This is a genomic window from Halalkalicoccus tibetensis (assembly GCF_037996645.1).
GTDB lineage: Archaea > Halobacteriota > Halobacteria > Halobacteriales > Halalkalicoccaceae > Halalkalicoccus > Halalkalicoccus tibetensis.
In genome coordinates, this window is record NZ_JBBMXV010000006.1 from 171,973 (window position 1) to 287,315 (window position 115,343).

General features: G+C 53.0%; 105 protein-coding genes and 5 pseudogenes (2 of these 110 only partly in view). 63 read left to right on the forward strand and 47 right to left on the reverse strand.

Features of this window, described 5'->3' with window-relative positions; all coding sequences use genetic code 11:
• The 3 genes and pseudogenes from WOA58_RS17265 to WOA58_RS17275 all read right to left on the reverse strand — a co-directional run.
• A protein-coding gene (locus tag WOA58_RS17265) for a hypothetical protein (RefSeq protein WP_340605532.1) crosses the window boundary here: on the reverse strand, positions 1-342 show its 5' portion. 183 nt of this gene lie to the left of the window's left edge; only the first 342 of its 525 coding nucleotides appear in the window; the start codon lies at positions 340-342; its stop codon lies beyond the left edge, outside the window.
• Positions 343-663 (reverse strand): hypothetical protein, encoded by a 321-nt coding sequence (locus WOA58_RS17270; RefSeq protein WP_340605533.1) that lies wholly within the window; start codon positions 661-663, stop codon positions 343-345.
• A 128-nt stretch (positions 664-791) separates the two neighbouring features.
• Positions 792-1,124: pseudogene (locus tag WOA58_RS17275) on the reverse strand (zinc ribbon domain-containing protein); the annotation flags it as partial.
• 385 nt (positions 1,125-1,509) lie between these two features.
• Here WOA58_RS17275 and WOA58_RS17280 point away from each other — a divergent pair.
• Positions 1,510-1,770: a hypothetical protein gene (locus tag WOA58_RS17280; RefSeq protein WP_340605534.1), complete on the forward strand. Its 261-nt coding sequence runs from the start codon at positions 1,510-1,512 to the stop codon at positions 1,768-1,770.
• 519 nt (positions 1,771-2,289) lie between these two features.
• Here WOA58_RS17280 and WOA58_RS17285 read toward each other — a convergent pair.
• From WOA58_RS17285 to WOA58_RS17305, 5 genes are all read right to left on the reverse strand, one after another.
• On the reverse strand, positions 2,290-3,012 hold the full coding sequence (locus WOA58_RS17285; RefSeq protein ID WP_340605535.1) for an HAD family hydrolase: 723 nt from the start codon (positions 3,010-3,012) through the stop codon (positions 2,290-2,292).
• A 458-nt stretch (positions 3,013-3,470) separates the two neighbouring features.
• Positions 3,471-4,403 (reverse strand): polyprenyl diphosphate synthase, encoded by a 933-nt coding sequence (gene uppS / locus WOA58_RS17290; protein ID WP_340605536.1) that lies wholly within the window; start codon positions 4,401-4,403, stop codon positions 3,471-3,473.
• Between the two features lie 29 nt (positions 4,404-4,432).
• Positions 4,433-5,275, reverse strand: coding sequence for a DUF7847 domain-containing protein (locus tag WOA58_RS17295; protein ID WP_340605537.1), 843 nt, complete (start codon positions 5,273-5,275; stop codon positions 4,433-4,435).
• Positions 5,276-5,615: 340 nt separating this feature from the next.
• A complete protein-coding gene (locus WOA58_RS17300) occupies positions 5,616-5,933 on the reverse strand; it encodes a DUF7521 family protein (RefSeq protein ID WP_340605538.1) in 318 nt (105 codons plus the stop codon).
• Positions 5,930-6,280 (reverse strand): winged helix-turn-helix domain-containing protein, encoded by a 351-nt coding sequence (locus WOA58_RS17305; RefSeq protein WP_340605539.1) that lies wholly within the window; start codon positions 6,278-6,280, stop codon positions 5,930-5,932. The genes WOA58_RS17300 and WOA58_RS17305 overlap by 4 nt, the downstream gene beginning before the upstream one ends.
• Positions 6,281-6,457: 177 nt before the next feature.
• On the opposite strand from WOA58_RS17305, the gene WOA58_RS17310 reads away from it, so the two are divergent.
• The 13 genes and pseudogenes from WOA58_RS17310 (at position 6,458) to WOA58_RS17360 (ending at position 21,050) form a co-directional block, all read left to right on the forward strand.
• A complete protein-coding gene (locus WOA58_RS17310; RefSeq protein ID WP_340605540.1) occupies positions 6,458-7,282 on the forward strand; it encodes a hypothetical protein in 825 nt (274 codons plus the stop codon).
• An 856-nt stretch (positions 7,283-8,138) separates the two neighbouring features.
• A complete protein-coding gene (locus WOA58_RS17315) occupies positions 8,139-9,089 on the forward strand; it encodes an AAA family ATPase (protein WP_340605541.1) in 951 nt (316 codons plus the stop codon).
• Positions 9,090-9,105: 16 nt separating this feature from the next.
• Positions 9,106-9,834 (forward strand): DUF4129 domain-containing protein, encoded by a 729-nt coding sequence (locus WOA58_RS17320; RefSeq protein ID WP_340605542.1) that lies wholly within the window; start codon positions 9,106-9,108, stop codon positions 9,832-9,834.
• 32 nt (positions 9,835-9,866) lie between these two features.
• A complete protein-coding gene (locus WOA58_RS19225; protein ID WP_461782298.1) occupies positions 9,867-10,427 on the forward strand; it encodes a DUF7269 family protein in 561 nt (186 codons plus the stop codon).
• Positions 10,417-11,673, forward strand: a complete 1,257-nt coding sequence (locus WOA58_RS17325; protein WP_340605543.1) for a DUF58 domain-containing protein — start codon at positions 10,417-10,419, stop codon at positions 11,671-11,673. Before WOA58_RS19225 ends, WOA58_RS17325 begins: the two co-directional genes overlap by 11 nt.
• 221 nt (positions 11,674-11,894) lie before the next feature.
• Complete coding sequence (locus WOA58_RS19230; RefSeq protein WP_461782299.1) at positions 11,895-12,410, forward strand: DUF7519 family protein; 516 nt, start codon at positions 11,895-11,897, stop codon at positions 12,408-12,410.
• A 190-nt stretch (positions 12,411-12,600) separates the two neighbouring features.
• A pseudogene (locus tag WOA58_RS17330) lies at positions 12,601-13,694 on the forward strand (ABC transporter substrate-binding protein).
• Between the two features lie 360 nt (positions 13,695-14,054).
• Positions 14,055-14,927: a DUF106 domain-containing protein gene (locus WOA58_RS17335; protein ID WP_340605544.1), complete on the forward strand. Its 873-nt coding sequence runs from the start codon at positions 14,055-14,057 to the stop codon at positions 14,925-14,927.
• Between the two features lie 717 nt (positions 14,928-15,644).
• Positions 15,645-16,061 carry a DUF2178 domain-containing protein gene (locus WOA58_RS17340; RefSeq protein WP_340605545.1) on the forward strand — a complete coding sequence of 139 codons (417 nt, stop codon included), beginning with the start codon at positions 15,645-15,647 and terminating at the stop codon, positions 16,059-16,061.
• Complete coding sequence (locus WOA58_RS17345; RefSeq protein ID WP_340605547.1) at positions 16,058-16,258, forward strand: helix-turn-helix transcriptional regulator; 201 nt, start codon at positions 16,058-16,060, stop codon at positions 16,256-16,258. The genes WOA58_RS17340 and WOA58_RS17345 overlap by 4 nt, the downstream gene beginning before the upstream one ends.
• Complete coding sequence (locus WOA58_RS17350) at positions 16,251-18,386, forward strand: serine hydrolase domain-containing protein (RefSeq protein WP_340605548.1); 2,136 nt, start codon at positions 16,251-16,253, stop codon at positions 18,384-18,386. The genes WOA58_RS17345 and WOA58_RS17350 overlap by 8 nt, the downstream gene beginning before the upstream one ends.
• Positions 18,387-18,818: 432 nt before the next feature.
• Positions 18,819-19,268, forward strand: coding sequence for a type II 3-dehydroquinate dehydratase (locus WOA58_RS17355; RefSeq protein ID WP_340605549.1), 450 nt, complete (start codon positions 18,819-18,821; stop codon positions 19,266-19,268).
• A 1,047-nt stretch (positions 19,269-20,315) separates the two neighbouring features.
• Positions 20,316-21,050 (forward strand): CPBP family intramembrane glutamic endopeptidase, encoded by a 735-nt coding sequence (locus tag WOA58_RS17360; protein WP_340605550.1) that lies wholly within the window; start codon positions 20,316-20,318, stop codon positions 21,048-21,050.
• A gap of 35 nt (positions 21,051-21,085) precedes the next feature.
• Here the strand turns inward: WOA58_RS17360 and WOA58_RS17365 are convergent, their stop codons facing one another.
• On the reverse strand, positions 21,086-21,736 hold the full coding sequence (locus WOA58_RS17365) for a helix-turn-helix domain-containing protein (protein ID WP_340605551.1): 651 nt from the start codon (positions 21,734-21,736) through the stop codon (positions 21,086-21,088).
• Positions 21,737-22,388: 652 nt separating this feature from the next.
• On the opposite strand from WOA58_RS17365, the gene WOA58_RS17370 reads away from it, so the two are divergent.
• The gene (locus WOA58_RS17370) at positions 22,389-23,027 is read left to right on the forward strand and encodes a CPBP family intramembrane glutamic endopeptidase (RefSeq protein ID WP_340605552.1); all 639 of its coding nucleotides are present in this window, start codon (positions 22,389-22,391) and stop codon (positions 23,025-23,027) included.
• A 478-nt stretch (positions 23,028-23,505) separates the two neighbouring features.
• Here the strand turns inward: WOA58_RS17370 and WOA58_RS17375 are convergent, their stop codons facing one another.
• From WOA58_RS17375 to WOA58_RS17385, 3 genes are all read right to left on the reverse strand, one after another.
• Positions 23,506-24,258 carry a phosphotransferase gene (locus WOA58_RS17375; protein WP_340605553.1) on the reverse strand — a complete coding sequence of 251 codons (753 nt, stop codon included), beginning with the start codon at positions 24,256-24,258 and terminating at the stop codon, positions 23,506-23,508.
• A gap of 433 nt (positions 24,259-24,691) precedes the next feature.
• Positions 24,692-24,865, reverse strand: coding sequence for a hypothetical protein (locus tag WOA58_RS17380; RefSeq protein ID WP_340605554.1), 174 nt, complete (start codon positions 24,863-24,865; stop codon positions 24,692-24,694).
• A gap of 477 nt (positions 24,866-25,342) precedes the next feature.
• A complete protein-coding gene (locus tag WOA58_RS17385; RefSeq protein ID WP_340605555.1) occupies positions 25,343-25,954 on the reverse strand; it encodes a helix-turn-helix domain-containing protein in 612 nt (203 codons plus the stop codon).
• A 177-nt stretch (positions 25,955-26,131) separates the two neighbouring features.
• On the opposite strand from WOA58_RS17385, the gene WOA58_RS17390 reads away from it, so the two are divergent.
• The 3 genes from WOA58_RS17390 to WOA58_RS19135 all read left to right on the forward strand — a co-directional run bounded on the left by WOA58_RS17390 (position 26,132) and on the right by WOA58_RS19135 (position 28,577).
• Positions 26,132-27,520, forward strand: coding sequence for a cytochrome P450 (locus WOA58_RS17390; protein ID WP_340605556.1), 1,389 nt, complete (start codon positions 26,132-26,134; stop codon positions 27,518-27,520).
• A 320-nt stretch (positions 27,521-27,840) separates the two neighbouring features.
• A complete protein-coding gene (locus WOA58_RS17395) occupies positions 27,841-28,233 on the forward strand; it encodes a MarR family transcriptional regulator (protein WP_340605557.1) in 393 nt (130 codons plus the stop codon).
• On the forward strand, positions 28,230-28,577 hold the full coding sequence (locus WOA58_RS19135) for a type II toxin-antitoxin system PemK/MazF family toxin (protein ID WP_390220977.1): 348 nt from the start codon (positions 28,230-28,232) through the stop codon (positions 28,575-28,577). Before WOA58_RS17395 ends, WOA58_RS19135 begins: the two co-directional genes overlap by 4 nt.
• A 151-nt stretch (positions 28,578-28,728) precedes the next feature.
• Here the strand turns inward: WOA58_RS19135 and WOA58_RS17400 are convergent, their stop codons facing one another.
• From WOA58_RS17400 to WOA58_RS17425, 6 genes are all read right to left on the reverse strand, one after another.
• On the reverse strand, positions 28,729-28,917 hold the full coding sequence (locus tag WOA58_RS17400; protein ID WP_340605558.1) for a hypothetical protein: 189 nt from the start codon (positions 28,915-28,917) through the stop codon (positions 28,729-28,731).
• Between the two features lie 278 nt (positions 28,918-29,195).
• The gene (locus WOA58_RS17405; RefSeq protein WP_340605559.1) at positions 29,196-29,633 is read right to left on the reverse strand and encodes a cellulase-like family protein; all 438 of its coding nucleotides are present in this window, start codon (positions 29,631-29,633) and stop codon (positions 29,196-29,198) included.
• On the reverse strand, positions 29,624-30,289 hold the full coding sequence (locus tag WOA58_RS17410; RefSeq protein ID WP_340605560.1) for a cellulase-like family protein: 666 nt from the start codon (positions 30,287-30,289) through the stop codon (positions 29,624-29,626). Before WOA58_RS17410 ends, WOA58_RS17405 begins: the two co-directional genes overlap by 10 nt.
• Positions 30,290-30,534: 245 nt before the next feature.
• A complete protein-coding gene (locus WOA58_RS17415) occupies positions 30,535-30,750 on the reverse strand; it encodes a helix-turn-helix transcriptional regulator (protein WP_340605561.1) in 216 nt (71 codons plus the stop codon).
• Positions 30,751-30,753: 3 nt separating this feature from the next.
• Positions 30,754-30,987 (reverse strand): hypothetical protein, encoded by a 234-nt coding sequence (locus WOA58_RS17420; protein WP_340605562.1) that lies wholly within the window; start codon positions 30,985-30,987, stop codon positions 30,754-30,756.
• Positions 30,988-31,695: 708 nt separating this feature from the next.
• Positions 31,696-32,019 (reverse strand): CPBP family intramembrane glutamic endopeptidase, encoded by a 324-nt coding sequence (locus WOA58_RS17425; protein WP_340605563.1) that lies wholly within the window; start codon positions 32,017-32,019, stop codon positions 31,696-31,698.
• Positions 32,020-32,605: 586 nt separating this feature from the next.
• Here WOA58_RS17425 and WOA58_RS17430 point away from each other — a divergent pair.
• Positions 32,606-32,782 carry a hypothetical protein gene (locus tag WOA58_RS17430; RefSeq protein WP_340605564.1) on the forward strand — a complete coding sequence of 59 codons (177 nt, stop codon included), beginning with the start codon at positions 32,606-32,608 and terminating at the stop codon, positions 32,780-32,782.
• A gap of 41 nt (positions 32,783-32,823) precedes the next feature.
• Here the strand turns inward: WOA58_RS17430 and WOA58_RS17435 are convergent, their stop codons facing one another.
• The 3 genes from WOA58_RS17435 to WOA58_RS17445 all read right to left on the reverse strand — a co-directional run bounded on the left by WOA58_RS17435 (position 32,824) and on the right by WOA58_RS17445 (position 36,336).
• A complete protein-coding gene (locus WOA58_RS17435; protein WP_340605565.1) occupies positions 32,824-33,450 on the reverse strand; it encodes a hypothetical protein in 627 nt (208 codons plus the stop codon).
• Positions 33,451-34,991: 1,541 nt separating this feature from the next.
• A complete protein-coding gene (locus WOA58_RS17440; RefSeq protein ID WP_340605566.1) occupies positions 34,992-35,525 on the reverse strand; it encodes an Rrf2 family transcriptional regulator in 534 nt (177 codons plus the stop codon).
• Between the two features lie 508 nt (positions 35,526-36,033).
• A complete protein-coding gene (locus tag WOA58_RS17445; protein WP_340605568.1) occupies positions 36,034-36,336 on the reverse strand; it encodes a PadR family transcriptional regulator in 303 nt (100 codons plus the stop codon).
• 248 nt (positions 36,337-36,584) lie between these two features.
• On the opposite strand from WOA58_RS17445, the gene WOA58_RS17450 reads away from it, so the two are divergent.
• Positions 36,585-37,799, forward strand: coding sequence for a twin-arginine translocation signal domain-containing protein (locus tag WOA58_RS17450; protein WP_340605569.1), 1,215 nt, complete (start codon positions 36,585-36,587; stop codon positions 37,797-37,799).
• Here WOA58_RS17450 and WOA58_RS17455 read toward each other — a convergent pair.
• From WOA58_RS17455 to WOA58_RS17465, 3 genes are all read right to left on the reverse strand, one after another.
• Positions 37,796-38,425 (reverse strand): FxLYD domain-containing protein, encoded by a 630-nt coding sequence (locus tag WOA58_RS17455; RefSeq protein WP_340605570.1) that lies wholly within the window; start codon positions 38,423-38,425, stop codon positions 37,796-37,798. The genes WOA58_RS17450 and WOA58_RS17455 overlap by 4 nt on opposite strands.
• Before the next feature lie 11 nt (positions 38,426-38,436).
• Positions 38,437-38,676 (reverse strand): hypothetical protein, encoded by a 240-nt coding sequence (locus WOA58_RS17460; RefSeq protein ID WP_340605571.1) that lies wholly within the window; start codon positions 38,674-38,676, stop codon positions 38,437-38,439.
• An 81-nt stretch (positions 38,677-38,757) separates the two neighbouring features.
• The gene (locus WOA58_RS17465) at positions 38,758-38,892 is read right to left on the reverse strand and encodes a hypothetical protein (RefSeq protein ID WP_340605572.1); all 135 of its coding nucleotides are present in this window, start codon (positions 38,890-38,892) and stop codon (positions 38,758-38,760) included.
• 271 nt (positions 38,893-39,163) lie between these two features.
• On the opposite strand from WOA58_RS17465, the gene WOA58_RS17470 reads away from it, so the two are divergent.
• The 6 genes from WOA58_RS17470 (at position 39,164) to WOA58_RS17495 (ending at position 49,624) form a co-directional block, all read left to right on the forward strand.
• Positions 39,164-39,595, forward strand: coding sequence for a hypothetical protein (locus WOA58_RS17470; RefSeq protein WP_340605573.1), 432 nt, complete (start codon positions 39,164-39,166; stop codon positions 39,593-39,595).
• Positions 39,596-39,751: 156 nt separating this feature from the next.
• Entirely contained in the window at positions 39,752-41,368 is a 1,617-nt protein-coding gene (locus WOA58_RS17475) for a hypothetical protein (protein WP_340605574.1), read from the forward strand.
• Positions 41,365-44,946, forward strand: a complete 3,582-nt coding sequence (locus tag WOA58_RS17480; protein ID WP_340605575.1) for a VirB4 family type IV secretion system protein — start codon at positions 41,365-41,367, stop codon at positions 44,944-44,946. Before WOA58_RS17475 ends, WOA58_RS17480 begins: the two co-directional genes overlap by 4 nt.
• The gene (locus WOA58_RS17485) at positions 44,947-46,323 is read left to right on the forward strand and encodes a hypothetical protein (RefSeq protein ID WP_340605576.1); all 1,377 of its coding nucleotides are present in this window, start codon (positions 44,947-44,949) and stop codon (positions 46,321-46,323) included.
• Positions 46,323-46,589 (forward strand): hypothetical protein, encoded by a 267-nt coding sequence (locus WOA58_RS17490; protein WP_340605577.1) that lies wholly within the window; start codon positions 46,323-46,325, stop codon positions 46,587-46,589. Before WOA58_RS17485 ends, WOA58_RS17490 begins: the two co-directional genes overlap by 1 nt.
• Entirely contained in the window at positions 46,589-49,624 is a 3,036-nt protein-coding gene (locus tag WOA58_RS17495; protein ID WP_340605578.1) for a type IV secretory system conjugative DNA transfer family protein, read from the forward strand. Before WOA58_RS17490 ends, WOA58_RS17495 begins: the two co-directional genes overlap by 1 nt.
• 13 nt (positions 49,625-49,637) lie before the next feature.
• Here the strand turns inward: WOA58_RS17495 and WOA58_RS17500 are convergent, their stop codons facing one another.
• Positions 49,638-50,270 carry a hypothetical protein gene (locus WOA58_RS17500; RefSeq protein WP_340605579.1) on the reverse strand — a complete coding sequence of 211 codons (633 nt, stop codon included), beginning with the start codon at positions 50,268-50,270 and terminating at the stop codon, positions 49,638-49,640.
• Positions 50,271-51,940: 1,670 nt separating this feature from the next.
• Positions 51,941-52,723, reverse strand: a complete 783-nt coding sequence (locus WOA58_RS17505; protein WP_340605580.1) for a 3-oxoacyl-ACP reductase family protein — start codon at positions 52,721-52,723, stop codon at positions 51,941-51,943.
• A 227-nt stretch (positions 52,724-52,950) separates the two neighbouring features.
• On the opposite strand from WOA58_RS17505, the gene WOA58_RS17510 reads away from it, so the two are divergent.
• Together WOA58_RS17510 and WOA58_RS17515 are read left to right on the forward strand one after the other, a co-directional pair.
• Positions 52,951-53,220 (forward strand): hypothetical protein, encoded by a 270-nt coding sequence (locus tag WOA58_RS17510; RefSeq protein WP_340605581.1) that lies wholly within the window; start codon positions 52,951-52,953, stop codon positions 53,218-53,220.
• A complete protein-coding gene (locus WOA58_RS17515) occupies positions 53,221-53,553 on the forward strand; it encodes a hypothetical protein (protein WP_340605582.1) in 333 nt (110 codons plus the stop codon).
• Here WOA58_RS17515 and WOA58_RS17520 read toward each other — a convergent pair.
• The 3 genes and pseudogenes from WOA58_RS17520 to fmdA (WOA58_RS17530) form a co-directional block, all read right to left on the reverse strand.
• Positions 53,501-54,223 (reverse strand): annotated as a pseudogene (locus tag WOA58_RS17520) (cbb3-type cytochrome c oxidase subunit I); the annotation flags it as partial. The gene WOA58_RS17515 and the pseudogene WOA58_RS17520 overlap by 53 nt on opposite strands.
• Positions 54,224-54,517: 294 nt before the next feature.
• Positions 54,518-55,105: a hypothetical protein gene (locus tag WOA58_RS17525; protein WP_340605583.1), complete on the reverse strand. Its 588-nt coding sequence runs from the start codon at positions 55,103-55,105 to the stop codon at positions 54,518-54,520.
• Positions 55,106-55,941: 836 nt separating this feature from the next.
• A complete protein-coding gene (fmdA, locus tag WOA58_RS17530) occupies positions 55,942-57,201 on the reverse strand; it encodes a formamidase (RefSeq protein ID WP_340605584.1) in 1,260 nt (419 codons plus the stop codon).
• A 228-nt stretch (positions 57,202-57,429) separates the two neighbouring features.
• On the opposite strand from fmdA (WOA58_RS17530), the gene WOA58_RS17535 reads away from it, so the two are divergent.
• Positions 57,430-57,948 carry an AmiS/UreI family transporter gene (locus WOA58_RS17535; protein WP_340605585.1) on the forward strand — a complete coding sequence of 173 codons (519 nt, stop codon included), beginning with the start codon at positions 57,430-57,432 and terminating at the stop codon, positions 57,946-57,948.
• Positions 57,949-58,029: 81 nt separating this feature from the next.
• On the opposite strand, the gene WOA58_RS17540 is transcribed toward WOA58_RS17535, so the two are convergent.
• Positions 58,030-59,952: an archaea-specific SMC-related protein gene (locus tag WOA58_RS17540; protein ID WP_340605586.1), complete on the reverse strand. Its 1,923-nt coding sequence runs from the start codon at positions 59,950-59,952 to the stop codon at positions 58,030-58,032.
• Between the two features lie 253 nt (positions 59,953-60,205).
• On the opposite strand from WOA58_RS17540, the gene rdfA reads away from it, so the two are divergent.
• The 4 genes from rdfA to WOA58_RS17560 all read left to right on the forward strand — a co-directional run bounded on the left by rdfA (position 60,206) and on the right by WOA58_RS17560 (position 65,472).
• Positions 60,206-60,880 carry a rod-determining factor RdfA gene (gene rdfA / locus WOA58_RS17545; RefSeq protein ID WP_340605587.1) on the forward strand — a complete coding sequence of 225 codons (675 nt, stop codon included), beginning with the start codon at positions 60,206-60,208 and terminating at the stop codon, positions 60,878-60,880.
• A gap of 91 nt (positions 60,881-60,971) precedes the next feature.
• Positions 60,972-62,936 (forward strand): AMP-binding protein, encoded by a 1,965-nt coding sequence (locus WOA58_RS17550; RefSeq protein WP_340605588.1) that lies wholly within the window; start codon positions 60,972-60,974, stop codon positions 62,934-62,936.
• 68 nt (positions 62,937-63,004) lie between these two features.
• Entirely contained in the window at positions 63,005-64,690 is a 1,686-nt protein-coding gene (gene thsA, locus WOA58_RS17555) for a thermosome subunit alpha (RefSeq protein WP_340605657.1), read from the forward strand.
• Positions 64,691-64,872: 182 nt separating this feature from the next.
• A complete protein-coding gene (locus WOA58_RS17560) occupies positions 64,873-65,472 on the forward strand; it encodes a hypothetical protein (protein WP_340605589.1) in 600 nt (199 codons plus the stop codon).
• A 10-nt stretch (positions 65,473-65,482) separates the two neighbouring features.
• Here WOA58_RS17560 and WOA58_RS17565 read toward each other — a convergent pair whose 3' ends face one another.
• Complete coding sequence (locus WOA58_RS17565) at positions 65,483-65,746, reverse strand: hypothetical protein (protein WP_340605590.1); 264 nt, start codon at positions 65,744-65,746, stop codon at positions 65,483-65,485.
• A 148-nt stretch (positions 65,747-65,894) separates the two neighbouring features.
• On the opposite strand from WOA58_RS17565, the gene WOA58_RS17570 reads away from it, so the two are divergent.
• The gene (locus tag WOA58_RS17570; RefSeq protein ID WP_340605591.1) at positions 65,895-66,482 is read left to right on the forward strand and encodes a carboxymuconolactone decarboxylase family protein; all 588 of its coding nucleotides are present in this window, start codon (positions 65,895-65,897) and stop codon (positions 66,480-66,482) included.
• Positions 66,483-66,609: 127 nt separating this feature from the next.
• On the opposite strand, the gene WOA58_RS17575 is transcribed toward WOA58_RS17570, so the two are convergent.
• A complete protein-coding gene (locus WOA58_RS17575; RefSeq protein ID WP_340605592.1) occupies positions 66,610-67,431 on the reverse strand; it encodes an MOSC domain-containing protein in 822 nt (273 codons plus the stop codon).
• 321 nt (positions 67,432-67,752) lie between these two features.
• Between WOA58_RS17575 and fmdA (WOA58_RS17580) the strand changes: the two genes are divergently transcribed.
• The 4 genes and pseudogenes from fmdA (WOA58_RS17580) (at position 67,753) to WOA58_RS17595 (ending at position 71,638) form a co-directional block, all read left to right on the forward strand.
• Positions 67,753-69,024 (forward strand): formamidase, encoded by a 1,272-nt coding sequence (gene fmdA, locus WOA58_RS17580; RefSeq protein ID WP_340605593.1) that lies wholly within the window; start codon positions 67,753-67,755, stop codon positions 69,022-69,024.
• Between the two features lie 436 nt (positions 69,025-69,460).
• Positions 69,461-69,826, forward strand: coding sequence for a SprT family zinc-dependent metalloprotease (locus tag WOA58_RS17585; RefSeq protein WP_340605658.1), 366 nt, complete (start codon positions 69,461-69,463; stop codon positions 69,824-69,826).
• 426 nt (positions 69,827-70,252) lie between these two features.
• Positions 70,253-70,342, forward strand: a pseudogene (locus WOA58_RS17590) (DUF2080 family transposase-associated protein); the annotation flags it as partial.
• A gap of 66 nt (positions 70,343-70,408) precedes the next feature.
• Positions 70,409-71,638 (forward strand): RNA-guided endonuclease InsQ/TnpB family protein, encoded by a 1,230-nt coding sequence (locus tag WOA58_RS17595; RefSeq protein ID WP_340605594.1) that lies wholly within the window; start codon positions 70,409-70,411, stop codon positions 71,636-71,638.
• Positions 71,639-71,685: 47 nt separating this feature from the next.
• On the opposite strand, the gene WOA58_RS17600 is transcribed toward WOA58_RS17595, so the two are convergent.
• The gene (locus WOA58_RS17600) at positions 71,686-73,014 is read right to left on the reverse strand and encodes a Cdc6/Cdc18 family protein (protein ID WP_340605595.1); all 1,329 of its coding nucleotides are present in this window, start codon (positions 73,012-73,014) and stop codon (positions 71,686-71,688) included.
• 1,019 nt (positions 73,015-74,033) lie between these two features.
• Here WOA58_RS17600 and WOA58_RS17605 point away from each other — a divergent pair.
• From WOA58_RS17605 to WOA58_RS17650, 10 genes are all read left to right on the forward strand, one after another.
• Complete coding sequence (locus WOA58_RS17605) at positions 74,034-74,747, forward strand: nucleotidyltransferase domain-containing protein (protein WP_340605596.1); 714 nt, start codon at positions 74,034-74,036, stop codon at positions 74,745-74,747.
• Complete coding sequence (locus WOA58_RS17610; RefSeq protein ID WP_340605597.1) at positions 74,740-75,249, forward strand: DNA-binding protein; 510 nt, start codon at positions 74,740-74,742, stop codon at positions 75,247-75,249. Before WOA58_RS17605 ends, WOA58_RS17610 begins: the two co-directional genes overlap by 8 nt.
• Before the next feature lie 28 nt (positions 75,250-75,277).
• Positions 75,278-76,528, forward strand: a complete 1,251-nt coding sequence (locus WOA58_RS17615; RefSeq protein ID WP_340605598.1) for a phage integrase SAM-like domain-containing protein — start codon at positions 75,278-75,280, stop codon at positions 76,526-76,528.
• Positions 76,529-77,003: 475 nt separating this feature from the next.
• On the forward strand, positions 77,004-77,837 hold the full coding sequence (locus tag WOA58_RS17620) for a ParA family protein (protein ID WP_340605599.1): 834 nt from the start codon (positions 77,004-77,006) through the stop codon (positions 77,835-77,837).
• A complete protein-coding gene (locus tag WOA58_RS17625) occupies positions 77,830-78,231 on the forward strand; it encodes a hypothetical protein (protein ID WP_340605600.1) in 402 nt (133 codons plus the stop codon). Before WOA58_RS17620 ends, WOA58_RS17625 begins: the two co-directional genes overlap by 8 nt.
• 138 nt (positions 78,232-78,369) lie before the next feature.
• Entirely contained in the window at positions 78,370-78,720 is a 351-nt protein-coding gene (locus WOA58_RS17630; RefSeq protein WP_340605601.1) for a DUF6788 family protein, read from the forward strand.
• A gap of 64 nt (positions 78,721-78,784) precedes the next feature.
• On the forward strand, positions 78,785-79,453 hold the full coding sequence (locus WOA58_RS17635; RefSeq protein WP_340605602.1) for an ABC transporter ATP-binding protein: 669 nt from the start codon (positions 78,785-78,787) through the stop codon (positions 79,451-79,453).
• Positions 79,450-79,650, forward strand: coding sequence for a hypothetical protein (locus WOA58_RS17640; RefSeq protein WP_340605603.1), 201 nt, complete (start codon positions 79,450-79,452; stop codon positions 79,648-79,650). The genes WOA58_RS17635 and WOA58_RS17640 overlap by 4 nt, the downstream gene beginning before the upstream one ends.
• Positions 79,623-80,273 carry an ABC transporter permease gene (locus tag WOA58_RS17645; protein ID WP_340605604.1) on the forward strand — a complete coding sequence of 217 codons (651 nt, stop codon included), beginning with the start codon at positions 79,623-79,625 and terminating at the stop codon, positions 80,271-80,273. Before WOA58_RS17640 ends, WOA58_RS17645 begins: the two co-directional genes overlap by 28 nt.
• A gap of 357 nt (positions 80,274-80,630) precedes the next feature.
• Entirely contained in the window at positions 80,631-81,224 is a 594-nt protein-coding gene (locus WOA58_RS17650) for a lactate utilization protein (protein ID WP_340605605.1), read from the forward strand.
• 252 nt (positions 81,225-81,476) lie between these two features.
• Here WOA58_RS17650 and WOA58_RS19140 read toward each other — a convergent pair whose 3' ends face one another.
• Together WOA58_RS19140 and WOA58_RS17655 are read right to left on the reverse strand one after the other, a co-directional pair.
• The gene (locus tag WOA58_RS19140) at positions 81,477-81,680 is read right to left on the reverse strand and encodes an HVO_0649 family zinc finger protein (protein WP_390220978.1); all 204 of its coding nucleotides are present in this window, start codon (positions 81,678-81,680) and stop codon (positions 81,477-81,479) included.
• A 249-nt stretch (positions 81,681-81,929) separates the two neighbouring features.
• Positions 81,930-82,112, reverse strand: coding sequence for a hypothetical protein (locus WOA58_RS17655; RefSeq protein ID WP_340605606.1), 183 nt, complete (start codon positions 82,110-82,112; stop codon positions 81,930-81,932).
• A gap of 53 nt (positions 82,113-82,165) precedes the next feature.
• Here WOA58_RS17655 and WOA58_RS17660 point away from each other — a divergent pair, with 53 nt between their 5' ends.
• The 3 genes from WOA58_RS17660 to WOA58_RS17670 all read left to right on the forward strand — a co-directional run bounded on the left by WOA58_RS17660 (position 82,166) and on the right by WOA58_RS17670 (position 84,657).
• Positions 82,166-82,918 carry a PH domain-containing protein gene (locus WOA58_RS17660; protein WP_340605607.1) on the forward strand — a complete coding sequence of 251 codons (753 nt, stop codon included), beginning with the start codon at positions 82,166-82,168 and terminating at the stop codon, positions 82,916-82,918.
• A 30-nt stretch (positions 82,919-82,948) separates the two neighbouring features.
• Positions 82,949-83,572: a hypothetical protein gene (locus WOA58_RS17665; protein ID WP_340605608.1), complete on the forward strand. Its 624-nt coding sequence runs from the start codon at positions 82,949-82,951 to the stop codon at positions 83,570-83,572.
• Between the two features lie 236 nt (positions 83,573-83,808).
• Positions 83,809-84,657: a mechanosensitive ion channel family protein gene (locus tag WOA58_RS17670; RefSeq protein WP_340605609.1), complete on the forward strand. Its 849-nt coding sequence runs from the start codon at positions 83,809-83,811 to the stop codon at positions 84,655-84,657.
• A 322-nt stretch (positions 84,658-84,979) separates the two neighbouring features.
• Here the strand turns inward: WOA58_RS17670 and WOA58_RS17675 are convergent, their stop codons facing one another.
• On the reverse strand, positions 84,980-85,318 hold the full coding sequence (locus WOA58_RS17675) for a hypothetical protein (protein WP_340605610.1): 339 nt from the start codon (positions 85,316-85,318) through the stop codon (positions 84,980-84,982).
• Between the two features lie 79 nt (positions 85,319-85,397).
• Between WOA58_RS17675 and WOA58_RS17680 the strand changes: the two genes are divergently transcribed.
• Positions 85,398-86,282 (forward strand): hypothetical protein, encoded by an 885-nt coding sequence (locus WOA58_RS17680; protein WP_340605611.1) that lies wholly within the window; start codon positions 85,398-85,400, stop codon positions 86,280-86,282.
• A gap of 187 nt (positions 86,283-86,469) precedes the next feature.
• On the opposite strand, the gene WOA58_RS17685 is transcribed toward WOA58_RS17680, so the two are convergent.
• From WOA58_RS17685 to WOA58_RS17705, 5 genes are all read right to left on the reverse strand, one after another.
• Positions 86,470-86,784, reverse strand: a complete 315-nt coding sequence (locus WOA58_RS17685) for an AtuA-related protein (RefSeq protein ID WP_340605612.1) — start codon at positions 86,782-86,784, stop codon at positions 86,470-86,472.
• Positions 86,781-88,124, reverse strand: a complete 1,344-nt coding sequence (locus WOA58_RS17690) for an acyclic terpene utilization AtuA family protein (protein WP_340605613.1) — start codon at positions 88,122-88,124, stop codon at positions 86,781-86,783. The genes WOA58_RS17685 and WOA58_RS17690 overlap by 4 nt, the downstream gene beginning before the upstream one ends.
• Positions 88,121-89,479, reverse strand: coding sequence for a CitMHS family transporter (locus WOA58_RS17695; protein WP_340605614.1), 1,359 nt, complete (start codon positions 89,477-89,479; stop codon positions 88,121-88,123). Before WOA58_RS17695 ends, WOA58_RS17690 begins: the two co-directional genes overlap by 4 nt.
• A 305-nt stretch (positions 89,480-89,784) precedes the next feature.
• A complete protein-coding gene (locus WOA58_RS17700) occupies positions 89,785-90,264 on the reverse strand; it encodes a DUF7342 family protein (RefSeq protein WP_390220983.1) in 480 nt (159 codons plus the stop codon).
• Positions 90,265-90,443: 179 nt separating this feature from the next.
• Entirely contained in the window at positions 90,444-91,517 is a 1,074-nt protein-coding gene (locus WOA58_RS17705) for a phosphotransferase family protein (RefSeq protein ID WP_340605617.1), read from the reverse strand.
• A 154-nt stretch (positions 91,518-91,671) separates the two neighbouring features.
• Between WOA58_RS17705 and WOA58_RS17710 the strand changes: the two genes are divergently transcribed.
• Positions 91,672-92,208: a GNAT family N-acetyltransferase gene (locus WOA58_RS17710; RefSeq protein ID WP_340605618.1), complete on the forward strand. Its 537-nt coding sequence runs from the start codon at positions 91,672-91,674 to the stop codon at positions 92,206-92,208.
• Positions 92,209-92,965: 757 nt separating this feature from the next.
• On the opposite strand, the gene WOA58_RS17715 is transcribed toward WOA58_RS17710, so the two are convergent.
• Entirely contained in the window at positions 92,966-94,027 is a 1,062-nt protein-coding gene (locus WOA58_RS17715) for a phosphotransferase family protein (protein WP_340605619.1), read from the reverse strand.
• Positions 94,028-94,139: 112 nt separating this feature from the next.
• Here WOA58_RS17715 and WOA58_RS17720 point away from each other — a divergent pair, with 112 nt between their 5' ends.
• Entirely contained in the window at positions 94,140-94,784 is a 645-nt protein-coding gene (locus WOA58_RS17720) for an HAD family hydrolase (RefSeq protein ID WP_340605620.1), read from the forward strand.
• 232 nt (positions 94,785-95,016) lie between these two features.
• Positions 95,017-95,210 (forward strand): annotated as a pseudogene (locus WOA58_RS17725) (tryptophan--tRNA ligase); the annotation flags it as partial.
• 303 nt (positions 95,211-95,513) lie between these two features.
• On the opposite strand, the gene WOA58_RS17730 reads toward WOA58_RS17725, so the two are convergent.
• Complete coding sequence (locus WOA58_RS17730; protein ID WP_340605622.1) at positions 95,514-97,598, reverse strand: TRAP transporter permease; 2,085 nt, start codon at positions 97,596-97,598, stop codon at positions 95,514-95,516.
• Positions 97,595-98,659, reverse strand: coding sequence for a TAXI family TRAP transporter solute-binding subunit (locus tag WOA58_RS17735; RefSeq protein ID WP_340605623.1), 1,065 nt, complete (start codon positions 98,657-98,659; stop codon positions 97,595-97,597). The genes WOA58_RS17730 and WOA58_RS17735 overlap by 4 nt, the downstream gene beginning before the upstream one ends.
• A 295-nt stretch (positions 98,660-98,954) precedes the next feature.
• Here WOA58_RS17735 and WOA58_RS17740 point away from each other — a divergent pair, with 295 nt between their 5' ends.
• From WOA58_RS17740 to WOA58_RS17760, 5 genes are all read left to right on the forward strand, one after another.
• Positions 98,955-99,275, forward strand: coding sequence for a hypothetical protein (locus tag WOA58_RS17740; protein WP_340605624.1), 321 nt, complete (start codon positions 98,955-98,957; stop codon positions 99,273-99,275).
• Between the two features lie 1,637 nt (positions 99,276-100,912).
• The gene (locus WOA58_RS17745) at positions 100,913-101,863 is read left to right on the forward strand and encodes an NAD(P)/FAD-dependent oxidoreductase (protein ID WP_340605625.1); all 951 of its coding nucleotides are present in this window, start codon (positions 100,913-100,915) and stop codon (positions 101,861-101,863) included.
• A 370-nt stretch (positions 101,864-102,233) separates the two neighbouring features.
• Complete coding sequence (locus WOA58_RS17750; protein ID WP_340605626.1) at positions 102,234-102,548, forward strand: DUF7351 domain-containing protein; 315 nt, start codon at positions 102,234-102,236, stop codon at positions 102,546-102,548.
• A gap of 889 nt (positions 102,549-103,437) precedes the next feature.
• Entirely contained in the window at positions 103,438-104,343 is a 906-nt protein-coding gene (locus tag WOA58_RS17755) for an ABC transporter substrate-binding protein (protein ID WP_340605627.1), read from the forward strand.
• 85 nt (positions 104,344-104,428) lie between these two features.
• The gene (locus tag WOA58_RS17760; protein WP_340605628.1) at positions 104,429-106,204 is read left to right on the forward strand and encodes a carbon starvation CstA family protein; all 1,776 of its coding nucleotides are present in this window, start codon (positions 104,429-104,431) and stop codon (positions 106,202-106,204) included.
• A 693-nt stretch (positions 106,205-106,897) separates the two neighbouring features.
• Here the strand turns inward: WOA58_RS17760 and WOA58_RS17765 are convergent.
• Together WOA58_RS17765 and WOA58_RS17770 are read right to left on the reverse strand one after the other, a co-directional pair.
• The gene (locus WOA58_RS17765) at positions 106,898-107,629 is read right to left on the reverse strand and encodes a geranylgeranylglyceryl/heptaprenylglyceryl phosphate synthase (RefSeq protein ID WP_340605629.1); all 732 of its coding nucleotides are present in this window, start codon (positions 107,627-107,629) and stop codon (positions 106,898-106,900) included.
• 52 nt (positions 107,630-107,681) lie between these two features.
• Positions 107,682-108,572 (reverse strand): transcriptional regulator FilR1 domain-containing protein, encoded by an 891-nt coding sequence (locus WOA58_RS17770; RefSeq protein WP_340605630.1) that lies wholly within the window; start codon positions 108,570-108,572, stop codon positions 107,682-107,684.
• A gap of 384 nt (positions 108,573-108,956) precedes the next feature.
• Between WOA58_RS17770 and WOA58_RS17775 the strand changes: the two genes are divergently transcribed.
• The 3 genes from WOA58_RS17775 (at position 108,957) to WOA58_RS17785 (ending at position 113,955) form a co-directional block, all read left to right on the forward strand.
• The gene (locus WOA58_RS17775; protein ID WP_340605631.1) at positions 108,957-110,276 is read left to right on the forward strand and encodes a cytochrome P450; all 1,320 of its coding nucleotides are present in this window, start codon (positions 108,957-108,959) and stop codon (positions 110,274-110,276) included.
• A gap of 1,007 nt (positions 110,277-111,283) precedes the next feature.
• On the forward strand, positions 111,284-112,180 hold the full coding sequence (locus tag WOA58_RS17780) for a hypothetical protein (protein WP_340605632.1): 897 nt from the start codon (positions 111,284-111,286) through the stop codon (positions 112,178-112,180).
• A gap of 632 nt (positions 112,181-112,812) precedes the next feature.
• A complete protein-coding gene (locus WOA58_RS17785) occupies positions 112,813-113,955 on the forward strand; it encodes a thiolase family protein (RefSeq protein WP_340605633.1) in 1,143 nt (380 codons plus the stop codon).
• A 107-nt stretch (positions 113,956-114,062) separates the two neighbouring features.
• Here the strand turns inward: WOA58_RS17785 and WOA58_RS17790 are convergent, their stop codons facing one another.
• On the reverse strand, positions 114,063-115,343 hold the 3' portion of the coding sequence (locus WOA58_RS17790; protein WP_340605634.1) for a thiamine pyrophosphate-binding protein. It continues 402 nt past the right edge of the window; only the last 1,281 of its 1,683 coding nucleotides appear in the window; its start codon lies off the right edge, out of view — the gene reads right to left on this strand; the stop codon is at positions 114,063-114,065.

Sequence of the window (115,343 nt, forward strand, 5' to 3'; positions counted from 1 at the left end):
CGATGCATGCACCAGCGCTAGTCGGTTGAACTCGTCGCAGAGCAGTTGGAGTGCATCTATCTTGTTCGCCAATGTGACTGCTGCGTTCTCTCCATCGTCAAGCGGAAACGTCTCGTCAAGTTCGACACTGCGAACATCGAACGCAGCCTGACGGTCAAGGATGGCCTGTGCTGCTTTCCCTGAGGTATCGTTATAGGAGGCCGTCTCTGTAAGTTCGTCGATGACCTGCTTGGGGAGGATAACGTCGTGTGAGTCACGTAGTAGGTCAAGTGGATTCGGAGTGGTATCCGCCACGGTTCCCAAACCAACGAGGGCAGACGTATCGGCGATGATGCGTCCCATCTATCCGTCGGCCAACTCCTCCACCACGTCGTCAACGAACGCCTCGCTCAGTTGTTGTTTCAGGAGACGAAAGTTCGCTGCCTCCTCATGACCGACGAGGGCTTTCAATTCGTCGAAGGTGATGTTGTCATCGTAGTACGCCTCCGCGATCTCCTGCTTCATCTCGTCAGAGTGGGCCGCGTCCCGCAGGTACTCCTGAAGGGCAGAGATAAGAATATCCGTCCGATCCGTCTCGAATACCGCTGCGAGGGTATCGGCCCGATCGACCAATCCTTGGGGTGCACGGAACTGAACGCGCTTTTTCTCCCCTTCGGAGCTCATGTGTGTACAGTGTGAGCGCAGCGGTAAAACACTTGCCTCGCACAGCTCACCGAGACCTGTGACATCCTCCCCGCGGTAAACGGCAGGGCTTCCCACACAGTGGGAATACCAGACAAGCTGGTAAGGTTTTAAGACTCATACGCCCCAAGCGTCATTTGCGTAGGTGCGCTCGGCTTGGGTGGTCTTTCGGCGGTGTCACTACCGCTCCCATTCCGAGGCGAGTCATAGTATTCTGATTTCCAAGGAACACTCTCTCCCCACGGGTTAACCCGTTGAGCGATGCTTGCGGCGGCACTCATATCCGCCTGGAACGTCGAAACGTGACACTCCCCGTTAGTACAACGGAACTCCGCTTGCGAAGCCCGCTTTCCGAGGTGATTGCACTCGTGACGCGTCTGCCTTGTGTAGGCGGGATTGACGTATTCGACCGGGATATCGACGTCCGTCGCTTTGTCCTCAATATTTCATCCTCTGTGGTTTCGTAGAATATCCTCGAGGTGGTCGTCACTTGAGTCCATCCACGTGCCCACCGTATCCGTTGACGTACCAGCGCTCGAAACGTAGCGGGATCGGACTCTCGCGAAACCATCCTCGTAGTATGGGAGTGAAAGCTCTCGGGCAAGGGGTCCTAATCTGGGAGGCATTACGACGAGAAAGCTTCGTGAATCGCTTAGTAATTATGAAGGTCGTGAGTCAATGAATGGTTTTTTTATCGTGTATCCCCAAAAGGAGTCTGCTGTTGTCCTGCGTCTAAACAAGGCCCTATGTCACTGTTAGGTGGTTCATGAACACCGAGGAATTTCGATGCCGAGAGTCTATATTGATCTCTTTATTTAACCGCATAATATGATCGAGAGTCAGGAGCGTAATGTACGTCGAGATGGTATACTGTTCCTTCTTGGTATTGTTGGGTTACTCGTTATCGAGACTTCAATAGCGGGATTGGAAGTCTTGACTGAAGACGGGATATTTCATCAATTTCTGCTTGGTATCTCTATCGGCGTTTTGATCTCTGGAATTATTCGAGTTGCTAACAGATCAATTATAATATTGGCCGTAGTATTGGGTTCTGCGTTAGCTTTGACAGCAGTTCTTGATCTTCTCTGAGAGATAATTCACTCTACACCAATTCCCTGTATCTACTGATTAGAGTGATCGGGCAAGGTTGTGTGAAACGGGTGACGGGGAGTTCTTGAAATTGTTTCCACCAGTACAGTGGAGGGACGACAGCGCCGTACTTGCGTTTGAGGCGGTAGACTCCTCACAGGGTCTAACGACGACCTAGCGAATGTACCCTTTTGGGAACTACTCTTCTGTGTCAGCGACAAGGGTGTGACCGTGATCAATACTGACCCATGAGAGTGTCAGCTCGGAATAGAAACTGCTGAGGTGATACTTGTCTTGATTATCGAGGACGACCTCTCAATTCAGTCTGCGATAATTGAATGTCGGCTACTCCGTTCGAAATCCAGTATACGATCGTGATATGTTTTCTACCCAGAGAGTGATTGATGTTCCTGTAAGAACAGTACGTTCGCGTGGTCCCTGTCCATCGTGGAGTTCCTCCAAAGCCTCACAAGAGCGTCGGCCCAAATTACTGGGTAAATTACTCTCTGATTAGTCTTGCTAAGGATCCCCCCTCAACGGGCGAGTGAAACGAGTGAGGAGAGAAGAAAGATAGCATCGCCATCGACTGTCTTGTTCAATAACTGTCGGAAGCTCGCGCAGCGACGATAGCTGGTAGGTGGGCGTTCGGTCGATCTCAGACCCATCACGGGAAAGGTATGCCGAATCGACGCCCGCATTGTCAGCAGCGTCGATGTCGACGGATTGGTCGCCGACGTATAGCACTCGATCAGGTTCTACATTGAGAGTGACCATTGCTGCTTCGAGGTTGTACGGGTTCGGCTTTCGGCGTTTAAATCCAGTTGGCGTGAGTGGACAACCATGAATCGTCTCGAAATGACGAGCGATCCCGAACTGCTGGAGCGTCATCGAAACGATACTTGGGTGGTTGTCGCTGACGACGCCACACGATGGTGAGAGCGAGACGAGCGCGGAGACGTCCTCGTAGGCTGACCGCATTCCTACCTTAATCTCCTTGCGCTGGGTGCGGATCGCCTCCTTTGCCGCCTGTCCACAGAACCGGTTCGTATCAATGCCGAGTTGCCGACACCGCCTTGAGATCGCCTCGAGGTTCCCCGCGAAAAAAGCTGATACCTCTTCTTTAGATGGTCGAGAGAGGTCGAAGGAATCGTATACTCGTCTAAGTGCCTCGTAAAAGGCTTCCAACGACGGTGGCTCAACAAGAACACCATCGAAGTCGAACAGGACGGCATCGTATTTCATTTATGACTGCCATCTGGAAGACAAATGAATATAAATCTGTTTCTCTCCTAACCATTCAGATGCTGGACAGGTGACATACCCCATCCTGAAGGTAAGTGGATACCGGCCGTTGATTGCAATCCAATTTACTATCTCTTGCACAGCAAGCTAAAATTCAGACTTCTTATACCGCACTATTAGCAGCTCTATTGGAACCCTACACTCACGACACACATCGATACCCACTCTCCTCCGAACTACAGCAGACCAATATTCAATGACATCACGAAACAAAAATGAGATCCATCTCGAACTCCGTGAGAATATTCACTCTCTATCACAGATCGACCCTCACTATTCTGGAGCCCACTTTCTCTCTCAAATAGCTGAACCGGTTACATACAGATCAAATAGATTCGGTGGAAAAGAGGGAAATCCGAGTCGACTGCCTACCCTAGCGTTGAAAAGGAGTCCAGTGATTAGTCCGTTGTAGTCTCGGCTGAGTCTGTTGTTGCAGGGTTGTTCTTGTCTGATCGTTCTGAAACAGGCAGTGAGTGTTGGAACTGCGTGGCAATTGCACGTGCTTTAGGCAGCTCTTGGGTTTTTAATGAATGAAGCAGAGCAAGAGCACGACGGGCACGTGTTCTCTTCCAAGAGTTTTGCCGATGTTCATAGGTTCGAATTCCCCTCAGGAAGTCCTTTTTCGAGAATTCTGGCCAGTATGGGGTAGAAAAGAATACTGCTGCCTCGTTTCCATTTGCATGCCATGGAAGGAAGTTGGAGGTACGTTCCCCACCTCCCGTTCTAATGATAAGATCCACATCTCGGATTGGTCTCTCGTAGAGTTTGTTTTCAATCATCCCAATATCAATCGCTTCTGGTCTAATATCGCCAGCTTCAACATCTTCAGCAATATTTCGCGCAGCTTTGAGAAGTTGTGAACGGCCGCCATATGCTAGTGCAATATTGAGAACAAACTGATTATAATCTTGGGTCTGAGTTGTAGTGTAAGTAATTGCATTTTGAACCCGTTCCGGAAGGCGATTAATTGCACCGATTACACGAATTTGTACTTCCTTCTCATGAACCTGTTCCGAATCAGCAAATTCGCGGAGCTTTTCACAGAGAAGGTCAAATAATGGCTCATTCTCTTTATCCGGCCGCTTGAAGTTCTCGGTCGAAAATGTATATAGAGTTAATTCTTTGATCCCTATCTGGTAACACCATTCAAGGACCTGTTCTGTTGTCTGTACACCCGCACGATGTCCTTGATGCGCCTCATCACCTTGTTGGCGAGCGTAGCGGCGATTTCCATCTTGGATTACAGCAACATGGGTGGGAGTACCTGTAACTTCCTCAGAAAGCAACCGCTCATAAATCGAATTTACTTGGTCCCAAAGCCACTTGTTCATTGAATGCTATTGGAAATGTTACGTGCTCCTCAATCACTACTGGCTGATAGCGCGTCTGTACTATCATTTCTCTGTTGAGTCTCCTCTGCAGTAAGCTCCTTATAGAAGCCGACAGAGTAGACAGCAAACACTGCTCCAAAGAGCACCGTTAGAAAAACGGTACCACTCGTTCCGAGAAGAACGGGGACGAGGTCCGGAGTTGATGCAGCACCACCTGTTGCAGCTGTTGGAAGCATGAACTGCATGAGAACACTATAGATTCCACCAATTACGGCCCCGCTTCCGAAAACCAAGATTCCATAGCCGATAGCAGCAGTAATATTAGACCGAACCACCTGAACACTCCGAGTTAGACCACCAATAGCTCCCTCGTGTTCAATAACGATCGCGTGAGCATAGAATTGAAGCGCCAAAAGAAGGCCAAGAAACGCAACGACAAATACTAGACTAGTAACGGCAATGAGACCCAATGCGAGAAGGCCATCAACCATCGTACCAACAGCAAAGAAGCCGATGAAAAAGACGATAACCACGACAATTCCAAACCCAGCACTGATAGCAAATACTATAAGATAGGCTATCAAGACAGAGATGTAATTTTTCTTCGAATGACTCCAAAACCGGCTTAGAGAGGTCTGTCTGTTTTGAGTAGCATCATCAGCCATACCTAGTGTGCCAGCGTAGAATAGGGGAGTAAGGAATAGAAAAACACCCATAAACAATAGCGAAAAGATGAGCGAAAGCATTGGGTCTAACACTTCAATGTACATTTGTGGAATCTGTAGAAGTGCAAAGAGAGCGATTGGAATAAACAGTACTGGCTGTTCTCGAAGCACTTCCGGCACGCGCCGAAGTGGGGCAATTACTGCCATATTAGATGGCTGTCAGGAGGTACTGTATAATAGAGCCCTCTTTTCAGCCATAGAAAAAAGCGTCAGCAACCGCCTCTCCTGCTAGAAAACAGAGGATCTCATATACTACCAGTTCAAATCCTAAAATAGGGAAGTGGTCTATTGCGCTCGGAGGACCATGAGTGCCAAGGAGGGTGTCAGAGGCACGGCCGCCTCAGCTGAGTCCTTAGCAGCTATATCATGATCCAGATAGTAAGTAATACTTGTCCGTATTTTCTGAAGCTGAAAATTCGTCTGTATAGTTATCTGTGTTGACTTCTCGACCGACAAAGAGCACCTCTGAGCTGCAATCCTACTCTCTTCACTGCATATACAGAGAGTAGAGAATACATCCTAGCCCTATAATCTCAGCACAGCGGCTTAGAATTGGCAGCATATATGCGAATGCAAATGAGCCTAACGAAAGGAAATCGCCAGCAATCGTAAACATCACTGACAACAAGAACGGTGCAATCGTTACCAATGCCAATCCAATTGCTAGATACAGCATTGGACGACTATTATGCCGTCGATAGCCTCGGTAAGCCTGAAAAACGATAATAAATCCCATTATCATTGCAAGAAGCGTTAATGCAAGGGTGAAAAGATACGCAGCGAGAACGGTCAATTCGCTGCTCATCGGATATCCTCCCAAATATCTGTGAAGCGATCAGCTGGATCAGGTTTCTCTTTTGTCGTCATCGTTACATTCAGGGCTCCATCTGCAAGTTCGACTGTGACTCTTTCTAAACGGGCCTCATAGATACTGTAGTGACGGCCTTCATTCTGGAATTCAGTCTGCTCAACGAGTAAGTCACATTCAAGCAACCGGTCAATCCGTCTATAGATGGTAGGAAGTGAAGCATCACAGACATCGCCGAGTGCTTTTGCGGACATCGGTTGTTCACTTGTCTTTGTGAGGATCGTTCGCGCATACTCATCGTCGAGTAGTGCGAATAGCTTCTCCGAAGGCGGATCCTCACTCACGAATATTGTATCAACTCAGATGCTAGTAAATAGACCCCTCGACTTTCCACGCCTGTAAAAACACCTTATCTTTATCAACCCCTGCCTCAGGAGTATCTATTATGGTCAGTACGCAGAACAACACAGCGCCTATAGCATTATCTTAGAAATAGCCAATAGATATCATAAACATCGTACATGTCATTAGAGCTTCTCACTGTGATTAAGGATGGTGCACGGTTAGCAGCGAGTCGCAACGGGGTGCTATTCATGGTTCTATTCGCACTATTCCAAGGATTTACCATGCTCTTAGTGCTTAGCGCAGGGTCTGTCTATATTCCAGTCAGTCCCTCCATGACAGGAGTTGAAGCGGCACCACCACCAGGCGATGAACTACCAGAAATCATCGCTGCCTTAGCTACAACGTTGACAAATCTCATTAGTGGACTATTGTTAGTTCCTGTCTATATCGTCGCAATTCGTTCGTTTGTTGGCAAGAAGCGAAGTCATATTCCGGACGACTATATTTTCCGTCGGATTGGGCGTGCTACTATCAGCGCCTATCTTGCAGGCTTCCTTATGTTATTTATCGTAGTTTGTGTCTTCGTAGCACCATTCGTTCCTCTCTACTGGATGGTTGGAACAGTTGATGGCCTTATGCTGCTTGGAGTGGTTCTTATAGCAGTCCTCTTATCAGTTATACTAACAGCCTTCGTTTGGATCTGCTTCTTGTTCATTAACCACACCATCGCTGTTGAAGATGCTGGCCCGATTAGCGCACTTCGGATGAGCTGGTCGCTCACACAGGGTCATCGAGTACGCCTTTTCATATTGGCCTTTTTCCTTGCGGTAGTACAGAGCGTTATTACGTCACCAACTGCATTGTTACCAGACCCGCTCGGATTCTTCGTTATGCTTCCCCTCACTAGCCTACTTACTATACTCTCACTCGCTATCTTCGCCCGTGCGTACGTTGCAATTCATCCAGAGAAAGGAGCTATACGGCAACGTCTTAGCACTTGAACTAGTTGTCCAGATTAGCTGAAAAGGAGTTTGTTCAGTGGATGGGATATCTCCGCCCAACGCATTTGATCAGTGGTAGGTCATTGATGTCGGGGAAGATAAAGCAAAGAACCACACGTTGGACATTCAAATACAATATTAGCTACCTGCCCTTGTCGTATTTGGTCAAGAATCGTTTGGCGACAATTCTGGCAGATGTATGTTACGTTACCGTCACCTTGGATGAATTCAGTGAGGTGCTTACTTGGAACTAGTACAGTATCGATATCGTCTCTTGTGATAGCATAGGCATCAAGTGGTTTGAGGGCATACGTTACCACACTAACCACCTCTATTACTAATTGCTATTGTGGTGCTGTTCCGTTGAGGAGTGGCAATTCTTTGCAGGGAGATTGGAGGCTGCATCATAGAAGTCAATTCGAGTCACTATCTTCAATACGAAACCTTTTGTCACGGTCAGAAAAAACCGGCCGAAATATTGCACGATAGATTATTTCAAAGTACAATGGGTGGTCAGTATCCTCAGTATTAACTTGTTGAGAAAGATTATCGAAGCATTACAGGCAAGTGCACTTATCACCGAGAAATTCTGTTTCATCCCACATGAGGGGTCTCGACAGGGACATCAGCTTTGACAGCTAAATCGAGTTTTCAAGTATTTATTATAGCTTTCGGTGATAATATCCAAATGTCTTCGCTAACTATCGCAAAATAACGAATATTTTCAGACAATAAATCAGTAATAGTCGACGAGTACCTCCTATACAATTGATTGGATTTTTATACTTTGTCACTGCTTCATACTATACACCAAAAAGAATATGTCTCTGAGCAGATATCAAATTAAAAAGTACGCATGGATGTAACTGAAGCAAGTGCAAATTGTGAAACTGTTCTCGACGAAATAGCCGATGCCATTATCTGTGATCGTGAGTTCCTCGAGACGGTTCTTATTGGTATTCTTGCCCAAGGTCATGTGTTGTTGGAGGACGTACCGGGCACTGGCAAAACACTCACCGCACGCTCCGTTGCTACTGCTCTCGGACTTTCATTTTCGCGTATTCAATTCACTCCGGATCTGCTTCCCACTGACATCACTGGTACTCATATATTCGATGAAAGTCAGCAGAGTTTCACGTTCAATGAAGGCCCTCTCTTCGCTAATCTCATCTTAGCTGATGAGATCAATCGAGCGCCACCAAAGACGCAGGCTGCATTGTTAGAAGCCATGGAGGAGGGACAAGTTTCCATAGGTGGTAAAACCCGTCAATTACCACAGCCATTTATCGTCATTGCAACACAGAACCCTGTTGAAAATAAGGGTACTTTTCCACTCCCAGAAGCCCAGATCGATCGATTTCTTGTTAAAGCCTCAATCGGATATCCTGATGAATCAGGCGAGCTCGAGATGATTCACCAACGAAACGACCGTGAACGGGTGAGTCCGTCTGTCGATACCGTCCTTGACAATAAGCGAGTTGCCACGCTACGTCAAGTACCAGAAACCATCTATGTTGATAATGATCTCATAGAGTATGTTGTCACACTCGCTCGAGAAACACGCACTGATAACCGCGTCGAAGTTGGCGTCTCACCACGTGGAACACAGCGGTTATTCGAAGCTACTCGAGCACATGCAATTCTTCGCAGCCGAAGTCACGCTGTCCCCAACGACGTTAAATGTGTCTCTCATCCAGTACTCACTCATCGTCTCGTCCTTACACCCGAGGCAACCGTAAACAACGTCACAAAAGAGCAAGTAATTGAGTCTATTCTGGATACTATGCAAGTACCGATACTCGAATAGAAACGATACTACATTTATGCCATCAAAACAAAGCATTATCAATCAAGATGTAAACCAACACAATGCTCTCTTGATCGGTACTGCTTTGCTTGCTATTTTTACACTTTCAATCTCTGCGGCTGTCCTTGATTCGGCCCCGATAACGACTCCGTATGATACTCCTGTGCAAAATGGTGACGGTCCCACTCTATCTCCGCTGGCCATCCTTTTACTGCTTCTTGATGCCATTCTTGGACTATTCGGTATCAATATTGACCCTACCGTCCCTGCAGGCGGGGCAGGATCCTGGGCTGCTTTCCTCATCATCGCTTTTGACGTCTTGCGTTCGCTTGCTTTCCCGCTTCTTGCTGTTGGCGGGGGTAGTGTACTGTTGCTACTCATTGATCGACATCTCCCACAATCAACTACTAGTTCAGTTATGGACATTCTGCGAAACAGATCCCGGACAGCAATGCCTGACTCTCAGGTGAATACGGATGATGAAAAGTGGCCGCCCACTGAGCCTGATCAAGAGGTATCCAAAGCCTGGGTAGCCATGACCACACAACTCGAAATAGACAATCCCGGTTCTCAAACGCCAGTAGAATGGGCTGAAAGTGCTATCGACGCTGGATTCGATGAGAATCATGTGAATGAAATAACAGAATTACTTCGAGAAACCCGATATAATGATAGAGGTATCACAGATGATCATCGACAGGATGCAAAACGTATACTCGAACAATTTGAGGATGACTCTAAGTGACAGATAAGATATCAATCATCCGGCAGCTGCTGGTGGTTGGGGGGTTGCTCTCGCTCACTGGTGCACTAATCGTCCTATTTAGCCCGGTAGTCGAATCGTTTCTATCCTGGCCCTGGGACGATGAAACTCTTTTAGTTGCATTTCTTACAGCGGCTATTCTGATCGCGGGGTTGCTCAGTCCACTTACTCTGCTCAACAACCCAAATCAGCGCAATCAGGCGGAGACAATACCTGAATCCATCCCGTCGTCCCCGTCCCCAGGTCACGACCTCGAATCTGTTCTGGATAGTCGATGGCCTGCCTCACTTCCAGTAGCTAGACGCAAACGGATTCAGACGCAACTCCGACAAGCAGCGATCCGAACAATCGTTCGGACAACAGGGTGTTCGACACGAACGGCTCGAGAAAAAATCAAAGAGGGAACATGGACTGATGATCCGGTAGCGATCTCATTCGTTCGCTCTAATCCGGACGCGAATACTCCGTATTTACAATTACTGAGTAAGCGAGCACGGTTCCCACGACGGGCCCGGCGAACCGCACAGGCAATCCTCCTTCGATCTGAACAGAGCGACAGAGATAATGAGCACTAAACGAATAACTCACTGGAACATTGCTCTCGTCGCTGCAGTGCTTACGAGTGGAATGGGTGTTTTTTTGGGTGAATCAACGCTGCTGCTATTGGCCATTCCCGCTGTAGTGTTCACTGTCTATTCACACGTTACACCAGCTCCAACTCCCACACTCGCCATTGAACGATCACTCTCTGAGAACAATCCATCGCATAATCAAGAGGTTGAAGTCACTGTCACACTTCAAAATACCGGTAGTCGAACACTTCCTGCCATCACTGTTCTCGATGGAGTTCCACGAATGCTGTCTCTTAAGAGTGGCACGGCTCGTCACGCAGCAGCACTTGAACCTGGCGGTGAAACGATGTTCTCCTATACCGTTCTTGCAAAACATGGCATTCATCATTTCGAGCCGGTATCCGTCGCTCTTGAAGATACCAGCGGTAGTGTACGGGTTGAGACGACGATTGTGGCGGACACAGAACTTGCCTGCCGTTCACCGATCCGAGCTACTTCTCTCAATCAGACTGCTCAGCAGCATGCTGGCTCAAGCATTTCAACAAATGGTGCGAGTGGCACGGAATTCTCGAAGATTCGTTCCTATCAACCCGGCGATCCACCGAACAGAGTCGACTGGAACCGCTATGCTCGGGATAGAGAACTGACGACAGTGGATTTTCATGAAGAGCGATCTCAATCAACTGTCATCTGTTTAGACGCCCGCGGTATCTGTTATCAATCCTCAGAAAGGGAAGAACCACATGCTGTCTGGTATGAACGTGCCGCAGCACGCGAATTACTAGCTACCTTCTCAGACATCAATGAGCTAATCGGAATATCTGTTCTTGGGACTAGTGGTTGGGTTGCTCCGAATAGGGGCACCCAACATATTGCAACAATAGGACAAGCTCTTGAGGATCCCGCTATACTCCCACTTGAGCCACCGCCTACGAACAGCCTCGAGGAGACTGCCGATTCGCAGGTTCAGACATTCCGGACACGGCTTGATCGAGGAATGGGTGTATTTTTTCTTTCACCGCTTCTTGATGAGCTTCCGGTTGAAACAGTTCGAACGCTTCAGGCGGATGGTCATTCAGTAACGGTACTGTCTCCAGATGTAACAGCATCCGGTACACTGGGAGCGAAGATCTCCCGACTTCAACGAGCCAACCGCATTGCTACTCTTCGACGAGCAGATATTTCAGTTGTCGATTGGGGGCCTGAGAAGCCTCTTGAGACCGTGGTGAAAGAGGGGTTTCAAAAATGAACAATGCCGCGAGAAACCCCATTGATTCGGTACCTGCAACCAGCAGTGCGAGCATAGCGTTTGGTACCCTACTTGGTGCGTGTTTTATTGGTTTGAGTGGTCCAATTCAGACTGTCGCACTTGTTCTGGAGGCGATAGGCCTCATACTGTTTATTGGCGGAGTACTCCTTCGACGACGGAATCATATCATTGTTGGACGAATCCTCACTGCAGTGGGAGTTATGGCTGCTGTCTCCGTGTCCGTCAGTATTGTAGCTCTCTATCCTCCCCTGCCGATACTATTAATCTCTCTTTCTTGCACAGTCGGAGTGCTGATCTTCACACTTGGTGTCTTCCCTGTCTATACTAAGGTAGCCTACCCCTTTGCAATCACCGGTATCTCCTTTGTCTTCATCAGTGTAATCGCGAGTACTGTCATTGACCCATCACCGTTTTGGCGGTCTGCAGTAGCAGCGTCGTGTGTTTTACTGACATGGGGAATAACCAATCGAGCAATTACACTCGGAAGACAGGTTGGCGGTACTGCTGAAACGATCTCTACAGAGATAACCGGAATTTCAGTGGATATCGCTGTCACAGTTACTGCGGTTTTGCTTACGATCGGAGCCTCCTTGATTCCACTCAGCTCCCCCTCCTTTGTTGGATTGGCACTGCTTTTACTCGCCCTGTTAGCGTTTGTGCTTGCTTTGTGTCATATCCCTCGGGTGGATAGTCCTCAAGTACGACAGGAGAGATGAATATCTCCAGGCACTCTGATGCTCGAGCGGTCCAGATGTACGAGGACACATCCTCGTGTGTGATCTGCTATCCTCTATGAAATCTCACCAATACATACTAGCGGTAACGCCACTATCGATTTCAAAACTGTTTTATACTTTTAGGTGGACCTAAAATACGGGAGATGGAACTCACCAAACGAGGCGACAACTGATTCGAACAAGTGCTGCAGTGGCCGGAGTCGGGATAGTAGCCGGTTGTGTAACCGATGGCGAAACTGACGATGAAACAACGACGGATCGAACGATGGCTACGAGGTAACGATGGAACCCGTTGGGACCGTTGAGTTCGATTCGGTTCCGGAGGCCTGGGCTGCTAACAACGGAAGTTGGGCCGATATGGGAATCGCACTCGGACAGGATCCGCCGAAAGCTGTCTACCTCACTGAGCGATATCACACCCAGCTGTATGAGGATATTCCCGGTGTGAGCGTTGACAAAAGCGATATGATGGCACTCTGGGAAGGTGAACTCGACCCAGAAGAATTCCTTTCGCTGACCCAAGATGTCGATGTATTTGTCATGGATCCAAACTTCATTATCGCTCGAGCCGATCACTGGAGCGAAGACGACATCGAACAGATCGAGGCGACTGGGACGCCGTTTTTCGGAAACAGCATCTTTTCGCGGGGCTATGAATGGCACGACCACGAGTATCCCACGCTCTACGAAGCCTTCGAGAGCCTATCAGAAGTGTTTCAAGAATCGGGGCGGTATGAAGCCTTCAAGGAAGTTCATGACAAGTTTCAGGACGGACTCGAGAGAATCGTTCCGCCAGAGGATGAACGACCGTCGGTTGTCATCATGTGGCCCCAGCCGACCGAGCAGCCGACCGAATTCTCGCCGTACCTTATCGACGAAGGAACGAGTTTTAAGCAGTGGCGGGATCTCGGCGTCGAGGACGCATTCGCGACGACGGACGTAGACGATTTCCACGCCGGCCGTTCGCGGGTCGATTACGAGTTGCTGCTCGATATCGATCCTGACGTGCTATTGATTCGGGGCAACGAAAATAAGACCGCCGAGGAATTTCAAGACACAGTTGTCGCGTTCATGAAGGACCATAACGTCGCCAGCTCGCTGACTGCGGTCGAGAACGACGATGTTTACCGCGGTGGGCCGCTGTACCAGGGTCCTATTACAAACCTCGTGCTGACGGGGCGTGCGGCGAACCAGATCTACGACATCGATCGAGAGTTGTTCGATCGTGATCGCGTCGCAGACATCGTAAACGGGGACTTCTGAGTCGGGAAGCTCGCGAATAGACGCGAGTTCGCCGCGTTCGCCAACGATATCGGGAGGGCTGATGTGTCGCTGATTACGCCGGGCTCAATCTTCGACCGCGCGACGACGGGCGCTCGAAGCGTGATGAAACGGCTCTGTGAGGCCGCAGAGCTCGATATACCGACTCCACCGGAGGGTCCCGGCTATCTCCAACTCCATGGTGCTCGTCGTGGGATTGGCGATACGTTCTATCGAATGGATCGTGGGACTGCGCAGGACTTGATGCGCCATCAGAGTCTCGAAACAACCAATGCTATCGGTATGGTGAGCATTTAGGACATTCGATGAATATTTATAAACTTCCTCTGAGAATATGGGGCAATGGGACAGTCACTCTCGAAGCTGCTTGACGATCCCGAGATAAGAACGGCTGCCGAGACGGTCTATCGCCATGCAGAACAGAGTGATGGGACTGTACAGTGGCAAGATGTTCGAGACGAACTTACAGCTACCCAGTGGGCTCGATTGATCCAGACCGAGATACTTATCGATGCTAACGGTCGGTTTGTGATCGACGATCCAACCGCCGTTGAAGAGGCCCTTGAGGAGACGCCTTTTCCGGAGGCAGCAACGACAGAAACCAATGGTTGGTCAACTGCTGACAAACTCGCAGGTATCTGTGCGCTTGGACTTATTACTGGGTATCAACTAACTGGAGTCCGTGAATTCGTTGGTCAGAGTGTTAATGTTGTCTTGGGGCCGCTTGAGGCACTTTTCCCACTTTATGCTGTTATCGCCGTTGCTGCAGTCATAACCGGTCTCTTTTCGACTGGTATCCAGGCTCGAATGACTGATCGCGATCAGATGAGCAAACAACGTGAGCGGCTTCAAGCACTTCAAAATCGGATTAGTGCTGCAAAAGCGCGGAATGACGAAACAGCCCTTGCGGAGTTTGAGGACGAACAGCAGAGTTTAGTAAGCGATCAAATCGGAATGATTGGCCAAATGATTCGGCCGGCAGTCTGGACAATGCTTGTAACGATCCCAATATTCCTCTGGTTGTTCTGGCTGCTGCATTCACCAGCAACAGCGATCAACGCAACCGGTATGGTATTTCCAGTACTCGGGCAGATCACATGGACTGCACGCGTACTCGGGCCAATCCAAGCCTGGATGGTCTGGTATATCATCTGTTCGATTGGCTCCCGATTAGTAATCCGCAAGACACGCGAGATCGCCAACTCAACTGCGTAAAAGTCCCTCGCTCCATTGGAATACGTGGACAGTCGAGTTTCTGGAACCATTCTAAACGAAGATACGGTGAGTGAATCAAGTGAAGAGGGTCTACAGATCGCTACTTATGCGAGCCATTGCAGCTGGCTCATGTTCATCAGGGACATCGAGATGGTGGAACTCCTTCATAATGCGGGTCATTGCCAGTGCTTCATAGAGCGGCTCTGGAGTCGCGAGTGCGTCAACCCGGTCCAGTGCTTCCGTTCGATATGTCTTCAGCATCGCTTCGCACACCATGGGCCGTCGATCCGCCCCATCGAGAAGACCCGCTAAGAACGCCCCACTGAAGAGATAGACGGCGAACTCGAAATTAAACGTTGCTGGCACAGCCAGCGTATATCCCCAGTCGAGCAGTGCAGTAATTTCGCCTGTTGCGGTGTCAATTAGTAGATTGTGTAATTCAGAAGGTCCCTCAGCAACGATCGATCCTCCAAGAGCAGCTCGCTACTACCATCCAACCGACTGCTGAGGCTTTGTTGAAGACCAATGAGGGTTCACACTCTCATGGGCTAGCAGAATTTCCACCAAGTCAGTAAAGAAGTCAGTGACTCGCCCCCTCAGAATGGCCGCGATCGAATGGGGGCGCCGTTCGTCAACCGTGGGAAATGTATAAATAGGACTGTAAAGTATGCTTTACTGGAAAGCACGCTTTACGGAAAGGGAACTTTCCACCCAACCATGACCGAAGCCAACCGCTCAACGAAGCACAGAATCGCAACACGACGTCGGTACAAGCGTTTGATGTTTGGCTGTCTGGCCGTCGGTATCGTCGGGCTCCTGATCGGTTCGTTCCTCGATCAGTATCTGATCGGGGTCCTAATCTACTGGGCCGGTTTCTTTGGGATGTTAGGCGTATGGCAATTCAGCTCGGTGACGCTATACGACGAACGCGATACCGCCATCGAGCGCAAAGCGAGCGACTACACGCTCAGCGTGTTCGCTTTCGTACTGGTGCTTGGAGCGCCAGGTGGGATTATGCTCGAGGAAGGGGGCGTTGTCACGCTCCCGGCTGCCTTCGATGGGGCGATGTGGATGCTGGTCGCCGTCTACGCCGTTTTCGGCGTGGTCTACACCGTCCTCCGAAACCGAACATGAAAAACGACCTCCGAGAACGCCGGGAGCGAGACGGCGACAGCCAGGCGGATCTGGCAGCTGCGGTCGATGTCACTCGACAGAGCATCAACGCGATCGAACGCGGGCGGTACGATCCGTCGCTGGAGCTGGCATTCAAGCTCGCTCGCCAGTACGACTGTGCGATCGAAGACATATTTGATCCGGATTCCCATGACTGACCGCACACATGAGTTCGATTACAGTCCCGACCGCCCCACTTTCCAGCAACGTGCTCTTTGCCATCCGAGCCGTAGGAGCGTCCTTGCCGGGGTTGGAGCGCTCGCTGCCGCGAGTTACACCGGGATCGCTGCAAGCGGGGCCGACACACCCCGGACCAACGGCAAGGCGGCATCGGCTCGTGATCAATCGTCTGACGCGCCCGCCGAACACGACGTCTCACCCGCCGATATCGAGGCACTGATCGACAGGCAGATGGCCGACGCCGTCGACGAGGGCGACATTGTAGGCGCGACGGTCGCGGTCACCCACGGTGATGCGGTCGTGCTGACGAAGGGCTATGGCCGGATCACGCCGGACGACGGCGAGCCCGTTGACGAGACGACACTGTTCCGGATCGGGTCGGTTACCAAGCCGATTATCTGGACCGCCGCCATGCAACTGATCGACGCGGGTACGATCGATCCCGACGAAGACGTCCGAACGTATCTGGACTCGGTCTCGATCCCTGACGACGAGCCGATCACAATGGCCGACCTGGCAACCCACACAGCCGGGTTCGAAGAACGTAATCAGGGGCTGTGGGTGAGCGATCCCGAGGAACGGCGCCCGCTGGTCGACGTGCTTGATGCGGAACAGCCAGCCCGCATCCGGTCCCCCGGCGAAGTACTCTCGTATTCGAACTATGGGACGGCGCTGGCGGGACAAATCGTCGCCAACGCCGCCGGACAGGAGCTTGATGCCTATATCCGCGAGCACGTATTCGACCCCCTGGGAATGGACACGGCATCGGTCACACAACCGGCCGATCCGCCCGCAACGCAGGGATATACGGCACTCACCGGATCACCGACAGCAGCACCGGGACTCGGCGTAGAACTCTGGCCGGCCGGTTCGATGACCGCCAGCGCGAGAGACATGGGACAGTTCATGCGTGCGCACATAGCAGATACGGCGCTCGGCGAGCAGGGGCTTTCGCTCGATGTCGTGACGCGGATGCAAGAGCAGTGGTTCACCCATCATCCGACAGTCGACGGTGTCGGATTCGGCTGGATCGAGAGGACTCACGGGGGTGTTCGGACGCTCTGGCACAACGGCGCGATTCCCGGATCGTTCTACAGCCACCTCGTATTGGTCCCTGAAGCCGACCTTGGCCTGTTCGTCTCGTACAACACCGATGCCGGCGCAGAGGCAGCAAACGAGTTGGTCGATGCCGTCCTCGACGAGAGTATCGGGGCAGTCGAGACGCCGGATCGAGAACCAAGCGGTCGACCGGACCACGCAGATGAACTCGCCGGGACGTATCGCGGGCTCCGAATCGCGGACACCTCCCATTCGAAGCTGTTTACGACGCTTCAGGCCGGCGAAATCGATGTCGCGATCACCGACAACTATCTGATAACCGAAATCGGGGGCGAATCGACACGGTGGATCCAACGCGAATCGTTAGTGTTCGACGAGGCAGAGGGACAGGAGACCCTCGCGTTCTCCGAGGACCTCTCCCGGCTGTACGTAGGGCATCAGGCGTTCGAGCGCCGGTCGTGGACCGAATCGGCAGCGCTCCACGGTGTGTTAGGCGCGGGATCGGCCCTTGGGATCCTCGGTGGCGCTATTGGTCCGCCGCTTGCCGCTGGTGTGCGCCGGTTCCGTAGCAGCGAGGGTGACGACTCGAGAGAAGACGGAGTCGAAAGCGTTCCGGAGGACGGGATGGCGATCAAGAGCACCGAAACCACGGCGTCTTCGGGGGAAAGCGAGAGCAATGCAGCGGGAAGAACCGGAAACCGGATTGCCAGCGGCCGACTGGTGGCATGGCTTGAGTCTCCGACGGTCGCGCGTCGAACGATTCTCATTGCCGCGGGGCTCGTCGTGACGTTCGTCGTCGGTTTCGGCGCTGGGTTGGTGTTCGATCCGACGCTGCTTTCGGAACCGCCCTTATGGTACCGGCTGTTGCTGGTTGTCCCCCCGATCGCCACGCTGGTGATGGGTGTTTCGATCGGGTCGGCAGCGGTGGCGTGGCGTCACGGCTTGTGGCGTCGACGGTCGCTGATTGCCTACGGGATGCTTGCTGTATCGACAGCAGTCACCTGCTGGCTACTGTACTACTGGAACCTGTTTGGGACACCTGGGTAGGAGGAGGGAACATTGCTGGACGCGGCGATCCCTCCACACGATTCGACGGCGCGAACAACCCGGCCGATCATTTCTCCCGTAGCGTCGACCATTCTGTTGCATTCTAATAAAGAAATGATGTAATTATTGGATCTTTCAGACGGTGGTTCGCCCAGAGGAAGCGAGTATGATTTTGGGTCATCGTCCCACTAGTGACGGTTGTCCCTGTCTGGTAGCTCAAACTATCAATACCCAGTACAATCAGACTGTGAACTAACCTTAGATGGAATGGGGCTCTGGACAGTTCACACCGACACTACTCGGAATTGTAGTGGCCTGCAGTCCTGTTCTTTCTTTCATTTATAGTTGGGTGATTTGATCGCTCTACAATATATCAAGGAAAGAGAATCATTCCAACATAGTTATTGCCATACTGTATACAATATCTAACAGATGCACATCGATGTATACAATGGACCAAATCTGAACCAGATCGGCAATCGATCACCGGAGCACTATGGTATAACGAACGAGATGATTCAACAATCAATTGAACGTACAGCTGACAAACTCTCAGTCGAATGGGACCTGTATCAGACAAACTATGAAGGTGAGATGATCGACTGGATCCACAACGCGGATGCAGATGGAGTCGTATTGAATCCCGCGGCATGGACGCATTACAGCGTCGCAATACGGGACGCTGTAAGTCTGGTTGAGTACCCTATTGTGGAAGTTCATATCTCGAATATTCACAATCGAGGAGAAGATATTGAGTGGCGCGACCGATCTATCATTGCACCGAAGTGCATTGGTCAGGTTGCCGGATTGGGGGTGAAAAGCTACGAATTGGGGATGCGAGCAGTACATAGCGAACTTGAGAATCGCGATGACTACCAATGAAATGAGACCTACTTTCCATCACTGGCGATCTATCCTGAGTGGCTTTGTTGAAATCCTTCAGAGTTGACATTGAGAAGAACAGCCCTTCAATCGGTTTTTGCAGATCCAATTGGAAACTAGCCTCTCAGCAAATCGCGAGACGTGAAGAGAGTTTCAACAGAGCCTCCTGAGTGAATTTTTCTTTGATTTATTTTGTATCTGAATAGTACTCACCGATCTCACGCTTCAGGTTGAAACGCTTGAGGACGGCTATCCAGGGTGGTATGCCGCCTCGTATTCGATTCGTGAAATGCTCAAACTCTTCGTGTATCTGGATAGTCACTGGAGACAGCTACCGATCCCTCACACGCCATCTAATACTCGCCGACGTATTTAGGCTTAACTGCACTCCTACCTAACCACGACTCGGCGATTGCATCACCCATTCAATTGTTCGCTTGCACCACACTTAGTGATGATTAGTACTCGGTGCCGATTCAGCAGACCGAAGACGATAGTACCGCTTCCGTGCATCACAGGCCCCCACTGATTCTGTAATTAGCTCTATACCTTCAAGTCGTGTAAGCGCATTTCGCACTGTCCGGACAGGAAGATACGATTCCGAAACGATCTCCTGTTGTGTGAGAGCTCCCTTTTCACCAAGGATTGTATATACTAGTTTTGCACTTGGAGGAAGCTCAAGGAGTGCATTCGGTGGTTCATGGCCTTTCATACAGTCTAATTAGCCTATATGCAACACCCTACTAATTAGTATCCCACCTGTTCGATAATGATTGTAGCACCATGATTGTCAATATCTGACCTATGTCGACACTCACATAATCAGTGTATCACTTAGTTCGTTTCTATCTACAAGTACGGCATTTTACTACCATATTTACAAAAATATTGTAATTTTAACTGCATAAACAACCGATCTAGCTAACCCCCCGATTCTAAAGGCGTAACATTCGGCTCAGAATTGATTCTCGGACAAACCTTCGGGGATATAAAAGATCGAATTGTGCAGGAAACATTTTCAACACTTCTCCAGCGGAACCCTTGCGTATGCAGCTGGATTTATTCCACACCGTTGTCGATGATGGGACAGCCCGGTCGGACAAATCGCTCCTCGAAAACCGTCTCCTACTGACGCTTGGGGTAGGGGTGCTTACACTCGCCATCACCTTTGGTGCCATTGCAGCATACTTCGCGATGATCGGGGAGCAAGGAACGGATCCCCCGACCGGCCTTGTCTACGGGGCGACCGGCGTGGGTCTCCTGCTTTCTATTGGGGTGCTGTGGTGGAGGCTTGATGCCGCCGAGCGAGCAGCGGCGTTTCCACTCCGCAGACCTTGCCAAGCGGAGCTCATTTTAGCAGTCGCACTCTTTCCGGTCGGGATAGGTGCGTTCCTCCTCGGTGAGTGGGTCGCTGGACTTTTCGGCTTCGACCCCGTCGTCTTTTACACCTATGATCTAACAGACCCCGTGACGTTATTCGGGGTCGTTTTCGGTGCGATTATCGTCGCTCCATTGGCCGAGGAATTGATCTATCGCGGCGCACTGATCGGCGTGCTGCGTGACCGTGGTTGGTCGGTACTTGCCGCTGGGGCCGGCTCCGTCGCCGTCTTCGCGGGATATCACGTCTTCGCGCTTGGTATCGCCGGCGTTTTCGCCATCTTCGCTTGGGCTGTCCTTCCGACGATTCTCCGATTCCGCTTCGATAACCTCGCTGGCGCATGGCTACTCCACCTTCTCAACAACGTCTATGCCTATGTTATCTTGAGCTGGATTATGATGTGAAGGAGGCGTCACAACGCCCGTTCCGCAGTTGCTGGTTACGTCCCGAGGATCGCATCAACGATCTCGCGCTCGGCCCGTCGGAGAAGGTCAGAGGCTGTGCTCTCGGTGCAGTTGAGTTCGGCAGCAATATCGGCGAGCGATCCCTCACGAGGTACTGCGTAGTAGCCACAGTCAGCAGCAACACGGAGGGCTCGGTATTGGCGGGTCGTGAGCCGGTCTGTGATACGCCGCCCCTGTCCATGGTAGTCGCCGATAGCATCAATCTCGACGGTGACTTCCTTGCTTAGGTCTGCGACGACATCCCGAAGTTCGTCGACTTCACCAAGTAGGGTGATCCTGGTGATACCGTTCTCAAGCACGACCGGTGGGACATGGATAAAGTCGTGTGCAAGGAACGCTGTCCACCACGATGCCGTGTGATTGCCTGCTTGCTGGACGTAGGCGTAGAACTGGTCGTCGTCGACAGCGCGGATCTCGTGTACAAGGACATCTGGAGCCTCAGCGTGTATAGCAGCGTAAACCTCCGGGTCTCCGTGGACAAACGAAAGCAAATTAAGTACAAAGTCATCACTCATTCGCCAGTTCAACAGCTCTTCGTGAACGACAGCATTGCTGTCGATGAGCCTACGGGTCAGTATCGATTGCGATGATGGATCGGGTTCTACGGTGATGTCAATAAACCGCATTGCCACATAATATGGCGCCAGCACTCAAACCTCTCGTCGTCTGAGGTCAGATAGATAATTTTCACATATGAGCTGAACATTGGAATCAATCGATGGTCTAAATTTCGCAGATAACTATGCATGACGAATCGATCTAGCCGAGTTCTGGTACAAGGAGTACGCCGCCTAGGCGAGGATGCATTAGTGGCAGGTATATCTCAAATCGGATTGGGTGGATTGAGGCCTGCGACCAGGCAAGCGTTTGCTACGAGAAACAGAGTGGCAAAACGTACTCCGAGGACGACATCATTGCTGTTAGCTCTTGCCGACTAGCTTCATTCTCGATGAGTGAGTGAAGAGCGGTATCGTCCACCAATCTGGTGTAATCAGTGTAATATTAAGAATCCATGTTTGAATTGTAGGAAAGATGAAAGATCATATACTGGTCGGTGTATTCTATGAGAAATCCAACTGGATCACTCATAGGGATCCTCACATCCGTTTACAAGAGCAAGCTGACAAAATCGATCTGAGATACATCGGTAGTTATATCTAATTAATCTATTGAGTAAATTGTATGTCTACCGTTCAGCAACCGAGCGAACAACCAGGTCCAAGTTCACCAGATAGTTGGACAGGTCGTTTTCGTGCTATTATAGTTGGACTTCTCTTGGTGATTGGTGGGACGGTTTTGGGTGGTATTCTTTCTGTTCCAGCGCTTCTCCTCGGAGGAACAAGTCTCGTCGCGTTAACCGCGCTGTTTGTCCTCTCGCAAGCTGGGTACGCTATCACTGGCTGGATCTATGCGCAACGATGGCTCAACAAAACGATACCAATTAAAATACCGACTAAGTATCAGGCTGTCTGGATTGTAGCAAGCGCAATCGGTATGCTTGCCATCCCCATCATAATCGAGATTATAAGCTCCACAACAGGGATCCAATACGGACGCGTTGATCAACAGCTGCTTACGGGGAGCCCGGAGATGGTCCTCATCTTGGTGGTTCTGTCAGTGGTTCTCATCGGGCCCGCTGAAGAGTATCTCTTTCGGGGCGTCGTTCAGGGCAGACTCTCCCAAAGCATGGGAACACCCGCTGCAATTGTTACTGCGTCCCTGCTGTTTGTTCTTCCACACGCAATCGGATACACTGGCGGAGTCGCAGCCGTCGTCTTGTTGAGTCTTGTGCCGTTTTCACTCGGTTTAGTAATGGGTGCCCTTTACGAGCGGTTTGAGAATCTGTCTTTGCCAATACTGGCTCACGGACTTTACAATGCAATACTGTTTCTCACGACCTACTTTACGGCTTTTTGATTTGGTCGACTTATTCAAACTCGTTGAGATAGTGGAGGAGCGTCGGCACGTTGTTCGTTTATTGTGGCTACCGGTTATTGAACATTCACCTTTAGACAAATACTCAGTTCAGACCAATTAGCAACGTTTGTTTTCAATAACTCTTGCAGGATAATCTCTATCCAATCGTGAATGGGTGGTGATTCTTTACTTCACACAAACCTAAACAAAGCATGATCCGGAGCCCACGGAGAAATGATGGGAACGCGCGGATGCATCTAATAGAGTCTCATCTATGCCTAATAGTCTCTGCTCATTGTTGTGAGTATTAGAGGTTATTGCGAGAGCTCTTCAATTCGCTTACCGATACTCTCTCGGAGTCGCTGAGCACGCATCTCTGTCTCCTGCCTTCCATGCTGGTTCTGCACGTACAGAGACTCGAAATAATAGATCTCGTTCATGAGAACGTAGAACGGCGCACGTCGCTCAAAACCATCTGCTAGCGATCGGTATTCAGTGTAACCGGTGTGAAACGCTTCTCGGGTATTGGCTCGTTGCGAAACGTTGGAAGCACCGTTCGCCAGTAATTGAACTCACCGGGCGCTGCAATCGTATGCTCGAAGTCAAGAACGCAAACCGCCTCTCCATCGTCGACAGCAACATGGTCGGGAGTGGCCCACCCATGACAACACACAACCCCACCGGCTCCATCGAAAGCGCCAGGTCGGTCAGTAAAGACGTTAATGACTGCATCCGCTATATCGCCGTGGCCGTACTTCGCGAGGATCGGTTGGTGACGCTGGATGTACTCTATTGCAGCGGTCTGCCATTCTGTGCTACCGACGACTGAAATCCCGTTTTCTGTAGGCGCGAAACGACCATAGTTCTCGAAGAAGGGGGGAGTCTCGTTATGTAGTGTTGCGAGAAGACGACCGGCTGCGTAGCTCCAGTTATTGTCGACTGCTTGTCCGTTATATGGAGCGGGTGCGTCGGGGTGCCAGGCAGCAATATAGTGATCGTCTCCTACCGAGAGAATCTCCGGTACTGGAATAGTAGTATGTTCTCCGATGAGTGCCGTAATGCGACCTTCTATCTCTGCCTTCCCGGTTGGGTCCGTGGAACATTTATAGACCGCGTGCTGCCCCTCAACGACGATCTCGTACACTCCATGGGGAGGAACAGCATGGAGTTGATCGAGGACGTGGTAGGTTGAGAACTGTGCAGTGAGCGTCTCGTGTAGATCGTGGTTCATGGTGTGAGCCACGTAACGCGTGGCCAACGGCCGTTCGGAACTGAGTGCTGTGGCTACGGCCGAGAGAAGACAGCTCAATTGTCGTGCGAAGAGTATAAAATTATTTCCACTACACAGGTTTACGTCGGTAAAGGAGGCTCGGGGTAGACTCCCCTTTGTTGTCCTCAGTGCGATCACACTCCTATGCAGATGATATCTGAAGACGACAGGCTCGAGTTTGTGTACCCAGCCTGCTAAACCGCTCGAGTTCTTACGAACTGTCCTCATTGTACCGGGACAGAGGTACAAGCATGTTGAATGACGACCGGCAGATCGTCGTCTCCTGCATGGACTGTCACTGCGAGTTTGAAACGTCATCGGTCGAAAATGAGTGGTGAGTCGTCTGTGTCAGAACGGTGCAAATCAAGCGCAGCGGTAGGAGGCTTATGAGTACTCACAAAATAGCGTAAACACCAACAGCCACACCAGTCATAACTACAATGGCCAGAATGCCGACGGTAGTGTACAGTGTGACAGCGACGGCGACAACCGCCACGCTGACTGTGATTACCGAGGGCTGGTGGACGAGGCGTTCGCGCTGGCGTCGTTGTTCGTGGTCCAGTTCCACTTGCGGCCGGGGTCGTTGCATTGGATGTTAGATTGATGCTCGAGTACGACAGAGAGATGTCTCCCTGGGCCCCGAGCGCTTGCTGTGGTTAGGTACCGACCGCCCAGAAGACGCGACCAACCACGAACGGCAAGTCAGTACCGTCTCTACAGTGCTGACTTAGCGTTGTGGCCGTTGTAACTCACGCCAGACGCTCCCCACTATACTGGAGAGGGGAGAGAATGGCGCGATGAGACGTCGAAAATGCGGCCGGATGGTGCGTGCATTGATGAAATCAACGCGTGAACCCGGCCATCGGGGAGTGCCCAACCGTGACCGGACCTAGCGTCGATTGAAGTCGGTGATGGGTCCGAGCATGGTTATGTATCCGTTCGTAACGCTATATTCGATGATTATAAAACTTCTCTTGTCATTGGTAACACTCGGGATCTCTATCGTGAAGTCGTTATATAACGGGTGAGAGGGCCCAATGCTTCTTTATCGTTTCACAACCTGTGACATGATTGTGGCTTCTGCTTTCCGAAGATGAGTAGAAGCTGTACTCTCCGCACAGTCTAATTCCGCAGCTACTGTCACTAACGATGTTTGTCGTGGGATTTCGTAATATCCATGTTCAACAGCGACTTTGAGGGCTTCGAACTGCCGATCAGTGAGTGCGCCAGCGATTCGCGCATGACGACGATCATACTGGCCAACTTCCTCAATCGTCACTTCGATACTACCGGGCATTTCCTCAATGAGTGTCTTGAGATCCTCGCCTTGCCCGATGACAGTTATCTGCATCGCAGCATCTTCGTCATAGATGATTGGGGGAACAACGATGAGCTCTAAATCCCAAAATGCACGTCGAAACATGAGATCCTCTTCTCGCGTCTCTTGGCACACAAAAACGTACAGAGAGTTTTCATCGATCAAAGAAATACGGTACCATTGGATAGAGTTGACATCCGCTATCGCTCTGCGATAGCGGCTCGGGTCGGTTACTTCGACGTAAAAAAGCACATACTCAACTGAATGCTCTCCCTGCAGATTCCACGCTAATAGTTCATCATACAGTACGACATCCTCATGGCGAATAAATTCCTGCATGGGATGGAGGACCTGATCCGGTTGATAAAGGTGAAGGTCACAGTATTTCATACGAGGTGTTTTCTATGACGAAGTAGTTGATGCGAGGTTCAGTCTGTCCTTGAGTGCAACGAATATAAAGCCACTAGCCAGTACGCCTAAATCGGCTTACTCATCGACTACGAACTATAGACTGTTATGGCGTCACCCACACAGGATGGATCTGGAGTCCAACAATCAGTTACGCAGGCAGATGTTCCACCAGGGCCGGATGGATGGCCACTTATCGGTAATACACTCCAGGTGGCAAATGACCCGCTCGCTTTCTTTGAACGAGCAGCTGAGTACGGTGATCTTGTTCGATACGAGCTTGGGGGAGTTCCCTTTACACTAGTACTCCATCCGGAGTATGTCGAGCAGTTGTTAGTGACGGACTCGGACTCAGTTGAGAAATTCCAATTCAACGATTTCAGTGGAAACAGCAACCAATTTGCGTCGGAAGGTGTACTGTGCAGCGAAGGTGAGCAGTGGCGCAAGCAACGGACATTGCTCCAAAACGCGTTTACGCTTGATCACATCGAGCAGTACGGTGCGATAATGACTGATGTAGCTACTGTACACGTAGATTCGTGGGACACTAACGAAAATATAGCACTCAATACGGCGTTTTCCGATTTGACACTCGATATTCTTACTCAGACTCTGTTCGATTTCGATATGGGTAGACGAAGTGAGGCAGTCACTCAAGTGGCCAGAGCAATCAATGAGCGGTCGGACCCACGCAATCTCTCAATTTTCCTTCCATCCTGGATACCAACGCCACTGCAGCGCCAATACGAGACGGCTATGGATAAATTCGAAGCAATTGTCGATACTGTAATCAAGGAACGGCGCAGGGCCGATAATCTCACGGATCGTGATGACCTTCTCTCGTTGCTCCTCTCAGCAGAAGGAACTGAAGGCTATCAACATTCTGACGAGGAACTGCGCGATCAACTGCTGACGTTCCTTTTTGCCGGACACGAAACCACTTCTCTCGCACTGACATACACAGTGCTGTTGTTGACACAGAATCCAAGGGTGCGTCAACAGCTTCGGAGCGAATGGAATAGCGTTCTCGGCAGCGCCAATCCGACACCGCATGATATACCACAGCTTACAGTCACCGATCGGGTTCTAACCGAATCTCTGCGGCTATATCCTCCTGCATTTGCGGTCTTTCGCAAAGCTACCGACGATCTCGAACTCGGCGGATATCGTATTCCAGAGGGAACAGCAATCACAATCCCTCAGTACAGGCTGCACCGCGACCCGCGATTCTACGAGTCACCAGAATCGTTTATTCCTGACCGATGGACTAACGAGCTTGAAAATGAGCTACCGGAGTACGCGTACTTTCCGTTCGGGGGAGGGCCTCGTCACTGTATTGGGATGCGGTTTGCCATGATGGAGCTGAAGCTCGTACTACCAATCCTACTCCAGGAGATCGAATTTGAATTGCTCTCGAGTGCAACACCTGAACTCGCTCCGGGGACAACCCTTCAACCGGCCGAAGACGTACGGGCACAGATACAGCGACGAGAATAGCGTTTCGCGAGTGTCAACAGTAGGATCACAGACATAGCAAACCCGCTTATTGAGGGGAGGGATATCGGTTATACTGTAGAGAATTACTTGTTATAGTAGAGCGCATCTCTTCCTGCTCTTGCTCTCATACCCAAAGCCAGTTCTTCTATCTAGGAATCGTACCATGCCTCTGGATCATGTTCACCAAAATACCTCTCTTCGATAGAGTATTTAGGTGTTTCATTGCCATCACGGTCCATCATGGCTCTTCTCTCTTGTTCTGGTACTCCAGTCAGAACGTTCATATCGGTCCCGACAGTATACCATTAGAGAGACCAGCAATGTCGATCGATCGCGAGACGTTCGAACGCGCGACCGAAGACGAACTGCGAGACGTCTCGGTCCCGGACCAAGTCCTCGCCTTCCTTACTGCTCACCAAGATCGAGCGTTCAAAGCCACAGAGATCGCTCGACAGCTCGATCTCGAACCGGATACAGTAAGCACAGCGTTGACTCGTCTGAAATCCCGAGAGCTCGTCGAACACAAGTCCGCCTACTGGGCACTGACGAGCGACTCCAATCGCTTGCAGAGTTCAGCGGACTATGAGCGTGCAACCCAATTGTTCAACGACCAACTCGGAGCAGAAGCAAAAGACGACTGGGAAGCACACGCACCGGCTGAACCACATCCAAGCCACCAGTCAGACAACGATACCGATACAAACACTTCGTGACTGAGTCACCCGCCCCTATCTATGAGCCGGGCGACGTCGTCTATGGGGCCGACCCATTCAAAGGACCAGAAACGGCTCGCCCCTGGCTTATTCTCTCGAATCACGACGGCAAACCATTTCACGGAGAACAGTATATCGCGCTTACTCTCACGACACGCTCGTGGTTAGACGGGTTACTCGAGATCCCTGACGATGCCTGGGTTCATGGTGGGACACCCCGTTCTAGTCGGATTGTTCCATGGGGCGTTCAATCACTTGCACAAAGCGATATTGATCACTGGCAAGGACGCCTCCCAACAGTTCTTACGGACCGCGCTCGAGACGCACTTATCGAGTATCTGTAGAACGCCATTCGCACGACGATCTATCGTTCCAGTTGTCTTACTACTGGAATGCCATGAAGTAACTCGATCTTTAGTAGCGTAGTGAGTGGTTCAGCGTTGCCAGTATGCGATTGGCTAGTGGTGAGCTAACTCGTATGGGGTGGAATAGAGTTCAGGCCTGTGCCCGCTCGACAGTCTCCTCGAGGTGCTGTTCGCAGGTGTATTCTGAGAGTACGTCATCACTCAATACGTAGTAGTCGGCATCGTGCTCACAGTCATCGGTCACACATGGCCGTGGTGTGTTCTGCTCGCCAAGTCTGAGAACGAGATCGACCCCAAGCCGGTCAAGACGGTCAGTCATAGCTAGATGCCCTCCGGTAGAACACATAATGTCTCTGTATCCAATACAGGAATAAGAGTATATCTCTTGCTGGTTTTCCGGACTCGAAACGACTTGGGCTCATGCACTACCGCTTCCTATGAGGTGGCTCTGTTGAAATGCCCTACAGACGAACTATTAGAGATACCCAGCGTTACATACAGTGCAATGCTGTACCGAACTGGGTGAACAGTCTCCGGTTCCTATCAGAATGTCGTGCTGCCCATAGCGGTGACGATTGGGACTTTCCTACGTAGCTATCAATAGTTGACACTTGCATTCTTTACGGTAGTGGTCAACTCTTGGTGCCATTCGATGTCTTCCCACATACCGCGAAACTGTGGGCCACAGAAGTTGCTCGTAGAGAGTGCAGTCCATTGGCCGGTTGCAGCTGCCGCTCGTGTCCCGACCGCACAGAGTTCTTTGACCCACTCCCAGTCCAATCCGGGCCGATCCGTGTAGTGGATTACTGCCCACGATTCCGTCGTCGCCAGTGGGAGGCCAGTACTTCGAGCCCATTCGGCAGCTGCTTCGATTTCGGCCCGAAGTTGGTTCTCCCAATTCTCTACATTCTCCCGATAGCGGTTTTCTCCCTCCGTTGCAAGCCACTCATAATGTTCCTCTGAGTCGATATCGTGGGACCAGTCAAAGAAGTCACTAGTGTTCATCAACCAGAGATGCGTGTCGATCAGATCCATCTCCGGTTCCGGCTCTCGCCCCAAGATTTTCCCGGTCCTGCGGTTTCAGAAACACAATACGCCTGCCCGGGATACGCATCGCGGACGGCTGCGATTGATTCTGAGACCCATCGACGAGACGCTGGGGAGCGACGACTAGTGGAGTGGTCATCCTCCGGCCTGTTGAAGTATGGTGCCCAGTCGGGATGCGGGAACTCATTACAGAGATCAACCCAGGCAATTGTATCGAGCAACCCGGCCTCTGCTATCTCGTCCAGCAGGTCGATCCAGACGGTTGCCAGATCTCGCGGAGCATGTATCCCACGCCGAGCGTTCGTTGAATCCTCTCGAAACCACGAAGAAAGCGCGACAGAGATGTCCCGATCTTCGCACTTCTCTAAGAACTCAACGAGCGCGGGGAGGACCTGAACCTGAGCGGTCGTTGACGCTCCCCAGTCACCAGCATCGAAAGCAGGCGGCAGAGTCCATTCTCTGTACGGGTCTATCGAAACTAAATGTGGATACGGGTCGATACGCAACGCATTGTAACCCCGAACTGTGAGTTCGTCGAGGATTTGTCCCCAATCGCTGTACGCTCCACCCTCGTAATGGCGCTCTAGCCATGAGAAATCCCACATAGCGATCGCAAGGGGAGAGTCTCTGTCCACGATAGTCATGCTCATATCATCTGATTGTGGTCACTTACTTTTTGTGTAATAGGGGACCTCAATCAATACCCTCGCAGAGATTCGTTAGTGTTGATACCGTAGAACGTGTGTTGTGAAACCATTCACAAGATATAGATTCCGTACCTGTCCCTAGTGAACTGACTGGTAGAATTGCATCTCTACGTAACAGGTGCTTCATCCCTCCTAGCTAGGAAATGAAGACAGCACTAACCGCTACATACAGAAGATGAGCATTACAATTGGGGCCCTTCCTCAGTCGTAGGCGGTTCAAAGATGTCCTCAATAGAGCAATCAAAGTATTCTGCAAGGTGAAAGGCAAGTTCGAGACTTGGATTATAGCGACCTGCTTCAATCGCACTAATCGTCTGCCGAGATACATCAACGGCTTCTGCAAGGTCACTCTGTGTCAAGTCGTGTCTCGCTCGTCGTACTTTGAGGTCATTTTTCATCGCTTACATCGCTCGGGTGTAGTACAGCCCCATCCCGAAGTAGACGACCCATCCGAGAACGAAACCAGTGATCTCGAGACTGATAGCTCCAAGATTCGTGAACCCGTTCTCAACAACGTGCATGACGATAATCGCTAAAAGCAGTGCTGAAAGGGCTATATATGCCCACATCGAGGCCCGCCCTCCAATTTTCTGAGACCGTTCATCTTCTCTCCCAATAAAGGGTAAGTCCGACATTGTGTAAACATACCCTTACTAAATGAGTATAACACTTTCCACTAATATGCGATAAATCGCCCTCACAAGACTTCGACCAATTCGCACATCTACCGAACAGCTGCTTCATCTCTCTTAGCTGGGAACTGAAGTTAGCACCAACCCTTACATACAAGCTAAGCAGGTAACGGCACAACACATAATATTAATACTACTTGTCAAAACTCGTGTGGTGGATAGAAGGGGAGATCTCGAGCAGTAGAGGGGCTGGGAAGGACACTAAAGCCCAATTATTGAAAACACGGTAATATACAAGGTAGTCCAATGGGGGCAGTGATAAGAATCCAAATGCTCATAAATATTGTCTCTTTCTGATCGGCCATTTCGTCACCGTCCAGAAGGTTACCGGCCTCTCTAAGGGTTTCTCTGACCCCTATATGTGAACAGAAAATAGGCGGTGTTAACAAGATTTGGAGAGGCTTCTCCACAGTCTGACCATGCACATTCGTATGGAGTGAACAGAGGAAGCAGAGAATACGGGTATGAGAACCGTTGTACGACACCCTCGAATTCGGGGTCTTAAATCAGTAAGAGTCATAGGCTGACACCTCCGAGGGCGAGAGCGACCACAGTCGTTCAGAGAAGCGCAGCGACGAGTAGTGAGGCCCACCGCGAGGAGTGCTCGGCGCGGGGTAGTCTCGCCTTTGAGGTCCCAGCGCCGCATCGCTTTTATATGAGAAGTAGTAGTGTTGTCACGGCAGGGGCTTCAGTTGTAGCTACCCAATAAATGATCTCAAACTGGATTGCATTGAATAATCCATGGACTGTCGCGGGCACTACGAGGTTGCCACTATACTCATAGCTCGCGCCGAGTACGACGCTCAGAGCCAAGTAGGTAATGAGTGTTAAAATTAGTCCTTCACCAGTGAGCGAGCCGAGATGGGCAAGCGCAAAAATGAGACTAGCAATAACAATTCCGAGAAGAATACCGAGCCGGAGTCGTAAGATCTGTTGAATGACGCCTCGAAAGAGTAATTCTTCGCCGGGTCCCACTAATAGAAGTGATTTGTGATTAAAATAGCGAATAGCATGAAGAGTCCACCGCCGATCCAACCAAGGTCCGAAATTTGGGATAGTCAAGAAGAAGAAAATCAATCCCCTCGTTGCGAGTCGAGATATAGATTAGCGCGACCGAGCCGAAACCAAGCCCTTGGAGGGTGACCGTACTGATAACAATCCGTAGACTCGGTTGGTCAAAAACGCTAAAGCCGAATAGTAAGAGAGCGTTGCTGGTAAGAAGCATAAATAATGTTCCGACTCCAAACCCAGCGAATCCAATCAGAAGGCAGACGCCTACTGCTCTTATAGTCGCTAGTGAATCAATCTCCGTTGTTTGAATACCCATTACCTGATGCTTAGATCGCTCAGGTTTTTCTCTATTGGTAGCAGATTCTGAGTCTTGTTAGTGAGCTGGGTCTATGCGTCGCCTCTATATTCGGCCCGGGATGTGGTCGTGTCGGTGGATGGGTGGCAAATACCGTTGCGTCACGGTGGCCGACCGGCGCGAACGCGTCATAGGACTCCTACAGTAGACAACAATTAAATAAGAAGAGGAATGATTTTGCTAAAAGTCTTGAATATGAACCTCAACAACAAAATCAGATATGTGTATTACGGTGGTATTGCAATAGGGGCAGGAGTAGTAGCTATAGCTAACTCAGTTCCAGGAAATATCAATACCCTCATAGCATTTGCATTTGGTATTCTTGTATTTATTGTGGGCAACAAATATATGATTAAAAAATATGGAAACTAAGGTATTATCCTATACAATAAATTACTCATTATAACAATTTTCTAACTACTCAGACGCTCCCATTCGCCTCCTGAACAACACCGTCCACGCCCTAACGATCCATTGATAGCCGCATATCCTACACAGGGAACGCACGAAGCAAGTGTGGGTGCAATAGCACATGCTGAGCAGGTGAGTCCAGCATTTTCAGCAACATCCTCAGCGCAGTCAAGATCGATACTGCCAGTGCAGTAGTATCCGTCTACTGTTGGTCTTTGTGCCGACACATCACCTTCCTCTTCTTCCACATACCCAACTAGTTCATCGTTTTCCTCATTCTTGACAAATGATCCCTCTCCTTCATTGTCCGGAACAATCGTATACTCATCAGGAAGGTCATCAGAGCTACTAGAAGCCGCTCCTGGAAAGCTGCCTGCTGCAATCAATGCTGCGATTGCTGTTCCACTACTAGCAAGTAGTTGACGACGACTACTAGGATTATTCCGCTCCTCTCCTGCTGCTTTGGCCGTCTCTAAGCAACCACCACATGACCCCGCATCATTCACTCTCTGTAGGAGTGCATCAGCGTGTGCGTCGATGGCATTTTTTTCTTCGGACTGCTGGTGAATGTTCTGTTCAGTTTGGTCGGAATTACTGCTCTGAAGGACATCAAGTAGTTTGTTTTTCATTGGTTACACTCTGATTACTAAGAACGTCTAGACGCGGGGATATCGTTCATCCGTGACCGCATCAGCCACTTACACGACCAGACGTTCCACTTGGTCATTTTATCTTATAATAATAAAAGTAATTAACTATCATATATAATACTATTCGCTATAGTAATACAACCTATCTCGAACCGTTGAATGCGTTGAGGAGAAACATTCACTCACCCATCAACGAGCGCGGACTGGCGTGTTCATTCAAATGAAATGGCGGTTAACGGGAATGGCTAAAGAACACGACGTCGTTGAGTTGAGAAGACAGAGATCGTGCATGATCTCCATTCAGATAACACAGATTAAATCGACCATCCCAGACTTCGACCGCGCGACGACGGGCGCGAGTAAGATGAGCACGAGAGTAGAATCGTCTGCGGTTATTCGAGCGGGGGTAATCAGTGCGTAGGGCCGACTTCTCTGAGCATTTAGAGTTCGGCACAAAATTAATAAGACTGGGAGTTATATTATTATTGCCGGAGACGTTCCCTCGGTCCGGCAATCGCGTGATACCAGCCTCTCCGATTCGGAGAAATTTTCTACCGAAAATTCAGTGAGCGATCATGATCTGCTTTCTTGCTTGTGAGTGTTCTAAGTAGTACAACAATTTCCAGGGTAAATCGGGTACTGTATTAGCGTGGTGTGGAGTAATCGTCGTTAATCCGGATACATCCATAGCTTTTACTCGATAGACATTGATGGTTCAGAGGAGCGCCTTCTGGCAAACCATCTGTCGACCCGTTGGTTGCATGGGCGCTCCGTTGCATCACTTCGCGGATCGGGGCTCCTACTCCCCGATCCAGAAGTCCCATACTATAGTGACTAACAAGGAGTAGATAACTCCGCTGAACATCAACTGCCTAAACACATCAATAGATTTTAATCACTGGGTGTCAACATCCAACACGGGTACTAGCTGTTCAGACATGGCGGCTCCGTACCCCGTATCCGTGATGGCTGGTTCCACACCAGCCCCACGCCCCATCGTAAGAGTTCGCAGCTCAACATCGTCCTCTCTGTCCAGCTAGTAATTCATCGTTCAGCCGAACAAGTCCGTACTTTTTTCACGGAAAGTGTTGTCGACTAGCACGGGAACAGGATCCAGCGTGGCCCATTGCAATCCTGACGCCGTCGAGAGCTGGGAAACCCTGGCTCTCGTCCCATCGCTGCATCGACAAACAGACGAATCCTTACCTTGTTCAACATCGCCCTCCCGGTACCTGCTGAACAAGAGGGAGGCAACTACTCATACGAGGCAAACGAGTTTTTCTCCTCAACCCTGTTAACTAAGTTCAAAGGAGTTGTAGCCCTCGCTGCCGGCTTGATCTCGATCAACTGCCGGCTCGAAACCACTCGAACCTATCCCTCGCCCCGGATAGGTTTTCTACGGCATAAGGGCAAGTTTTTGCCCGCACGGCCGACGCGCACAACACCTCCGCTTGAATTGGCTAGAAATCTACCGACCACACTATTTGTCTGTTGAGATTTCGTGGGTCTCCTGAGAACAGTCAATGATCCGGTTCACCGACAGGCGCTTCGAGTCGGTCGACCTGCAATATGAGGATCCTGTTGGTCGTATCGATACCATCGAGAGTTCCTTCGACCACAAGCTTTGAGAGTGGCGTTGGGCCAACCGTGACCGAATCACCGTTCTGGTAATCGTCAACTGATCCTTGGACATGAACCTCCGCACGACACTGTTCGGGATGTTGAACGCTCGAGAGATCGATTTCACGGATATTGGCATTTTCAACGGCCTCACCGTTGTGAGTCAGTGAAACCGCGGCCGGTTCCTCTAGTTGATCCACGTCCAGTACCTCAAACGCTGTCACTGTCGGCTTGTACCCTCCTTTTGGACCAGGAACTCCCTCGACCAACTGCAGTGCTTTTAGACTCTGCATCTGATTACGGATCGTCCCTGGGTTACGGTCGATTGCTTCAGCTATCTCATCGCCTTTCACTGGATTCTCTCTGTTACGGTGTCGGTCAACGAGTGCAGTGAGGATACTCTTCTGACTCGCTGTAAGCTCAATTGCGGACATACCTCCGTTAGAAGATGATTCGGTAATAACCTGTGCAATCACAGCATGGGCTAACGTACGTATGGCTCTGAAAGAGCTCTTACAGCACAATCGAACAACTAGACCCAATCTATTTAGTAATAGAATGACCGAAAGAGAACCGATGGCTATAGATCAATCGTCTTCTCCATCTCTTAGCGATCAACTGGCAACTCTCCAGTCTGACGATCCACGACGATACGCTCTCCTCAAACGCTATGTCGACAAACTCGAAGAACTTCTGGAAGACGCTGACCGCAACTACGCCTCGGCAAAACAGCTCCACTCACAGTGGGAGGACCCACCGTTTCAACCCCAGATTACTGGCCAGCTGCTCAGCACGGCCGCCACTCTCGAGATTCTACAGGTACATGCCCATCGAAGCAATCGTAATCGATGCGATCTAACGGCGTACAATCAGACACGCCTGGAACACCTTGCTACTCTTCTCAACACTAACCACGACTAACTAGTCGAACACAACGTTTTGTCAGCCAGTCTCAGACTCGGGACCCTCCAGCTCATCAAGATACTGGTCTTCCCAGTCGCGGCGCGCTTGAACTTCCCGACGTCCCCGGTCGGTGAGTTCGTACTTGTTCGTTCGCCGGTCAAGCTCACCTTTCTTCACCAATCCCTTGTCAACGAGCGTATCGAGGTTCGGATACAACCGTCCGTGATGGACCTCCGCTTCGTAATACTCCTCGAGAGCATCTTTTATCTGAAGCCCGGCCGGCTCTTCGAGCCCCCCAATAGCATAGAGCAGGTCACGTTGGAAGCCTGTCAAGTCATCCATACCATCTACTAATAGAGGGACGCCGTCAATATTCTGTATTATCTCACGTCGTCTGCCCGAATAAAAACGGAGAAGGAGTTACCTTGTGCAACACGCTTTCTATTCCAACGCATGTTGCACAAGGCAGACAGTGCCTTCCTTCTTGTAGTCAAACTCGATCACTTAACGAAAAGAGTCAGCGAAACGGATCACCAGTACTAGTCTAAACTTATATTAATATAATACTCATACGAGCAGTATCTCGCTCTATGGATCGGCGCCAATTCTTACGAGACGCCACAGCAGTGGCGACAGGAACAGCTCTTGGGGCAAGTGCAGGCTGCTTAGAATTACTCGGCCTCACTGACCGTGGACCCACTGGACTCGGTGGAGGACCGACCTTCCAGGATGTCCATCGTGATGAGGCCGATACTGTCGTTGAGTCCGCAAGCGTCCTCGTAGACGAACTCAACCAAGACCAGACCATCTGGATTCCCGACGATGCGACGATCGATATGAGCGGGCGGAGTCCGACGATTCAGAATGCAACCATCGCATCAGGCCGCTCCGAAGAAAGTTCGGGAGCACTGATCACGACACAGGATCGAGGCATGACCTCACCGGCGATGAGTGACGCGCTGTTCACCTTAGAGGGTAATGCCCGAGTCACCGGCGTAACGATTCGTGGCCCCCATCACGACTATACCGATTCAACGATCGTCCCAGGCTACATTCCACTGGCCCCAGGTGATACCTACGCCGAACGCCAGCAGTGGCGCGACGATTGGTACGCACGCGCGATCTCGATGCAGGCCGATTCATCCCAGGTCGACAACTGCGAGATTTGGGGTTTCTCGACGGGAATCATGGTCGGCAGTCGCAATACCTCTGTCTCGCCGTCGATCCTCTATTCCTACATCCATAACTGCATGATGACCTCCTCGGGATACCCGATCGACGTCAAGCGCGGAACACCGCCGATTTATCGCTGTGCGTTCGACGCCTACCGACACGCGTTGAATGGCTATGGAACGGCCGACGCGGGCTACATCGCCGTTGAGTGCGATTTTGGCCCGCATACGGCCAGCCACATTCTTGACATGCATGGCATTCACAACAACGAGGACGGCTCAGGCTCACCCGACGACCTACGCTACCAGTGGCGAGCTGGCGGTACGATGATCACGCGGCGCTGTCGGATCATGCCGACGAACGTGATCGATGAAACTCATCACAACCATGGTCCCGGCTACGTGAACCACAACGAAGGCGGACACACACCTCACGTGCACGTTCGGGGAGTTCCAGCAGATGGCTTCTATTTCGAGAACAACATCTGTGCTCACCCTTCTCCCGATGAAGCGATCGATCAGAGTTCAGTCCCGGGTAGTTATGACACTAACGAGAACGGCTGGCACAACGTCTACACAGAAGGGAATCAGTGGGGCGTTGAACTCAGTGGTGAGGCACAGGCAGAGAACTAATCGGCGCGGTCGTAGACCGTCGGTTCGATATCCACGTGTCCCGGCTGGCCACGGGCTTGATCGGGCGTAATAGTTGATTCGAACGAGTCACTCTCACCAGCTCTGAGGTCATGCACTGATACGAGATCAGCGGTCAGATAGGCTCCATCCGCATCGGAGAACGTGATCTCGAGGTCAATGACATCGATCGACGTTTCGCTGACGTTCGTGACCGTCCCCGCAACGCGCGCTGCACCGCTGTCCTCGAGGTCTGCCTCAGCGTCGATCTCGATATCATCGGGGCTTCGCTGCTCAGTTTCGCTCGTACCGTGGTCCTCGTATTCGTCCTCGTCTACCTCTAAGTCCTCTTCGTCAGGTTCGTGCTGGCGCTCTTCCTCATCGCTTGTCCCCTCGGAATCAGCCTCTGACGGCGTATCTGCAGACTCCTCTGTGTCGGTGTCATCAGTAGCCTCTCCAGTAGACGACTCCTCGTCAGATTCCGACTCACTATCATCCGGTTCCTCTGTATCAGTTGATCCCGTCTCAGCGCCTTCCTCTTCCCACCAGCGAGTGCCGACACATCCTGCCGACATAACAAGCAGACTGCTTCCAGCAATCCCATTCAGAAGCTGGCGTCGTGAGACCATTATCTAAATAATTAGGCCCCCAGTCCAATACCAAACACCAACAGACCCCAGTAGCCAACGAACAGCACCAAATTCCGGATACTCAGGCGAGACAGCTCATCACCAGCGCCAACCACCAGAATACCCCCGGCCATCGTGAGCACCGCCGCAGAGGCAATTCCCCATTCACTACTGAGCGCGAGCGCTATGCCGATCGTTCCAGCGCCGATTACCTTCGCTGCAGTCGTGTTTGTCGATGTGTTCAGTCCCACTGTGAGATACGTACAATTCTAATATAATATCAAACTTGTCCTAGTATTAGCAATTTGTATTCAACAGAGTACGCGAAGGGGCTACTCACGCTGTTCTCGATAGAGACAGCGCTGTGCATGGAGCAACATTCCGAGCCACGTGAACCCGTTTCGCTCTTTGGTCGCTTTGAGCTCCTCATACTGGTCTTCCGGCAGCTCAACGAGGATGCTCTTCATCGGTTGTTCCTTCTCTTCGTCCGTCTCGTCGTTCGTGGAATCACTATTAGCACACATGAGTGCGGAATTACTGGCTTTCTTAACGGCCCTACTCCCTGTCTCTTGTTTGATCGTTATTACTCTTAGCAAAGATTTATACAGCGCTGGTATATATGACTGGTTGTATGAGTCTAATACTAGTATTATACTGCTATAGTACTAGTGTAAGGCTCACGGGAAATCGACCACCAAATATAGCGGAGGTTTTGAGACAGTGAATTCACCCGTAGACATGAACTCAACGCACACACAGCAGACGAACACCGAGTCAGTGCAAACACCCATCGTCCGAGTCAAACGCCGATGTTCGAGGATCCCGACACAGTACGTTGCAGTAGGGGTTGCGCTGGTAGTACTGCTCGTTATCGCGACGACACCAGCCGCAGCCCAAGAATACTGTGATGATCCGGCTGGCGAACTGTTGGTCGCGATCGAAACGATGTTGATCAACTACGGCACGACACTGCTGTTCTTAGCGTTCCTGATCGGCGTTGCCATGTGGGGTCTGACTCCAATTTTCGCCGGTCAGAGTGCGATCGGCTTGACGATGGTGTTGCTATCGTTCGGTGCGGCGATCGCCTTCGTCGTCGGAACGCAGTTTTTCGGCATGACTTTCGAGATTGCCGGTGCCGGTGGCGAAAGCTGCTCGAGCGTCGTTGAGTAAGAGTCCCGTTTCACGGATTCGATCGAGTGACCTCCACAATCCTTAATAATGCACTTCAACTCGAATCGGCGCCTGGCACTCGGTATCCTCTGTGTCGCTCTTAGTCTCGCGTGTCTGCCGAGTGTGGCAGCTGGGACGCCAGTTGTCTCTTCGACAGTGACTGACGGCACGTCCCTCCAAATCGAGATCGAGGAGCCTGAAGACGAGGAGCTCCTTGAGGACGAAGATGAACAAGAAGACACAGACGAGATCTCCGTCGGCGTTTCTGATGAAGACGAAAATGAAGATAATGGCATTGTCGAAACTGAAGATGAGGAAGAAGGACAAGAAGGGGAGAGCGACGAAGAGTCGTCGCTGTCGGCCGAAGAGCAAGAGGACATAGAGGATCTTCCGATCGATGTCGATGAAGAAGATATCGACAGTGAGGAACTTGATGAAGAAAGTGGAGGTGCTGTGGACGACGGTGGAGACAGTACTGCAGGCGACACTGAACAAGTCGGCGGCGGTGAACTTGGACCAAACCTTTCGCCGGAAGACAACGCTGAGGCGCTCGCTGAGTGGTCCATCGAGCGCATGTACGTCGGTGTCGAGCTCCTGATCGATAACGTCTTCAACAATATGCTGGGGACCCCAACCCCAGAAAACGACGGCTGGCAGGGTATCTTCGGCCAGCCGGTCGGTGAGACCTACAGCGACCTCTATGAGGAGGTCTATATGCAGATGATCCTGCCGCCAGTGTTTCAGTTCATGATCCTGGGATTCATCGGGTTCACACTCTTTGTCGTCCCATTCTCACCGTTGACCGGCCAGCGAGTATGGTCAGTACTGCTTGGCATGTTCGGTGCAGCGGCGTTGGTGCTGTTTGCCTGGAACGTCGCCTCACTCCTGCACCACGTCTCCGATGCGGTGACAATGTGGTTCCTTCCGCAAGGGGAGGACTTCTTGAATGGTTCCGGGGTGACTGGAACAGCCGAACTCGAGCTTGCCTCCGGTCCACTCGCCGTTTTGCTCGGTGCGTACTTCGCCTCGTGGAACATTGGGATCGGCCTCTTGTTCATCCACGGTGCTCGGCAGGCGATCTTATTTTTCATGCCGACGGTCCTGCCGATCATCCTCGTCGGAATGTACTTCGGTCCGAAAGCATCGAAGGCAGCCTTCTCAGTGCTGTTCTGGCAGTATATCGGCCTGCTGGTGATGAACTGGCCGACAGCACTCCTGCTTTCGACAGCCTACCATGTCGGCTTCGACTTTGGAATGGGGCCAGCTGGGTCACTGACGAACTTCGCAGCGACAATCGGGCTGTTTGCCTTCGCGGTTGGCATCCCACTGTTCGTCCAGACTTCATTCCTGGGCGGTTCACTCGCAGCGGTTGTCATGAAGGGATCTGTCCTCTCAGCCAGCGCGGGCGCCGCGAGAAAATACGTTCCGACGGGTGCGGTCGGTGGCGCTGCAAAGTCCGCAGCAAAGCGCGGTGGCGGCTACATCAATCCCGTTTCGCGGTACAGTCGGAGTGCTGAAAACGACCAGCAGCAACAGCGTCGCCGCAGGGACGCCGCCAATCAGACGTCGTCGACGAGCACTCGATCCTCACGTCGCAATCCCACAGCGACTGACGGTGGGTACACGCCCCGCAGCACTTCGTCGACGACCTCGAGATATCGATCAGCGTCATCCTCGAAATCGATACCAGCCAGCAGTACTCGCGATGCCGGCAGCATTGACGCTCGCCGACGAGAGCGATACCGACGCCTTCGCGCTGATAATCCATCATGAGCACGCAAACCGACCAGCAACGCGCATCGGACACCAGGAAAGTCCTCCCGAATCGGCTGACCGGCCAGCGAATCGCCGGCGTCTCAAAAGTCGCAATTTACGCGGGTGGCGGCACCGCTTCGATGGTCTGGTTTGGAGCCGACATGTACGTTCCACCGGGCTATCGAAGTCCGTTCTACCTCCTGGCGGTCAGCGTATTCTTCGGCGCGGTCATCGCCTCGTTTCACACGCCGAACCACCTTTCGGTCCACGAACACCTGCGGCGACTACTCGTTCATCATACTCGACAACACACCATGCTTAGTGCACGAAACGGCAGTAAGAAGGAACAGCCACAGAACGAGACATTGCCCGGCCGGATCGTTCGCTGGCCGATCATGCGGAATATCCGCGGGATCGGTGTTGATGAAGAAGAACGCTCCCAGGACGCTGTTCAGGTCGCTCGCCCCTTCCATAACTCGCCGGTCATTGAAACCACTGACGGGGGCGTGATCGGCGCGATCAAGGTCCGCCCGGCAGCGATGGCCGTCGCTAACGAAGGCCACTGGAAACGTCGTGTGGAGCGTCTCGCGAACGTGATCGACTCGTCGGTCACTGCCCGGACGCAGTTCACCTCGAAGATGCGGGCCGTCGACTACGGCGATCGGATGGGCACCTACGACGATCGCGAGCAAGAACTCTTAGACCAGCTTGCAGCGAAACACGGCGACATCGACACAGCCTACCGAAAGGCCCGGAGCGGTGAGATCGATCGCGAAGATCTTGGCTTGTTGGTCGGCGCTGACCTCGCCGACGAGCGCAAAGGTGTGATCGACCTGTACGACGTGACGACGCTCAAGCGCAACTACTACGTCACAGTCAAGATCGAACCCGCGGACGTTGTGACCGAAGACAACGTCGAGGCGGGTGGTGGAATGGCGAACGTTCCATTGCTGGGGCGGCTCTGGAAGCACAAGGAGCTCCGTGACCTCCGTCAGGAAGGCGACCACACGCAGGTAATGGTCGAACGCCTCGAGAACAAGCTCGAAACGCTCGAATCGGATCTCCGAACGATCGAGGACATTAGCACCCGGATTCTCTCCTCGACGGAGCTCTCACAGGTCTTTGCCGACCATTACCAGGCGGCTAACGCGTACGCGAATGCTGACTTTGCCGATGTCGTTCGTCTCTCACCAAAGCCGACTTCAAGCGAGGGAACAGCGATGTACGGCGTTGATCACGACCACCTTCAAGATCTCCCCAGCAGCCCGCTTGGAGAGTCCAGCGGTATGGTCGAACCTGAAGCACCCAGTAATGCCTCGCCGATGGCTGATCAGGATGACGACGGTGGTCGCCATACAGTCCCTGCACCTGGTGACCAGTCCGACGACCACAGCAACGATGACCTCGTTAATACGGCGAAGAGTGCCGCTAGCTCGTTCGCCGACCGGGTCGCAGAAATAAACGACAATCCCGTCGCTGACGTCATCCTCACCAAAGAACAGCTGATCGACCACTATCAGACCGTCGTCGGGCCAAAAGACGGCGTCTACCGCGGCAACGAGAACTGGATCACGATCGACAACACCGTCTACAGCAAAACGCTCTCGATCCGTGAGTGGCCGGCCGTCCCGAAAATGGGCATTCTCGAGCCAATTCTCCGAGAGCACGAGCCCGGTGTCGCCGTAAACGTCGCGACTCACATCAACCCGATCGACCAGCAGCGTGCCGAGGTCAACCTCGCTGACACGGAAGACCAGCTCCAAGACAAAAAGGAGAAAGCCGAGGATTCGCGCCTGCCGATGTTTCTCCAGACCTATCGCAAGCAGCACGACGAGGCCAAGGAGATGGTCCAGGCGAACCAAGATTCCGAATACGACCTCTTCGAGACGAACACGCATATCGAACTCCGTAGCGATGACCCCGAAGCACTCGGTCGCACGATCGACCACATCAACTCGATGATGAACGACGAAGGGGCTGAAGCTCGCCAGGAAACAGCTCATCACTTCGAAGGCTGGCAGTCGGTCGCGCCTGCGTGTGATGATAAGCTCGAGGAGCCGATCATGATGTTTGCTGACGGCGTTGCTCGCGAGTTCCCTTGGACGTCTCGGAACCTGCACGAGCCCAACGGCGTCGAGTTCGGCATCAACATGCACACGAACGAGCCGCTCTACTTAGACCTCTGGAACCGCAAGACCGGCTTCGATTTCGGCATCTTCACCAAGAAGGGCGGTGGAAAGACGACGACCGCGACGGAGATCCTCGGCCGGCTGAATACGGTCTATCGCGATGATCTGATGACGATTATCATCGATCCGCTCCAGGAGTATGCGAACCTCGCGACCGTCCATGACGGTGAGCGTCTTGTTGTGGGTGGCGACACTGGGATCAACCCGTTCCATATCGAGGCAACACCCGAGGAGAAGCTCGCGACGATCGGGAAGGGCGCGCCCTACAAGCACTGGTTAGAGGGGTGTATGGACTTCGTCGAGATGTACTACGCCGACGAGGGCCTGGATTTTGCCGAGAAGAAAGGGATCTGGCGTATGGCGATTCGAGAGGCAGCCGAACGCTACGGGATCGAAGACGACCCAGTAACTCACTCAGCAGACTATCGTCGGCAGCAGGGCTACTCAGGTGATTGCCCGACACCACTCGACGCAATCGAGATTATCGACGAAATGACTGAGGAGCCCGAAGAGTGGGTTCGCTCGAAGCCCGGTCAGGAACCGTCTGAGCGGAAAGTCGACGAACGTGAGAAGACGGCGGTCGACATCATCAACAACGACATTCAGCCGTTCCTGCCCGGCGGCGAATACGAGCACTTCACCAAGCAGACGAACATCGATCTTGAGGATTCGACGTTCTTCTACGTGGATATGCAGCAACAGGAGGCCAGCACGTCGATCGGCCTCACCATGCAGGTCGTCTACGACCTCTTCTATGAGATGGTCAAGACGATCGACATCCCCTCGATTATTTTCATGGACGAGTTTCACTATATGCTGCGGGATTCGTTGGCCCAGAAGTCGCTCAACCAGAAATTTCGCCATGGGCGCCACTGGGACCTCTCGCTCGGTGTTGCTACCCAGTCGTTCAAGGACTTCTTCGGCGAGGATGCCGACGGGAACACGCATCTGACCGACAACGCCCAGGTACTCTTCGAGAACATGCCGACCCAGATCTTCCACCAGGAGGATATGAGCGATGAGTGGGCCGAAGAAATTGGTCTCACGTCGGATGAGGCCAGATTCATTCGAAATGCGGAGCCCGGCAATCGTGAACTGGGATACTCGACGGCACTACTCCGGGTTTCGGACAAGGGCACGTACCCACTGAAGGTGAAGATGGACTTCGAGGAGAATCCTCGCGAAGCCGTTGTCACGGAGTTCGATCCTTCCGAGCACGGCGAGGATTTCTATTCGTATCTCCTTGAGCACGACGACATCTGCGAGTGGCGCTTCGCCCCGACAGTAGATAGCGAGGCCGCCGCCGACACGGAGATCACAGCAACGGGCACGAACACGGCTGAAGACGCTGTCGAGCAAAACCAAGGCCCGCAACGCACCGACGTTAGCGCTATGGGGGACGACTAAATGGGCCGGATCGCCTCAGCGCTGATCCGTGATGATATTCGCCGATCAGTCGCCCGGAAGGTCCCGGCCCTTCGCGATGGCGGATCGGACGCCTACGACACGCTGCAGTTGACCGACAGCGTGATCGACGAACTCGAGGACGCCCGCGCCGAACGTCGTGCAGTCCACGTCCTTCCACACAAAGAGGGCGGTGGGATTCCGAAGGCCGTCGATCTCCTGACGTCGGTCCACCCGATGCGGACTGGGACCAGCACGGACTCGCGCCCGGCGCACGCCTTCGAGATACGGAACATCAACGAGCAGATCGGCTTCCAGTGGGTCATGGGGGGCGAAAAGTATCAGAGCCGCCTGTCCCGTCAACTGGAGACGTTCTACCCCGACAGCCACATCGAAGTGGACGAACTGCCCGAGCCCGAACTCCTCCCCTTCCGCGAGGACTGGCATCTGGCTGCCGCTCGTCTTGAGCTGAAACTCCAAGGCAAGAAGGAACGCTACTACCCGATCAAACACATCGACGTTGAGGGCTTCGAGAACGACCCCTACGGTTCGATCACCAGCGAGATGGTCGGCGAGCGCGAGGCTGAGACGGTTACCAACGTCGCGACGCAAGTCATCTTCCGCCCGGCGCCAAGCGACTGGTACAAGGGTGGCGTGCTAGAGCCCTCGATCCACGACGTTGCCGATGATCTCGAGGAGAACGTCCAGCCCGCCGATACCAAAGACATCGTTCGCGAGATGGTCTCAAAGGAGGGCATCGACCTCACGGAAGCCCGTACGCAGAAACGTGGCAAGAACAAGAAGACCACAGCGGCTGCTGACGCCGTTCGTCGTCAGGCCGGGCAGAAGGGCTACGAAGTCAATATTCGGATTGTAGCCGTCGGTCAAGACCCAGAGATTGCGATTAGCCGCGTCGACGAGACGGCCGATATGTTCGAAGGGTACTACGATTCGGATACTCAGCAGGGATTCGATTGTGTCCCGATGAGCGGCGAGGACCTCCTGAAGCTTGTCCAGCTGGCGATGCGCCGCGAATACGTCGACCGTGGCATGACGATGGGCGTCCGAACCGCGGCGGGCGTAGTTCACGTCCCGAACGAGTCGATCAACACCCAGAACGTCAGTTGGACTCGGACCTCGAATGCTGGAGACGTCCCAGCGGACTCACCGCGCTTCAGCGAGTGGCTGAGCCCAGCAATTGGGTGGGATACGCCGGACCGGTCGGTAAAGCGGGATCCGGACGAGTGGATCTACGCGATTGAGCAGTCCCAACCAACGGAAGCAGCGATTGCAGCAGTGACAGAGCAGGACCAAGAAACGCAGCCAGCTGACGAACAGACCGAGTCATCGCAACCGAACGGTACGGAGGCAGTCTACTAATGCCACAATCCAATGCAGCCGACGACAACGAACCGGATTCAGAAATCGACTCGCCTCGCTTCGATGACTGGGTAAAGCCCGCGACCAAATGGGAGGCTTCGGATCGGTCAATGACAGCAGACCCAGAGCAGTGGGTCTATGCAATCGATCAGCTCCCACCAGATACTCAAGAACTCACAGCACCCATAGAACTCGAACAGCAACGTCAGTCGACCGAGCGATCGGATGAAGGTGACCGGCCAAAATCAACGGAGGGCGACAACTAATGGGACTGTTCAATTCAGTCACCAGCGACAGTAGTGCCGATACTGAAGAGGATGAGAGTAGCGAGACGACCCAGGCGACAATCGAAGGAGAATACGACCCAACCCAACCAAAACGGATCAACGGCAAGGAATGGTGGATCGAACGCATCGACGAAGTCTCCAACGAAGTTGAAACCTACGCCGGCGAATGGCCCCGAGCGATGATCGAGAATGCCGCTAAAAAGCCTCAACAACCCGTCTGGGTCGGGTGTTCCGAACGGACGGGTCGAGAATTCGGCGTCAAATTCTCCCGGGCCTTCCGCCATATTGCCTATCTCGGCAGCACAGGGACAGGGAAGACGACTGCAATCTACAACAGCGTCACCCAACTCATGATGGGCGGGCATGGCGTCGCGATCGTCGACCCAAAAGGCGACGATATCTACGATCTTCTCCGCCGAGTCCCGAAATGGCGCTGGGACGACGTCGTCTACGTTGACCTTGGAGCTGACTACTACTCGCTTGAAGATGAGGAGACGGGCGAGGACGTTCCCTACCAGATTGGATTCAATATTCTCGATACCTACCACGAACCCGGTGAATCCGGTTTTGATGAGGAGATTGAATGGATCGTCGCCGACCTCATCGAGTTGCTCGCAGCCGGTGAGTACTGGGGGCCACGCATGGACCGGATCGCGAAAAACATGATCCGTGGAATGGCCCGTCACGAGGAAGAATTCACCATCATCGAGATCTACTATGCCTTGCTTGAGGAAGAGAATCGCCAGCAGTACGCGGACCTGATCGGGGATTCGATCGACGACGATGACATCATGTTCCTCGAGGGATTCACCCGACGAATCGCCGAGGAACTCAGTGACGACGAACTTGATCCCTTGCTCGGGCGGCTGAAGGACTGGGTTGAGAATCCGATCACCCGGAAGATCATCGCGATGCGTGGCGCCGAGGTCACGCTGGGCCAAATCGTCAACGAGCAGAAGATCCTGATCGTCAACAACGACCTACCCAAGGAAGCAAAGATCATGACCGCCAACGCAGTCGTCAGCGGCATCTGGACGGCCGTTACCTCTCGGAAAGACCCCTCCGAACAGCAGATGATGGAGCTCGCTGGGATGGATGACGTCGGCAGCGAGTATGCACCGTTCTTCCTCGCGATCGACGAGTGTCACTCGGTCCTCACTGATGGCGACGAGATCGAGACGATGCTGATGGAAGCTCGTTCGAAGAAGCTCGGACTCATGCTTTCAACGCAGGTCTTGCGGTCTCTCCCGGACGATGCGGCAGATGCAATTATATCCAATTGCAACACGATTCTCTCGCTCACACCGAATCATCCCGAAGAAGCACGCGAGATCGCAAACCGATTCGGGGGAATGGATACAGAAGATCTGCAGCGAACGCCCGACTACCACGCCCAGACCCAACTCAATAGCGAGGATGATCCATTCCTGGCGAAGTTGATCCCTCCATACCCACCACGGCACACGATTGAAGAAGCCTACGAGCTGATCATCACCTCGCTTGAAAACTACGGCTCGCCAGTCCAAAGTGGCGAGGAGATTCTCGACGAGATGCACTTCGATGCCGGGGGAGCGATTTCATCCGGAGACGCTGAAGCAGGTGCCAGTGACGATAGCGACGAACAAGTCGACGTCACAAGCGACCCAGCCGAACAAGCACTGTACGAAGCGGCCTATACAGTGCAGATCAAACAGGATGCGATCGGTGAATTTGTCGAGAGCAAAGCGGTGAAAGACGAGTGGCGACGCCGAGCTGGTGAACTCGGCTTCTCTTCGGAAATCTCAAACGTAATCGAACAGGCACCCGACGAGTATCTTCAACGGCAGCGTCGAGATGGTGACTCGGTGATGAAGGTGACACCAGAAGGTCTCGAGTACGCAGGGTTAGCCCAGGATACCGGCAGCAGTGCAAGTGGTGGCGGCGACGAACACCGCTGGGTGCTCACCGAAGCGTATCGAGCGTTCACGAAGCTCGGCATGTTCGTCGAACTCCCCACCCAAGAGGGTGAGGAAGATCCAGATGGAATCGCCGATCTCCCAATCGATCCGATGGCAGCCGAGAATATCCGCGAGGTCCATGCCCGAGAGGAGCAACTTGCAGAGGAGTATCCCTACCTCGCTGAACTTACGGATGGATTGAACATCAGCATCGAGGCCGAGACCTCGACGTTAGAGAAGCCAATGCAGACACTAACGAACCTCCGAAAAGCAATCGATGAGCACAAGCTATGCGTCTTTGCCTGTAAGGACGGGAGTGCGAAGCACGGCCGATTCGACTACTGGCCGCGGCGTGGCGAAGGGATTATCTACGATACCACAGGCCGAGGGGCGAATCGGACGATCAACTACGATCGGATGACGTTCGCTGCTGACGTTGACGAGGGAGACAATCGGACGTTCTACAACAAAGTCGAAACCCTCGCTGTCGCATCGGACACCTACGCCTTGCGCCCGCGGAGTGAGGCTAATCTCGTCTGGCGTGAGGAGAGCCAAGAGGTCGTGATGAGTGATGAAGACGGTACTGAACATGCCCGTTTCGAGAGCCATGAGGCGGCGGCTAACCCTTCGAAATCAGACGTCCCAGCCTACTCTGTGTACGATGCCTCTGATCAAGAGTATACGGTTCGAGCCAGCGGTGAAAAGCTGGTCTATGGCTCCCGAGAAGAGTTAGAAGACGACTGGATGGTGGTTCGAGCACCATTCATCCCGGAAAACGAGTTCGACCGGATGCCGACACCGGAGGACTTCCTGTTCGTGGTGTTCCCCGACGACGACACGAAGGAATACACCGAGCCGATGATCTGCGAACAGGGCGAGACTCGGCCGCTGCTACCCACGAACACTGCCTGGGATACAAAAGAGAAAGCGGATACGAAGGAATCAGCAGACGATTCTACCAATATGGAAGCAGAGACGAAGGATGCTGACGAGCAAGCTCAAGCGCCACCGCAGCAGGAACCATCGGAGGAGGAGGATGAAGACGATGGAGTGAGCTTTGCCTGGTCAGGTCGTTAACGTCCGTACTTCGTCACGCTCTATTGACTGTCACATCATCGAGATACTCCTCGAGGCGTTCTGGATCGAGATCCGTCTCGTCGAAGAGGTAATCCCGCAGTGCATACATACCCAGTTGAAGTCGGCGGAACTCTTCTTGCTGGTCTTCACTCCACGCTCCGTGTGGTTCCGCATCAATAGTGGCGACGGTCTGGGCGAGTTGGGCTAACTGTTCCTGTTGGTCTTGGACCTGTTCACTCAGCTCTTCGAGAGTGGCGTCATTGGCAGACTGATCTTGTGACTGAAGTCGATCAATCTCCGCCTGAGTTGTATCGACTCGCTCCGACAGTTGGTGTACTTTTTCTGGGAGATCGGAGAGTGTCAGCCCAGTCTTGTCCGCTGTCTCGAGATCAGTCGTAAACTCTCGTCCGGACTCTGTGAGCTCTATTTCTTTAGCGGGAACGACCGTCCCAGTGGCCGCGGGTTGATGGGTTGAAACCAGCCCCTGTGGCTCCAAATACTCAGAAATTCGATAGAGGACAATCCGATTCTCGCTAAGGTCGGTTGCCTCCCGGACCTCCGTTGTGGTGAGTGCTGTCTCGGCGTCGGCAAGCGCGCGAAGGATCTCGATTGATTTCCAGTCAAGCGAGTCAGCGGCAGTACTCATATCGAATCATATTAGAACCAGACAGATATATCTTCTTCAAGAATATTCTTGGAGAAGAGTTCTTCGAGAAGAGTCTCGGAGGGATATTTCTTCGAGTATTTCTCGGCGTTTCTCGGATAGGAAGGCGACGCGTTAGCTAAGAGTCGGGAAAGGTACCCAGTAGGTCGAAACAAAGGATACCCCCAGGGGCTGGTGCACAGGCGAGCCAACAGATCCTCAGAAAAAGTAGATGAACCACTGAATAGCACTCACCGGAGTCCATCTCGAGACAGCAAAACTGGGAGTCAGACTAAACTCAGACAAGGGGGAGTCCTCAGGTCGAGAGCACCTGAACAAGAGCAGGTCCCCATAACAGTGAACTAGATAATGAAAGAGAAAGCCTACTCGATCCGAGAGAAATCAAATAGCTCTGAGAAGGCGGTTAGATAGGACCAATCCAGTACTAAGGAAGCAAGAGGCGATACAGCAGCAATGGGGAGTCGATTAGTGCGAAGCAAAGGGATCTTTATCTCGATAGAGGCGTGTCTCAGAAATTATCGGGATAGGGAGTTGTTCATCGGAAGTGCTGTGTCAAACAGAACAGGAGCAAGCTTAGTCCAGTACTCCGGATAGTCGATAGTCTCACTGGTACAGAAGACTCTCTATAAGACGATGGGGAGGAACCACGAGTTTCACACTGCTTGGTAGGTGAGCGAGCACCGGCAGGGGTCCAGGAAGAACGATGCAGTGTGGGGGTCCCCACGAGCGAAGACAGAAGAACAGGAGATACCTCGACACAAGAGCTCTAAGTCGGTTGCAGCATGGCCTGGGTATCCATCCGTCTTAGAAGTGGGGTACCTCATCAGCGAAATAGGTACAAGCAGTCACCGGCAGCCAACAGCATCAGTGACACTAAGCACACTAACAGCCGAATCGACGACTCCGCAGCCAGCTAAGCTGCTCGCAAGAAAGGTTGTGCCAAGGACCCGTCGCCTCGATAGTACCAGCACAGCGAAGAGCGGCACCAGTAGCAGCAGTGACACCGTCACAGAACAGCTGTCCAACTCCCAAGAGGAATAGCACCATTGACAGCCAGACAGGTCGACAACAGCGCTATCACCGCCACAGCTCAGTAAAGTACCAGTCCGTCAGTGAAAACTGAACTATGACGTGGGACTCCCAGTCCCAGCAGGCGATAGCTCTCTGACTCCCCCAGCAAGAAGAGAGGGTAGAACAAGGAAGAGGAGAATGGAAACAGACAATCAGATGGCGCCGTATCTCTCCAGCAATCTCCGCGAGCACGACATCCGCTTTGCTCTACTAAATCGTTTGAGCCATCATCTTGCTGTGGCTAGTTGATTATCGTGCTTGTCACCCGTTCTCTAGTCTGCACTCACTGGATCAACAATAGCAGAACTGCCTACGAAAGAAGTGAACCTCAAGGGAGCACACTAGGGGACCCCAGTCTTCGATAGCAGTGGTGGACCCCCTCCTATCGAAGGAAGGACTCTTCGAGACATATTTCACCACAGGACTGCCGTACCAGCGCCCAGAACGGGTGGAACCTCAGCGACTATTTGCAGATAGACAAATAGGTGTGAAATACAGCCGGTCACTATCTGATCGTTGGATCGAAATGTCTTCTCCAAACCCTCACGAAGACTTATCGACACTACCGTCACATTGGCCGTTTACAAATTTTGCCCGCCGGAGACCGGAAGTACCTGCCCCGTTATGTATCCCGACTCCTCGGAGGCAAGGAAGCGAACAAGAGCTGCGATATCCTCGGGCTGTGCAAAGCGGGAAAGCGGGATGTCATCACGGATATTCTCCTGGATATCCTCGGGGACATTGGCGAACATATCGGTCTCTGTGAAGCCCGGCGAGACGCAGTTCGCGGTTGAACCAGTTTGGGCCAGCTCCTTGGCAAGCGTCCTGGTAAGACCGTGGACACCGGCCTTCGCGGCGGCGTAGTTCGCTTGTCCGACGTTACCCTGCTCCCCGATCAGGCTGGAGATGTTAATAATACGGCCTTCATTGGCGTCCTTGATATCGTCGTAGAACGCCTTCGTCGCGTTGAAGACGCCCGTCAGGTTGATATCGACGACGGATTCCCACTCTTCCGGGGTCATCCTCTCGAACGAGTGATCCATCGTGATACCGGCGTTGTTCACTAGCACGTCGACTGCACCGAACTCGTCGTGGACGTGATCGGCCATCGTCTGCATGGCCTCAAAGTCCGCAACGTCAGCCTGCACCGTGATGGCGTCGCCACCGTCCTGCTCAATGCGGCTGGCGACGTCTGTGGCTTCGCCTTCCGAGGAGCGATAGTTGACTGCGATATTCTCGCCGCGGGTCCCCAATTCTTCTGCGATACTGCGACCGATTCCGCGCGAGCCGCCGGTCACAACGACTGTCTTTCCTTCGAGGTCGGTGTCTGGCTGCTCGCCGACGTATTGCGTAGCTAATGACATTGTCTTGGTATTTTGTTCGACTGCAGAGGGGAAATAAGTGGTGAGACAATAGATGACGGAGACCAACCGGGGAGAAGTCCTCATGGTGAATACGCGCTCTTTCTTCAGTACGCCGTTTCTGTCGGCAAGAGGGTCTTCTGTTCAGAGGTATTGACAGTCATTCATTTCCTCTCTCACCCGGTGCGATCCAGACTAACGACATACTAATCTTTGTTACTCCTCGGCAGTTGTTCGCGGCGATCCTGAAGTACCTCCGACGCGAGCTCGAAGATCCCGATAACGCCGAGCTTGTGGACTTCTTCTTACGGAACACCCCTCAGAAAATGCACGAGCATCTGACGAGAGACGGTCACGAAGACCTCACGGCCGCCGCTAGCGCGATCAACCCCGAAACGGAACGGCAGGCTGGCTCCGTGTTCGCGACGGCCCAGCAGCAGATTACAGACCTCTTTGTGGGAGATTTCGCCGAATCGGGCGACTTCTCGATCCGAGAGTAGATGGACGACCCAGACGGACGGGTCTTGGTACTCGACTATCCGACGCGGCAGTCTGGCACGATCGTGCCCGTGTTCCGCTACCTGATCGATCAGGCGATCATGCACGGGATGGACGATCCCGGTCGGTCGGTGTACTATCTACTCGGCGAGATCGAGCACTTGGACGCGACAATCAAGCGTCTCGGCAAGCTGATCAACGTTGGCCGCGGCGTCAACTGTCAGTCGATCATTTCTCCCCAGGTATGTTGGATTTCAATCTTGCAATGGCTGGGAGCGTCCGCTACGCGACCGCCTGACGCTTTCTATCGCCTCGAGCTGCGTAGACGTGCTTGACCGCGCCGACAGTAAATGCAAGTGCACCGAGGATCATCGGCGTGTCGCCGAGCGTGCGCGCCCAGAGCAATGCCTGTATCCGCGGGCGCTCGTAGAACTCGAGACTCCGGGCGACAGCGTATCCTTCCGAGTAGGACACCTTGAGCTGGGCGAAGCCGACGGGAAGCAACGAGGCGAAAGTCATGATCGCCAGTCCGATGTTCGTCAGCCAAAACGCCCCGCGGAACCACGCTGGATCCCACGCGTCCTCGGGCGTGACCACCCGCAAGATGTACGTCCCCAACCCGAGTGCGAGCAGTCCGAACGCGCCGAACATCGACGCGTGAGCATGAGCCACGGTCAGGTAGGTGCCGTGTTCGTAGTAGTTGATCACCGGGAGATTGATGAAGAAACCGAGTACCCCACCACCGACGAAGTTCCAGACGCTACTTGCGATAATGAAGAGGAAGGGAATCGTATACGGGAAGTCCTCACCCTGTGCGCGAAGCGAGCGGTACTCCCCGAGACTCCGATACAGGACGAACACCAGCGGGACGAACTCCAGCGTCGAGAACGTCGTCCCGAGGGGCACCCATACGTCGGGCAGACCGACCCACCAGTAATGATGCGAGACGCCGACAATGCCTGCACCCATGATCGTGAACACCTCGAAGAGGATCGCCTTCTCGCCCTGTATTTGCTTTAGAGAAGTGTGCTACTTAGTCAGACGAATGCATGATTTTACGTGAAAATCAGGCGCTCAAAACAGGCAGCGACTTGGCTCACCTCTGAACAAATCCGCGATACTTGCCTCTCCGATACCTTTCCAATATACCTTCAAGAGCACAACGGGACGATCATCGCGCTACTGGCAGATACTGGGCTTCGGGCGATCAAACTCGTGGTGCTTGACTGAAGCACTACGATCATGCAACGAAGGAGGAAAAGATGGAATGATGAGAAGATTATCTTGTAGATATATGACTTATTGCCAGTTGCTCGTGCACCGTTCTCGAAGGCGGAGGATAATAGGATCTTGCCCATTTTCTTCAATAGTAATACATTCCTTTCTAATTAACTCATCAATAGCGTCTGTGGTTTTCTGTTCATTCAAGTGTATACGTGCCCGAATATTGTCTGTCTTTTCAACTGATTTTGTTATTAACTCTCTTTTTGGGATTTCCCATAGATCGTGGTTTTCATACGCGACCCAATAAACAAACCCGGCCTCGTCGGAGAGGGTTACTTTGGCTTTCTCTGCTACCGTTGAACATAGAAGACCAAGAGTGGTACCCATAATAATCTCTGGAGACTCAGATTGAAGGATAGAGGACTCAGCCAGTAAATTAAATGCATCTGAGATGTCGAGTTCAATATTTATGTTCCTTGGTTTTCGAGAAGAAGATCTCGACGGCTTCGTCATAACATGCTCAATAGGCGTGGATTTATTTACATTAATGGCGTTGTCTACTATTCTTTCTATATCTAACCTGAGATCTGATTCACTAATTTCTGTTTTATCTACAATTTCATCCGTAATGTGTTGGATGATGAGTTCTTTTTCGCGCTCCATCGTTTGGGAGATTGTTTTCTGAATATTTAATAGTTAGGTAGGTGCCAATATCAATTCACACGGAATTCGCTCAGTAGTCCACCTACGACGAAAACGCCATCTGATAGTTCGCGGAATTTAACCAATTACGCAGCTTGATCAGTCCAGGGACGTAAGAGAGCGTATACAGCCTCGTTCATGGGCACATTGACATCGTTCGCGTGTTGGACGACCGAATCGTGGGCGCGTCAAGTTCCAGTCGGTTGTCGTGCGTCGGTTCGTAGTAAAGTAACGGATACAGCCTCGGATCGAGATCGCGCGAAGTCAAGTATTTCGCGTGGACTCTCGCCAGATCGCTGCCGGTCGAAACAGTCAATATGGTGTTGCAACTCAGATTGTAGCCGCTCGGAGAAGAGGGTCTGGCACCACTTTATTGACGACCGTCGTGCCCCATTCGGCCGCTTGTTCACAAATGCTGTACCTTTTATCGATTTCCTTACATATACTTTTCATTATTTTTATTACGGCGTATGCTGCAACTGCTTCTACTCCGCCCGATACTGCCGCCGAACCGAGTTCAGACAAAAACCCTCCAAGCTGTTCTCCGAGCAGTCGGTCATGCCCTTGGGAGGAATCGAACCTCCGGTTTTTCCGAGATCGGATCGTTGGTTATATATACTTATATCCAGAAGCATATAAGTGTTTGGGTATGCCCCCGTCAGCGATGATGTACTCTTCATAGAATACCCTCGTCGCGATCTATGAACAAATCATAATTCGCCTGTCGTGGAATGCTTATGGACGGGTAACGTTTTCCCGAGTTGTTCACTCACGAGTATCCGTCAGACAGCAACTTCCTACGAGGTCTTCGCGACATCACCTCGATCAGCGCTCATGTCGCCATCGGCTAGGAGATCCGGGTTGACGTCGAAGTCGAAGATTTCCTCGGGGACCGAGACCGTGACGCAGGTGTTCGGCAGGTCGACGATTCCGGCGATCCGACTCTCAACAGGGGCCGTACTGAGGAGCATATATCCCTGTTCCCGGCTGTACCCGAAGTTCGTCATGTAGTCGATGGCGTCGAGACATGCGCGGCGCATCCCAATGTTGGCATTCTTGTAGTGTTGCGTGCCGTCCTCGTCGACGGAGTACCCCTCGAAAACGATGTAGTTGGAGAAGTCTGGATCCATGTATCCCGGCTTAAACATGGCGTAATCCGTCCCCATCTTCTCCATCCCGTTTTTGATGACATTGACTCGCAGGTCGATCCAACCAGGGAACTCGATCGCCCCACAGAACGTGATCTCACCGTCACCCTGCGAGAAGTGCAGGTCGCCCGTGATGAAGTTCGCCCCTTCGACGAATACCGGGAGGTAGACACGTGAGCCGCGGCTGAGGTTCTTAATGTCGCAGTTTCCGGCGTTCTCTCGTGGTGGGATCGTCCGTGCGGCTTCCTTTGCGGCCTCCTCGACTTGGTCTTCGTCCATGTCGCCGAGAAGGACGTCGTTTGGTTCTGGCGGAAGAGCAAGCGGCGGCTCTTCCTCATCCGTTTCATGGTTAACCGCGGTCTCGTGGTCGGTACCACGCTCGATGAGCGCACGTTCGCGTTCGTTCCATTCCTCGAGCAACTCGTGTGACGGTGCGGTGCCGAGAATCCCCGGGTGTGCACAGCCGGGAAAGCTGACATCCTCGATATGGCGCGTACTAGCCATTACGCCGTCCAGTTCCCAGATACTCTTGCGAGCTTCCGGAAAGTGCTCGGTCAGGAACCCGCCGCCGTTTTCCTGATCGAAAATGGCGTTGAACCCCCACTCGCGGTCGGGGAACGCACCGAGATCCAGGATATCCACCACGAGCATGTCGCCCGGCTCGGCCCCCTCGACTGCGAACGGGCCACTCAGATGGTGGTTCGGATCCAATTCTATATCTCGGATGTCGTTCGCGCTGTCGTCGTTGTTGACTTGCCCACCGGTCCAGTCGAGGCACTCGATTCGGACTTTCTCACCGGGAGTGATCGTATCGACTGGCGGAACGTCCGGGTGCCACCGATTGACGATCGGACTCGGTTGTTCGTCCGGTGGTGAATCGGGGTCTACCTCGAAGATTGTCTCTGGCATGGTACACGTTGACTGTATCCACGATATTACTTATACCTTAGGATGCGGCCGTTCTTTTCGACGCTCCATCAGTTTTGCTTACCATCCTATGTGTTGTTAATCCCCGTCTCGTTAACAGGCTTAGTGATGTTAAGAATTCGCGGCGCAGAGCAAAGCATAAGTGGTGATAAATAATGTTATTGATTGGCATGCAACAGTCAACAGCTGCGAGACGGTGGAGTGGTCACAATGGTCTATAGCGTCTTAGGAATGGGACTCCTCTTTGTGGGCGGGGTCCTCTTTGTCAACGGACTCTGGTTGCTTGGACGAGGAACAGACGAAGACGTCACGGTATTCAATTTCTTAACGGGGCTGATCACCTTCTTGATCGTGATTTGGTGGGGCTTTGGAGAGGGGTCTGCCGGAACTCCGTTCGACGCTGCTGGAACGATGCTCTTCTCGTTTACCTATCTCTGGATCAGTGCAAACACGTACCGCGGAGTCAGTGACCAACGATCGTTCGGGTGGTACTGTGCATTCGTCGCAGTCACCGCGGTTCCCACAGGGTATCTGGTCTTCCTTGGTGGCGACCTCGGACTCGCTCTCCTCTGGTGGATCTGGGCGGTACTCTGGGGGGCGTTCTTCGTCCTACTCGGATTACAGCGCGAAGAATTCACCGACCCAATCGGCTGGTTCACGGCGGCAGTCGGAGTCGTTACCGCAGTCGCCGGATACCTGATGGCGGCTGGATACTGGCCGTGGGCGTAGCGTATCGATTGACCGACCTCATCAATCGACTCCTACCCCTGTCTCCAGGATACAGTACTTGTATCGAGAAAGGCAACCCAGTCAGACGAGACTCGTTCCCGCGTCAATCCGATCGTATGTCTCTGGTAGCTCTTCGGCGTCTTCGTGTAACAGCGCAAGGACGAAGTAGTCAGTATAGCGCTGGAGATAGTCGACAAGCGTTCCAATCCGTTCCGAGTCGATTGCCTCAAGCGAGTCGAGCAGAAGCAACGGGACGTGGTCATGTACCTCGTGAGTTAGATAGCCGGCTAACGCAACGATGAGGCCGATGACTTCGCGTTCACTCTCGCTGAGGTGTGTCACCGAGTCCTCGTAGACAGTCCCATCGTCGTCCGTTCGGACAATGTGGAGCTCGAAACGGGTCTCGTTGTCCGTGACCAACCGCTCGATCCAGACGCGTTCGACCTTTTCGTAGGCAAGTCGCTCGAGGACTTCCGCCATGTGTGTGTTGAAACTCTCGATGACACTCCGTTCAAGGTCATCGACGCGTGATCGCAGCGACTCGATTCGATCAATAATCGTCTCGCGTCTTGCCTCAAGGTCGTCCGATTTGCTAACCTGATACTCGATCTCGCTGATCTCGGTTTTGGTTTCGCTGAGTTGTTGTTCGAGCTGCCCGCGCTCGTACTCCAGTTCACTCAGCCGTTCGTAAGCCGACAGATCGTCGTCGCTGATCGCATCGATCGGTTCGAGTTCCGACTGCAACTCGGCTATTTCATCCCTGTGACCCGCTGCGGTCGATCGGAGCTCCTCAATCGATTCGGACCGCCGCGTTAGCTCCTCTTCGAGTTTTGCTTTCTGATCTAGAAGCTCGCGATGGTCGTCCACTTTCGACTGCAATGACTCATACTGATTGCGTTGATTCGAAAGGGTTTCCCGGAGCGCTTTTCGCTCAGATCGCTTCGTCTCAAGGAGTTCTTCGATTTTCTCGAATTGGGTTGCGATCTCCTGGCGCTTGACGTCGTTTCCGCACGTCCAACACTCGAGACGCTGCCCCATCGGATCCAATTTGTCTGTCGGATCAACCGTTCTCGAGAGTTCGGAGACGACGGAGTCGTTCCCCTCGAGTACTCGTTCGTTTTGCGAAAGTATCGTCGAGAGCTCGTTGATCATCGTCGAGAGCTCCGATTCCCGAACCTGTAATCGATCGATCTCTTGCGTTAGCTCTGGGATCTGATCCTCTGGTACGTCCATCTCGGACAGAGATTGCCGAACCGATCGCAGCTCCGCTGCCAGCTCCTCTCGGATTGATCGTTGTGTTTCGATCTCAGATTCGGTTCGCTCGAGTTCGATCTGAGTCTCCTCGAGTTCTGTCAGTAGCGATTCAGCCTGGTCATCGTCCGTCGACGATCTGTCGATAGTGTCAAGTTCGTCCCGTGCCCGTTCAAGTGCGGTGTTCACGTCGTCGAGTTGCGCTTCAAGTTCGCTCTGTCGGTTCTCGAGACTCGGAAGCTGTTTTCGCTCACGTTCAATTTCGTTGAGACGTTCATCGATCTGGTTCCGCTTCGATCGAAATGTCGCGATCTGTTGCTCCAGCTCGTCGGTGTCGACTGGGGCAAGCAGATACTCCGAGAGGTTCTCGTTACCACGGACGGCTTGTCTGATCGGGTTGTCTTCGAGCAGACAGACGAAAAGGTCGACGAGATCCGATCGGTCTGTGTACGGATTTCCCTCTGTTCGAACTCGCGTGCCGTCACGAATGTATTGCCGTCCGTACTTGTTCTCGCCAATGGTGAGGGTGACACGTCCTTGCTTCGAGTTCCGTTTGAGAGTGCCCGCTGTTCCGCCTAGTCCGCCGGCGATTGCACGGATGAACGACGTTCGGTTCGTCGCGTTCCGTCCAGTCAGGATTGTCACGCCGGGTGTGAACGTTACCTCCGTCGAGTCGATGCCGCCCATCTGCTCTACGGTGACGTCAATCGAAGCCGATCGGCGGATAGAGGATTTCTCGTTGCTGGTTTCCATTGAATATCCGCTCTACGAATTCGGCGGTTTTAAACCGATTGATATATTTCAATGATAGTATATATTGGGGCGCGATTACTAGCGGCGGCGGTTGGCGGTCCCGACGACGTCAGCCTACTTCAACGTCGTTCGTCTCTGAGTCCGAGAGCCTTCCGGCGTACGAACTCGCTTTCTAGTCCCGCTGCAGTAAATCCCGTAACGAGCCGAGGCCAGAATCGGCGGCTTTCATCGCAAGGACCGGAACTGCTTTTCGATGGGCCATATTGAGTTCGATATGGACGCTCGCTCGAACGACTCGTCGAAAGCTCCGTCCGAGACCGAGACGGCCTGTTGCAAAGTCGAACGGACAGCGACAGCGTTCGATATCGAGGATGTCGGCACGGAACTTGTCGACCGTCGGCGGCATCAAGACAGCTATCGCGCGATTGCGGAGCACCTCAATGTTCGCGTCATCGAAGCGGAACTGGACCGTGCCGACGTCACCAGCGGCCGTTCCGTTCACGCTGCCCTCGTCGGAGAGGACGTTGCCGAGGCGGTCTACCGGGTTCTTCGGACTGATTCCGGGTCGGACATTCGCCGCGCGGAACTGCGTGCACGACTAAGTGAGGCAGGGATCGATGTTGACCGTCTCGAGTCGGCGTTCGTCTCTCACGTCACGATCCGCTCACACCTCCAAAACTGCGTTTCCGTCGATCCCGACAGGTCCCCTCCATCGTTCGAACAAACCGTAAACACAACCCAGTGGGCCCAAACTCGCGCCTCAAACGTCGTCCAGAGTGCGCTTGACCGAGCCGTCAAGACCGGTCAGCTACAGACCGGCGACCTCGAGGCGGAGCTCTTTGTTCGAGTTACGTGCGGCGACTGTGGCGATACATTTTATCTGACCGAACTACTAGAGAGCAGATCCTGTTCATGCTCTGAAGCGTGAACGACCGAAAACAGCGGCAGGTGCCGGTTCTGCGGCGTTTCGGCGGGGGTCGACGAAACGTATAACGGTGGCTGTGTAATACGGTACCACAATGAAAGAGGGACGTTGCTCCGACCCCTGCCATTCGATCTCTCCGCCATCGGAGTTTGTCGAGCAGGCGAACGTCACCTCTCCCGAAATCTACGAGACGTTCGAAGAGGAGTGGCCGACCTGTTGGGAACGGGCAGCGTCGCTGCTCGAGTGGCATCAGTCACACTCGACGGTTCTCGAACCGACGACGAAACCGCCGTACTACCGATGGTTCGTCGGTGGGACACTCAATGCATCGTACAACTGCGTGGATCGCCACGTTGAAGCGGGTCGTGGTGACCAGCCTGCGATCCAGTGGGTCCGGGAAACTGGCGGAACAGAGACGTACACGTACGCGGACCTTGAGCGGAACGTAAATGCCGTCGCGGCGTCGCTCCGGAAAATTGGAGTCAACACGGGCGACACTGTGGCACTCTACTTACCGCGTCTGCCCGCGCTCCCGATAGTGATGCTCGCTGCCGCTCGGCTCGGGGCTCCACATGTCGTCGTCTTCGCGGAGTACTCCGCGGACGTCCTCGCCTCGTTTATGGCTGAAACGGACGCCGAAGTCCTCGTTACCGCGGATGGCTACCACCAGAACGGCGCGTTTCACCCACTCGAGCCGAAGGCCAACCGGGCTATTGAGCAGCTCGAGTGGGATGTGACGACGGTTTCGGTCGATCGTACTGGGCACGATAGCGAAGGCTGGAGCGCTGAGTACGACTACGATGAACTCCGATCGAGACACTGGGATAGCAGCGTCGAACCGGTCTCGAGGGAAAGCGACGAGCCGTTGTTTGTCTGCTATGCGTCCGGCCCCACGGGCGAACCGGTCGGAATGGAACACGCGACGGGATCATATCTCTCGTACGTCGCGTGGACCACACACGCAGTCCTCGATGTGGCCCCTGGTGACACGCTGTGGTGTCCTGCCGGTATCGAATGGATTACTGGTCATTCCTACATCGTCTACGGACCACTCGCTCTCGGGGCGACCACCCTTCTCTACGAGGGTGCACCGGCGTACCCCGACAAAACCCGACCCTGGGAGATCATCGCGGAAAACGAGGTCACGCAGTTCTACACGACGCCGACGGCGATTCGAGCATTCATGGAGTGGGGGTCGGAGTACCCAAATGCACACGATCTCTCGTCGCTCAAACTGCTTGGAACGGTCGGCCAGCGAATCGAGCCCGAGACGTGGTGGTGGTTTTACGAACACGTCGGCGGCAGGTCGTGTCCGATAGTCGATACATGGTACCAGGCCGAAAACGGTGGTATCGCGATCTCGACGCTGCCGGCTATTCATGAAATGCGCCCCGGATCGGTGGGCAAACCTCTTCCGGGAATCGACGCCGAGATCGTCGACGCAACGGGCGCTCCAGTTCCGGCTGGCCAGTCAGGGTATCTCGTATTTGAACGACCATGGCCGGGGTTCTTTCGGCCAGTCGGGGACGAAGCGGCAGCCACCGAACTCTGGACGGAATTCGGCGATCCGCCCAATGAGTGGACCTACTTCTCCGAGGATAGCGCCGTTCGTGAGGATGGGTACATGACCATACTCGGTCGAACTGACGATGTCATCAATATCGGTCATTACACAAAAAATCGGGTTCACGTCAGTGAAATCGAACGCGTGATTGAGTCGCTCGACGAGATCGACGACGTCGCAGTAATCTGTGGGCGACACGAGATCATGGGCGAAGCTCCGTACGCGTTCGTCGTTTGCGAATCAGACCGACCGACGGATGTTCGATCAAAAGTCAGAGAAACAGTCACGCGAGAACTTGCGGCGCCGATCTGTCCGGTTGACGTCTACCTCGTCCCCGAACTCCCACGGACATACTCCGGTGGTGTACTCCGGGAAGCTCTCGCCGACCTCCTCGACGGGGAACGGCTCGGAGATACGGAACTACTCCGAAATCCGGACGTTCTCGATAATATCGCCGTCGAGATCCGTCATCAGCGAACGAGCCCCACCGAGTGAAGTCACCGAATTCCGTCGCCGTCGGGTCCTTTATGTCCTTTCACTCAGTATGTGTGAGAAGATACATCATGGTGGATAATAGCGTGTCTCGCGGATCATCGATAACGAGTGAAACCGATGACGAGCCTGCAGCGTGGGAGACGAATATGAAGGCAGGGCAACAGCTCGCAGAGGTAATTCGAACGACCCTTGGGCCGAACGGACTCGACAAAATGCTCATCACGTCAGACGGAAAGATCATCATAACGAACGATGGAGCCAGCATTCTCGATCGGATGAACATCTCCAATCCCGTCGCGAATCTCGTCGTCACCGTCGCCGAACAGCAGGATTCGAAGGTTGGTGACGGGACGACGACCGCAGTGTTGCTCGCTGGCAAACTGCTGAGCGAAGCCGAGACGCTGCTCGAGCGTGGCGTTCATCCAACGGCGATCGCTCGTGGCTACCACCTCGCGGCTTCCCACGCGGCCGATGCTCTCGATGACTGGACGGTTTCAATCGACTTCGACGACGACGATCGACTTCGCGAGATCGCTCGAACCGTGGTAACCGGGAAATGGGACGAATCCGGGACTGAGTTCCTCGCGAACAAAGCCGTCGAAACCGTTCGGGCGATTGAGCGCGATGGCCGTGTCGGGTTCGAACGGATCACGCGGAAGACCATCCCTGGTGGCTCGTTTTACGACTCGACGGTTCTCAACGGCCTCGTAATCGACATGAACGAGTCGTCTACGGACGTCGTATCACCGGAAACAGGACTCCCGCGGCGATACGACGACGCTACTATCGCTCTCATTGACCAAGAGCTCTCGATTGACAAGCCGAATGGAATCGGTGCGGTCGATCTCACATCCTACGAGGACTATCAGGCGCTCCAGGACTACGAACGGGACATCTACGAGTCGCACGCCGACGCGATCACTGCCAGCGGCGCCGACGTCGTCTTCTGTCAGCAGTCGATCGACGACCCGGTCCGATATCTACTCGCGCGGGCGGGTGTGTTGTCCGTCGAACGAACCCGCCGCGACGAACTCCACAAACTGGCTCGCGCGACCGGTTCCCAGCCAGTCACGATCGAGGAACTGAGTTCCGCAACAGTCGGGACGGCGGAAACGGTGGACAGACGGTCGGTCGGCCCAACCGAAATTACGGTCGTCTCCGGCTTCGACGAGTTCAAACAGGTTTCGGTGCTGTTCCGCGGCGGCACCGAACACGTCGCCGAGGAGACTAAACGAATGCTGGATAACTGTTTCTACGCACTGAAACTCGCCATAGAGGACGAAGCGATCGTCCCGGGCGGCGGGGCGACTGAAGTTGGACTCGCACGGGAGCTTCGAACGTTCGCGACCGGACAAGCAGGCAAGGAACAGCTTGCAATCGAGGCCTTCGCCGACGCACTGGAGACGATTCCTCGAACGCTCGCCGAAAGCAGCGGAATGGATCCGATTGATGCCATTCTCGAGCTTCGGACCGCTCACCACGATGGCGCCAGCGCGGCCGGCCTCGACCTACAGACGAAGTCGGTCGCGGATATGACCGAACGGGGTGTCCTCGAACCACTCTACATCAAACGACGAGCAGTCGCGAGCGCCGCGGAGATCGCGACCATGATCGTTCGCGTCGACGACAATGTCTCCGTCACCGGCGATCACGGTACTCACGAGCACGACCACGACCACGACCATGGCCCGAGCGGTGCCGTCCACAGCACAGAGGGGTATCCGTGGGCTGTCGGCCACTCGATGGGCCACTGACTCCGCTTTCGCCCCGTGATCACAGACCACTCTCGAAATCCTCACGGAGCACTACGACCGTAGCGCTCACTGGATTCTTACCATGTTATGCTTTGTAAACCAGCTGAGTCAGTCGAGAACCGAGGTTGAATCACATAGTAACGAGTATTTTTATAATTCAGCGGAGAATCTACGACGGAAGCATGGCCTCAGCGAACCGACTACCACGGCTCGAAACCTGTATCGATCTGTATCTCGCCGCGTCCGATCGCTATGGCTCCGACTCGTTTACTGCCGAACAACTCGATCGGGACATTTCGATGCCGGATACCCACCAAACGCTTGAACTGATGATCGCCTACGGACTCGTCGTACCCGACGAGTCGGCCTACCACATCGCCCGTGAACCCGACGCGTCCGCCGATGCCTGGGAGTCAGCCGCGCGGGATCGCGCGAGGCTGATCCGTGAGACGATTGCCCGGCGAAACGACGACGGCGAAGCCACCGAAACACGAGTACTGACCCACGAGGCCAACGAGTATGTGAGCGTTTTCGTCGCCACGTCGGACGACCTCGACGCAATCGTCGAGCGGGTCGAGTCACTCCCGCTTGAGAACTATGACGGCGTCGTGCTCCGAGCGCCAGGACAAGACGCGAATCAGATCCAGCGGTTTGCGGACCGACTCTGTGATTCTACGCCGTCAGAGTCGCCGCTTTCGATTCCTCACCAGAAAGAGTACTCGGACGTTACCGGCAACGTGAAGACCGAGCTAGAGTTCCAGCTGTATCTCAAACAGTGCTGATATAATTAGGTTAGTCTCGGGCAGTTTCGATGTGGGACACCTCTTCGTTAATCGTCCAGCCGCCCGATTGAAGATTCTGGGAGATCGTGATTTGACGGCCTGCCGAGTCCTCGGCGATGACCGAGTACGTATCCGTATCGATTACCTCATACGTGCGCTGGCGGCCATTTACCCGGATCGTCTCACCTACCTCGAGCTGGGAAAGGCGGTCAGTGATCTCTTTCGGCGCAAGTGATTCGGATTCGGATGCCGTTTCGGAGCCGTCTACCGTCATCTGTCGTTCGTATTCATAGTCGCCATGGTCTTATACTCCTTGCCAGGTGCGGTTGCGGACACTGCCACTCCCGCTACCTTCCGCCGTCGGTCGCACCCGCTCCGAGCTAGTGGTAAGTTATAACATGATTGGTACGGTACCGTGTTCTATGACCTCTCGGCCGATGCCGCTCGATTCTGACGCGGTCAGCGATCCCGAAGTGGCAGAACGAATCGAAGACGCAAAATCGGGCTGGTACGGCGATGCCGCGTTTTTCGGAGCCATGGCGCACTGTCCCGAGATATTCACCCACATCGTCGCCGCGTTCGAGTCGTTTGGCCAGCGCGCGAACATCGATACGGAACTGCTCGAATTGATGCGGCTCAAAGTGGCCGAGTCCCATCAGTGTGCATACTGTGCGACGGTGCGAACGCTCGATGTTCACGACGCCGTCAAACCGAAAGAAGATGCCGTTTTTGGTGATATCACCGAGGACGAACTTACCCGTCGTGAATATCTTGCTGTCTCGCTTGCTAAACAACTCTCGGAGGACCCTCACAGGATCCACGATGACTTTTTCGAGAATCTCCAAGAGGTCTTCACAGAAGCTGAGATCATTGAGCTGCTGTTGTTTGGAAGTCTGGAAGTCGGGCTCGATAGGTTCTGTATCGCACTGGAACTCCAACCTACAGACGATAGCGCGTATCCTGACGACGTGGAGTATCCGCTGGAAAATCCACGTCCAAAGACGGACTGAACCTCACCAATACGCGAGTCGTTACGTTCCGTTGTGAGACTTTTTTCGCTTCTAATCGCCCCTCTCAGATTGAATCCCACGACAATTGCATCAAGCGTATAAATAGCTATGGTTAAATTTGATGAAGTTACGCTTGGAGTTCCTCACTAACATGGATCTCGTCACCGACATTGATCGTGCCACCATAGTCTGCTTCCGGTATATCAGTAATGAGCATGATCGTGAAAAAGTGCTCAAACGCTTCTTTAGGTGCCCACTCTGGAAGTGTTTCCTCACGATACTTGGCGAACCGCTGTTGAAAATCGTCGATCGGCTTTCCCGTATCGGGATCACGCGAGGGGACGACACAGCGGGCACAAGCCTCTGCACCTTCAAATCGGATGCCATTAATCTCGAATCCGGAGGGATCGTCACCAAGGAAACGGTCCTCCCAGAATGCCGGAACGCCACCGATTTCGATGTTCGGTCGAAGACGAATTCGAGCACCTTCAACAGTCATCTCATCAAACCAAGAGGCAAGCTCCTCGAGGGTCTTGGTACTGATGACTGAGGGGCCAAGTTTTGGGCGATCGATAAAGGACGGTGGTTCCCGATAACGCAGTTTAACTGGTTCTCCGACGAAATCGCTGAACCACTCGCTTGCCTCTTCACGTTCAGTTGTGAGGTCGAATGTGTACGTTTCACCACTTTCTCGCATTCGGAGCGTGAGCCGATCTGTATCAGGGTCGAACTCCGATTTTACTTCGTGTGTGTGATCGATTTCTTTCCCATTGAAGGTCTTTCCAACTGAATCAAAGCGATCCTCAATGACTTTGTTTTCGTTGGGGTCAAGCATCGCGTACTGTCGGTCGCCTTCAAATGTCCCTCCTTCGTTAATAGTGATCGAATCAACTTCCATCCGGTCAAGCCCTTTAATTGGGTACACCCAGAGGTTCTTGATGTGTGCCATCACACAACATGGTTTAGTTGTCAATATAAATCTTTACGTAGACTAATTTTTACGCCAGTACAAGTTACCGTGTTTCCTATCCTATTCCAATGAGTGCAAATCACACAAGATCACCCACTCGCTGTACTTGAAACGCTCTGTCTTTGTGGAGTTGGTATCGCGTTGTAGACTGTGCTGAGTAATTCGGTTTGATGAACAGCCATCGTACAAGGTCTAAGACTCCTACACTGATGCACTGGAGTGTAGACCAGCACAGATCATGATCGAGATAAAATAGTTAGATATCTATAAGGTGCACTATATCGTGGTGTGTGTTGTCGTATGCCAGAAACCGTAATAGAAGTAGACGTGGAGGCTCCAGCGGACGAACAGCCGACCTCAGTCCACAATCGGTGGCATCCAGATATCCCATCCGTCGTGACGGTCGATCCGGGCGATCAGGTTCGTGTTGAGTGTCTCGATTGGACTGGCGGTCAGATCACAGATGACGATAATGCAAACGAAGTCCGGGATGTTGATCTCAATCAAGTCCACTATCTGAGTGGGCCAATTGAGGTTGCAGGTGCTGAGCCCGGGGACCTACTTGTTATGGATATTCTCGATATCGGCGCACTCAATGAGCGCTGGGAGTATGGCTTTACGGGCATTTTCTCCCAGGAAAACGGTGGAGGATTCCTTACGGATCACTTCCCGGACGCCGCAAAGGCGATTTGGGACTTTCACGGAACGAAAACGACCTCCCGGCACATCCCCGATGTCCGTTTTGAAGGGATGATCCATCCCGGACTGGTCGGGACGGCCCCATCACAGGAACTGCTTGAGGCATGGAACGAGCGCGAACAGACGCTCATGGATCAGCATGCCGAAGACCCCGAATCGATCCACAACCACCCAACTGGAGAAGAAAATCCGCCTGTCGCGAATCCGCCGGACACGGATGCAGCAGTCATGGGTGAGATGGGCGACGAGGAAGCCGAGGCAGCCGCCCAAGAGGGAGCCCGGACGGTTCCACCGCGAGAAAACGGCGGCAATTGTGATATCAAGGACCTCTCGCTCGGGACTCGGGTGTACTTCCCAGTCTACGTCGAGGGCGGGAAGCTCTCGATGGGGGACATCCACTTCTCACAGGGCGACGGTGAGATCACGTTCTGTGGCGCGATCGAGATGGCCGGCTATCTCGATATCGAGCTCGATCTCATCAAAGACGGGATGGAAAAACACGGGATCGATCATCCGATCTTTGAACCCGGCCACCGTGGCCCCAACTTCGAGGACTACATCGTCTTTGAAGGATACTCGGTGACCGAGGATGGCGAGCAACACTATATTGACCCGCACGTCGCCTATCGGCGTGCAGCACTCGAAGCTATCGAGTACCTCAAGAAGTTTGGGTACACTGGTGAACAGGCCTATATGCTTCTTTCAACCGTCCCTGTTGAGGGCCGGCAGAGTGGGATGGTCGACATCCCTAATGCCTGTTCGACGCTCGCGATTCCCAAAGGTGTATTCGAGTTCGATATCAGTCCCTCTGAGCTCGGTGATACGTCGGACCGGGGCCAAGTCGCGATAACTGACGATCCACTAGGAAACTGATTTAGCGTCCTTTCATTCCGGCTCTTGTGACGGCGGCTCTTCAAGCAGCTAGTTATCACTCAGTAAGCGGCAACAGCGAACTGAGGCGCAATCAGGATATTTACGACGCGTACCAGCACAAGGATCCTCGAGCGCCGGTATACAGTCACAATCACTCGGGCGGTTCTCTACACAGTGCTTTTTCTCTGCTGGCCGTGCTACCGCGATGGGTTCCAAACACCGAATCCGAGCGTAGAGGCTACTAAACGCAACGTCAATACGACTGGATTGCCTCGGTGACTGAGGGTCACTCAGCGTCCGCTCAGAGAGATGAAGACGAGAGAAAGGGGTCATCCGACTACGAAACAGCATTGTGCGAGCGCACAGTGGTGAAGTTGCGGCCGAGAACTTTCCAGAACTGCCTGTTGAGGCAATCAACTGGGAGACCTCAACTCGGATGCAGCGCTCGGCCGGCGTTGCGATCTACGACCAGCAGAGTGAGCAGATCACGATTCGCCTCTCGTGGGATGCTTATGAAGCGTATGGATGGGAGCAGTTTTCTCGAGTCGTGCGCCACGAGTTAATTCATGCTTGGCAGTATCACGAGTACAGCAAGGCCGATCACGGGTCGACTTTCAAACAGTGGGTTGAACCGTTGGAGACGGATCGTCATTGTGAGCAGTACGCTGAGCCGAACTACTGGGTCATCTGTGAGGAGTGTGGAAGTCGTGATCCACGATATCGCCGATCGAAGGTCGTGAAACAACCCGAGAAGTACTCATGTGGGCGGTGTGGCGGTGCGATCTCGATCGAGTATGTGTAGCAGAGATCTGATCGTCTGCCGCCCTTGTTCAACAGACTGCCCTCGATGAGCCATGATGTTGCACAAGGCACTCTACGGACGAGAAGGAGGCATCCGACCAAGCCAGACACCACCCTGCAAGTGTTAATGTACCCTCTATCATCACATTCCGCTGCTACATCAAAGACACCACCCTGCAAGTGTTCTGTGACGAGGGCTGAGAAAGATCCAGCTGTATTCACAGAAAACACAGCGCGGATGCCCCGGGGCTTGACCCCGAGGCAGTTTACCTAAATCGAGGCGCTAAGGCCCCTTCCTCAACGAGCGACCGGAGGGAGCGAGTAGGGAGGGGATACAGCGCCGCACAGTTCTCATACGTGTTCGGTAGCAAGCCCGCAGGCCTACGATTCGATAGACTTGAGTTATAACAGAGTATATACACAGTTAATGGATCGGCACAAAATCGAGGGCGACGAAGTCCTCGACCGAGATGTTCACCCGGTCGGAAACGGCGCGCACGTCCTCGTCCCGAAACGGTAGATCGGAGCGGACGTGAAGGTCGTCCGCATTTCCGACCCCGACGCCGATTCAGGCGAGTAGACCATGCGCTACAACTACAGGTATCGACTCAAACCCACCGACGAACTCCACGAGCGGTTAGCGTGGACCGTCGATACCTGCCGGCAGGTCTACAACCACTTCCTTCACCGACTCAACCGAGTAGACGGAACCTCCGCCTACTCCGAACAGTTACTCCTACCGAACCTCAAACGCGAGTGGTCCGACCTGAAGGACGTTCACTCGAAGGTCCTTCAGAAAGTCGTACAACGTCTGTACGACAACCTCTCGACGTTAAAGGGGCGGAAGGACAACGGCTACCGCATCGGCGAACTCAAGTGGAAAGCCCCGCAGGAATATCGCTCGATCAAGTACAGTCAAACCGGCTTCAAGCTCAACAACACGAGCGGTCGGCCTGTACTCTCTCTTTCCAAGATCGGCGACGTTCCGATGGTCTACCACCGCGAGGTTCCCGACGACGCCACGATCAAAGAGGTCGTCGTGAAGCAGGAACCCACGGGCGAATGGTTCGCTGTTCTCGGGATCGAAACCGAGAACGACGCGCCACCGAAGCCCGAGAATCCCGAGCGGTGCGTCGGCATCGACGTGGGTATCCTGAAGTACGCTCACGACAGCGACGGAACCGCCGTCGAAGGTCCCGACCTCTCCGACGAACGCGAGCGGTTGGAGCGCGCACAACGCGACCTCTCGCGGAAACAACACGGCTCGGCGAACTACCACAAACAACAGCGCGTCGTGGCCCAACGCCACGCCGACCTGAAGCGAAAGCGTCGGGACTTCCTTCACAAGCTCTCGAACTACTACGCTCGGGAATACGACCTTGTGGCGGTCGAAGATCTCGACGCGAAAGGTCTGATGGAACTTCCATCGAACAGCCGCAACCGTGCCTCGGCGTCATGGGCAACGTTCCTCCGAATGTTGGAGTACAAGTGCGACCGCGAAGGCACGCATTTCGTCGCCGTCGATCCGCGCGGGACGACGAAAGAGTGTTCCAACTGTGGCGTTTCGACCGACAAACCGCTGTGGGTTCGGGAACACTCGTGTCCTTCGTGCCGGTTCGAGGCGGACCGCGACCTCAACGCCGCCTACAACATCCTTTCTCGCGGACTCACCGAAATAGGGGTGGTTCACCCCGATTCAATGCCTGCGGAGACTGCGCTCCCTGTGGGGACCGATTCGGTTCCTGCAAAGCGCGTCGTGGAAACAGGAAGCCCCGTCCTCAGCGAGGCCGTCAGGCCGAGCAGGGCGGGGTAGTTCACACCACCATGCAAGTGTTCTATCGAAGACGATATGAAGAGCAGCTATGCAAATCGGAAGAGGTCCCGTTGTTCAGCCTCAAGTTTATCGGGAGCCTGGTATGAGGTTGCTTGTCCCTTCTGGTAGTGCTCAAGGATTTCATAGACATTACTGGGAAGGACACCACCGAGGCGACTATCCTGTTCGCAAGCTTTGATGATGTCCTCGGGAGTATCGGTGACTTCATAGATATAGGTCCGGCCACCTTTACGGCCGAGATTACGCTCAGTCGAGCGTGCAAGCCCAAGCATACAAAGTTGATCCAGAAATTCGTAGAACTTGCGTTCGGAAACTTGGTCCGCATTAGCTGAAGCGGCGAGTTTCGTATATAGGTTATAGATATGCTTTGTCCGAGCTTCTTTTTGTGGTTCGATGACCATCAGTGTCGTTGAGATATAGGCTAATCCTTGCTGAATTGAGAGTTTGTCGTCGAAGTAGTCGAGAATTTCATCTGTCTCAATATTTTCTGTCGCTTCACGAACATGGTCTTCGTCGACGATCGACGACCCCTCCATTCGTGCATACTCACCGGCTTTTTCTAAGATACGAAGTCCCTGTCGAACGTCGCCACGCTCCTGTGCCGCGAATGCTGCAGCAAGCGGGATAACATCATCATCAAGGACATCGCCTTTGAAGGCGAGATCTGCGTAATAAGTAAGGATATCTCCTAGTTGGCTCGCATTATATGGGCCAAACTCGATCTCTCGTTCCCCCAATGTCGATTTCACTTTTGGCTCAAGTGCATCGACGAATTTTAGATTGTTAGAGATACCAATGAGACCGATTTTTGCATCGCTGATTGGTGTATCTTCGTTGGCTTCAGCTCGTGGGAGGTCATAGAGGAAGTCGTTACGAGCATCTGGAGGAATGTTGTCGATCTCGTCGAGAATGAGGAGGACGTTGCCGCCGAGCGATTCGATTTCTTCATAGAGGAAGTTGAAAACACGATCTGTGCTATGGCCGCTTTCAGCTACTTGATCGTCTGCTGGTCGTAGTTCGTTGACGATCGTCGTAACGAGCCGATACGCGGTCTTGTAGTGGCGGCAGTTAATTGGTCCGACGATATGAAGCGGTACTGATCGTCGCTGAGCCTCGCGCTGTAACTTCTCGCGCATCCACTTCGTTACAGCGGTTTTCCCAACACCTGTCGGTCCGTACACGAAGACGTTATTCGGTTCATGACCTTCGACGATATCTTGAAGAGAGTTCGTATAGAGCTTGATCTCTTCGTCTCGATGCATGATCTCGTCGGGCTCATAGGAGTCCTTCTTGAGCGGCTGTTTCCAGGCAAAGATCAGATCCTCGTCCTGAAATGGGTTCTCGTTGTGATCCATCCGTAGTTCTTGAGTTGTCCGGTCACTCACACTCCGTCTCCATAAAGATTCCTACCCCCCTGCAAGTGTTACATCTGTTTTGATTGCTTATATACCCCACACCCACCACTCTGCAAGTGTTCCAGGTGAATCAAAGGTCCCCCGTTGTTGATCCACGCTAAGAGGGGAAATGAGACAAGAAATCAGCGGGAAGAGACCTCCCAGCACTAGCTAGTTTCTTCTCTACTACTAGCTCTAGTTCTAGTAGTTATTTTATAGTTTAGGGTAGAAGCAATTCTAGTGCCAGAGAAACGTCTCTAGTGAGGCTTCTGAGGGAATCTTCGTATTTGGCCGCTCCTCTTTATATTCTCCTCTTGTTTTGCTTCTCTCCCCCTCTGATTCGTAGCCATAGAACACTTGCACGGTGGTGGGTGTGCCTATGAGAGTATCTTACCGTGTTGATCTTCACCACTTCTTCAAGAGAGAGAGAGTAGACCGGTATAACAGGGTGATCCTATTGACTGACCCCGTGGATTCGCTCAGCACGTTCACAGATCTTGAAGAGACTGCTGTTCCCTCGCCCCTATCCAGGTGTATCAAAATCAATATCGCCATATACAGTTTATACTTATGCTATATTGCGATGTTACGCTTGTAGAGCCTCTAAACCCTCTATATTCACGAACCAATCCTCGAGCTATGATGGTCCTGATTACTTCAATAATCACGACCAATTTCCACCACCTCGGCGCTGTCGGGTAAGCACGAACACTGCAACCACCCCATGAGGCCGCTTTCCCCCAGAGTTGATCGAAGAAAAGAGGGTAGCAAAATCGCGGCGGCCAATCTCCCTCTGTAGTCGAATTATCGGACTTGCTGCTCACGAACGGGGTCCTTTGTTCTCCTCGGTCGAGCTGACCAGCCTGTAGCTAAGGATACCTTTCTCCACTCCGGATAAACCGTCCTCGCGGTCTATGAGAACTTAAGCAACGAACTGGCTTCCTATAAAGTTCTTATAGTAGTGGTCCGTAAGACGGCATATGAACCACGAGACGGAAACGAAGAGCTCTCTAGGGGCTTCGGTTTCGCTCTCTATACCTGCTCGTGACCCGGATTTATTCAAACACAAGGCAACCAGCGATGTCCTCCTCTTTTTAATTAACCATCGGTTCGGTGATTTCTCGCTTCGAAAGATTGCAAGCCACACTGGGCACTCACATCAGTCTGTGCGACGAGCTGTAACTGTCCTCAGTTCGAATAAACTGGTCGTTGAATCACCGGAAAGTAACCAGCGACTCGTTCAGATCAACCGCAATCGACTCTCTATTCCGGATGACCCGATTCTCCGAATTCCCCAGCCAGAATACCACCGACCTGTGAAAGCGGCGGTAGAAGAGCTTCACGAGAAGATCAGTGATGTAGTTGGCATCATCCTCTACGGGAGTGTCGCTCGGGGAGAAGCTGACCGACGAAGTGATATCGATCTCTGGGTGCTTACTCGATCCGGACGGGCTGAAAGTCAACGGGAAGCGAACGCCGTTGCTCGTGACCTCGAGGAGGTATCATTCGATGGGGACCGGTATGCATATGATATTGACGTTGAGGCTGTCCAAGCAATTCCAACCTATACTGAGGATATTCGGGAAATCGTCGTTTCGGGAATCCCGATCTACAAGACAAGTGACTTCGAAACCGTCGAAAACCTCCTGTTGGAGGAAGGAAGCAAGGATACGGACGGAGGTAAGGATGGGTAGTGGTTCAGATCCGAACGCGGTTCTCACGGCACTAGGACGCGCCCAGGATGCCTTCGAGATGGTTGGACGAGGTCGGACAGAGTTCGAGGAAGGAATTAGCGCCAATGTAGATTGGAAGACACAGCTCACAAAAGCATGTAGGCTTCTCGAAGTTGTCGAAACACTCCAACTTCAGGATGGGTATTATACTGCCGTCATCGAGATCTGTTTTGGGGCTATTGAACGATCGATCGAGGCGTATGCCCTCTCGATGACGAACGATACGCTCCAGGACTTCCAGGATCACCAGTTCAGTTACGACCGTGCACACCAAATTGGACTGTTCGAGAGGGAGACCGCAGACGAGATGAAGGCTCTCTATAGCGATAATCGGACCGAGAGTTATTACGGAGGTGGCAGACCGACAGCGGAGCAAGCCGATGCAATGACTGAATTAGCGATCGCTGTCCACGAGTTCTCGGTGAGTCAAATCCGAGAAGGTGGCGTCTGTTTGTGTGACTAACTACGGGAGACACTGCGAGGAAACTACAATGAAACGAGATACACCAATGAATCGAGTGCAGTCGACTCCTCTCACCGAGACGTTCGAGCGCTATCTCCAGGATAAAGGAAAAGGCCGCGGCGGAAACGGTGGAAACTATCGACGGAACGTAGCCCGCGAGCTTGAGCGGTTTGCAGAGTGGACTACTGGTGAGCGCGGTTCCGATGACTGGACGGGGATCATCCCGACCGACAGTGACAGAGAACCCACTTTCGAGGAGCTTGACGAACGAGTCTTCCGTGAATACGCCCGTCACCTTGCTGGCGACCGTGGACTCAAACAGAACACTGCCCAAACCTATTATCGGTATCTCTCTGCGTGGTGTGGCTGGTGTGTCAATGAAGGCTATCTAGAAGCCCATTATGCTCAGCGAGCCAGTGCGATGGCCCCGCTCCCTGATGATGATGGTCGTAAGCCCGGTGATCAGCAAGCGTGGACGTCCGAGCAGCGCCATGTCCTCACTCGATTCGTTGATGAGCAGGCTCGAGATGCCATTGAGGAGTTCACAACACTACCTGAGGAGACTGCGCCTCTCGACAAGCAGCGAACCCGCTACACCGCCTTGAAGGCGACACGAGACCGTGCTCTCGTTTTCGTTCTCGCGTACACTGCCGTTCGGGTTGGTGAACTCCTTCGTGACCCGAATGATCCGCGTCGACGCGGTGTCCGGTGGACGGACCTTTCCTTTGAGGAGGGGAGTATGGACGTCTATCGAAAGAAACAGCAGTGGGATGCTGCGAGTCTTCCTGATCCAGTGATTGGGCCGCTTCGAAGTTATCGGAAGCTTCTGGATCCGCCCAGCGAGCGGTGGCCAGTCTTTCCGACGTTCGACCAGCGGACGCTCGCATCGCTTGTACGCAAGGAGCTGGCTGATCGAGGGCAACGGCCCGACGCAATCGACGAGCAGCGAGCAGCGTCCGCTCGTGACTTGCTGTTGGCTCTTGAAGAAGACATTCGCCCGCCGTCGATCACAACAGACGGGGCACGATCAATTCTACAACGTCTTTCGGAGGCTGCTGATATTACTATTGACCATCCCAGACACGACTATCTTGCACCGCATGGTGGCCGACGCGGGATGGGCGAGGTTCTTGTTCGAGCATTCGGGTATACTGTTGCTGCCCGCTATCTCGACAACTCTGAGGAAATGGTTCGAGAGCGCTACTCACATATTGAGGCCGGGGAACTGGGAGACGTCGCAACAGAGGCGCTCGATGAGATCGACGGTGGTCGGCTCTGACTCGGTGTTGATCTCCGGTCCGATCAGATTCTGTGCATAGTAGAGGCCCCTCATAAGCCTCAGAACTACTAACGCAGTCTCGGCGGTGAACAAGCTGTGTTTTCTCTTCGCTCCTTCCTTTCTAGATCCGCTTCTTTGCGGACCTTGTGCAACATTGGGACTTACTCGATCAATGTTGTACAAGGCATTGTCGACACTCTCGACATTCTACATACTGCACAATTTCTACAAATTGCACAGAGTCTACAAACTCGAAATCGTGCTCTGGCCCCTAAAATTCTACAATTTCTACAAGGCTAACACAATCTCAAAATTTTACACATTGTGAACATCTTAAGAAATGTGAAAATTCCAAAAAGTGTCGATAGATTAAAGTCCCCCTCGTAATATGGTATAGACTGTTCATGAGGCTAAACACTGTACACACTCCGAAATCTTTAGACATTGTAGAAATTGTAAACGGTGGCCAGAATCCATGACTTCGAATACTTCTCAACCGCATGCGGTTAGTGTCGCACTCCAGAAAGGCGGTGTTGGGAAGACGACGCTTGCTATTAATCTTGCAGATCGGCTCACTGCACAGGGCCATGAGGTCCTCTTGGCCGATCTCGATCAACAGGGAAACGCAACCGAAGGTGTTGGGCTTGCAGAACACTATACGGCAGACACTCATCTTGGACACTTTTTAGAAGACGAAGACAGTGTACAATTTTCAGACATTGTACACAGCGCTCACGGGTTTGATGTCCTGCCAGCGAACAAGGACTACGACGATCTTGAAGATAAAATCAGAACGACCTCGTTTGCTGAACTCTGGCTTCGTCGGCAGATCGTTGATCCGTTCCTTGGCGATACATACGATTACATTGTCTTTGACTCGCCACCGAACCTGGGGCCACTCTCAGATGCATCCCTCGTTGCGAGTCGGAACGTGGTCATTCCTTTATTGATGAGTGAACCGAGCGTCAGTGGCTTCGAGCGGATGTACACCCAGCAGATACAACCGCTGCGCAATGAGTTTGAGATCAATATCCTGGCGATCGTCCCTAACGCCCTTTCAGGCGACAACGAAGAACGGCGTATTATCGGCGACCTCGAAGAATCTCAGTTTGGGTCGCTTCTCCCTACTTTTGCACGGTCCGCACAATTTGATGAATCGCCTGGACCGGGGATCCGTTCACGGATCGCATTCAAGCGTGCCTATCGAGAGGGTAAACCGCTCGCGAAGTTTGAACCAGAAAACGACATGATTCCACGGCTCGATGAACTTGCTACGATCGTCGAAAACGGGGGGATAGAGGATGGTTGATGAGAACCGCTTTGCTGGCCTCGCAGATGCTGAGGCAGGCGAATCTGACGATGAAACCAACAGCGAGACTGAAGCCACCCCTCAAGACAGATTGGCCGAACCCGAACAGGCTACTGGAGCAGATACTCCAGAAGAGGATGATTCCGATCCTAGTGCTGGACCCGCCTTCTCGTTTGATGAGACCACTGCAAAGAGTATCTACGTCCGCGAAGACACTCTCGATCTCCTCGAAGATACTGAATTAGAAGTTGAACTCCGTCTCAGACAAGAATCTGACATCCGTGATGTGACTGGGCGTGAAGTTATGGACGCTGTTCTCCGTGTTGCAGCAGCGAATCCGGATGCTATTGCTGACCAAATTGTTGCCGAGCGTGACGGCTACACTGACGAGTGAGAGCCTTCCATTCATTGTTTTTGCCGGACTTTCTGCAATCACTCTGACTGACTTCTTTTTGATTTAGTTGCTAAGGGCCCAAAACCACCCTTGTGCAACAGTACTATATTTACTGTTGCCCAATGTTGCACAAGGAAAATGACTCCGACTGCACCGTCATCGCTCCCGAATTACCTCGCCGACGGGCTTCCCAAACAGGACGACGAGACCCTGCAGGAAGTCCAAGAATACGTCGACGAGCTGCTTGCCGCTCGCGAACACCGTCGAAGCGAGCCAGTGAGCGAAGACGAACTGCCTGAGGATGCCCAGGTGCTTGAGAACGAATCAAGCGGCGCTGTGTATCTCGAGTATCGAACGTGCGGTGATGAGAGCTGTTCGTGTATGAGCGGTGGTGCAAAGCATGGCCCCTACAAATATCGGGCCTATCGCGACGGAGACACTGTGCGGCGGGAGTATCTGGGTAAAGCGTCCGGCAGCGATACGGACTGACTCTATTGTCTCGGTGGGCCGATCACAGCAGCTATTGGTCCGACGAAGATATTCTCATACGATGATGTCGAAGCTTGAAACTGATTCTCTCACCAAAGCTATCGGTGGTGAACTTATCGTCGACTCCATTTCTCTTCGTGTCAAGGAGTCCACTGTCCTCGCTATTATCGGTCCATCGGGAGCGGGCAAATCATCGTTTCTTCGGCTTCTTAACCGTCTCGATGAACCGACCGATGGATCCGTCTATCTCGACGGCACTGACTATCGAGAGATCGACCCCCAGGAGCTTCGACGGCATGTTGGATTCATCTCACAAGAGTCGGCGCTTCTTCCCGGCAGCGTCCGCGAAAACGTCGCTATGAGCGATCGAATACGGGACAAGCCAATCAATGAACAGCGAGTAACGAGACTTCTCGATCGAATGCATCTCCCGGGATACGAGAATCGGGCAGTGTCGGACCTCTCAGGAGGTGAACGCCAGCGGGTTTCGATTGCTCGGACGCTCTATGTTGAGCCGGAGGTGTTGCTCCTCGACGAGCCCACTGCCCATCTCGATACGGCGACCGAAATGGAGATCGAAGAACTACTCGCAGAGCTGATCCACAATAACGACTTGACCTGTGTCATCGTTACACACGACACCGCACAGGCGAGGCGACTCGGTGATCGCGTCGTTCGATTCGAGGCTGGTAAGATTACTGCAAACGGAACACCCGAGGAGATCATCGGATGACCGAAGCCATGCTTGAGACGGTTCTCGACCAGGTGAGTGATCCGGTTATCGTCACAGGATTCATTCAGATACTTGCAGCGATCATCCTCGCCACGGTGGTACTGGGAGTAGTCTACGTCCGCGATCTTGATTTCGAACGAGAGGTCATCACTACGTCGGGTCGCGGCTGGTGCAAGTCGTCGTGGCCGGAGCAGTAATCGGCATTCTGTTAGCAGCCCACCTCGCGTGGGCGGCAGTCGTTCTCGCGTTCATGATCGTCGTTGCTGGATGGATCTCGATGAAACGCGGCGTCGCGATTCCGGGCGTGTTCCGGAGTTCAGTGGCATCGATCGGATTCGGTGCAGGAGCCGTAATCGTGATGATGACGCTTGCGGGCGCGATAGAGACGACGATGCGCGATCTCATCGTCATCGGGAGTATGATCATCGCAAACGCGATGAAGACCAATTCACTGGTGTTAGATCGGTTCACGGGCGAGGTCGTTTCGAATCGTTCGGAGATCGAGGCGATGTTGAGCGTCGGTGCCTCGCCGGATCAAGCGATTCGTGAGTACGTCTCGACGAGCGTTTATGCATCGATCATCCCGATCCTGGATAGTATCAAGAGTCTCGGTATCGTTCAGATTCCAGGGCTCATGGCGGGGATGATCATCGCTGGAGCGAACCCGATCTACGCAGCCCAGTACCAGTTTGTGATCATGCTGATGATTTTCGCAGCAGGCGGATTGACTGTCGTTGTGAACACCATTCTTCTTAGTCGCCGGGTATTCACCGATGCGAAGCAACTCGACAAGGGTGTTCTCGACGCGATAGAGTCCTAACACGGGAGTTTTAATCCGCCTCAGAGGACGGCCCACCGTATGTCTAGGACGACACACTATAATATCGTAATCGTAGGTGGGGGTATCGTGGGGCTTATAACAAGTATCTTCACCCTCCGACATGAGCTTATGATAGCTGTGTTGTCGGATAAGCGGTTGATTTGATCCGAGGAAAGAGATCGCATTGGACGCAACCGCCTGGAAAATAGTGGGCCGATACTGCGGCTAGCAAATAGCTGTCTATCCCATCATTCAAGGGTTCGCGTCGCAATTCGTTTTTCAGCGAACCCCACTATGACATACTTCAGTAAAGAACATCTGGCAGATGATCTTGAGCTCGATAATCGTTTCGATCAATTGCCGGACGACGAGACGCTCGAAGAGACGATAGCAAACATCGAACGACGAAACATTACTGTGACGATCTGTGAAACCGAGGACGACGCTATAGAATATCTCAGAGACCGAATTCCAACGAACGCCTCGGTAGCGAACGGCCGATCGACGACACTCTCCGAACTCGGATTCATCGACTATCTCGAGGGAGAAGACGGATTCACCTATCTCAACGATCGCATTCGGGAAATCGATGACGACCATCGGCGTGACGAGGCGCGTCGCGAGGCGGTTACGGCGGACGTGTTTTTCGATAGCCCGAACGCTATCGCGGCGACCGGTCAGATCGTTGGAGTAAACGGGAAGGGAACGAGCCTCGGTGCGTGGCCCTACCCCGCGCGTCGTCTCATTCTCGTCAGTGGAACGAACAAAATCGTGTCGTCACTTGAGGATGCGTTAGATCGGATACGGAATGTGGCTTATCCGTTAGAGGACGCCCGAGTACAAACTGTCGAAGGACACGGAAGCGTAATTGGGAAGGTGATGATTTACGAGCATGAGAAGGAGGACAATCGAACGGAACTCGTGCTCGTAAAGGACAACTACGGTTTCTGAGATCTGAACAGATATTCACACCAGTTGCTGCAGTAGGTATGATTAGAGCAGGGACATCTGCCACTTGGAAATTCAGAAAGAGTCCGTCACGCTGATTCTCTGAATCCGATCTTAGGCGTTCAATACGGTGTAAGGGTTGCTTTCTATATCTAGTAGAGAATCATAGCTCGGACTGTCGTTTTATGCTGCTCTCTCAGAGTCCACTTCACCTAGCGCCGGTCTCCTCGCGAACGAACAACCGGCTGAAAGCTCCTATCTTTCGAGGTTAAATACATGCCGACGGGTCGCGTTGCAACTTGAGCACCGGTATTGGTATACTATCACACGCCCATCCGTTTCTGATTTCCATTCGCCGTCCTCGCCGATATATCCACAGTCCGGGCATTTTTTCTCCGAATTCTCGTATCGGTCGCGCACCCGTTCGAAGGGACTCCTTGCTGTTGGTCCCTGAGACATACTACCACATCACACGCGAGAACCAAAAATACCGGGGAATATTTCCGCATTACAGAGCAAATCATATTGAGACATTCGCAACCTGATTTGGTGTCGCATCCTTTTCATGAAACAACGGATATCGCGATAGTAGTCTAAAAGGGCTGAGCGGTATTGAGCTCGGTATCGTGCTGGGAAGTGGTGGGCAATCGGTGGTAGGGATGGACCTAACTGGGGGAGATACCTACGACCGCTTCTCGGGGTTCGCCGTCAGTGCAGTAGTTGGGTCAGTTCGTGATCGTCGAGATCCCAGTAGTGAGCAATGTCGCCGAGTAAAGCGTCGATGGTATCACACTCATAGTACCGACAGTCTTCGTGTGTTGCGTCGGTGAGTGCGCGGGCGATCAGTTGCCAGTCTTCGAACAGCCATTCGTCGGGAGTTCCGGCGGACATACCCCCTGGTGGGTCCGTCTTCCGGTATAAACTCTCGGAGGGTCTGGGTTGTAGTGCTGGGGCTCTTCAGGGATCACAAGAACACGCTCGCGGAGGTAATCCTCGAGCACTATGCTGACTTATCTATTCGAGTAGTATCTCCTCGAAACGTTTGCCCGCATTTATTTATGCCTGACAGCAGCTATATTGGATTCATGGTTACTTTGAATGAGTACCACTCCTTAGATGAGTTTGACAACAAACGCCGACAGGCTCTCGAATCACTTCTCTATAGTGATGAACAGTTCCTCTACGCAATCGACGTGTACGATGCGATATTTCTCGCAAAAAAGCGCGCATCAAAGCTTGTTCTGACGAATCAACGAGTTATTGCGTTCAAGAAGGCATTCATCAAAGAGACGTCCAAGGACTTCTCTATCGACGAAATCGCGAGCATTGAACACAACAAGGGGTACATTATGCGAAAAATCTCCTTAGAAGGGCATGGATTCTCGGAGGAGTACCAGACCCTCGAAGACTTCGGTCGTGGCTTTGTCACTGCCGTCAGAGAGCAAAAGCATCGAAACGAGGAAGGTCTGAATCCGCTCGATAAATCTGCCTTGCCCCAGCAGTCTGATAGCGGTACGGCTCAGACTGCGGCCGTCAGCAAATACGGATCACTGAAAGCCCATCTTCTCATTGCAGTCCTGACGATTTGGTGGTCATTCGGTCTCGGAAACGTGCTCTATGGTGTCTTCAGGAACTATCAGTACCGGTCAGCGGATGGCGCTTCTGACGATGATACTGAAAACCCAGCTCGCAGATAGGCGCTTTTCATTTGTGCTTCGCAGCTACTCATGCTTCTCGAGATCCAAGAGGACTCTGGCCTTCAGCACGAGCAAATACTCACTCTACTGTTGCCACTCGATACGATCACCGTTGGATCGATAGTTGGGTTGGTTCAAGACGTGATAGGGTTCCGTGAGCCACAGTCAGAAGATGGGCACGGCCGAGAGCAAGACCCAGCGGGCTGGACGCCAGACGCTGGCGCAAACACTGTGGTCGGCGAGATCTCTCGACATGAGCTTCCTGGAGCTGCTGACGCAAAAGTTGCAATCTTCCCATCCCGCGAAGACGGCATTCCATTTCTCGAGGAGAACAATGCCTGGGGATTCGTCCGTATCGGGCAGAATCCGGAGTATGTTGGGATGTACATCACCGGTGATGTAGGGGCCGTGATGTATGTTGCACGTGTCAAAGAGATCGTGCCGGCGAGCGAAGCGGCATTGTCACGCCCGCTTGAGTCATATACTGGTGATCAGGCAACGTTCGACCAGAACAAGCGTGTCGTTGTGTTTGAACCCGAGTCATTGTATGAGTTATCCGATCCAATTCCGCTGGCAACGCGTGTTCCGTATGGGCTCCAGTATACCGATTTAGAGTCGTTCCGGACCGCCGAGACCACGGACGATATTCTGTGAACTGGCCGTTCTTTCGTTAAGTGAGTTGGCATTGTTGGAACTCCTCGAACGGTGATGGATTCTAGAAGTCGTGCTGAATACAGAGCGCGTATCTGTTACAGTAATAATTGACATTTCCATTTGTTCGACGAAGTGCACCCTGAAGGTCTGGGATGCAGCCGTTGCCACCACTCGTTATCAGCCCTGGTCCCGTCGCTGGTAAGCCCTTTAGTCTCCACCAGCCGTTCTATACCACGATGAACCTGCTTCAGGTATTCCCGTGGAGTGAATCAAACCGACTGGTAGCGCTCGCCCAGCAAATTGTCGAGTTCGTCGTGGTCGCCACCGTACTCTACTTGGTGGGCCGGGTCGTGGTGGTACCCGGAATCGACTGGCTGCTCAAAGCCCGGGATGTCGAGCCCACACTGGCGTCTGCCACGCGGAAGGTCATCCGGACGGGGGTCCTGGTCGTAGCGGTGGTGTTGGCCGCAGGGTTCGCAGGCTTCACCGGGCTGCTCGGCGGGTCTACCATGCTGGCCGCGGCTGCCACGGTGGCACTAGGATTCGCCGCCCAGCAGATAATTGCCAACTTCGTCGCGGGGGTGTTCATTGTCCGCGACCACCACTTCAGTATCGGCGACTGGATCGAATGGTGCGATAACGTGGGTGTCATCGACGACATTAGCTTCCGGGTGACGCGAATCCGCACCTTCGACAACGAGGTGATGACGGTGCCAAACAGCGACCTAGCGACGAACGCGGTCACCAACCGGATGGGCAACGATACCTTACGAATTACCTGCGAATTCGGCGTCGAGTACGGCGCCGACCTCGCAGAGGTAAGAGATATCGTGCTGTCGATAGCCGACGCACACTCACACATTCTTATGGAGCCGAGACCATCGGTCCAGATCGGCGAGCTAGCTGGCGACTCGGTCGACCTCCAGGTACGGTTCTGGATCGACAACCCAAATCGACGCGAATACTTGACCGTGCGCTCGGAGTTCCTCCAGCAAGCTGTCGAGCAGCTCGCGGACGCCAACATTGAGGTCGGTACCATCACCGACCTAGCCGGCGATTTCGAGGTCCGGGCCACTGCAGAGTAGCCAGTGCCAGGCACGTCACCGCGAATGCAGTGGACGGACCGAGGGTTGAATCGGCTTACGGAACAGTTGATCGGTAGAAAGTAGAAGGGTTCGACGTTCTGATGAATGCACTCTCTCTATTCAGCACTCCCTTCTTATCACAGTCTAATAGTCTCAACGAAGCTACCAATTTTGTCATCTATGCCTGTGCGCACGTACTCCCATCTCCTGACGTGGCTAGCCTTGTGCAACAAATTGCTTCTTAAATGCGAGGTGTTGCACAAGGCTGATTCTCTTTGAGGAGCGACTACCTTCTGCTGGTCCTAGTCAACGGATACGCTCCTCACCACCGACCGACATCGTATGTATCTCGATACTGCTGGTAGTACGCCTTCTCGACAGTCCGGAGATCGAACCCACCCGGATTCCGGTCACGGAGCTTAGTGAGGAGTCGCGGGTAGTCAGAGAGCCGCAGTGCTCGATCCTCACCGAGGAGGGCCGCAATCATGTATTGATCACCGACTGCATAGTTCGTCGGCTCGTGAAATGCGAGAACGACTGTTGCGGTCGCAGGCCCGATACCGGGGATCGACGTGAGGGTGTTCAGCTGGAGCTTCGGATCGTCAACGAGGAAGGCTGCTTCGCTTATTCGCTGGACGAACGCTGCAGGAACCTCGTACATCCACTCAATGTATCGGTCTCGCCGTCCGCATTGCGCATCCAATACTTGACGATGTTCGCCGCTGAATAGCCGTGTAGTCATGGCTGATGCACCGCCGGTCGTGCAGCTTCACCATCCTGCTGATAGCCGTTTCAGCCTCAAATTCATTACTGATGAGAGAACAGATCGAATCCGGAAAGCACGGACCCTTACAGAGAATCCAGATATCGAAGTCGCGGTCCGCGAAGAGACAGTCGACGGTGATCGGCTCTATCTCCTCTATACGAAAACTCGATTCGACGCCGCCTACCAGTCGTTCGAGACGACTGCAGAGGTTCTTGAATGGCTTAACGAGCACTTTTCGGACACTGACAAACAGATTCTCTTCATCGTGATCGATGCATTTGATGGAATCATTTCGGAGACAGAAGACGCTGATGGCACCTTCTCTACGTATAAGAAAATGGATCTGGAGGCGATTCCTGCAATCCTCAATAGCGTTGAATGGCGCCAGTCAGTACCCGAAGTTGGAGCCGAACTTCTCTCTCAGTTCATTCTCACACATCCAATGCCCAATACAAACCATCGAACGGGGCTCAGCCTCCTTGACCGGTATCTTGCGTCATATGATCCGGGTGCGACACTCCCAGCAACTGGTGAAGACGGACAGTGGTACGACTGGATTAAGGGGTATATCTATGACTCAAAGCGGCTTCTTACGCTCCGTACCAATTTTCAATTGCTGTACTGGGCACGTCAGTATGGGTATGAGGCTGCTGAACGGAAAGAAGGGATTCGCATTGAGCTCTCGAGTATTGACTTAGAGCGATCTGATCCGTGGGACTATTATGCTGATCGGCATCTCGATCTCACGCGGGAATTCATCGTCTCGACAGTGCTTGAGCAAGTGGGAGCGCCTCAGCTATGTGAGCGAACGGATGACGGAAAACGGGCGTTTGCTGATCGGCTTCGGGCTGCTCGTTAGTCGGGAAGGTGAGCTAACCGGCGTCCAGTCTCATAGGCGCCCTTGCTGAGTTCCGAACGTTCCTCTGCGTTCTCTTCGAGGGCGTCCTTGAACTCGCTAAACTTCATTGTGCTACTGTGTATGTGCTTCGGAGATAAGACGGTGCTGGTTGTTTTAGTTGTAGGCAACCGATCAGAGTCGGCGGCAGTCAGCTCTTTTCTGGTACCTCAATCGCTAATAGTGCAAATGAGAGTGACTTTCCGTGTGCATCCATCCGAAGTGAAGTAGTCACACCGCCTGCGAGTGCCCCCTCAATAACGAAATTGAACGCATTGAGGTGCGGGAGGTCATAGCGGGTAACCGTACCATCAATAAGCGGAGCAAGCTCTGATTGCACTCGCTCTGCGGTTAGCTCCTCAGATAACACAGCGAAATCAGCACTATCGTAGGCAATGACGCTGATGTTAGATCGGTTGCCTTTGTCGCCAGCTCGCGCATGGGCCAACTTACGAACCTGAGTCATGCTTGTACCTCCAGTAGCTGTGGCTCAACGTGCGTTCGGTCGATGAGTGTCGATACGATCCCCACGATTTTCTGTGTCTTCATTGTTGCCCCACCGCCACCCGCTGGACCGTTTGTATAGAGCGTCTGGACTTCTCGAGCGACTCGTTTCGCAGCAGACTGTGTTGGACATTTTGCGGCAACGCGGAGACGAACCTCGTATGGCTCTTGATCATGGTTGCGTCCACGGTCTCCATGAAGCGAGTCTCTGCCGATATGATCGACGTGCAGCTCGTCCCAAGGGATATCCTCCAATCGCTTACGAACGATCTCTTCGGCCAACTCAGCTCGTTTCGTTGCTCCTGGTCCTGCGTAGGAGATTTGTCCCTCTCCCAAATGTGAGTCGATGTATCCGACGCTCACTTTGAGCGTCTCAGGGTGTACTTCCGCATCGGCTCTAGTAACTTCGACTCGGTCTTGTTCTACTTCCGTGAACTTGACGTGGCTAAAATCAGCGACCGCATCCGGTGTTATGTATTCGCTTGGATCATGCACTTCGTAGAGAAGTTGCTCTGTACAGGTTCGGGTATCAATTACTCCCCCCGTGTTCGGGAGCTTCGTGATCGTTACTTCTCCCGATTCGCTAACCTCTCCGATCGGGAATCCAAGCTGATCTAATCCAGCTACGTCCTTGTAACCGGGATCGGCGAAGTATCCGCCCGTTACTTGCCCAGCACACTCAAGCAGATGCGCCGCGACGATTCCCTGCCCAATCAGTTCTGAGTTGGTCAATGGCTCCACCTGCCATCCAAACTCGTAAAGCATTGGTGCCAGAAAGAGCGACGGATCGGCAACACGGCCCGTCAAAACGATATCAGCGCCGTTCTCAAGCGCTTTCACGATCCCATCAGCACCCAGATAGGCATCAGCTGATACAGCCTCGTTTTCATATTCGTGAATCGATTCGCCACCAAATGTCTCTGATTGGAACTGCCCGAATGCATCGAGGACATCTGATCCAGAGACACCGGCGATTTGAGCGTCGTACTCTGTTTCTTGGACTATTTCAGCCGCTTTTCGTACTGCCCCTTCTACGTTCGCAGCCCCCATGTTCGAAACGATCGTAATCTCGTTCGAGAGGCAATTTTCTACGACTGCCCTGAGGCGCTCTTCGAGAAGGGAGTTGTAGCCTGCATCCGGATTCTCGAGTCGATCGAGTTGCGCCAGTGCGATCGTTCGTTCGGCGAGACACTCGAATACTAAGTAGTCGAGATCACCATACTCTGACAGCTCGACAGCTGGATCGATGCGATCGCCGCTGTAACCTGCTCCCGCACCGATTTGTAATGTTGTGTCGCTCATAGTAGTGGTACAGCCCCCGTGAGAATAGCTACAGCCAGCATGACTAATGAGACTAGCCACGCCCACAGGAAGGTGAATTTAATGTGTTCACCGAGGTCAACCTCAGCGAGACCGATTAGGAGATAGGTTGCTCCCGTCAGTGGTGAAATAGGGAATCCAACCGTGTGTTGACCGATGAGCGAGGCTCGGACGACTGCTTCCTCCTCGAGTCCAAACGCTGCTGCGGTTTCGGCCAACACTGGCAACACACCGAAGTAGTATGCATCCGGACTGAACACGAGGCTAGCCGGTGCCGCGATTATCCCCACAATTACAGGGATGAATCTACCGAGTGATTCTGGAATGATCATCAGGAGAATAGTTGCCATCTCCGTGATCATGCCCGATTCATTGAGCACCCCGAGGAGAATCCCTGCTGCAAAGAGGATCCCGACATACGTCATCACGTCCGGCGCGTACTCTTCGAGGATCTCTCGTTGGTCATCGTAGTCTCGAACGTTAAGAAGCAGTGCGATAACAAGTCCAACCATAAATACAATGGCTGGGCTTGTGATATCTGCCATCAGGATCGCAACGATCAGAAGTGTAAGGACAAGGTTGATCCCCCACATCCGGTTTACTGCTGCAATCTCCCCACCGACTGCGTCCTCAACAAGGGCCTCTTTTTCACTAGCTGTGAGGTCGATCGTGCGATCGACACGCCGACTAAAGTAATACGCGATTAGTATGATCGTGACAAAACCTGCAATCTGAGACGGAATCAGCGGTGTGTAGATGTTTCCCACTGTTGCGGTATCAATAGCACTGATACCCCGAACAGTGACTCCACCCCATGGAACGAGGTTCATCGTTCCTGCACTGAGTGCTACGAGTGCAGCCAGGATCTTCGTATCCACATCTAGAGCAATGTAGAGTGGGAGGAGTGCTGGAATCGTAATGAGCATGGTTGTTGCTCCTGCTCCATCCAGGTGTGTTACAGCAGCGAGTACGACGGTTCCAATCGTTAGCATAGCCGGTCGCTGTAACACTGTATCAACGACGCGATGGACGAGCGGATCAAACAAACCGTAATCTCGCATGATCGCGAAATACCATACGGCGAACGCGAACATTGCAGTAATTTCGACGATTCCAGCCAACCCTTCTCCGGCGAACTCACCGAGATCCGCAGGACCGAATCCAGCGAGAATCGCTCCCAGGACGGGGACGATAATCAGGGTTGGAATAACATAGGTTATCTTGCCGATAATGAGGACTAAGACGAGTGCAATAACCAGGTAGCCGATGATCCCCAGTTCGATGCCGCTTACTTGTCCAATGGTAAAAACCATCTCGTTACCGTTGCTGTGTAACACACTACCACCCGATCAGGAAATTATAATGAATCTTTCTCTCAATAGATAACAGGAGATAGATCTGCTCAGTCTATCGTTGGGTTGAGGATGGATTTGGTGGGGAGGTGCCTCCGACAGCTACCCGACGGTTCGTCGTCAGTGCAGTAGCTGGGCCAGTTCGCGGTCGTTGAGGTCCCAATAGTGAGCAATGTCGTCGAGTAAGGCGTCGATCGTATCGCACTCATCGCACTGGCAGTCTTCATGTTCTGCATTCCTGAGTGAGCGGGCGATCAGCTGCCAGTCGTTCCTGGTAGACCCATTGAATCCTAGACAGGGAGCGCGTCGCGTTCGGCGGCCCAGTCGTACTCGTTGAGTGCTGCTCGGATAATTGGGAGCCGGTCGGCGAAATGCTCCCATTTACTGGCGATTTCCCGCCGTGTTTCGATCTCGTCTGGATCATCAAGATCGGCGATGCTTGCTCGGAGTTCGCCTGGTGTTTCGACGGTATACGAGGTCTTCCACTCGGTAATTTGCGTGCGCATTGATTCAAGCGAAGTAGTGAGTTCTTCGCGGTCATGTTCACGTTGAAGTGCAGCGACTTCGCGATAGGTCGCCATGAGCTGATCGACACAGTAAAGCGTCTGATCACCTTGCTCGATTTTCCGAAGAACGTTGTCCTCGACGAGCTGCTCGAGGTATTTTTGTGCGGTCTTCACCGAGGCGTCTGTCTCGTTTGCGACCCAACTGGCAGTACGAGGCGTTCGAAGTGTCCGTGCGGCCGCACGGACTCGTTCTCCACGCGTCATCGAAGAGTGAGTATGACCGGAATCAGTGGACATACTCGTATTTACACGATACTGGAACATATATCGACTGCCTTGGAAATATATTCTCTAACCATAGGTTCCTCAGCCGGCGGGTAAGTGCAATATAGTCTGGGACAAGGCGCTTTCTGGGAGTAATCAAATCAGATAACTCCGCTTGTTCAGAGATATTGCGCGACAAAATCGCGATGTTCAGCAGCACGCCCATCACGCTCTACAGGCGTGTCTTGATACCAGAGCGGCAGACAGGCCATTGCATCCAGACGGCAGGTGAGCTGATACACATGCATCCGTTCGAGGGTGGCTGCATCGAATGACCAGCTGTCACGAATGCCAGTGTAGGCGGTTCGAAACGTCCTCCGCAACGCTTCGGTGCGAGCTACACTGTCAGAGTCAGGTGTAAGCAGTAATGACTCCGCACTAGCAATGTTGAACGCCGGAGCAACTGCCATGATAACGCCCCAATCAAGCACTGCCTGTGTCTGTCCGGTTTTCGGATCGATCAGTACGTTCCCGTACCGGTAATCTTGGTGGCAGTATGTTGGCGGATCAGGGTCCGGAAGCTCTGGAATTACGTCTCGAAGATACTGACGCAAACCTGGGACGAGATCGGCAAATCGCGTTGGCTCATCAGCAAGCTCCGGAAAGTACCCTCCGTCGGTGAGGCTGTCGAGCGTCTCCTCATACGACGCAAGTAACCAGTCATGGAAGTCCTCAGAGCTCGGATGATCGTCAGTATCGAGAACGGTCACGTTCCCGTTTTGAACCCCGATACGACCAATTTTCGACAGAGGCCCGAGTTCATGCAGCTCCGCGAGATTGTGGCCGGCTTCGCGGAGGATCTGATCACGGACATGCGGAGCAAGACACTGGGTGCGTCCTTCGTAATTTTCCCCGTCTACATAACTCATCACGTAGAATGGGGCTGGATATTGGTCGTGCTCATCGCAGTAACCATATACTGTCGGAACCGGGATGGTTGTTTCCTGATCAACGAGCGACATCAGTCGTGGTTCGGCCTGAACTGTCTCAGGGGCAGTCCAGTCTGCAGTTGCTGCTTTAAACACGACTTGTCGTCTTTCATCCGATGTGTGAACGTCGACAATAGCTACAAAATCAGTGCCATGGACGCTGCGATCTATTTTTTTGACGCTCCATGATGACTTGAGGTACCGGATCATCTCCCGGACTGCACTACTAGTGATATCACCTGAGGAGGAGTCCTCGTCAGCCATACCCTGCTATTTTGCTCGTTGACCGTAATATCAACGGCCCACTCGAGGTGGTTTCCTTGTGTGTCATTGAGAGGGCGATATTCAGCAGTATCTCTTATTTCTAAGCACTCTCTCAGCCGAACCTTCTATCATCTCCGCCACCGATTGCCATAGTATGCGGATTCGCGAAGCAACACCAGTAGATGCGGAGAGAATCCGTGAGGTCCACTACGAGTCTATTACGGAGCTCGGAACGCAGGCGTATGACCACGAGCAGGTCAAAGCGTGGGCAGCAGGGTGTGAATCAGCCGACTACATGTCTAGCATTACGGCTGACGAGGTCGTGTTTGTTGTTGCTGATATTGATGAGATCGTTATAGGGTTTGGATCGTTGACACTCGCTGCGCCAAATAACTATGACTCAGAGATAGAGGCGGAAATTACGGGAGTCTATGTCCATCCAACAGTCGCTCAGCAAGGTATTGGGACCTGTATCTATACAGAACTAGAACAGCAAGCACGAGCGAATGAGATTCAGTCCGTAGGGCTTTCAGCCTCTCTTAATGCAGTGTCGTTTTACGAAACGCATGGATTTGAACGGGTCCAAGAGCATACACATGAGTTTTCGAGACACGAATCCACAGGAGCCACAGGCATAGTCGTCGAAATGAAAAAGAACTGTGAGCACCATCGACAGAGTCTCTGCAGCTAAGTCTCACCCCTCAGTTTAGCAGGTCGGCCGAACTCTGCTTTACGAGACGGCGTAAGCGCCAACAGCACATGCACCAGCCATCACTACGATAGCCAGCATACCGACGGTAGTGTACAGCGCGATAGTGACACCGACGATAGCCACTATGACTGTGATTACAGAGGGCTGTCGGACGAGACGGTCGCGCTGACGGCGTTGTTCGTGTTCCAATTCGGCTTGTGTCGGGGGTCGCTGCATTGGATTTTGGGTTCTGCTCGAGTACGACGAGAGATGTCTCTCCGTGTCCCGAGCGCTTGCTGTGGTCAGGTACCGACCGCCAGAAGACGTGACCAACCACGAACGGCAGGTTAGCACCGTCTCTACAGTGCTGACTGCGTTGTGGCCGTTAGAGCACGCGCCAGACGCTTCCCACTATACGGGACAGAGGAGAGAGTGGCGCGATGAGACGTCGAAAACGCGGCCGGATGAGGCGTGCATTGATGGAATCAACGCGTGAATCCGGCCGTCGGGGAGTGCCCGACCGTGACCGGACCTAACGTTGATTGGAGAACGCGATTGGTCCGAGCTTGGTCATGTATCCGCTCATGACTGTGTAGTCATTGGCTATAAAACTACCTTGAGGCATGATGGCATTAGCCAAACAAGTTGAATGAACATTAGACTTACCAATAGGTATCGTCGCATCGAGCTGCCTGGAAATAACTACTACGGCATTTGTACAGTGAGTTCGATACCAAGCACCCTCGAGTACAGTGTCTCAGCCAAGAAGGACTCGTAGATCATTGCTAATGCGGGCTCTCACGGTTGGCTCAGACTCCTCAGGGATGTCCAAGTGATGGAAGTCGTTCATAACGCGGGTCATTGCCAACGCCTCGTAGAGTGGTTCTGGAGTTACGAGTACGTTGGCACGATCCGGCGCTACTGTTCGATATCCTTCTAGCATTGCTTCCCGTACCAAGGAACGTCGATCCGAGACATCAGGGAGACCCGCTAAGAACGCCCCGCTGAAGAGATAGACCGCAAATTCAAAATCAAACGTCGCTGGCACAGCCAATGTATATCCCCAATCAAGCATCGCAGTGATTTCGCCTGTCGCGGGGTCAATCAGGAGATTATGCAGTCCGTGGTCGTTGCGGCCCAGGACAGGCTCGAACGGTCCCTGTAGGTTTTCGATGCTTGCTTCGACCCAGTGGCGCAACTGGGGTGTGAGTTCCGCGAATCTCGACTCAGCATGTCGATCGAGTTCACGTGTCGCGTATGCCTGCAGGCATGTTGGCCAGTCGATATAGGGATCGTTGACGGTCAGTATTCCTGGATCACCACTGGGTCGGTCGCCAGTTAGTGCAGGCCCGTTGTGACGAACGTGGCCGAAGTTCTCGAGGACCGGAATGGAGTGCAATTCGGCCAAGTATTCTCCCAGTTCTCGAGCGAGTCGCCGAAGCGCTTCGTCTTCGAGCTGACCGATCCGTTCGTAGGCGACGGCCTCACCGGCGAGTGCTTCCATGATGAAGTACGGTGTCGGGAGGGTTTCGTGATCATCAGTGATTCCGTGAACTTTCGGAACGGGGATTGTAGTCTGGGTGTTGAGCGTCGCTTGGAGGCGAGCTTCGGTTGGAATCGAGTACGTCTGTCCATCGGGGGAGGCCTTCACATAGAGATCACGGGTCGTGTTGTTGCTACTAAGGATAATTTGGTAGGTTGAACAAAAGCCGCCCTCGGCTGGGGTTGCGTCTCGAAGTTCCCAAGCTGGGTTGACTGTCTGAAGCATTTCCTCCAAGGTCGACTCGGAAATCTCTCTCGCTTCAGGGATATCGTCCATACACCAGTTTCTGACTCGTCTTTTAGAATGATTTGGGATACTCTTGTGTGAGGATGCTCGCCCGAAGTTATATCCAACAACTGGAATCAATCCATAGAGAAGGAGGATACTGATGACAGCAATCTATTTTGATCTTGATGGCACACTCATTGAGTACGACAGCTCGTTCACGGAGATCTACGATGCAACACTCCACGAGCTCGGTGTCATACCCCACAGCGAAAGCGAATATGGTGCGGTTTTCTTTGATGTTCTCGGAACGGTCGATGATCCCTTTGCGACAGCGATCGCACGGACGTCAGTTGATGTCGACCCTACTGCGTTTAGCGAGACGCTTGTTGCAAAGGAAATTGAGAACGTGTCTGCGAGGACAGGGGCGCACACCCTCTTGGAGTCTCTTTCGGGAACGTATCCGCTTGGTGTTCTTACGAACGGAGTCAGCCGTGCACAGCACGGTAAGCTCCACGCTACTGAGCTAACAGATTACTTTGACTCGATTGTCGTGTCCGGTGAGGTTGGTGTGCGAAAGCCGGAGGCAGATATCTATCGTATCGCAGAGCGCCGCCTTCCAGCAGACAAGTACGTGTTTGTAGCCGATGATTTCGATCGCGATGTCCGTCCAGCAATCGAATGTGGGTGGTATAGGATTCTTTTTGGAGACGAAGTGCCTGATGACGTCCCCAGTGTACAGCAGTTCGATGAGATACCACATGTATTGGACGAGATAGATACCTGTTCACGATCATCGCCTAGCTAGTACTGTTTGCACGTCCTCATTGGACAGCACAACAGTCTAATAGAGTGCGTTCCTCATACCAAGTGAAGTGGCCACTTCCCAAGTCATCTGCTGGCGCTGGCGTGCCTTCCGGGAAGTGGATAGTATCGCATTGTAGAATCGCTCGGGCTTCACTCGAGGGATTCGCTGTCGATGCTCACTCGCTTTCCTGATTGCATCGCTTCCAGAGTGACGACATCATCCACTACTACACATGCCAGCAGACCCAGACGACTTCACCGTAACACCGTACGCCGTCGAAGGCGAGATCGATTATGACCGCCTGCTCGAACAGTTCGGCACTGACCGACTGACCGACGAGCGGATCGCACAGTTCCCGGAGCCCGTTCACCCGCTTGTCCGCCGAAAGTTGTGATGGGGCGCGGTCCGCCAGGACCGATGCACATCAGTATCACCAATAAATCCTTGTGAAGATAAAGAGACAAAGCAATGTGAAATTAATTTAAAGCCATTATCACGGGCAAACTCTTATAGATTGAAATGAGAATGTCAGACATTCGAAGGCACCATCAACGCAAAGTTACGGAGACATAACGCTTCTTGAGGAGGTATAGGATCCTTACAATGACAGCCTGATATTGCAGGATCTACGTAGAATAACCTATTGGCTGTAGCTTCGTCATTGAAAGTGAGCCGATTGATTAGCCACAGATCATGCTCACAAATGCCTCGAAGAGAAAGTAACCTCGATCAGCGACTAATTGGATTCAGCGACGCCGCCCTCGACGGGAAGCCGAGGTAGACAACTAAGCCCACGCAGAGAGCTGCAAAACCGATCTGTGCAATGAGATGCGGAACGAACAACGCAGTAAAGCCAACTACGAGGAAACCAGCTCGTGCTGGGAGGCTGATTTTCTCACGGATGTTCCCGCTGAGCGCAATACTCATCGCAACGAATGCGACGAGAACGATGGCAAACACCGGGATTGTCATCAGGCTTGGGTATAGTAGTGATTGGTTGAAAAGAAAGGCGTAGGGTAAGAGGAACATCGGGAAGCCAATCTTCAGCGATTCAATTGCGGTCTCCCAGAATCCAGATCCGGCGATTCCCTGTGCGATAATTACGGAGAGTGCGATTGGAGGTGTGATATTCGCGACGATCGCGAAATAGAAGACGAAAAGATGAGCGGGTAACTCATTGAGACCGATCGTAGTAAGTGATGGTGCGATCAGGATCCCGACGATCATGTAGGCCGCCGCTGTTGACATCCCCATTCCGAAAGCAATCGAGGCAATCATCGCTAAGACAAGTAGGATGAGGAGGACACCTCCAGAGATAATAACCAACTGGGTTGAGAGACGCTGGGCGAAACCAGTGACCGTCAGCGCACGAATAACGATCCCGAGGCTTGCTAGAAGGATTGTGATATTGACCGTTACCTCTGCACCTCGACGGAAGCCCTCGAGCGTCTCACGACCATAGTACAAGAGCGTAGAGGAAGTCTCGACGTCGTCTGTTCGTATCTCGTTGAGCGTGCGGACCAGACGAAGTGCTATTAGTGTCAGGATGCTGTAGAAGCCAGCGAGCATCGGATCGGCCTGAATATATACTAACCAGTAGAGGAGCATGACGAACATACCGATATACTCGTAGTGGCGAAGCACACCTATTGTTCGCTCACCAATCGAAAGCGGATCGCGTTCGCTTCGGAGTGAACGAGTCGTCGTGTCTCGGGAATTGAGAGTCACTGAGGCGCTAGTCGTAAGGAAAAAGAGGAGAGCGGGTGCAGTCGCAGCGACGATGATATCCGAATACGCTGGCTCGATGAGCTCTGCCATCAGGAACGCACCAGCCCCCATGATCGGTGGCAGCACCTGGCCACCGCAAGAAGCAACCGATTCGATTGCAGCAGCGAGTTTCGGCTTGTAACCGTTCTCCTTCATTAAGGGAATCGTGAATGCGCCTGTTGTCGCAGTGTTTGCGGCAGTCGATCCGTTAATCGACCCCATTACCATACTCGCTGCAATCGCAATCTGCCCGATTTCCAGATACGGGTTCTGCGACGCGTACCGACTTGCGCCTTTGATGAACTGCGCCATCCCTCCATACGTCTCCATCAAACCAGCCAGCAGGAGGAAAATAACGACCCAGGTTGCGGATACCTGTAGGAGCGTTCCCAGAAGGCCCTCCATCTCGAGGGTGTTCATCGTAACGACTCGCTCGACCGAGAGACCACCGTGAGCGAGAAATCCAGGCATGTACGGACCGAAGAGAGCGTAGACGATACCACTGGCTGCGACAGCTGCGATTAGCCGCGAGATAATCCAGAGTGGGATGAATATCAAGACGATCAACGCAACACCCATCAGGAAATCAAGATCGGTATAAGCACCGGTTCGGAGGACGATCTCACCGTAGAAAGTGTGCATATAGTAGAGTGGAACGACAGCAAGGACGCTATAGAGTGCGTATCCAACAGAGGCAAGTTTTCCTCGCAATACTTCTCGATCAGTCTTCAGAAGCTGGAGAAGTCCCCATAGCGAGAGAATAAGTGCGAGGTGGATTACCCCATGATTGTCCCGTGAAAGACCGATTGTGTATGCGTACCACATGTGGTAAACAAAAAACCCAATTGCGAATGCGTAGATGATAAGCTCAAAGACTCCCTGAGATCGTAACGACGCTGTGTACGTTTCGCGGAATTTTTCGTCGATTCTTCGTTCAAGCTGCTCTACCGTCTCGATCTCATCTTCGGTTTCAATGGCTTCAGGATCTGTTTCAGTGCCAGTTCCAGTCCGGCGTGGCCCATCACCCGAATCGGTAGATCCACTCACTCTTCCGCCTCCGGTGGTGCGGTGAGGTCGTAATCGTCCCAGATTCCAATGTCTTGGTAGTAGTTATATGCCCCTTCGTGAACCGGGACGTCAGGATGAAGATTGCCAACGTAATCGTCGGGGTCAGTGAAGAATCCCATTATATTCTCTTCTTCATACATATCTTCACCGTACTCGTCGGTGATCTCACACATCTCGTAGATCACCTCTGGATCGCGCTCAGCTAGTGTGACCCAAAGATACGTAAGGGTAAACGTATCGATCGGTTCTCCGTAACCCTCAGTGATGTCGTCGACCTCACCTTCATCGAGCTGGGCGTACTCGCTGTATTCGAGGTCGTTCTCGACGTGTTCGACAAGATCATCATCGAACTCCAAGGCTACCCAGTTGACGGTCGCATCAATCTCTTGGAACCATCCGATCGGGACAGACCGGTTGGATGCCCACGTGACAGCCGCGTCGATTTGACCAGCTCGCATTGCTTCCGGTATATCAGCGAACGCCATGTACTCTGCATCGATGTTGTCCATTCCAATTCCGAAATCGAGAACTTCTTCGTAGGGCACTCGTGCAGCGGCCCCCGCAGAGGAAACAGCGACCGATCGGCCCTCGAGGTCTTCCCAGGTCTCGATACCAGCTTCGCGGTTCCCGATAACGAAATTGTAGAAGCCCATGTACCCCTGAATTTGGCGGATATTCTCCGCATTCTGCATCTCCTCGCCATCATACACTCCGTCCTCGATAGAGGAGCCAAGGGCCTCTGTCGTACTGCCACCGACCTCGAAATCGCCGGAATCAGTTCGTCGATACGACGCTCCTGTCCCCTCGGTTACAACCGCTTCAAGATTGACGGTCTCGGAGATATCCTCTCGCTCGATGAATTCGGCATATCCCGAGCCAATACGGAAGGAAGACGATCCTTCCGATGAGGTGCCGAGTGACCACTCCCCCTCATCTCCTCCTCCTCCGCCTGCATCACGGACATCATCAAGACATCCGGCAACAATGATTGTCCCGGCACCACCCATCTGTGCTAGTAGCTCCCGCCTATCATATGACATAAAACATCAATAATGACCATCTATTATAAACATTGCGTATGCTCTCCGATCTTAAAACTACTATTAGTTATAATACATAATAATTCACTATGACAAATAGGTAGCGACAGTAGGAGTGAATGGTTCCAAGGATGATCTCTTATTTAAAAGCGGGACAAGTATTGGAACGCCATTTGTGACGGGATTAGTTGCTGTATTGCTCGCTGACTCACTTACGCAGGGTCACTACCAGCTCCTGCAGAACTCAAAACGGCAGTCATCCAAGATGCTAGTAGGTTGCACAAGGCAGCTGACGATGTCTGGATGGGTTGCTCGTGAGGAGTCGGTGGCGGCCGATCCCGACGATCAGACGGCCGTTGAGACGGTTGGGGCCGCCTATGAAGCCTGGGTGGGCGATATCGGCTATGATCCCGCAACAACCGATATGGCTGGTGGTGAGCTCGAAGCCGAGGAGGGAGGAGACATGGCCGACCCATTCGCCAGGCGCTTCACGATTACCATTTCGACGAGATACAGGGGGCCCTTAGTCTATCGACGAGGTGAAAAGACGGAAGAAGTCGGGATAAAGCTCTATTTCGACGTGGGCGATGGCAACGATCCTTGGCTGGATATCTAATCGACGGGCCATTACTGGATATGGGTGCTGGCGCTGGACGGCATTCACTCTACTTTTAGGACCAATTCGAGACCGTCGCAATCGAGCAAAATGAAACGCTAGTTGAGATAGAGTACGATGGAATGCTTGGAGAGCCCTGGTTATATAGACTCTTCACACCCGACCGTGTCCGCGACGCAGCCAATAACACGGACTGGGAAATTACTGAGGTAAGGTACATGACAGAACGTCTCTATAATATTGCCTTAGAAAAGCGGTGAAAGCACGTTTGGAGTCCCAATGAATTGTTTCGTTGAATTTTCAGACCCGTCTAAGATCCGTAACATCCAGACTAACCGAAACGAATGACGAGGGAATGCTGGAAACACTCTCTTTCCTAATATCGGGTAGGGAAGCTCATACCAGAGCCTATCGTCATATGGATACGTCGCGTCGGTGTTCGAAGATCACCTCTGAATGTTAATATTTCGGATAAAATAATAAAATGTATTAATTACAAATAATATGATAACTCACGGATGAGCAGACGATCCCCGTGGCAGTGCTTTCCGGGACGATCGGCGCTGGCAAACAGAGAACATAGTGACCGCAGCCCATGAGCTCGATACCTGCCAAGATGACTGTTCCGAACTGAACCGTCACGCACAATAGGTGCTGTAGCACGGGTCACCGAGGTTACGATCCGAAACCGCTACCAAGAACAGATCCGCGCAATGGGATTTAGCGAATAGCGACATTCGGCGCCACGTAATCTAATATCGTTTGATGTTTTGAGATGCTCGAAATGTCTTGTTTTGTAATTCGAGCCGTAGGTTTCATTTACCAGAAACGCCTGCGCCAGCGTGCGTATTTCGTACGGTGCTAGCTCATCGCACTGATCATGTGGAGCCAAATCAACGTATTGGAATAAGTGTTCGTAAATAAACTCGCTAACCGATTGTGAGCCTCGTGAGCAAACCAGACTGATACGACAGTCTGAATATTTTCTTCGAATCCGCCGAGTGAGCTTCGGCGAAACTCTTGAGACCAAACGGACCGGTTCCGATATGATGTACGAACGTCAATCGGGGCGCTTTCATGCCGCAGGCTATCGCCTTCTCGCGAAACAACGCCCGCAATCGGTCGTGGAGATCGACGATGAGAACGTCGGACCTCTCAAACGGTGTGTCTTCGAGGAGATGGTGGATGGGCGAGACGACCACGCTGAATCATTTGCTTCGTAAGAGCGACAATCGCGATCTCGAAACCTCATCCATATACTAGCTACTGACCCGTGTCCGCTGGAATGAAATTTCGGTAAGATAGTGAATAATTGTATTTGAATTTTACAGTCCAGACGTTCCTGAGTGAGGACCAGCCACCTCTTCGCTACCTACGCTATCACTTTGGCCACCTCACGTTCGTCGAGGTCCTAGTAGTATGCGATGTCAAAAAGCAGCGCCTTGATCGTATCGCACTTGTAGCACCGGTAATCCACGTGTTTTGTATTTTCACGTGTACGAGCGATCAGGGGCTAATCCGAGTACAGCCATCCGGTGTTCCGCTGGGTATACGCCCATCGGAACCTTTTCTAGTATAAAACATTGCAGAGGTGCAAATGGGTAATATTTATTAACCTATAAAGCATAGTTGTTAAAATGGCCACAAAGAGCGGTAACGCAACCCAATCCGAACTGGACTACGATGTGCTTATTATTGGCGGCGGACCAGCGGGATTGAGCATTGCACTCCAGTTAGGGCGCTCGCTGCGAAGCGTCCTCGTCTGCGACGACAATGAACCACGCAATGGGCCAGCAGCTGAGGCGCATGGTTATCTTACACGAGATGGGATCGACCCACAAGAACTCCGCCGGCTCGGTCGTGAGGAAGTGACCGGATACGGCGGCGAGTTCCGAGATGCGCAGGTAACAAACATTGCCACAGCTCAAGATAGGTTCACGAGCACGCTTGATGCTGGCGAGACAGTCACGAGTCGAAAGGTCGTGTTAGCGACTGGTATAAGCGACGTGCTCCCTGATACCGACGGATTCGAGGAGCTATGGGGAAACGGAGTCTATCACTGTCCCTACTGTCATGGCTACGAAGTTCGTAACGAACCACTCGGAGTTTTGGTCACAAACGAACATATGATCGAATATGCGAAGCTTATCTATAATCTGAATGATGATCTCGTCGTGTTCACCAATGGGCAAGACATCTTCGATAAAAAAACACGGTCTGCGTTCGTCGAACGAGGGATCGAGATCGAAGATAAACCGATCAACGCGCTCAACGGTTCCAATGGACTCGAAAGTGTCTCACTCACGGATGGTCGGGAGATAGCCCGTCACGCACTCTTCTACCCTCCACCAATGACCCAACACAGTAAACTAGCTGAGAAGCTCGGTCTCCAAGTGAATGCAGCTGGACTCGTCGAAGCAGGGCAGTCAGAACATGGTATCGGATTTACGTCGATCGACGGACTGTTCGTCGCAGGCGACGCCTCAGATGCATCGGTTTTATCGATTCCGTCTGCCGTTGCTGATGGGCACAATGTAGGTGCGACTATCAACATGGAACTCTCGCAAGAAGTGTTTGAGAACGGTTAGAAGTGGCTGAGAATGAATCGGCTCAAGAGGACATAGAGCGGCGGCCAGCAGCACATACGCCCACCGCCGCCACGACAGCCAGAATACCGACGGTGGTATACAGCGCGAGAGCGACAGCGACGGTCGCCACACTGACTGTGATCACTGAGGGCTGATGGACGAAGCGTTTGCGTTGGCGTCGTTGTTTGTGTTCTAGTTCGGCTTGTATCCGGGGTCGTTGCATTTTGGATTCCGGATCGATGCTCGGGTACGACGGAGAGATGTCTCTCTGGGTCCCGAGCGCTTGCTGTGGTCAGGTACCGACCGCCAGAAGATGCGATCAACTATGAACAGCAAGTCAGCACCGACTCTATAGTGCTGACTTAGCGTTGTGGCCGTTGTAACTCACGCCAGACACTTCCCTCTATACAGCTTGGAGTATGTACTACCTCTCGGTCTATCAGTTATCGATCACCCGGCGGTACTCCGATTCCACGAGGACCACGGGGTCGACCTCACGACGCGGTTCTGGGAACTCGAGTGGTGCTACAACCCGGAGTACATTACCATTCGCTCCGAAAGCCCACTCGATGTCGTTGTCAGTATTCCACTCGACGACAACCGGCTCATGGTGGTGATCGACGAGACGCTAACTGTTAGAGTAGAGTGGATTGAGGCCGAAACGATTGAGGATTTCACCCCCTAAGGAAGGGAACTTCTAGAGTAGCCTCGTCCTGATTGCGACGCGGAACCCACACCACTGACAGCGGTTTCGTACGAACCGGGCCGACCGGTATCACGATCGTTGTGATCGGGTGAACGAGCAAGCCTCCACAGAGAGCGTGATGTCCTAACACCAAGACTACAAGAAAGAGCATAGTTCGAACCAACCACCCCGGGCAAGCCCTCCTCTCCTAGTGACAACTCCGAGCAGCCTCTTCCCAATATAGTAGCAGTAGAGGGAGTCGAAACGGGTTCGTCGGTTCTACCTTCGGAAGCATATCACACTACGGCCTAATCGGATACTCAATCCATCTCAATTTTGATGTATGTTGAGCTATCCTTAGTAGAAATATCGGTCATCTCGACATTGGATCTGTTCATGAGTTGCAGGAGATCCGGATCCATCGATGAATCTGGAGCAAGACGGATCGTTACCCGTTGTCCAGTAGCAGTTGATTGGTGATTGATAATCCGTGCTCCTGGTCCTTGCTCTTCATCCCGTTTGAAATCCTGTGCTCGTATACTCTCAAATAGAGCAGTAGAGATCCACTCCCGCAACCATCTCATTTGTAGTGAATCCCATCTGATTATACAAATAACTTGTCAATAGATAGAACTGCTAGAATCTACTGTTGTAAGTAAGGTTGGCAGTTCAAAGTTTTCTGAAGGAAGCAACTGAAGTATATCCAGTTTCTGGCAATTGTTGCACCTGCCTCCGACTATCGAAAGTGCCACGTTAGCACGTATGAACGATGGAAGAACGCTGTCGGCATAGTAGAACCCGTCAGCACGAATAGTGAGATCTCACACGTCTGAGCGACACCTACCGGAGTGGGACGTGGTTTACCGTCGGCGCACGTTGTTCAGTTCGTATGGCCGACATCGACATCGCACACGAGTACTTCACATGGGAGCTCGTTCAGCAAGTCGCCGAAGAGAACGGCTACTTCGAAGAGGAAGGTGTTGAGACGGACCTCTCGTACTTCGCGCCGGGTACGCAGGATTTCTCCGACCAAGGCGAAAACGCTTACGAGACCGATTGGTGGGAGGATCTCGACGAGCAGGGTGAGACTCACGGCGTCTGTGAATGGAACGCCGTTCAGGAGGCTTCTGAGACGGACCGCCAGATCATCGGATCGTATAGCGAGTGGGATCGTGTTCTGTTTGCACCCGCTGATTCCAATATCGAATCGATTGAAGACCTGAAGAGACGATCGATTGGGATCAACAAGTACGCGACCTCGTTCTATTCGATCCCAGAAATGCTCGAAAACGAGGGCTTTGAGGAAGAAGAGATCGTACTCGAGCATATTGGTTCCGCCGAAGACCGATTCGAGGCCGTCAAAGCCGGTGAGATCGATGCGATTGGTGTCCTTGAACCCTACGTGACCCTTGGGCGGTACGACGACGAACTCAAAGCAGTCTACGAAGGTCCCTGCCGTGCGGCCCTTGTTGCATCGTCCGATATCGACCCGGAACAGGTCTCAGCGTTCCGTCAGGCGCTGAACCGAGCCGTCGAAGACATCAACAACAATCTCGATCGATATCGAGACGAATACGTTGATCTCCTCGAAAAGGCTGCAGCCGACGACGAGGAGAGTTTCGAGGATGTCGACTTCGATCGTCTTCGGAACGACTTCGAACTCCGGAACTTCCTCCCTGTCCGAGCGCCCGACGAAAAGCGAATCGAAGGAACAACCGAGTGGATGACTGAGAAAGGCTACGTGGACGACGAGGACGCTGTCACGACGATCGAAGACGAGGTGTCCTCGGACTAACCGATCCAGTCGGTTTGATTCGGTTCGGCTCCGGTTCCCGGTTCGCCGTAGCCATCTCAACCAATACCATCGTCAGTACCCTCTCATGCCTCAACTCCTCACCGTTATTACCATCGTCGCCTGTATCTTCGCCCTTGCGTACGTCGTCTATGCGCGGGTACTGAGCCAGTACTTCGAACTCGATGATGAGCGACCGACGCCTGCCCATGCACACGAAGACACCCACGAATACGTCCCCTCACGCAAAATCGAACTCTTCGGGCACCACTTTTCCTCGATTGCAGGTGGCGCACCAATTATCGGTCCGATTACAGCAGCGCTGGCATGGGGCTGGGCACCAGCTTTGATCTGGATCGTCGTGGGAACAGTTGTTTACGGCGGGTTAAACGATCTCGCGACACTCACCAGCAGTATGCGTCATGAAGGCCGCTCAGTCGGTCATATCTTTGGTAAGTATGCCGGTAATCGAGGCAAGCGGCTTCTGTTAACGCTTGCTATAGTCGCGAATCTCTTGGTGATCGGGGTTCTCTCGCTGGTTACGGCTGTCATTTTCGATGCCTTCCCTGCTGCAGCCACAGCCTCAATCGTGTATCTACTGCTCGCGATTGCGTTCGGGTTCGTTCGTCGCTACACACCGGTTCCATTTGTCCTCGCGACGATCGTATTTGTTGGAGGCGTGTTCGGTGGTGTCTTTGTCGGACTCGAATATCCAATTACGCTTATTCCAGCAGGCGAAGCAACGCTGTTGCCCACAGTTATCTCGCCCAATGTTTCGGCATGGCTGGCAGTATTACTTCTCTATGCGTTTGCTGCGAGCGTGCTGCCAGTCTGGACGTTGCTCCAGCCCCGGGATTTCCTTTCTTCGTTTCTACTATACGCCGGCCTCGGCGGTGCGGTCCTCGCAATCATCGTGGGAACGCTCTTTGGCACTGCTGAGACATCGATGACGATGAATTTGGACCCCTTTACTGGCTTCATGAGTCCTGCATTTGAGGGCATGGGGCCGTTATTGCCAATGTTGATCCCGACGATTTTCTGTGGAGCGGTCTGTGGCCTTCATTCGATGGTCTGCTGTGGGACAACGCCCAAACAGATCAACAAAGAGACGGACGCGACCGCAATCGGATACGGGACGACGTTGGCAGAGGGGCTTCTGGCGGTGATCGCGATCGGGACGGTTGCGGTCATTCCAACGATCCCCTCAGGGGAAGGAATCGACCTCGCACTACCGGCGTTTGCTGATGGTGGTGCATTGATTCTCTCGAGCCTCGGCATTCCGACCGGCGTTGGTGCTCCGTTTATGGCATTAGTGCTATCTGCGTTCGCCCTCACGACTGTTGATACTTCGATTCGACTTGGACGCTACTTCCTCGATGATATGATCGATACAGACACGACTGCGAATGTGACCGCTCAGGCGATGACGAACAAATATCTCAGTGGTGGAGCCCAAGCGATACTTGCGTATCTGTTGGTCGCCAGTGGAAGCTGGGCAACGGTCTGGCCACTCTTTGGGGGATCTGTTCAGGTCTTTGCTGGTCTCTCGATGATAACTGTTGCAATCTGGATCGTGAACTGGGATGAGAGAAAGTCAGTTATAGCGTTCCTTGCAGGAGCGGCATTTATTCTTATAGCAAGCCTCTCAGCACTACTCTATATTGCATCGCAAAACGCGCGTTCGTTGCTTGATCCTACGTGGGTTGTAGCAGCGACGCCGATCGAAGTTGCTTCCGTCGCGATTCAGGTACTCGTTGTCATTATCTTATGTGGATTTACCGCAGAAATCGTTCGACTTGCTTATCTCCATGTGAGCGATCAGCGTGGCTCTCCGATACGTCGATTTGTTCCTGGAGACGACTAACAGCATTTGCTGTTCCTGTTCGTTCCAGTGGGTAGCCAGATTCGATTGCAGGATAGTCGTACCTAACCACAGACGGTAAGACCTATCTGTAGGACACCATTCGCACGCCGATCTATCGTTCCAGTTGTCTTACTACCGGAATGCCGTCGGAGTGAACCAATCTTCAGTAGCGTAGTGAGTGGTTCAGCGTTAACTACCATACCAGTATGCGATCGGCTAGTGGTGGGCTACTCGTATCGGGGTGGAATAGAGTTCAGGCCTGTGCCCGCTCGACAGTCTCCTCGAGGTGCTGTTCACAGGTGTATTCTGAGAGTACGTCATCAGTCAGAACGTAGTAATCGGCCTCGTGTTCACAGTCATCGGTCACACATGGCCGTGGTGTATTTTACTCGCCAAGCCTGAGGACGAGATCAACACCAGGTCGATCGAGACGATCTACCATAGCTACCTCTCTTTCAATGGACCACATAATTCCTCTAGATCTGAAAAACTCGTCTGTTCTACGATGGCTGTCTGAACCCAATAGGTCTAGATCAATCAAGCCGAACAACCGTGTTCTATTCAGTTGAGCGATTCGATCGCGGTTGTAACATTCATAGTGGGTAGAACATTATGCTTGACCTCGGTATCTAGCTCACTAGAGAGACGGCTCACAATCAACCGAAGCAAAGGTTGAATCTCGGAACTCTCCATTCAATGATCAACACGAGTTGTCTGCCGGTACGCGTCACGATCCTCGTGAAAGCAGTCTCCGACCACAATTGCATCAGCACCCGCACTGAGAACAGCATTCGCTTTCTGCCCTGAATCAATCCCACCACCGTACAGCAATCGCGTCTCACCAAGAACTGTCGCCGCCGCGTTGACAGCAGTCGTGCCTCCAAACTGGCCCGAGTACTCAACATAGAAGAGCGGAAAATCATAGAACACTTCGGTAGCGAGAGCAGCCCCCCGAACTTCATCCAGTGAGAGCGATTCTGTAACCCCTGCAGTAGAGGCGGCTCGCGAATCAGTATTCTGAATTACGTACCCAACAGCACAGATCTTCTCAGCGATGCTCGCCATCGATCCACTCTGGCCCAGTAATCCCTCAAAATCCGAGCTAAGCTGGGTGAACATCTGCAGATGTTTGCCGACAAAATGGGTCTGATCACCGTTGTAGATCGCAGGCACGAATAGCTGATCGACAGCTGCAATCGTCTCGACTGAGACGTGCTGTGAAGAATACGGCTCCTGTAACACCGGTATCTCAGGAACCGAATCTACCACTTCCTGAATCGTTGTGAGTGCGTTTTCTTCCGTAACATCGTCCGACCCTCCAACAATGACTAGATCAGTGTGCTCAAGCACTCCAAGATCGGCTGGAAGGGGTTTGGCCGGATCAATTTTAGTGATGTGAGTAATGGCCGGCCACTCAATCGTCATGACCGATAGTTCCGTCTACACGGGCAAATGAACTCGTATTAGCTGTTCACACTCAGTCCGAGGGACACTCAGTACGAACCGCTCGCTGACGATACGAGTTATAGATGTTCGTCCCCCACTCGATAAGATCCTCATGTGAACTAACGATGATCGCCGTATGCTGGCCGTCACCTATTTCGTTGTATGTCCCGATAGCCACTTTCTGATCATCATAGAGTGCGATTCCGAGCGTCAATCGCTCATCCAATCGAAGCAAATCGTAGTGCTCGTAGGAGGACGTATCCAGCAGATACTGCATCTCTTCGTTCTGAACGATCTTCTCATAGACCGATGTGTCGATGATCCCTTCCCCAGACATTCCCATTGAGAGGAGTCGATAGTACGCCCTGAACAGCGTTGGGGAGTACACAGAGATGAGTGATCGATAGTTCTTGATACGAGGATCACACAGCTTGAGAGCAGCCTCAACAACCAGACCTGGTGAATCAGGCTTCGAGACAACGAGATTCGCTTCCGGAAGGGCATGGGTAGGAAAGTCAGACCAACGCGGCGAGAGACGTTGTAGGAAGGGCGCTTTCGCGATCACCTGCTCTGCAATCGTCTCGAGCTCTTCGTAGGCTTCGAGAGTGCGTTTGCCTGCCGGTAGGAGATGATAGGAATTACTACTGCTCTCACACCATCCGTACTCAGCAAACGCCTGTAGCGTTCGCCAGACTGTTGTATGAGACGGTGACTGCGGGCAATCAGACACCATATCACCTGGGGCTACAGGACGTGCCTGAAGTGTACGGAGTAGCTCTAGGGTCCACTCGGATCGTGTTAGATCCGCCAACTGCTCTTGGGTAACTTCAACGAGCCATCTCTCAGCTGCATCAAGAATACAGTGCCCACCAGCCGTCAACCAGTACTCGTCGGTGTCCGACGCTTGGTTGAGAAGCCCCATTGACAGACAATCAGAGACGTGCGAGGAGACGGTTCGACGTGAGACATCGGCTTGAGACGCAATTGTAGATAATTCAGTTGGGGACTCACGATCTCGGAACGATCGAATCACTGTGAGACGGTCAGAATCGCTGAGCCCGTTAATGAACTCTCGCACAATGAGATGATCGCCGGTTAGCGGATTCGTCACTGTACGCTCCTTCTGCGAACCGACGGTCTCGGCATTGGCCCCCACCATCATTTAATCGCTGCATCCTGCTGTGGATGGCGACGGCGGGATAAAAATTATCATACCATCACAACTTCATATATAATAGTAGCTGAGCCAATTATTGGAAAGTCTCGATGAAGAGAGTTTACATGCGCCCATATCTGACCGGATAGTATGGCCTCTCCGCTGCCGCCGAAACCTGCGGGGCATCCTGTGATTGGTCACGCACTTCGGTTTGCTCGTGGACCGTTTGACTTTGTAGACGCCGCCACGACCGAATGTGGCGACGCCTATCGAATGGAACTACCGGGATCGAACGAGATCTACGCACTCTGTCATCCAGATTACTTCGAGCAAGTCCTTGTCTCAGACGTCGGCTCATTTACCAAGACTGATGACTTCCAGCAGGCGTTTGGGAACGGATTACTATCTACTGATGGAGCCCAATGGCGTAAACAGCGCAACAGTCTGCAGCCACTCTTCTATCGAGACCATATCAGGGGCTTTGCCGAACAGATGAGTGAGTGCACTCAGCGTCGCCTTAAGACCTGGCAAGAAGGAGAAACCCGTGATATGGAAGCTGAAATGCAGAATCTTACCTTCGAGATTCTCTTTTCGACGCTCTTTGGCCGTGAGGTACAGCCTGGGGAGGGTGCTGAGCTACGCGACGCTGCCGACGGTATCAATGACTGGTTCGTCGCTTCTTCCTGGATGTTGCCAAACTGGATCCCAACCCCTGCTCGTCGTCGATTCAAGCAATCGAAAGCCCGTCTTCGCGAGGAGGTTCGAGCGATCCTTGCCGACAACCGAGAGCAATCAGCTACAGAGAGTATGGATATCCTCTCACAACTTAACCGGGCACGGGATGCCGATGGGGGCCTCTCGAAAAAAGAGATCGAGGATCAGCTCGTCACGATGGTCTTTGCGGGCTACGAGACCACTGCAGTCGCCCTCGCATTTGCTTGGCACTCACTCTCCGATCATCCAGAGATTCGAGAAGAGTTCCACCAGGAACTCGAGACGGTCCTTGGTGGTCGGGCGCCGACCTATGAGGATCTCTCAGAGTTAGAAATCACCGAGCGCATCATCAAAGAGACGCTTCGGTTGTTCCCACCAGTACATACGATCCCACGGCGTACGAAGGTACCTGTCGAGTTTGACGGCTTCCACGTCCCAGAAGGCGAAGAAGTACATCTAGCCGTCCTCCATGCCCACCGTGATCCCGAGACTTACGAGAGCCCGACCGAATTCCGGCCTGATCGATGGAAGGGAGACTTAGAAGAAGAGATCCACGACTTCGGGTATGTTCCATTCGGTGGTGGACGACGGACGTGTATTGGGCGAGAGTTCGCACTGTTAGAGGCGAAGATCGTGTTAGCCACGATCGGACAGCAGTTCGAACTTGACGGTGATCACACGACAGAGATCGAGCTGGAACCCCAGCTTACGACCCAATCGAAAAATGGGATTCCGATGACGATTCGGCCTCGATAACTGCAATCGCCAGTATACCCCCGCTTACTACCGTTTTGTAGTTGATCCGGTGTGAGTGCAGGCGGGTAATTTCAGACCGTTTCACACTGTGAACGGGCATGCAATTATACACCTCCCGCAATTTGGCCCTTCTACAGAGTAATCGCAAGCAAGGAACAAGATAGAGCGGTTTGATCGCTCACCAAACGTCGCCTCACACCGTCTCCAAAGGCAGCCCTCCGATCATCACCATAGGACTGTGAACATCGGAGGCTGCCTTTGTGGTGACGGAAGGCGCCAGGGTATCGAATACCAACTGCCCAGCGGCAATCGGTAGTCTACCATCCAATCCACATGACGCCACTCGAACAACAAGACCCTGAGAATAAAGGTCTTCTCACGGTTCAGATCAGTAGCGTAGCACAGCCCCCAGTTCATCTCACAGACAGTGAGGTGATCGCCTAATGCACCGCGAGATCGGCACCGACGTCACCCAACTGTTCGTCGGTACTCGACTCTCAACCACAGCAACCTGCACACAGTGCGCACAGACGTTCGCTCCAGGTGACCCCTGTATCTTGTCTGCAACTCGCCCGGAAGATGCTCCGACCTACGCGATTGAGGCCCTCTACTGTCCCGAGTGTGCTCCCGAAACGATCCCCAACCCGACACTCGGAACGACCGACTACCTTTTCGAGGCCCAACTCGCCCGAACCGAAACAGCGAGCCCACGGCAACGCCATCTAACCCTCCTCAGGGTCGATATCCGGGCCTCAAGCCCACTCGCGGAGGGTACGCCCACTGAACAACCACCAATACCGACTGGCTGTGATTACAGTACACCTCAGGGCGACAGTCACCTGAGCACCGAGCACCGGTCAAACGCCAACTAACCCCGGAGCTCGCATGCACGCGACCGCAGCCACCCAGCGGGAGCGACCGCTTCCGCCGAGCGACGCCCGACCGCCAGTAACAACCACCGACCAACAGCGAGCGACAGTTCTCATCGATTCAATTCCTTACCTCCAATGAGCGACAGCACTACTACCAGCGCACGTACCGCTATCGAACCCAACCAATCGAACACCCAGACCCTTGAGTCACTTTGTGACCACCTCACGACGCTTATAGAGCGCGTTGATGAACTCGAAGCCGAACTCACCCAGAAAGACGACCGTATCGACGAGCTCGAACGCAAACTCGACGATAGAGACGAACGAATTGAGGAACTCGAACAGGAAGTCGAGCGCCAGGACTCACTCCTCGACGCGCTTCGGCGCAAGACCGGCGGTACCCGCGAGATGGTCACGGAACTCCAATCGCGCGAACTCGAGAAAAACGCTCATCTCCAGTGGGAGCACGTCGATCCCAATACTGACTCACTCGAGATCGAGACCGATCGGATCGAGAAATTCACCAAAGACGACGGCACCACGTACGCCCGCATTCCCGGTGGTGAGGACCCACTGAGTCGTGACGGTAAGCCCGCACTGACGACTGGTGACCTCCTTCCGATCCAGCAACTTGCCCGGATGGACAACGATATGTTGCACTCAACTGCTTCCTCGAAGCCCGTACGACTAGCAGCGGAAGTCTGGCAGGACCACGAACAGGAGCAAAGCACGCTCTGGAATCAGGGCTGTAATGGCGTACGCGAGTACGTTGACGCTGGCGAGCTCGCCCAGTGGCTCAGACACAACGAACCGGGGGTGAACAAGGAATATAGCCAGAAGCTCGCCAGTCGAACGATCGATGCGCTCACCGATCTCACTAAAGGTCGTCTCTACGTTACACAGAAGAATCGTCGGAAGGACGGCCTCTCATACAAGGAACGCCGGATCGTCCTCCCTGAGGAGTCCGAAATTCCCGGTGAGACAACCTTCGAGACTGATTCACCGGAGACAGCTGACGTCGGTCGTAAGTAATGTCCCCGGACCCAAATCCCCGTGAGGGCGGATTAAACCTCTAACAGGATACGACTCCACTCCCACGCGAGCGGTTGTTCGTACGGTACGATTACTAGCGGGTACATCCCGTGAACGGCTGGTGACGGCTCTAGCCACAGACCCTTCTGGAGGGTTTCACTCCTGACACCAGCTGTCCGTGGAGACCGCAGTGGTCTCTACTCGCCATCGCTGCTGTCATTGAGTAACGAGATTCCCTGCTCAATGACGGCGCCGGTAAGATAGGTACTCATCTCGTGCTGGAGCGTTCAGATCAATTCAGCCGTTTCCGGTTGGTTGAGACAGCCTTCTATGCATCCCACGAGCGATACTACGGATTGACACGTGGACCTCAACGCCAAGAAATGTCGCTGCGCCGCGATCTGTAAGGTCGTCAGTTAGTAAGATTGCATCACGTGCAGTGGCGATCGCAAGAGCGACGGTTTCGCCCGGACTTACCTCTCATTAGTGGGACGAACAATCCCAAAGCAGAGGAGTCTGTCCAATAGATCCTACTCCATAGATTAGGAATTATCCATCTGTAGTGAACGATAGGAAATAGCGATAAGTAAAATACACCATTGTTTAAGGTTCTTCAGGCTCACTGGAGGATTATGAGGTCAGAGACTACGCCCGTAATCGCACAAGCACTTCGAACCCCGCAAGGAAAGGAAGGTGGTGCTCTTGCCAATGTCCGCAGTGAGGATCTCTCAATCCCGCTGATTGACGAGATCCTCGCCGAAACCGGACTCAGTGGTGAAGAGATCGACGACCTGATGTGGGGTTGTGCTCAGCAACGTGGAGAGCAGGACAACAATATCGCGCGCGTCATTGCCCTGCTCTCGGAGCTGGGTGAGAACGTCCCTGCGACCACCATTAACCGCTGGTGTGCCTCCTCAATGCAAGCGATCATCTCTGCGAGCGATGCAATCCGTGCTGGGCAACGTGACGCGATCATCGCTGGCGGCGTCGAGTCGATGAGTCGAGTGCCGAAGGACGGCCAGTCCTATGATCACCTCCATCCGAAGCTCGCTGAAAACTACGATGTCACCGGGCTACAGATGGGTATGACAGCCGAGAAAGTAGCTGAAGAGTTCGACGTCTCGCGGGAGAAACAGGACGAGTACGCGCTTCGAAGCCACCGACGCGCGGCGGCGGCGACCGATGAAGGCCGCTTCGAGGACCAGATCGTTCCTATCAAAACCGAGGATGGGATCGTGACCGAGGACGAAGGGATTCGTCGTGACACCTCGATGGAGGCACTCTCCGGGCTTCCGACAGTATTCAAAAGTGACGGTAGTGTCACCCCAGGTAATGCCTCACAAATCACCGACGGTGCTGCTGCCACTCTTGTCACGAGCCGCGGATTCGCGAAGGACCATGGTCTCAACGTGCTCGCGGAGGTCGGCTCGAACCACGTCGCAGGTGTGGATCCCACGATCATGGGAGTTGGTCCCGTCCCCGCGACGAAGGGGCTGCTCGAACGCACTGGACGAGAGATCGACAACTACGACCTCGTCGAACTCAACGAGGCGTTCGCGAGCCAAACACTCTACTCACAACGCGAGCTTGGCGTCTCTGATGACCGGTTTAACGTCAATGGTGGCGCGATCGCATTGGGTCACCCGCTGGGTGCAAGCGGTGCTCGTCTACCTGTTACGTTGATCCATGAACTGATCGACCGTGACGCCGATCGCGGGTTGACGACGCTTTGTGTTGGTTTCGGCCAGGGCGCGGCGATCGAGTTCTCACGATAGGAGTCACAAGCTACCTTTCATCCGGATCACCGGAACGCAGATCACCCGCCCTATAGTGAACCTATGAAACACGAGAGAATCGATACTGGTTCTGATGATCGAATGCCTTAATCATGGACGAGAACGTCCAAGACGGTTGGTTCGCTACTTGCGATCGCGTCCTTAACTGCGGAGCTGATCTCTTTGGGTGTTTCGATCAAGCGGCCCTCGGCACCATGGCTCTCGGCGTTGGCTGCAATGTCGACAGGCGGCTCAAAGTCCATTCCAACGTATTCGTGATCGGTATCGGTTCCCCCGAAGAGCTTGATCGTGTTGTCCTTCAAGATGCGGTAGTTACGGTTATCGGAAACCACAACCGTCAGGTCGATCCCGTGGCGCGCCGCGGTATGGAGCGTGTGAGGATAGTAGAGATAGGAACCGTCGCCGACGAATCCAAGCACATTACGTGGCGCTTCACGCTGGTTCTCAGCGATAGCCGCTCCGACCGCCGCCGGAAGTCCGTAGCCGAGACCGCCACCCTTGTTTGAGATCAGGCCTTCAGGTTCAAGCGGCCACCGGTTCAACAGCGCGTACTTCGAAGTGACGCCCTCATCGACAAGGTAGGCGTCGGGGACGGTTTCCCGAATGCGGTCGACTAGATCGGCCTTTGAGGCGCGAGGATCGTCCGCCGCGTCGCTCGTTCCGACCGAGGACAGGGTAGCGGCTAGCGACTTACGGACGTCCTTTACGTGTTCGAGCCGTGCGTCTCGAACGCCCGTATCGATCCGCTCCTCAACTCGGTCAGAGAGAGCTGCCATGACCTCGCCGGAATCGCCGAGTACGGCGGCGTCAGCCGGTTGGAGTTTGCCGAGTTCCCACGCGTCCTGTCCGAGATGGATACAGGTCGTCTCGCGACCGACCAGCGGGTTCTCGTGGCGAACCAGCGTCGTATTGGTTGAACAGCCTGCGAACACCAGCGTGTCAACATCCATGACCTCTCTGGCTAGATCCTCATCGGGCGGAACGTAGGAGATCCATTGGTCGTGTTCCGTTGGGAAGTTGACCTCGCAGGCGAGAATCTCGCCGTGGACGCGGAGGCCGGCGGCTTCGGCGAGCGCCACCGCTGCGTCGACGGCATCGCGCCCCGCCCGGGCGACGTGATCGCCGACGACCAGGACGGGATCCTCGGCCGCAGCGAGCAGCTCCGCGGCCCGGTCTATCTGGTGCGGATCGCCACGGCCGGCCGTGGGGATCTCGCCCAGCCGCTCGGGATCGGCGTCGGTCTCGGTCATCATCGTATCCAGCGGTAGACCGAGAAAGACCGGGCCGGTCGGGGGTGTAAGCGCGGTCCGGAAGGCACGGCGGACCATCGAGGGCAGTGCCTCGACATCGAGTACTTCCGCACTCCA

Bases quoted from the DNA above. Each gene is read 5' to 3' on its own strand.
- WOA58_RS17270 (WP_340605533.1), bottom strand. From the start codon at position 663: ATGAGCTCCGAAGGGGAGAAAAAGCGCGTTCAGTTCCGTGCACCCCAA.
- WOA58_RS17280 (WP_340605534.1), top strand. From the start codon at position 1,510: ATGATCGAGAGTCAGGAGCGTAATGTACGTCGAGATGGTATACTGTTC.
- WOA58_RS17285 (WP_340605535.1), bottom strand. From the start codon at position 3,012: ATGAAATACGATGCCGTCCTGTTCGACTTCGATGGTGTTCTTGTTGAG.
- uppS (WP_340605536.1), bottom strand. From the start codon at position 4,403: ATGAACAAGTGGCTTTGGGACCAAGTAAATTCGATTTATGAGCGGTTG.
- WOA58_RS17295 (WP_340605537.1), bottom strand. From the start codon at position 5,275: ATGGCAGTAATTGCCCCACTTCGGCGCGTGCCGGAAGTGCTTCGAGAA.
- WOA58_RS17300 (WP_340605538.1), bottom strand. From the start codon at position 5,933: ATGAGCAGCGAATTGACCGTTCTCGCTGCGTATCTTTTCACCCTTGCA.
- WOA58_RS17310 (WP_340605540.1), top strand. From the start codon at position 6,458: ATGTCATTAGAGCTTCTCACTGTGATTAAGGATGGTGCACGGTTAGCA.
- WOA58_RS17315 (WP_340605541.1), top strand. From the start codon at position 8,139: ATGGATGTAACTGAAGCAAGTGCAAATTGTGAAACTGTTCTCGACGAA.
- WOA58_RS17320 (WP_340605542.1), top strand. From the start codon at position 9,106: ATGCCATCAAAACAAAGCATTATCAATCAAGATGTAAACCAACACAAT.
- WOA58_RS17325 (WP_340605543.1), top strand. From the start codon at position 10,417: ATGAGCACTAAACGAATAACTCACTGGAACATTGCTCTCGTCGCTGCA.
- WOA58_RS19230 (WP_461782299.1), top strand. From the start codon at position 11,895: ATGGCTGCTGTCTCCGTGTCCGTCAGTATTGTAGCTCTCTATCCTCCC.
- WOA58_RS17335 (WP_340605544.1), top strand. From the start codon at position 14,055: ATGGGACAGTCACTCTCGAAGCTGCTTGACGATCCCGAGATAAGAACG.
- WOA58_RS17340 (WP_340605545.1), top strand. From the start codon at position 15,645: ATGACCGAAGCCAACCGCTCAACGAAGCACAGAATCGCAACACGACGT.
- WOA58_RS17345 (WP_340605547.1), top strand. From the start codon at position 16,058: ATGAAAAACGACCTCCGAGAACGCCGGGAGCGAGACGGCGACAGCCAG.
- WOA58_RS17350 (WP_340605548.1), top strand. From the start codon at position 16,251: ATGACTGACCGCACACATGAGTTCGATTACAGTCCCGACCGCCCCACT.
- WOA58_RS17355 (WP_340605549.1), top strand. From the start codon at position 18,819: ATGCACATCGATGTATACAATGGACCAAATCTGAACCAGATCGGCAAT.
- WOA58_RS17360 (WP_340605550.1), top strand. From the start codon at position 20,316: ATGCAGCTGGATTTATTCCACACCGTTGTCGATGATGGGACAGCCCGG.
- WOA58_RS17365 (WP_340605551.1), bottom strand. From the start codon at position 21,736: ATGCGGTTTATTGACATCACCGTAGAACCCGATCCATCATCGCAATCG.
- WOA58_RS17375 (WP_340605553.1), bottom strand. From the start codon at position 24,258: ATGAACCACGATCTACACGAGACGCTCACTGCACAGTTCTCAACCTAC.
- WOA58_RS17385 (WP_340605555.1), bottom strand. From the start codon at position 25,954: ATGCAGGAATTTATTCGCCATGAGGATGTCGTACTGTATGATGAACTA.
- WOA58_RS17390 (WP_340605556.1), top strand. From the start codon at position 26,132: ATGGCGTCACCCACACAGGATGGATCTGGAGTCCAACAATCAGTTACG.
- WOA58_RS17395 (WP_340605557.1), top strand. From the start codon at position 27,841: ATGTCGATCGATCGCGAGACGTTCGAACGCGCGACCGAAGACGAACTG.
- WOA58_RS17400 (WP_340605558.1), bottom strand. From the start codon at position 28,917: ATGACTGACCGTCTTGACCGGCTTGGGGTCGATCTCGTTCTCAGACTT.
- WOA58_RS17405 (WP_340605559.1), bottom strand. From the start codon at position 29,633: ATGGATCTGATCGACACGCATCTCTGGTTGATGAACACTAGTGACTTC.
- WOA58_RS17410 (WP_340605560.1), bottom strand. From the start codon at position 30,289: ATGACTATCGTGGACAGAGACTCTCCCCTTGCGATCGCTATGTGGGAT.
- WOA58_RS17415 (WP_340605561.1), bottom strand. From the start codon at position 30,750: ATGAAAAATGACCTCAAAGTACGACGAGCGAGACACGACTTGACACAG.
- WOA58_RS17420 (WP_340605562.1), bottom strand. From the start codon at position 30,987: ATGTCGGACTTACCCTTTATTGGGAGAGAAGATGAACGGTCTCAGAAA.
- WOA58_RS17430 (WP_340605564.1), top strand. From the start codon at position 32,606: ATGAACCTCAACAACAAAATCAGATATGTGTATTACGGTGGTATTGCA.
- WOA58_RS17435 (WP_340605565.1), bottom strand. From the start codon at position 33,450: ATGAAAAACAAACTACTTGATGTCCTTCAGAGCAGTAATTCCGACCAA.
- WOA58_RS17440 (WP_340605566.1), bottom strand. From the start codon at position 35,525: ATGTCCGCAATTGAGCTTACAGCGAGTCAGAAGAGTATCCTCACTGCA.
- WOA58_RS17445 (WP_340605568.1), bottom strand. From the start codon at position 36,336: ATGGATGACTTGACAGGCTTCCAACGTGACCTGCTCTATGCTATTGGG.
- WOA58_RS17450 (WP_340605569.1), top strand. From the start codon at position 36,585: ATGGATCGGCGCCAATTCTTACGAGACGCCACAGCAGTGGCGACAGGA.
- WOA58_RS17455 (WP_340605570.1), bottom strand. From the start codon at position 38,425: ATGGTCTCACGACGCCAGCTTCTGAATGGGATTGCTGGAAGCAGTCTG.
- WOA58_RS17465 (WP_340605572.1), bottom strand. From the start codon at position 38,892: ATGAAGAGCATCCTCGTTGAGCTGCCGGAAGACCAGTATGAGGAGCTC.
- WOA58_RS17470 (WP_340605573.1), top strand. From the start codon at position 39,164: ATGAACTCAACGCACACACAGCAGACGAACACCGAGTCAGTGCAAACA.
- WOA58_RS17480 (WP_340605575.1), top strand. From the start codon at position 41,365: ATGAGCACGCAAACCGACCAGCAACGCGCATCGGACACCAGGAAAGTC.
- WOA58_RS17485 (WP_340605576.1), top strand. From the start codon at position 44,947: ATGGGCCGGATCGCCTCAGCGCTGATCCGTGATGATATTCGCCGATCA.
- WOA58_RS17490 (WP_340605577.1), top strand. From the start codon at position 46,323: ATGCCACAATCCAATGCAGCCGACGACAACGAACCGGATTCAGAAATC.
- WOA58_RS17495 (WP_340605578.1), top strand. From the start codon at position 46,589: ATGGGACTGTTCAATTCAGTCACCAGCGACAGTAGTGCCGATACTGAA.
- WOA58_RS17500 (WP_340605579.1), bottom strand. From the start codon at position 50,270: ATGAGTACTGCCGCTGACTCGCTTGACTGGAAATCAATCGAGATCCTT.
- WOA58_RS17505 (WP_340605580.1), bottom strand. From the start codon at position 52,723: ATGTCATTAGCTACGCAATACGTCGGCGAGCAGCCAGACACCGACCTC.
- WOA58_RS17515 (WP_340605582.1), top strand. From the start codon at position 53,221: ATGGACGACCCAGACGGACGGGTCTTGGTACTCGACTATCCGACGCGG.
- WOA58_RS17525 (WP_340605583.1), bottom strand. From the start codon at position 55,105: ATGGAGCGCGAAAAAGAACTCATCATCCAACACATTACGGATGAAATT.
- fmdA (WP_340605584.1), bottom strand. From the start codon at position 57,201: ATGCCAGAGACAATCTTCGAGGTAGACCCCGATTCACCACCGGACGAA.
- WOA58_RS17535 (WP_340605585.1), top strand. From the start codon at position 57,430: ATGGTCTATAGCGTCTTAGGAATGGGACTCCTCTTTGTGGGCGGGGTC.
- WOA58_RS17540 (WP_340605586.1), bottom strand. From the start codon at position 59,952: ATGGAAACCAGCAACGAGAAATCCTCTATCCGCCGATCGGCTTCGATT.
- rdfA (WP_340605587.1), top strand. From the start codon at position 60,206: ATGGGCCATATTGAGTTCGATATGGACGCTCGCTCGAACGACTCGTCG.
- WOA58_RS17550 (WP_340605588.1), top strand. From the start codon at position 60,972: ATGAAAGAGGGACGTTGCTCCGACCCCTGCCATTCGATCTCTCCGCCA.
- thsA (WP_340605657.1), top strand. From the start codon at position 63,005: ATGGTGGATAATAGCGTGTCTCGCGGATCATCGATAACGAGTGAAACC.
- WOA58_RS17560 (WP_340605589.1), top strand. From the start codon at position 64,873: ATGGCCTCAGCGAACCGACTACCACGGCTCGAAACCTGTATCGATCTG.
- WOA58_RS17565 (WP_340605590.1), bottom strand. From the start codon at position 65,746: ATGACGGTAGACGGCTCCGAAACGGCATCCGAATCCGAATCACTTGCG.
- WOA58_RS17570 (WP_340605591.1), top strand. From the start codon at position 65,895: ATGACCTCTCGGCCGATGCCGCTCGATTCTGACGCGGTCAGCGATCCC.
- WOA58_RS17575 (WP_340605592.1), bottom strand. From the start codon at position 67,431: ATGGCACACATCAAGAACCTCTGGGTGTACCCAATTAAAGGGCTTGAC.
- fmdA (WP_340605593.1), top strand. From the start codon at position 67,753: ATGCCAGAAACCGTAATAGAAGTAGACGTGGAGGCTCCAGCGGACGAA.
- WOA58_RS17585 (WP_340605658.1), top strand. From the start codon at position 69,461: ATGCAGCGCTCGGCCGGCGTTGCGATCTACGACCAGCAGAGTGAGCAG.
- WOA58_RS17595 (WP_340605594.1), top strand. From the start codon at position 70,409: ATGCGCTACAACTACAGGTATCGACTCAAACCCACCGACGAACTCCAC.
- WOA58_RS17600 (WP_340605595.1), bottom strand. From the start codon at position 73,014: ATGGATCACAACGAGAACCCATTTCAGGACGAGGATCTGATCTTTGCC.
- WOA58_RS17605 (WP_340605596.1), top strand. From the start codon at position 74,034: ATGAACCACGAGACGGAAACGAAGAGCTCTCTAGGGGCTTCGGTTTCG.
- WOA58_RS17610 (WP_340605597.1), top strand. From the start codon at position 74,740: ATGGGTAGTGGTTCAGATCCGAACGCGGTTCTCACGGCACTAGGACGC.
- WOA58_RS17615 (WP_340605598.1), top strand. From the start codon at position 75,278: ATGAAACGAGATACACCAATGAATCGAGTGCAGTCGACTCCTCTCACC.
- WOA58_RS17620 (WP_340605599.1), top strand. From the start codon at position 77,004: ATGACTTCGAATACTTCTCAACCGCATGCGGTTAGTGTCGCACTCCAG.
- WOA58_RS17625 (WP_340605600.1), top strand. From the start codon at position 77,830: ATGGTTGATGAGAACCGCTTTGCTGGCCTCGCAGATGCTGAGGCAGGC.
- WOA58_RS17630 (WP_340605601.1), top strand. From the start codon at position 78,370: ATGACTCCGACTGCACCGTCATCGCTCCCGAATTACCTCGCCGACGGG.
- WOA58_RS17635 (WP_340605602.1), top strand. From the start codon at position 78,785: ATGTCGAAGCTTGAAACTGATTCTCTCACCAAAGCTATCGGTGGTGAA.
- WOA58_RS17640 (WP_340605603.1), top strand. From the start codon at position 79,450: ATGACCGAAGCCATGCTTGAGACGGTTCTCGACCAGGTGAGTGATCCG.
- WOA58_RS19140 (WP_390220978.1), bottom strand. From the start codon at position 81,680: ATGTCTCAGGGACCAACAGCAAGGAGTCCCTTCGAACGGGTGCGCGAC.
- WOA58_RS17655 (WP_340605606.1), bottom strand. From the start codon at position 82,112: ATGTCCGCCGGAACTCCCGACGAATGGCTGTTCGAAGACTGGCAACTG.
- WOA58_RS17665 (WP_340605608.1), top strand. From the start codon at position 82,949: ATGCTTCTCGAGATCCAAGAGGACTCTGGCCTTCAGCACGAGCAAATA.
- WOA58_RS17670 (WP_340605609.1), top strand. From the start codon at position 83,809: ATGAACCTGCTTCAGGTATTCCCGTGGAGTGAATCAAACCGACTGGTA.
- WOA58_RS17675 (WP_340605610.1), bottom strand. From the start codon at position 85,318: ATGTACGAGGTTCCTGCAGCGTTCGTCCAGCGAATAAGCGAAGCAGCC.
- WOA58_RS17680 (WP_340605611.1), top strand. From the start codon at position 85,398: ATGGCTGATGCACCGCCGGTCGTGCAGCTTCACCATCCTGCTGATAGC.
- WOA58_RS17685 (WP_340605612.1), bottom strand. From the start codon at position 86,784: ATGACTCAGGTTCGTAAGTTGGCCCATGCGCGAGCTGGCGACAAAGGC.
- WOA58_RS17690 (WP_340605613.1), bottom strand. From the start codon at position 88,124: ATGAGCGACACAACATTACAAATCGGTGCGGGAGCAGGTTACAGCGGC.
- WOA58_RS17700 (WP_390220983.1), bottom strand. From the start codon at position 90,264: ATGACGCGTGGAGAACGAGTCCGTGCGGCCGCACGGACACTTCGAACG.
- WOA58_RS17705 (WP_340605617.1), bottom strand. From the start codon at position 91,517: ATGGCTGACGAGGACTCCTCCTCAGGTGATATCACTAGTAGTGCAGTC.
- WOA58_RS17710 (WP_340605618.1), top strand. From the start codon at position 91,672: ATGCGGATTCGCGAAGCAACACCAGTAGATGCGGAGAGAATCCGTGAG.
- WOA58_RS17715 (WP_340605619.1), bottom strand. From the start codon at position 94,027: ATGGACGATATCCCTGAAGCGAGAGAGATTTCCGAGTCGACCTTGGAG.
- WOA58_RS17720 (WP_340605620.1), top strand. From the start codon at position 94,140: ATGACAGCAATCTATTTTGATCTTGATGGCACACTCATTGAGTACGAC.
- WOA58_RS17735 (WP_340605623.1), bottom strand. From the start codon at position 98,659: ATGTCATATGATAGGCGGGAGCTACTAGCACAGATGGGTGGTGCCGGG.
- WOA58_RS17740 (WP_340605624.1), top strand. From the start codon at position 98,955: ATGTCTGGATGGGTTGCTCGTGAGGAGTCGGTGGCGGCCGATCCCGAC.
- WOA58_RS17745 (WP_340605625.1), top strand. From the start codon at position 100,913: ATGGCCACAAAGAGCGGTAACGCAACCCAATCCGAACTGGACTACGAT.
- WOA58_RS17755 (WP_340605627.1), top strand. From the start codon at position 103,438: ATGGCCGACATCGACATCGCACACGAGTACTTCACATGGGAGCTCGTT.
- WOA58_RS17760 (WP_340605628.1), top strand. From the start codon at position 104,429: ATGCCTCAACTCCTCACCGTTATTACCATCGTCGCCTGTATCTTCGCC.
- WOA58_RS17765 (WP_340605629.1), bottom strand. From the start codon at position 107,629: ATGACGATTGAGTGGCCGGCCATTACTCACATCACTAAAATTGATCCG.
- WOA58_RS17770 (WP_340605630.1), bottom strand. From the start codon at position 108,572: ATGGGGCTTCTCAACCAAGCGTCGGACACCGACGAGTACTGGTTGACG.
- WOA58_RS17775 (WP_340605631.1), top strand. From the start codon at position 108,957: ATGGCCTCTCCGCTGCCGCCGAAACCTGCGGGGCATCCTGTGATTGGT.
- WOA58_RS17780 (WP_340605632.1), top strand. From the start codon at position 111,284: ATGAGCGACAGCACTACTACCAGCGCACGTACCGCTATCGAACCCAAC.
- WOA58_RS17785 (WP_340605633.1), top strand. From the start codon at position 112,813: ATGAGGTCAGAGACTACGCCCGTAATCGCACAAGCACTTCGAACCCCG.